This is a genomic window from Comamonas sp. Z1 (genome assembly GCF_008121555.1).
Classification (GTDB): domain Bacteria; phylum Pseudomonadota; class Gammaproteobacteria; order Burkholderiales; family Burkholderiaceae_C; genus Comamonas; species Comamonas thiooxydans.
The window spans coordinates 286,510-399,479 of sequence record NZ_VOQT01000001.1; the positions used below are offsets into that span (position 1 = coordinate 286,510).

At 61.1% G+C, this 112,970-nt stretch carries 105 protein-coding genes, 1 tRNA gene, 1 pseudogene and 1 riboswitch (1 of these 108 running past the window's edge); of the genes and pseudogenes, 55 read left to right on the forward strand and 52 right to left on the reverse strand.

The window, feature by feature from the left end:
* Positions 1-4 precede the first annotated feature (4 nt).
* The 7 genes from FSY45_RS01235 to FSY45_RS01265 form a co-directional block, all read right to left on the reverse strand.
* Complete coding sequence (locus FSY45_RS01235) at positions 5-505, reverse strand: disulfide bond formation protein B (RefSeq protein WP_039048628.1); 501 nt, start codon at positions 503-505, stop codon at positions 5-7.
* A 166-nt stretch (positions 506-671) separates the two neighbouring features.
* Positions 672-1,799, reverse strand: a complete 1,128-nt coding sequence (locus FSY45_RS01240; RefSeq protein WP_046462042.1) for a sulfate/molybdate ABC transporter ATP-binding protein — start codon at positions 1,797-1,799, stop codon at positions 672-674.
* A 29-nt stretch (positions 1,800-1,828) separates the two neighbouring features.
* A complete protein-coding gene (gene cysW / locus FSY45_RS01245; RefSeq protein ID WP_034352057.1) occupies positions 1,829-2,869 on the reverse strand; it encodes a sulfate ABC transporter permease subunit CysW in 1,041 nt (346 codons plus the stop codon).
* Complete coding sequence (gene cysT, locus FSY45_RS01250; RefSeq protein ID WP_034352054.1) at positions 2,869-3,726, reverse strand: sulfate ABC transporter permease subunit CysT; 858 nt, start codon at positions 3,724-3,726, stop codon at positions 2,869-2,871. Before cysT ends, cysW begins: the two co-directional genes overlap by 1 nt.
* A 167-nt stretch (positions 3,727-3,893) precedes the next feature.
* Positions 3,894-4,895: a sulfate ABC transporter substrate-binding protein gene (locus FSY45_RS01255; protein WP_003067963.1), complete on the reverse strand. Its 1,002-nt coding sequence runs from the start codon at positions 4,893-4,895 to the stop codon at positions 3,894-3,896.
* Between the two features lie 217 nt (positions 4,896-5,112).
* Positions 5,113-5,700 (reverse strand): alpha/beta hydrolase, encoded by a 588-nt coding sequence (locus tag FSY45_RS01260; RefSeq protein WP_003067964.1) that lies wholly within the window; start codon positions 5,698-5,700, stop codon positions 5,113-5,115.
* A gap of 142 nt (positions 5,701-5,842) precedes the next feature.
* Positions 5,843-6,784 carry a LysR family transcriptional regulator gene (locus tag FSY45_RS01265; RefSeq protein WP_003067965.1) on the reverse strand — a complete coding sequence of 314 codons (942 nt, stop codon included), beginning with the start codon at positions 6,782-6,784 and terminating at the stop codon, positions 5,843-5,845.
* 194 nt (positions 6,785-6,978) lie between these two features.
* On the opposite strand from FSY45_RS01265, the gene FSY45_RS01270 reads away from it, so the two are divergent.
* Complete coding sequence (locus FSY45_RS01270) at positions 6,979-7,596, forward strand: FMN-dependent NADH-azoreductase (protein WP_003067966.1); 618 nt, start codon at positions 6,979-6,981, stop codon at positions 7,594-7,596.
* Between the two features lie 232 nt (positions 7,597-7,828).
* A complete protein-coding gene (locus FSY45_RS01275; RefSeq protein WP_050788992.1) occupies positions 7,829-8,230 on the forward strand; it encodes a hypothetical protein in 402 nt (133 codons plus the stop codon).
* Between the two features lie 42 nt (positions 8,231-8,272).
* Here FSY45_RS01275 and FSY45_RS01280 read toward each other — a convergent pair whose 3' ends face one another.
* The 6 genes from FSY45_RS01280 to FSY45_RS01305 all read right to left on the reverse strand — a co-directional run bounded on the left by FSY45_RS01280 (position 8,273) and on the right by FSY45_RS01305 (position 14,338).
* Positions 8,273-9,070 carry an SDR family oxidoreductase gene (locus FSY45_RS01280; RefSeq protein ID WP_046462041.1) on the reverse strand — a complete coding sequence of 266 codons (798 nt, stop codon included), beginning with the start codon at positions 9,068-9,070 and terminating at the stop codon, positions 8,273-8,275.
* Between the two features lie 141 nt (positions 9,071-9,211).
* Positions 9,212-10,210, reverse strand: a complete 999-nt coding sequence (locus FSY45_RS01285; protein ID WP_046462040.1) for an ABC transporter substrate-binding protein — start codon at positions 10,208-10,210, stop codon at positions 9,212-9,214.
* A gap of 22 nt (positions 10,211-10,232) precedes the next feature.
* Entirely contained in the window at positions 10,233-11,021 is a 789-nt protein-coding gene (locus FSY45_RS01290; protein ID WP_003070878.1) for an ABC transporter permease, read from the reverse strand.
* On the reverse strand, positions 11,018-11,755 hold the full coding sequence (locus tag FSY45_RS01295) for an ABC transporter ATP-binding protein (RefSeq protein ID WP_223305728.1): 738 nt from the start codon (positions 11,753-11,755) through the stop codon (positions 11,018-11,020). The genes FSY45_RS01290 and FSY45_RS01295 overlap by 4 nt, the downstream gene beginning before the upstream one ends.
* 25 nt (positions 11,756-11,780) lie before the next feature.
* Positions 11,781-13,247 (reverse strand): acyl-CoA reductase, encoded by a 1,467-nt coding sequence (locus FSY45_RS01300; RefSeq protein ID WP_046462038.1) that lies wholly within the window; start codon positions 13,245-13,247, stop codon positions 11,781-11,783.
* Positions 13,244-14,338 carry a long-chain-fatty-acid--CoA ligase gene (locus tag FSY45_RS01305; protein ID WP_046462037.1) on the reverse strand — a complete coding sequence of 365 codons (1,095 nt, stop codon included), beginning with the start codon at positions 14,336-14,338 and terminating at the stop codon, positions 13,244-13,246. The genes FSY45_RS01300 and FSY45_RS01305 overlap by 4 nt, the downstream gene beginning before the upstream one ends.
* 70 nt (positions 14,339-14,408) lie before the next feature.
* Positions 14,409-14,500: riboswitch (TPP riboswitch) on the reverse strand.
* A gap of 310 nt (positions 14,501-14,810) precedes the next feature.
* Between FSY45_RS01305 and FSY45_RS01310 the strand changes: the two genes are divergently transcribed.
* From FSY45_RS01310 to FSY45_RS01340, 7 genes are all read left to right on the forward strand, one after another.
* Entirely contained in the window at positions 14,811-16,940 is a 2,130-nt protein-coding gene (locus FSY45_RS01310; protein ID WP_046462036.1) for a TonB-dependent receptor, read from the forward strand.
* Positions 16,941-17,557: 617 nt separating this feature from the next.
* Positions 17,558-18,307, forward strand: coding sequence for an energy-coupling factor ABC transporter ATP-binding protein (locus FSY45_RS01315; protein WP_003070050.1), 750 nt, complete (start codon positions 17,558-17,560; stop codon positions 18,305-18,307).
* On the forward strand, positions 18,300-18,893 hold the full coding sequence (locus tag FSY45_RS01320) for an energy-coupling factor transporter transmembrane protein EcfT (protein ID WP_003070052.1): 594 nt from the start codon (positions 18,300-18,302) through the stop codon (positions 18,891-18,893). Before FSY45_RS01315 ends, FSY45_RS01320 begins: the two co-directional genes overlap by 8 nt.
* Positions 18,894-18,903: 10 nt before the next feature.
* Positions 18,904-19,497 carry a biotin transporter BioY gene (locus tag FSY45_RS01325; protein ID WP_003070053.1) on the forward strand — a complete coding sequence of 198 codons (594 nt, stop codon included), beginning with the start codon at positions 18,904-18,906 and terminating at the stop codon, positions 19,495-19,497.
* Positions 19,494-21,005, forward strand: coding sequence for an AMP-binding protein (locus FSY45_RS01330; RefSeq protein WP_046462035.1), 1,512 nt, complete (start codon positions 19,494-19,496; stop codon positions 21,003-21,005). The genes FSY45_RS01325 and FSY45_RS01330 overlap by 4 nt, the downstream gene beginning before the upstream one ends.
* Positions 21,006-21,010: 5 nt before the next feature.
* Positions 21,011-22,234 carry an acetyl-CoA C-acyltransferase gene (locus FSY45_RS01335; protein WP_046462034.1) on the forward strand — a complete coding sequence of 408 codons (1,224 nt, stop codon included), beginning with the start codon at positions 21,011-21,013 and terminating at the stop codon, positions 22,232-22,234.
* A 25-nt stretch (positions 22,235-22,259) separates the two neighbouring features.
* On the forward strand, positions 22,260-22,973 hold the full coding sequence (locus FSY45_RS01340; protein WP_046462033.1) for a nitroreductase: 714 nt from the start codon (positions 22,260-22,262) through the stop codon (positions 22,971-22,973).
* A gap of 243 nt (positions 22,974-23,216) precedes the next feature.
* On the opposite strand, the gene FSY45_RS01345 is transcribed toward FSY45_RS01340, so the two are convergent.
* The 4 genes from FSY45_RS01345 to FSY45_RS01360 all read right to left on the reverse strand — a co-directional run bounded on the left by FSY45_RS01345 (position 23,217) and on the right by FSY45_RS01360 (position 26,388).
* Positions 23,217-24,017 carry a MetQ/NlpA family ABC transporter substrate-binding protein gene (locus tag FSY45_RS01345; protein ID WP_039048614.1) on the reverse strand — a complete coding sequence of 267 codons (801 nt, stop codon included), beginning with the start codon at positions 24,015-24,017 and terminating at the stop codon, positions 23,217-23,219.
* Positions 24,018-24,220: 203 nt separating this feature from the next.
* Positions 24,221-24,529 (reverse strand): single-stranded DNA-binding protein, encoded by a 309-nt coding sequence (locus FSY45_RS01350; protein WP_012838140.1) that lies wholly within the window; start codon positions 24,527-24,529, stop codon positions 24,221-24,223.
* Between the two features lie 141 nt (positions 24,530-24,670).
* Complete coding sequence (locus tag FSY45_RS01355) at positions 24,671-25,336, reverse strand: methionine ABC transporter permease (protein ID WP_003070061.1); 666 nt, start codon at positions 25,334-25,336, stop codon at positions 24,671-24,673.
* A gap of 5 nt (positions 25,337-25,341) precedes the next feature.
* Positions 25,342-26,388 (reverse strand): methionine ABC transporter ATP-binding protein, encoded by a 1,047-nt coding sequence (locus tag FSY45_RS01360; RefSeq protein WP_046462032.1) that lies wholly within the window; start codon positions 26,386-26,388, stop codon positions 25,342-25,344.
* 328 nt (positions 26,389-26,716) lie between these two features.
* Here FSY45_RS01360 and FSY45_RS01365 point away from each other — a divergent pair, with 328 nt between their 5' ends.
* The 4 genes from FSY45_RS01365 (at position 26,717) to FSY45_RS01380 (ending at position 31,954) form a co-directional block, all read left to right on the forward strand.
* Complete coding sequence (locus tag FSY45_RS01365) at positions 26,717-27,127, forward strand: hypothetical protein (RefSeq protein WP_046462031.1); 411 nt, start codon at positions 26,717-26,719, stop codon at positions 27,125-27,127.
* 420 nt (positions 27,128-27,547) lie between these two features.
* Entirely contained in the window at positions 27,548-28,933 is a 1,386-nt protein-coding gene (locus tag FSY45_RS01370; RefSeq protein ID WP_046462030.1) for a DUF1329 domain-containing protein, read from the forward strand.
* Positions 28,934-29,057: 124 nt separating this feature from the next.
* Positions 29,058-30,455, forward strand: a complete 1,398-nt coding sequence (locus FSY45_RS01375) for a DUF1254 domain-containing protein (protein WP_046462029.1) — start codon at positions 29,058-29,060, stop codon at positions 30,453-30,455.
* Between the two features lie 17 nt (positions 30,456-30,472).
* The gene (locus tag FSY45_RS01380) at positions 30,473-31,954 is read left to right on the forward strand and encodes an MBL fold metallo-hydrolase (protein WP_223305722.1); all 1,482 of its coding nucleotides are present in this window, start codon (positions 30,473-30,475) and stop codon (positions 31,952-31,954) included.
* Here FSY45_RS01380 and FSY45_RS01385 read toward each other — a convergent pair whose 3' ends face one another.
* On the reverse strand, positions 31,955-32,860 hold the full coding sequence (locus FSY45_RS01385) for an MBL fold metallo-hydrolase (RefSeq protein ID WP_003070075.1): 906 nt from the start codon (positions 32,858-32,860) through the stop codon (positions 31,955-31,957).
* A gap of 93 nt (positions 32,861-32,953) precedes the next feature.
* Between FSY45_RS01385 and FSY45_RS01390 the strand changes: the two genes are divergently transcribed.
* Genes FSY45_RS01390 through FSY45_RS01400 form a run of 3 tightly spaced genes read left to right on the forward strand, consistent with a single transcriptional unit; the run spans position 32,954 to position 34,176 of the window.
* Positions 32,954-33,298, forward strand: a complete 345-nt coding sequence (locus FSY45_RS01390; protein ID WP_046462027.1) for a helix-turn-helix transcriptional regulator — start codon at positions 32,954-32,956, stop codon at positions 33,296-33,298.
* Positions 33,295-33,738, forward strand: a complete 444-nt coding sequence (locus tag FSY45_RS01395) for a YeeE/YedE family protein (protein WP_003070083.1) — start codon at positions 33,295-33,297, stop codon at positions 33,736-33,738. Before FSY45_RS01390 ends, FSY45_RS01395 begins: the two co-directional genes overlap by 4 nt.
* 18 nt (positions 33,739-33,756) lie before the next feature.
* A complete protein-coding gene (locus FSY45_RS01400) occupies positions 33,757-34,176 on the forward strand; it encodes a YeeE/YedE family protein (RefSeq protein ID WP_003070086.1) in 420 nt (139 codons plus the stop codon).
* Between the two features lie 130 nt (positions 34,177-34,306).
* Here the strand turns inward: FSY45_RS01400 and FSY45_RS01405 are convergent, their stop codons facing one another.
* A complete protein-coding gene (locus tag FSY45_RS01405) occupies positions 34,307-35,227 on the reverse strand; it encodes a LysR family transcriptional regulator (protein WP_003070090.1) in 921 nt (306 codons plus the stop codon).
* Positions 35,228-35,404: 177 nt separating this feature from the next.
* On the opposite strand from FSY45_RS01405, the gene FSY45_RS01410 reads away from it, so the two are divergent.
* Positions 35,405-36,076, forward strand: coding sequence for an orotate phosphoribosyltransferase (locus FSY45_RS01410; protein ID WP_003070093.1), 672 nt, complete (start codon positions 35,405-35,407; stop codon positions 36,074-36,076).
* On the forward strand, positions 36,073-37,329 hold the full coding sequence (locus FSY45_RS01415) for a hydantoinase/carbamoylase family amidase (protein WP_046462026.1): 1,257 nt from the start codon (positions 36,073-36,075) through the stop codon (positions 37,327-37,329). Before FSY45_RS01410 ends, FSY45_RS01415 begins: the two co-directional genes overlap by 4 nt.
* A gap of 555 nt (positions 37,330-37,884) precedes the next feature.
* Here FSY45_RS01415 and FSY45_RS01420 read toward each other — a convergent pair.
* From FSY45_RS01420 to FSY45_RS01480, 13 genes are all read right to left on the reverse strand, one after another.
* Entirely contained in the window at positions 37,885-38,658 is a 774-nt protein-coding gene (locus FSY45_RS01420) for an enoyl-CoA hydratase (protein ID WP_046462025.1), read from the reverse strand.
* Positions 38,659-38,668: 10 nt separating this feature from the next.
* The gene (locus FSY45_RS01425) at positions 38,669-39,646 is read right to left on the reverse strand and encodes a tripartite tricarboxylate transporter substrate binding protein (RefSeq protein ID WP_046462024.1); all 978 of its coding nucleotides are present in this window, start codon (positions 39,644-39,646) and stop codon (positions 38,669-38,671) included.
* 41 nt (positions 39,647-39,687) lie between these two features.
* Positions 39,688-40,890, reverse strand: a complete 1,203-nt coding sequence (locus FSY45_RS01430; RefSeq protein WP_046462023.1) for a CaiB/BaiF CoA-transferase family protein — start codon at positions 40,888-40,890, stop codon at positions 39,688-39,690.
* A gap of 137 nt (positions 40,891-41,027) precedes the next feature.
* On the reverse strand, positions 41,028-41,441 hold the full coding sequence (locus tag FSY45_RS01435; RefSeq protein WP_046462022.1) for a PaaI family thioesterase: 414 nt from the start codon (positions 41,439-41,441) through the stop codon (positions 41,028-41,030).
* Positions 41,438-43,558 carry a 3-hydroxyacyl-CoA dehydrogenase NAD-binding domain-containing protein gene (locus FSY45_RS01440; protein WP_046462129.1) on the reverse strand — a complete coding sequence of 707 codons (2,121 nt, stop codon included), beginning with the start codon at positions 43,556-43,558 and terminating at the stop codon, positions 41,438-41,440. The genes FSY45_RS01435 and FSY45_RS01440 overlap by 4 nt, the downstream gene beginning before the upstream one ends.
* Before the next feature lie 12 nt (positions 43,559-43,570).
* The gene (locus FSY45_RS01445; RefSeq protein ID WP_046462021.1) at positions 43,571-44,737 is read right to left on the reverse strand and encodes an acyl-CoA dehydrogenase family protein; all 1,167 of its coding nucleotides are present in this window, start codon (positions 44,735-44,737) and stop codon (positions 43,571-43,573) included.
* Between the two features lie 5 nt (positions 44,738-44,742).
* Positions 44,743-45,930, reverse strand: coding sequence for an acyl-CoA dehydrogenase family protein (locus FSY45_RS01450; protein ID WP_046462128.1), 1,188 nt, complete (start codon positions 45,928-45,930; stop codon positions 44,743-44,745).
* Positions 45,930-46,589, reverse strand: a complete 660-nt coding sequence (locus tag FSY45_RS01455) for a 3-oxoacid CoA-transferase subunit B (protein ID WP_046462020.1) — start codon at positions 46,587-46,589, stop codon at positions 45,930-45,932. Before FSY45_RS01455 ends, FSY45_RS01450 begins: the two co-directional genes overlap by 1 nt.
* On the reverse strand, positions 46,586-47,272 hold the full coding sequence (locus tag FSY45_RS01460) for a 3-oxoacid CoA-transferase subunit A (RefSeq protein WP_046462019.1): 687 nt from the start codon (positions 47,270-47,272) through the stop codon (positions 46,586-46,588). The genes FSY45_RS01455 and FSY45_RS01460 overlap by 4 nt, the downstream gene beginning before the upstream one ends.
* A 13-nt stretch (positions 47,273-47,285) precedes the next feature.
* A complete protein-coding gene (locus FSY45_RS01465; RefSeq protein ID WP_046462018.1) occupies positions 47,286-48,449 on the reverse strand; it encodes a thiolase in 1,164 nt (387 codons plus the stop codon).
* The gene (locus tag FSY45_RS01470) at positions 48,446-48,865 is read right to left on the reverse strand and encodes a Zn-ribbon domain-containing OB-fold protein (RefSeq protein ID WP_046462017.1); all 420 of its coding nucleotides are present in this window, start codon (positions 48,863-48,865) and stop codon (positions 48,446-48,448) included. Before FSY45_RS01470 ends, FSY45_RS01465 begins: the two co-directional genes overlap by 4 nt.
* Positions 48,858-49,859 (reverse strand): tripartite tricarboxylate transporter substrate binding protein, encoded by a 1,002-nt coding sequence (locus FSY45_RS01475; protein WP_046462016.1) that lies wholly within the window; start codon positions 49,857-49,859, stop codon positions 48,858-48,860. The genes FSY45_RS01470 and FSY45_RS01475 overlap by 8 nt, the downstream gene beginning before the upstream one ends.
* A 165-nt stretch (positions 49,860-50,024) precedes the next feature.
* Positions 50,025-50,957 (reverse strand): LysR family transcriptional regulator, encoded by a 933-nt coding sequence (locus tag FSY45_RS01480; RefSeq protein ID WP_046462015.1) that lies wholly within the window; start codon positions 50,955-50,957, stop codon positions 50,025-50,027.
* 548 nt (positions 50,958-51,505) lie between these two features.
* Between FSY45_RS01480 and FSY45_RS01485 the strand changes: the two genes are divergently transcribed.
* Positions 51,506-53,893, forward strand: coding sequence for a DNA polymerase II (locus FSY45_RS01485; protein WP_223305721.1), 2,388 nt, complete (start codon positions 51,506-51,508; stop codon positions 53,891-53,893).
* 18 nt (positions 53,894-53,911) lie between these two features.
* On the opposite strand, the gene FSY45_RS01490 is transcribed toward FSY45_RS01485, so the two are convergent.
* Both FSY45_RS01490 and FSY45_RS01495 read right to left on the reverse strand, forming a co-directional pair.
* Positions 53,912-56,173 (reverse strand): xanthine dehydrogenase family protein molybdopterin-binding subunit, encoded by a 2,262-nt coding sequence (locus tag FSY45_RS01490; protein ID WP_046462014.1) that lies wholly within the window; start codon positions 56,171-56,173, stop codon positions 53,912-53,914.
* A gap of 17 nt (positions 56,174-56,190) precedes the next feature.
* Complete coding sequence (locus FSY45_RS01495; RefSeq protein WP_003070120.1) at positions 56,191-56,655, reverse strand: (2Fe-2S)-binding protein; 465 nt, start codon at positions 56,653-56,655, stop codon at positions 56,191-56,193.
* A 148-nt stretch (positions 56,656-56,803) separates the two neighbouring features.
* Between FSY45_RS01495 and FSY45_RS01500 the strand changes: the two genes are divergently transcribed.
* Positions 56,804-57,742: a LysR family transcriptional regulator gene (locus tag FSY45_RS01500; RefSeq protein ID WP_046462013.1), complete on the forward strand. Its 939-nt coding sequence runs from the start codon at positions 56,804-56,806 to the stop codon at positions 57,740-57,742.
* A 358-nt stretch (positions 57,743-58,100) separates the two neighbouring features.
* Here FSY45_RS01500 and FSY45_RS01505 read toward each other — a convergent pair whose 3' ends face one another.
* Together FSY45_RS01505 and cysQ are read right to left on the reverse strand one after the other, a co-directional pair.
* Positions 58,101-59,072 (reverse strand): tripartite tricarboxylate transporter substrate binding protein, encoded by a 972-nt coding sequence (locus tag FSY45_RS01505; RefSeq protein ID WP_046462012.1) that lies wholly within the window; start codon positions 59,070-59,072, stop codon positions 58,101-58,103.
* Positions 59,073-59,153: 81 nt separating this feature from the next.
* The gene (cysQ, locus tag FSY45_RS01510; RefSeq protein ID WP_034363263.1) at positions 59,154-59,927 is read right to left on the reverse strand and encodes a 3'(2'),5'-bisphosphate nucleotidase CysQ; all 774 of its coding nucleotides are present in this window, start codon (positions 59,925-59,927) and stop codon (positions 59,154-59,156) included.
* Between the two features lie 123 nt (positions 59,928-60,050).
* On the opposite strand from cysQ, the pseudogene FSY45_RS28480 reads away from it, so the two are divergent.
* Positions 60,051-60,209 (forward strand): annotated as a pseudogene (locus FSY45_RS28480) (helix-turn-helix domain-containing protein); the annotation flags it as partial.
* 54 nt (positions 60,210-60,263) lie between these two features.
* On the opposite strand, the gene FSY45_RS28010 reads toward FSY45_RS28480, so the two are convergent.
* Complete coding sequence (locus FSY45_RS28010; protein WP_222864854.1) at positions 60,264-60,611, reverse strand: hypothetical protein; 348 nt, start codon at positions 60,609-60,611, stop codon at positions 60,264-60,266.
* A 354-nt stretch (positions 60,612-60,965) separates the two neighbouring features.
* Here FSY45_RS28010 and cysD point away from each other — a divergent pair, with 354 nt between their 5' ends.
* From cysD to ccmI, 22 genes are all read left to right on the forward strand, one after another.
* Positions 60,966-61,964, forward strand: a complete 999-nt coding sequence (cysD, locus tag FSY45_RS28015) for a sulfate adenylyltransferase subunit CysD (protein ID WP_255432014.1) — start codon at positions 60,966-60,968, stop codon at positions 61,962-61,964.
* Positions 61,964-63,877 (forward strand): sulfate adenylyltransferase subunit CysN, encoded by a 1,914-nt coding sequence (gene cysN / locus FSY45_RS01520; protein ID WP_046462011.1) that lies wholly within the window; start codon positions 61,964-61,966, stop codon positions 63,875-63,877. The genes cysD and cysN overlap by 1 nt, the downstream gene beginning before the upstream one ends.
* A 113-nt stretch (positions 63,878-63,990) precedes the next feature.
* A complete protein-coding gene (locus FSY45_RS01525) occupies positions 63,991-65,100 on the forward strand; it encodes a DUF1214 domain-containing protein (protein ID WP_148747893.1) in 1,110 nt (369 codons plus the stop codon).
* Positions 65,097-66,284 carry a sulfotransferase gene (locus tag FSY45_RS01530; RefSeq protein ID WP_046462010.1) on the forward strand — a complete coding sequence of 396 codons (1,188 nt, stop codon included), beginning with the start codon at positions 65,097-65,099 and terminating at the stop codon, positions 66,282-66,284. Before FSY45_RS01525 ends, FSY45_RS01530 begins: the two co-directional genes overlap by 4 nt.
* Positions 66,285-66,543: 259 nt before the next feature.
* Entirely contained in the window at positions 66,544-66,999 is a 456-nt protein-coding gene (locus tag FSY45_RS01535) for a nuclear transport factor 2 family protein (RefSeq protein WP_003070140.1), read from the forward strand.
* 13 nt (positions 67,000-67,012) lie between these two features.
* Complete coding sequence (locus FSY45_RS01540) at positions 67,013-67,492, forward strand: SRPBCC domain-containing protein (RefSeq protein ID WP_003070142.1); 480 nt, start codon at positions 67,013-67,015, stop codon at positions 67,490-67,492.
* 42 nt (positions 67,493-67,534) lie between these two features.
* Positions 67,535-68,329: an SDR family oxidoreductase gene (locus tag FSY45_RS01545; RefSeq protein ID WP_046462009.1), complete on the forward strand. Its 795-nt coding sequence runs from the start codon at positions 67,535-67,537 to the stop codon at positions 68,327-68,329.
* A gap of 18 nt (positions 68,330-68,347) precedes the next feature.
* Complete coding sequence (locus FSY45_RS01550) at positions 68,348-68,812, forward strand: nuclear transport factor 2 family protein (protein WP_003070146.1); 465 nt, start codon at positions 68,348-68,350, stop codon at positions 68,810-68,812.
* A 750-nt stretch (positions 68,813-69,562) separates the two neighbouring features.
* Positions 69,563-69,724, forward strand: coding sequence for a periplasmic nitrate reductase, NapE protein (napE, locus tag FSY45_RS01555; protein ID WP_003070148.1), 162 nt, complete (start codon positions 69,563-69,565; stop codon positions 69,722-69,724).
* Positions 69,717-70,019, forward strand: coding sequence for a chaperone NapD (locus FSY45_RS01560; protein WP_223305786.1), 303 nt, complete (start codon positions 69,717-69,719; stop codon positions 70,017-70,019). Before napE ends, FSY45_RS01560 begins: the two co-directional genes overlap by 8 nt.
* Positions 70,012-72,501, forward strand: a complete 2,490-nt coding sequence (gene napA, locus FSY45_RS01565) for a periplasmic nitrate reductase subunit alpha (RefSeq protein ID WP_034363267.1) — start codon at positions 70,012-70,014, stop codon at positions 72,499-72,501. Before FSY45_RS01560 ends, napA begins: the two co-directional genes overlap by 8 nt.
* Positions 72,502-72,518: 17 nt before the next feature.
* Complete coding sequence (locus FSY45_RS01570; RefSeq protein WP_046462798.1) at positions 72,519-73,025, forward strand: nitrate reductase cytochrome c-type subunit; 507 nt, start codon at positions 72,519-72,521, stop codon at positions 73,023-73,025.
* Positions 73,026-73,049: 24 nt separating this feature from the next.
* On the forward strand, positions 73,050-73,697 hold the full coding sequence (locus FSY45_RS01575; RefSeq protein WP_003070157.1) for a cytochrome c3 family protein: 648 nt from the start codon (positions 73,050-73,052) through the stop codon (positions 73,695-73,697).
* Positions 73,698-73,701: 4 nt separating this feature from the next.
* Positions 73,702-74,391 (forward strand): heme ABC exporter ATP-binding protein CcmA, encoded by a 690-nt coding sequence (gene ccmA / locus FSY45_RS01580; protein ID WP_046462799.1) that lies wholly within the window; start codon positions 73,702-73,704, stop codon positions 74,389-74,391.
* A 53-nt stretch (positions 74,392-74,444) separates the two neighbouring features.
* Positions 74,445-75,041 (forward strand): heme exporter protein CcmB, encoded by a 597-nt coding sequence (gene ccmB / locus FSY45_RS01585; RefSeq protein WP_003070163.1) that lies wholly within the window; start codon positions 74,445-74,447, stop codon positions 75,039-75,041.
* Between the two features lies 1 nt (position 75,042).
* A complete protein-coding gene (gene ccmC, locus FSY45_RS01590) occupies positions 75,043-75,804 on the forward strand; it encodes a heme ABC transporter permease CcmC (protein ID WP_187427515.1) in 762 nt (253 codons plus the stop codon).
* The gene (gene ccmD, locus FSY45_RS01595; RefSeq protein WP_046462800.1) at positions 75,804-75,947 is read left to right on the forward strand and encodes a heme exporter protein CcmD; all 144 of its coding nucleotides are present in this window, start codon (positions 75,804-75,806) and stop codon (positions 75,945-75,947) included. Before ccmC ends, ccmD begins: the two co-directional genes overlap by 1 nt.
* Positions 75,944-76,456, forward strand: coding sequence for a cytochrome c maturation protein CcmE (gene ccmE / locus FSY45_RS01600; protein ID WP_046462801.1), 513 nt, complete (start codon positions 75,944-75,946; stop codon positions 76,454-76,456). The genes ccmD and ccmE overlap by 4 nt, the downstream gene beginning before the upstream one ends.
* Positions 76,453-78,459: a heme lyase CcmF/NrfE family subunit gene (locus FSY45_RS01605; RefSeq protein WP_046462802.1), complete on the forward strand. Its 2,007-nt coding sequence runs from the start codon at positions 76,453-76,455 to the stop codon at positions 78,457-78,459. The genes ccmE and FSY45_RS01605 overlap by 4 nt, the downstream gene beginning before the upstream one ends.
* Complete coding sequence (locus FSY45_RS01610; RefSeq protein WP_046462803.1) at positions 78,459-78,977, forward strand: DsbE family thiol:disulfide interchange protein; 519 nt, start codon at positions 78,459-78,461, stop codon at positions 78,975-78,977. Before FSY45_RS01605 ends, FSY45_RS01610 begins: the two co-directional genes overlap by 1 nt.
* Positions 78,974-79,456 carry a cytochrome c-type biogenesis protein gene (locus tag FSY45_RS01615; protein WP_046462804.1) on the forward strand — a complete coding sequence of 161 codons (483 nt, stop codon included), beginning with the start codon at positions 78,974-78,976 and terminating at the stop codon, positions 79,454-79,456. Before FSY45_RS01610 ends, FSY45_RS01615 begins: the two co-directional genes overlap by 4 nt.
* On the forward strand, positions 79,453-80,724 hold the full coding sequence (gene ccmI, locus FSY45_RS01620) for a c-type cytochrome biogenesis protein CcmI (RefSeq protein WP_046462805.1): 1,272 nt from the start codon (positions 79,453-79,455) through the stop codon (positions 80,722-80,724). The genes FSY45_RS01615 and ccmI overlap by 4 nt, the downstream gene beginning before the upstream one ends.
* A 331-nt stretch (positions 80,725-81,055) precedes the next feature.
* Here ccmI and FSY45_RS01625 read toward each other — a convergent pair.
* The 3 genes from FSY45_RS01625 to FSY45_RS01635 form a co-directional block, all read right to left on the reverse strand.
* Positions 81,056-81,132 (reverse strand) — tRNA-Val (locus tag FSY45_RS01625).
* A gap of 105 nt (positions 81,133-81,237) precedes the next feature.
* Positions 81,238-83,469 (reverse strand): bifunctional (p)ppGpp synthetase/guanosine-3',5'-bis(diphosphate) 3'-pyrophosphohydrolase, encoded by a 2,232-nt coding sequence (locus tag FSY45_RS01630; RefSeq protein ID WP_003070275.1) that lies wholly within the window; start codon positions 83,467-83,469, stop codon positions 81,238-81,240.
* Positions 83,466-84,482: an alpha/beta fold hydrolase gene (locus tag FSY45_RS01635; protein WP_187427516.1), complete on the reverse strand. Its 1,017-nt coding sequence runs from the start codon at positions 84,480-84,482 to the stop codon at positions 83,466-83,468. Before FSY45_RS01635 ends, FSY45_RS01630 begins: the two co-directional genes overlap by 4 nt.
* A 76-nt stretch (positions 84,483-84,558) precedes the next feature.
* Here FSY45_RS01635 and FSY45_RS01640 point away from each other — a divergent pair, with 76 nt between their 5' ends.
* Positions 84,559-85,341, forward strand: a complete 783-nt coding sequence (locus FSY45_RS01640) for a 3-hydroxybutyrate dehydrogenase (protein ID WP_003070279.1) — start codon at positions 84,559-84,561, stop codon at positions 85,339-85,341.
* Between the two features lie 144 nt (positions 85,342-85,485).
* Here the strand turns inward: FSY45_RS01640 and FSY45_RS01645 are convergent, their stop codons facing one another.
* Positions 85,486-86,235, reverse strand: coding sequence for an SIMPL domain-containing protein (locus FSY45_RS01645; RefSeq protein WP_046461959.1), 750 nt, complete (start codon positions 86,233-86,235; stop codon positions 85,486-85,488).
* A 313-nt stretch (positions 86,236-86,548) separates the two neighbouring features.
* Here FSY45_RS01645 and ompR point away from each other — a divergent pair, with 313 nt between their 5' ends.
* The 3 genes from ompR to FSY45_RS01660 all read left to right on the forward strand — a co-directional run bounded on the left by ompR (position 86,549) and on the right by FSY45_RS01660 (position 89,427).
* Complete coding sequence (gene ompR / locus FSY45_RS01650) at positions 86,549-87,280, forward strand: two-component system response regulator OmpR (protein WP_003055820.1); 732 nt, start codon at positions 86,549-86,551, stop codon at positions 87,278-87,280.
* A 188-nt stretch (positions 87,281-87,468) separates the two neighbouring features.
* Positions 87,469-88,971, forward strand: a complete 1,503-nt coding sequence (locus FSY45_RS01655; protein ID WP_034363318.1) for a sensor histidine kinase — start codon at positions 87,469-87,471, stop codon at positions 88,969-88,971.
* Positions 88,972-89,031: 60 nt separating this feature from the next.
* Positions 89,032-89,427, forward strand: coding sequence for a GFA family protein (locus FSY45_RS01660; RefSeq protein WP_046461958.1), 396 nt, complete (start codon positions 89,032-89,034; stop codon positions 89,425-89,427).
* Between the two features lie 34 nt (positions 89,428-89,461).
* Here the strand turns inward: FSY45_RS01660 and ispF are convergent, their stop codons facing one another.
* Both ispF and ispD read right to left on the reverse strand, forming a co-directional pair.
* Positions 89,462-89,944, reverse strand: coding sequence for a 2-C-methyl-D-erythritol 2,4-cyclodiphosphate synthase (gene ispF, locus FSY45_RS01665; RefSeq protein WP_003055826.1), 483 nt, complete (start codon positions 89,942-89,944; stop codon positions 89,462-89,464).
* Positions 89,945-90,066: 122 nt separating this feature from the next.
* On the reverse strand, positions 90,067-90,834 hold the full coding sequence (ispD, locus tag FSY45_RS01670) for a 2-C-methyl-D-erythritol 4-phosphate cytidylyltransferase (RefSeq protein ID WP_046461957.1): 768 nt from the start codon (positions 90,832-90,834) through the stop codon (positions 90,067-90,069).
* 276 nt (positions 90,835-91,110) lie between these two features.
* On the opposite strand from ispD, the gene mfd reads away from it, so the two are divergent.
* From mfd to FSY45_RS01700, 6 genes are all read left to right on the forward strand, one after another.
* Positions 91,111-94,602 (forward strand): transcription-repair coupling factor, encoded by a 3,492-nt coding sequence (gene mfd, locus FSY45_RS01675; protein WP_046461956.1) that lies wholly within the window; start codon positions 91,111-91,113, stop codon positions 94,600-94,602.
* Positions 94,603-94,692: 90 nt separating this feature from the next.
* On the forward strand, positions 94,693-95,364 hold the full coding sequence (locus FSY45_RS01680) for a hypothetical protein (RefSeq protein WP_046461955.1): 672 nt from the start codon (positions 94,693-94,695) through the stop codon (positions 95,362-95,364).
* Between the two features lie 181 nt (positions 95,365-95,545).
* The gene (locus FSY45_RS01685; protein WP_046461954.1) at positions 95,546-96,568 is read left to right on the forward strand and encodes a tripartite tricarboxylate transporter substrate binding protein; all 1,023 of its coding nucleotides are present in this window, start codon (positions 95,546-95,548) and stop codon (positions 96,566-96,568) included.
* Positions 96,569-96,723: 155 nt separating this feature from the next.
* Positions 96,724-97,437, forward strand: a complete 714-nt coding sequence (gene serB / locus FSY45_RS01690; RefSeq protein WP_046461953.1) for a phosphoserine phosphatase SerB — start codon at positions 96,724-96,726, stop codon at positions 97,435-97,437.
* A 143-nt stretch (positions 97,438-97,580) separates the two neighbouring features.
* A complete protein-coding gene (locus FSY45_RS01695) occupies positions 97,581-98,138 on the forward strand; it encodes an NADPH-dependent FMN reductase (protein ID WP_046461952.1) in 558 nt (185 codons plus the stop codon).
* 314 nt (positions 98,139-98,452) lie between these two features.
* On the forward strand, positions 98,453-98,986 hold the full coding sequence (locus FSY45_RS01700) for a hypothetical protein (protein WP_046461951.1): 534 nt from the start codon (positions 98,453-98,455) through the stop codon (positions 98,984-98,986).
* Positions 98,987-99,329: 343 nt separating this feature from the next.
* Here the strand turns inward: FSY45_RS01700 and FSY45_RS01705 are convergent, their stop codons facing one another.
* The 8 genes from FSY45_RS01705 to FSY45_RS01740 form a co-directional block, all read right to left on the reverse strand.
* Positions 99,330-99,674 (reverse strand): DUF3325 domain-containing protein, encoded by a 345-nt coding sequence (locus FSY45_RS01705; RefSeq protein ID WP_046461950.1) that lies wholly within the window; start codon positions 99,672-99,674, stop codon positions 99,330-99,332.
* Entirely contained in the window at positions 99,671-101,347 is a 1,677-nt protein-coding gene (locus tag FSY45_RS01710) for a PepSY domain-containing protein (RefSeq protein ID WP_122975090.1), read from the reverse strand. Before FSY45_RS01710 ends, FSY45_RS01705 begins: the two co-directional genes overlap by 4 nt.
* A gap of 2 nt (positions 101,348-101,349) precedes the next feature.
* On the reverse strand, positions 101,350-101,640 hold the full coding sequence (locus tag FSY45_RS01715; protein WP_046461949.1) for a DUF3649 domain-containing protein: 291 nt from the start codon (positions 101,638-101,640) through the stop codon (positions 101,350-101,352).
* Between the two features lie 164 nt (positions 101,641-101,804).
* Positions 101,805-104,207, reverse strand: coding sequence for a TonB-dependent siderophore receptor (locus FSY45_RS01720; RefSeq protein ID WP_122975089.1), 2,403 nt, complete (start codon positions 104,205-104,207; stop codon positions 101,805-101,807).
* Positions 104,208-104,324: 117 nt separating this feature from the next.
* Complete coding sequence (locus FSY45_RS01725) at positions 104,325-105,692, reverse strand: sigma-70 family RNA polymerase sigma factor (protein ID WP_046461948.1); 1,368 nt, start codon at positions 105,690-105,692, stop codon at positions 104,325-104,327.
* 238 nt (positions 105,693-105,930) lie between these two features.
* Entirely contained in the window at positions 105,931-108,372 is a 2,442-nt protein-coding gene (locus FSY45_RS01730) for a TonB-dependent siderophore receptor (protein ID WP_046461972.1), read from the reverse strand.
* A gap of 159 nt (positions 108,373-108,531) precedes the next feature.
* The gene (locus FSY45_RS01735; RefSeq protein ID WP_255443164.1) at positions 108,532-109,434 is read right to left on the reverse strand and encodes a FecR domain-containing protein; all 903 of its coding nucleotides are present in this window, start codon (positions 109,432-109,434) and stop codon (positions 108,532-108,534) included.
* Positions 109,435-109,439: 5 nt separating this feature from the next.
* Complete coding sequence (locus FSY45_RS01740) at positions 109,440-109,946, reverse strand: sigma-70 family RNA polymerase sigma factor (protein ID WP_148747894.1); 507 nt, start codon at positions 109,944-109,946, stop codon at positions 109,440-109,442.
* A gap of 395 nt (positions 109,947-110,341) precedes the next feature.
* Between FSY45_RS01740 and FSY45_RS01745 the strand changes: the two genes are divergently transcribed.
* Positions 110,342-112,171: a sensor domain-containing diguanylate cyclase gene (locus tag FSY45_RS01745; protein WP_012838052.1), complete on the forward strand. Its 1,830-nt coding sequence runs from the start codon at positions 110,342-110,344 to the stop codon at positions 112,169-112,171.
* Between the two features lie 226 nt (positions 112,172-112,397).
* Here the strand turns inward: FSY45_RS01745 and FSY45_RS01750 are convergent, their stop codons facing one another.
* Positions 112,398-112,637: a DUF3820 family protein gene (locus FSY45_RS01750; RefSeq protein WP_003062948.1), complete on the reverse strand. Its 240-nt coding sequence runs from the start codon at positions 112,635-112,637 to the stop codon at positions 112,398-112,400.
* 167 nt (positions 112,638-112,804) lie between these two features.
* On the opposite strand from FSY45_RS01750, the gene FSY45_RS01755 reads away from it, so the two are divergent.
* Positions 112,805-112,970 carry the 5' end (the start) of a MetQ/NlpA family ABC transporter substrate-binding protein gene (locus tag FSY45_RS01755; RefSeq protein WP_003055852.1) on the forward strand. It continues 620 nt past the right edge of the window, so only the first 166 of its 786 coding nucleotides appear in the window; its start codon is at positions 112,805-112,807; the stop codon falls past the right edge of the window.

The following is a 112,970-nucleotide window of genomic DNA, read 5'->3' on the forward strand; positions in this document are numbered from 1 at the left end:
GGATTCAGCGCTTTACGCCCTTGATCAACAGCATGGCCAGAATCACGAAAAACGCCACGAAGCAGACAAACGACCAGTTGGCAATGGAGCCGCCAAGCAAAGTCCAGTCAATGGCCGCACAGTCGCCCGAGCCCTGGAAGATCATGGGAATGGAGCGGCTGAAGGAATAGTGCTCGATCATGCCGTAGAAGTCACGGCCGCAGGTCGCAAACTCGGGTGGATACCACTGTAGCCAGCTTTGGCGTGCCGCCACAAATGCACCGAAACCGCTGGCCAGCAGGGCCAGAATGCCAAAGCTCATCCACCAGCCTTTTTGGTCTCTAAAGCTTGCCAGCCCTGTGAAGATAGCTACCAAAATCAGTGCATAGCGCTGTACGATGCACATGGGGCAAGGCTCCAGACCCACCACATGCTGCAAGTAAAGGCCAAACGCCAGCATGGCCACACAGGCGACGCTGATCAGCGCCAGGATGCGCCGCGGCGCGGTTTCAAACCATTGAAGCATCAATATTCTTTCTGCGAAATTTCTGAATCATGCCAGCACCAAGGATAACGCCCTCTGATGCCTGCACGACTCCTTCGCAGGAGACTGCAAGCCAGAGCCGCCTCTCGGCGACTCTGAGACTCCCGCCTGAGAGGCAGGGGTAAGGCGCATAGCGCCTCAGGGGGTATCAAATCCCAGCCGCCTCATCCAGGAACACCTTAGCCCGGCGCGGCGTCACCACCAGGGTTTCACCTTCGCGCAGACCCATGTCCTTGAACTGCTGTGCGGGAATCTGGGCTTCAATCAACCCGTCTTCCCCGGCATGGCTGACATTTGGTGTGGTCTCGGAGGGAATAAGTTCCAGCCTTGCAATGGGGCCGACCACAATGGCGCGCGAAAGCTGAGCCACGATGCCTGTGGGGCGCCCCTGGGCGTCGAGGTTCTGGCCCGGGGAATAGCGCTCCACTTCCAGATCATGGGGTCGCACATAGGCAAAAGCCTGGCTGTCCTGGGCACCGCGCGCATCGCTACTGTCCAGCTGCATGCCTTCGTCCAGATAGACCCGGCCATCGCTGGCGCGGCCCTTGAACAGGTTCACATCGCCCAGGAAGCCATAGACAAACGGAGTGGCGGGGTTATCCCAGACTTGCTGGGGCGTGCCTTCCTGTTCGATCTTGCCCTGATTGATGACCACCACGCGATCCGCCACTTCCAGGGCTTCCTCCTGGTCGTGGGTCACGAAGATGGAGGTCACATGCAACTCGTCGTGCAACTGGCGCAGCCAGCGTCGCAGCTCCTTGCGCACCTTGGCATCCAGGGCACCAAAGGGCTCGTCAAGCAGCAGCACCTTGGGCTCGACAGCCAGGGCACGGGCCAGCGCGATACGCTGACGCTGGCCGCCCGAGAGTTGCGATGGATAGCGCTCGGCAATCCAGTCCAGTTGCACCAGCTTGAGCAGCTTCATGACCTTTTCCTTGATCACTGCCTCGCTGGGGCGTTCCTTGCGCGGCTTGACACGCAGGCCGAAAGCCACGTTCTCGAACACCGTCATATGGCGGAACAGCGCGTAGTGCTGAAACACAAAGCCCACGTTGCGGTCTCGCACATGCACATCGGTGGTGTCTTCACCGCTGAAGTGGATGCTGCCCACATCGGCAGTCTCCAGACCCGCGATGATGCGCAGCAGCGTGGTCTTGCCGCAGCCCGATGGGCCGAGCAAGGCGATCAGTTCGCCCGATTTGATATCCAGACTCACATCGCGCAGGGCCTGAAAATCGCCGAACTGCTTGCTGACATTACGAATTTCGATACTCATGATGAATCTCTTGTTCTGATCCGGGCAGCTCAGGCTGCCTTGGCGGTTTTGTTCGTTGCGAGGCTGATCTGGCCTGGGCGCTCGGGCGGTGCTTCGGCAGCGGCCCTGGCCTGCTGCTCGGCACGCCATTCGGCGAGGGACTTGATCACCAGCGTCACCAGCGCCAGCAGCGCCAGCAGCGATGCCACGGCAAAGGCGGCTGCCGCCTGATAGTCGGCATACAGCACTTCCACATGCAGCGGCATGGTGTTGGTCTGGCCCCGGATATGGCCGGAGACCACGGACACGGCACCGAACTCGCCCATGGCACGGGCGTTGCACAGAATCACGCCATAGACCAGACCCCATTTGATATTGGGCAGGGTGACATTCCAGAAGGTCTGCCAGCCCGAGGCGCCAAGCACGATGGCGGCCTGCTCTTCGTCGCTGCCCTGGGCCTGCATCAGCGGGATCAGTTCACGGGCGATGAAGGGAAAGGTCACGAACACGGTGGCCAGCACGATGCCGGGCACGGCAAAGATGATCTGGATCTCATGCTTGGCCAGCCAGGGGCCCAGCCAGCCGTTGGCGCCAAACACCAGCACGTACATCAGACCGGCAACCACGGGCGAGATGGAGAATGGCAGGTCAATCAAGGTGGTCAAAAAGGCCTTGCCCTTGAACTCGTACTTGGCGATGCACCAGGCGGCGGCCACGCCGAAGACCAGGTTCAGGGGCACGGCAATCAGCGCCGTGATCAGCGTGAGCTTGATGGACGAGATCGCATCAGGCTCGCCCAGCGACGTGACGTAGACATCCCAGCCCTTGCGCAGCGCCTCGCCAAAGACGGACAGCAGCGGCAGGATCAGGAAGATCAACATGAACAGCAGGGCCACTGTGGTCAGAACCCAGCGCACCCAGCGCGGCTCGGTCGTGGTCATCTTCTCCAGCTTGGCGCTCTTGGGCGGGGCCGTGATCTTGTAGAGCACGACCAGGACCAGCAGAGCAATGGCGACGATGGTGAAAAGATGCGCCCAGATGGGCAGCAGATTGGGAAACAGCGCCTGAATCGCTGCGTGAATCGAAGACATCAGCGGCCTCCCTGCGCCTTGCGCTGCCATGCCTGCAGTGCGTTGATCAGCAGCAGCAATACAAAAGAGATCAGCAGCATCACCACGGCCACGGCCGTGGCACCAGCCACATCGTGTTGATCCAGCTTGGCCATGATGATCAGCGGAGTGATTTCCGAGACCATGGGAATGTTGCCGGCAATGAATATCACCGAGCCATATTCACCCACGGCGCGCGCAAAAGCCATGGCAAAGCCGGTCAGCAGCGCCGGACCGATATGCGGCAGTATGACCTTGTAGAAAATCTGCCAGCGCGATGCGCCCAGGCTGGTTGCCGCCTCTTCCAGCTCCTTCTCGAAGTCTTCAAGCACCGGCTGAACGGTACGCACCACAAAAGGCAGACCGATGAAAATCAGTGCAATGGCGATGCCCTTGGGGTTGTAGGCCATCTGAATGCCCAACGACTCGAAGTACTGTCCGATCCAGCCATTGCCCGCATACAGCGCCGACAGCGAGATACCGGCCACGGCCGTAGGCAGCGCAAACGGCAGATCGACCAGCGCATCCACCACCTTCTTGCCGGGGAACTGGTAGCGCACCAGCACCCAGGCGATCAGCATGCCGAACACCACGTTCACGCAGGCCGCGATAAAGGACATGGTGAAGGACAGCTCGTAGGAAGCGACCACGGCCGGCGCCGATACCGCAGTCCAGAACTGTTCCCAGGTCAATGAGAAGCTTTTGAACAGCAGGGCTACCAGCGGGATAAGCACGATGATGCTCAGATAAAAAATGGTGTAGCCCAGCGTCAACCCGAAACCGGGCAACACTCGCTTGGCACTACGCGCCTTGCGGGGGGCTAGAGCAGCAGAGGACATATTCAAAAGGCGATGTAGAAAAAGTGATTGCAGCCAACATGCCGGGCCTATGAACAGGCAGGCGCCCCACAGGGACGCCGAGCAAGGGCCGCCCCTTACGCTTGGGGCGTCGCCCCCTCCCGCGCAGCGAGAGAGGGGGAAGCGGCATAGCCGCTCAAAGGGAGTCTTTATTTACCGGGGGTGTAGAGCTTGTCGAACTGGCCGCCATCGTTGAAGTGCACCTTCTGCGCTTCGGTCAGCGAACCGAAGTACTTGGCCACGGTGAACTGCTTGATGGGCTTGAACTGGTCGGCGTGCTTCTTCAGCACTGCTTCGGAGCGCGGGCGGATCGCATGCTTGGCAGCGATTTCCTGGGCTTCGTCAGAGTACAGCCACTGCAGATAGTCGTTGGCCAGCTGGGTCGTGCCCTTCTTGGCCACGGTGCGCTCGACCACAGCCACTGGATTCTCGGCCACGATGCTCACCGAGGGGTAGACGGCGTCGACCTTGCCCTGGCCGAATTCACGGTCCACGGACACGACTTCGGATTCGAAGGTGATCAGCACATCGCCGATATTGCGCTGCAAGAAGATGCTGGTCGCATCGCGGCCGCCCTTGCCCAGCACGGGCACGTTCTTGTAGAGCTTTTGCACGAATTCGGCCGCTTGCGCATCGGTGCCGCCCTTCTCACGTACCGAGCCCCAGGCGGCCAGATAGGCGTAGCGACCATTGCCGCCGGTCTTGGGGTTGACCACCACAACCTTCACATCTGGGCGCACCAGATCGGACCAGTCCTTGATGTTCTTGGGATTGCCGTTGCGCACCAGGAACAGCATGGTCGATGTAGTGGGCGATGCGTCATGCGGGAACTTCTTGTTCCAGTCCTTGGCGACCACGCCGTTCTGGGCCAGGAAATCCACATCGGTGGTCGTGTTGAAAGTCACCACATCGGCAGCCAGGCCGTCATTGACGGCGCGGGCCTGGGCACTGGAGCCGCCATGGGACTGATCCACCTTGATGTCCACGCCCTTGGTCTTCTTGTAATGGGCGATGAATGCAGCGTTGTAATCCTTGTAGAACTCGCGGGCCACGTCATAGGAGACATTGAGCAGCTGAGTCTGTGCCGAGGCAGCGCCTGCTGCTGCCAGTGCGATGGATGCCAACAATGTCTTGAGCTTCACGGAATGCATGGTTCGCTGCCTTTTCTTGAGCAATGTGTATAGATGTAGACATTGTGCGAACGACTCCTTAAAACTCAAAAGAATATATTTTTCTTTGTTTTTCTGAAATTCAATATAAAGAATAAAACAGCACGCGAGTTCAAAGTAAAAATAGCCGTAAGCGCTCTATCAGAAAGCGCATACAGCTATCAAAAGAAAAGCATGAAAGAGGAACAGCCCCTGGATTTCAGGCCGCAAGTGCAGTTGCCTGCAAGGGCCGGGTCGAGGTCTGAGCATTCCAGCCGCCCTGCTCGGTCAGCGATTGCAGCAGTGCCAGCCCCAGTGGCCAGGCGCCAAAGCCCGACTCGATATTGATATGTCCGGCGTTCTGCAAACGCACCAGCTCGCTGCCCCAGGCCCTGGCATAAGCGCCCGCACGGCGAATGGGGCAGAACGGATCATTGCTGCTGGCCACCAGCACGCTGCGATAGGGCAGCGGCGCATAGGGCACGGGGGCGAAGTCGGCAAGCTGGGCGCGACGCTCGGGGTCGGCAGGAGCCACGAGCAAGGCGCCGTGCACGCGCGCCGCAGCAGCCTCGCCCAGATGCGCGGTCGTGATGCAACCCAGGCTATGGGCCACGATGACGGCAGGTCGCTCATCGGCGAGCAAGACTCTTTCCAGCTCCGCCACCCAGGCATCGCGGTGCGGCACCAGCCAGTCCTGCTGCTGTACACGCACGGCGCCTTCCAGCTGCTCTGCCCACAGGCTTTGCCAATGTCCGGGACCGGAGTTGCGCCAGCCAGGCACGATCACGATGCGAAATGGGGATGTCATGCTGCCTCCTGTAATCTCGAAGCGCCAGCCGGGCCAGAGGAAAAAAGCCCGGCGTGCTCCTGATCTGATAACAAGGCAGTCATTGTGGGCAAGGCCTGCCCAAATCCCAACGAATGTTTTGTTGTTATCTTATGGGCAGAAGCTAATGCTGCGCCGAGGCCGATGCTGCCTTTTGCACGGCAGAGATGCTGCTGCCCGGCATGCGCTCCCCAAGGAAGTCCAGAAAATGCCGCACCGCCGGTGCCAACCCACGCCGTGAGGGGAACACCGCATGCACGATGCCGCGCGGAGGTGCCCATTGCGGCAGCAACTGCACCAGAGTGCCCCGGGTCAATTCGTCCTGACACATATAGTCAGGTAGCCAGCACATGCCGCTGCCGGCCAGGGCCGCAAATTTCAGCGTCAGCAAGTCATCGACCACATAGCGCGGCTGCAGCTGCAGCCGGTGCTCCTTGCCTTCGGGCCCGACGAGCAGCAGGCTGGAATGACCGTCGACTGCCGTCATCGCCATGCTGTCCAGCAACTGCAGGTCCTCCAGCGACCTGGGGGTGCCCTGGCGCTGCAGCAGATCGGGGCTGGCCACCAGAATCTGGCGCGAGCTGTCGAGTCGCTTGACGACCATGGAGCCGCTGTCCTCCAGCGTGGCACGCACGCGCAATGCGACATCAACCCCCTCCTCGACCAGATTGACTGGGCGGTTGGTGACCTGCATCTCCACCTGCACCAGCGGGCAGCGCTTGAGGAATTCGGGCATCAGCTCGCCCAGGACGGTCTGCGCCAGCGTCACCGGGCAGGTCACACGAATGGTGCCGCGCGGCTCGGTCTGGACTTCGGCCACGGCATCCGACGCTGCCAGGGCGGCATCGCGCATGGCCTGGCCGTGGCGCAGAAAGGTCTCCCCCACTTGTGTCAGAGACAGCTTGCGGGTGGTGCGTTGCAGCAAGCGCACCCCAAGGTGGGCCTCAAGTTCAGCAACACGGCGCGAGAGGCGCGACTTGGGAATACCCAGTGCCCGCCCCGCAGCGGCAAAGCCACCGCGCTCGACCACTTCGACGAAGTACAGCATGTCGTTGAGATCCACCATGCATATATCCTTGGACTCGATTGAATTGATATTTGGAACGATCTATCGCATTTTTGCAGACTTATTGCCGAATCTAAACAAATCTACAATCTATCCCATTGCAACTCAAAACGAATCACTGTTTTGCCGCAACGCAGCATCCGAGCTGGGCAAGAAGTGCTCTCTTACTCATTTTTAGAGGTATAGGTACCAATATGCAAATCCTGCACATCGACTCTTCCATCACTGGCTCCAGTTCCGTCACCCGCTCCCTGACAGCCGATATCGTTGCCAACCTCAAGCAGGCCAACCCCGAAGCCAAGGTGGACTACCTGGACCTGGCCGTGAGCGCCCCCAGCCACCTGAGCGCGCAATCTCTGGGCTTTCGCACCGGCCAGGCCGCTGCCACCGAAGTCGAACGCCAGGAAAACGCCGTCTCCGAAGCGCTGGTCAGCCAATTCCTGGCTGCTGACGTGATCGTGGTGGGTGCCCCCTTCTACAACTTCACCATCCCCTCGCAGCTGAAGGCCTGGCTGGACCGCATCGCCCAGGCTGGCCGTACGTTCAAGTACACCGCCACCGGTCCCGTGGGTCTGGCCGGCGACAAGAAGGTCATCGTCGCTTCCGCTCGCGGCGGCGCATACTCCACCAGCGAAGCGGGCCAGGCCATGGAGCACCAGGAAAGCTACCTGAAGGTGATCTTCGGCTTCATGGGCGTGACCGACGTGACCATCGTTCGTGCCGAAGGCGTGGCCATGGGCCCCGACGCCAAGGCTGCCGCCATGGAAGCAGCCAAGGCTCAGATCGAGCAAGCACAAGCCGTCGCTGCCTGATAGCTGGCAAAGCTGCAAAAGCCGGTACCGCCCAGGGCGTACCGGCTTTTTTGCGCAAAAAAAACTTGCTCACGACCAAGGTTTTGGACATTTCCGACTGAAGTTCTGGAAAAAACTGCCGATCTGAAGGCCTGAACCGGCTATTTTTGATACGCTGAAAACAGTTAGATACCGATCAGGTCCGAGTCTCGGTTGCTCGGACATGCTTTCCCAGATGCCAGCTTCCCGTCCCATGCCCACCGCCGTCCGTCAATCGCCTCAGCGCTCCGACGAAAACCTCGTCGTCACCGCTATTGCCGTATTTCTGGTGGCAGCACTGATTCTGGGTACGGTCGCCTATCGATACTTCAAGCATTCACAGCAGCAGCAGGAGCAGACTCGCAGCGAGCGTCAGGCCTACAAGCGCTATAACGACTATCTGGACTCCACCGAACAGGCAACTGCCAAGCCTGCCGCCAACCCGCCTTCCCCCGTACAGACCAGCGCTCCTGCCGCAGCGCCCAGCATGGCCGAGAAGCTGCTCAGCCACCCTGCCGTCACGCCAGGCCCCGGCTTCAACGCTCCGGGCGTGCAGCAGACCGGCGTGGCCATCATCGATGCGATAGATCACGCCCAAGCATCCGCCAAGCAGTAAGGGCAAGAAGGCAGACAGGCTTTGCCTTGGCTGCCTGGAAGCTCAGCGCATCACCAGACCGCCGTCGACCAGCAGCAGCTGCCCAGTCATGAAACCGCTGAGTTCCGACGCAAGGAACAGCACCGGCCCTGCCACATCCTCGGGCCGTGCCAGCCGCCTCAGCGGCGTGGCCGCCATCAGCGATTCACGGAAAGACTCCTTGCTGCCCTGTGTGCCCTGCGTGGGATAGACCAGCCCGGGCGCCACACAGTTAACGCGGATGCCCACTGGCCCGAGCTCGCTGGCCAGATTGCGGCTGAAGGCCAGCAGAGCGCCCTTGGATGTGGTGTAGTCGTGATAGGCGACGACAGGCTGCTCCACGAGATTGCTGACGATATTGACAATGCTGCCGCGCGCGCGCTGGCGCATCAGCGGTAGCACCGCACGACAGACATTGAAGCTTGCGCCTACGGCCCCATCGAACTGTGCCTGATAGTCCGCCCATTGCAGATCGTCAAAACGGCTGCGGCGTTCCGGATCGAATGCATAGGGCCTGAAGGCATTGTTGACCACGATATCGATGCCCCCCGCTTCGCGCACTATGCTGTCCACCATGCTCTGCACCGCATCGGGCGAGCCCACATCGGCCTTGACCGCCCAGGCATCGCCGCCCGAGTCCTTGCCCGCGGCCAGGCAGGCATCCACTGTGCTGGCTGCAGCCTCGTCATTGGACAGGTAGTTGACGGCCACCGCCGCCCCCTCGCGCGCAAACGCCAGGGCAATCGCCGCACCGATGCCGCGGCTGGCGCCCGTCACCAGCACCACCTTGCCGCGCAAGCCCATTGAAGAAGACTGACTCATATTCACGATTTCCGTTCAAACACTGGCAGATCCCAGGGAAGAGACAGCAGGCAAGGGCCTTGGCGGCCTCGCCGCCCCACTGCAATGCTGTCCTCCCCCAAGGCGCGAGGCCGCCCAGGCAACGCGCCTCCAGGGGGAGATTTACAGCGGCACAACCACATCCGCCACCTTGATCTGACGCTGCACCATGCCCAGCGCACGATAGGCATCGGCACCTTTTTGCAGCGCAGCCATATCGAAGCTGCCCAGCGGCTGGCCCTGGAATGCCGGCATGGAAGAGGCGTTACGCAGGCGGATCACATCCAGATTGATATCGCGACGCGTGCCGTCGATGGCATATTTGCTGGCCAGCACCGAGGCCTCCTCGGGATTCGCCATCATCCAGGCAGCGCTTTCGCGGTAGCCCTTGACGAATGCCTTGAGCAAGTCCTTCTTCTGCTGGAACACCTCCTCGCGCACCACAAACATGTCGCTGGACATATTGAGGTGGTCGCTGACCTGCATCACATTGACTTCGCCGATGCCCTTGCGCAGTCCCACAGCCAGGCCGGTATCCGTGGCGGCCGTGGCGTCAACCTGCCCTTGCATCAGGGGCGCAAAGTTCAACAGGCCGGTCACGACAATGCTCACATCCGACTCCTTGAGGCCGGCCTGATGCAGCATCACCAACAGGTTCTGGCGCGTGCCGCTGGCAAGGCTGTAGACACCGATCTTCTTGCCCTTGAGGTCCGCGGGCTTGCGAATGCCCGAGGACTTGAGCGAAACCACATTGAACACGTTCTGCGGATAGATGTCGTAGATCGCCACCAGCTTCTCACCCTTGTCCAGAGCCATGAAGAAGGAACCGGGGTCGGTAAACGCCACGTCGGCCTGGCCGCTGAGGATGTTGCGAATCGCATCGCCGCCGCCCGCTCCGGGCAGATAGGCCAGTTCCACGCCGTTCGCCTTGAAGAAGCCTTTTTCGGGCTCGACCAGAATATTGGTGATCTCGCTGATGGGCTTGCTCCAGCCGGCCAGGCGAATCTTGCCCTGCAGAGGAACCGCCATGCTGGTGCCGGTCATGGCAAGGCCGCTCAGGCCTGCACAGGCGCCGAGCAGGCTGCGGCGAGAGATGAACGAAGTCTGGTTGCTGGAGTGCATGACAAATGGTTTGAAGATGCAATCAGGCCTGATCGCCCGACTGCGAGGTTGAAAAGTGATGGGAGCACAGCAAATAGCGCTCCAGAACAAGGCAGGCCTGATACAGCAGCAGACCCATGACGGCAATCAGCACCAGCGCCGCAAACATCAGCGTGGTGTCCATCATTCCCTGTGCGGCAATGACCACGGCGCCCAGGCCCTGGCTTGCACCCATGAACTCGGCCACCACGGCACCGACCAGGGCCAGCACGACAGCCACGCGCAGCCCGGCCAGAATCGCGGGCAGCCCGGTCGGCAGTTTCAGGCGCAGCAAGGTCTGCAGCCTGGTTGCGCCCAGCATGCGAAACAGCTGCAGGCGCTGGCCATCCACCTGCCGCAGGCCCGTCAATGTGTTTTCCATCAATGGGAAAAAGCAGATCAGCGCCGTGATCAGCACCGTCGGCAGCATGCCGAAGCCGAACCACAGCACGAACAGCGGCGCCAGAGCCAGCTTGGGCACGACCTGGCTAACCACCACATAGGGCTTGAGCACGCGCTCCAGCAACTCGGACTCGGCCAGAGCCATGCCAGCCAGCAAGCCCACGGCACTGCCTATGAGCAGCCCCAGCAGCAAGGCCTGCAAGGTAGCCCAGAGATGCGGCCAGAAATAGCCGGACGCGAGACCCGACCACAGCGACAGCGCCACCGCCGAGGGCGCGGGCAACACCAGCGCCGACAAGCCAAATTGCCTCGCAGCCAGCTCCCATATTGCAAGAACGGCTACCAAAAGCGAGGCGGACAGCCAATGTGTCTTGTTCAGCAAGCTGCTCATGCGCAACCTCGGTCCATGGATGCGCGAATGCGCGCGCAATAGTCGTTGAACGCCGCACCGTGGCGCAGGCTCTGCTGGCGCGGCTGTGGCAGCTCGACGGACCAGTCGTCCACGATGCGGCCGCCATGCATGAGTGCAATGCGGTCGCCCAGATAGACGGCCTCGTTGATGTCGTGGGTAACAAAGAGCACCGTCGTGCCATGGCGCTGGCAGGTGCGCAGCAAATCGTCCTGCAGCTCGGCACGCGTAATGGCATCCAGCGCCGCAAAAGGCTCGTCGAGCAGCAGCAGCGGCGGCTCCAGAATCAGGGCTCGCGCCAGCGCCACGCGACTTTGCTGACCGCCCGAGAGCTGGCGCGGATAGAGCGAAGCATGTTCGGCAAGGCCCAGTTGCTCCAGCAACTGCATGGCCGCCTGTCGGTCCTGCTGCGTGGGTTTGCGCTGCAGCGACACGGGCAGCAGCACATTGTCGATCACCGTATGCCAATCCAGCAGCGTCGGTGCCTGGAACATAAAGCCCAGCTGCGGCCCCGGCGCTGCCAGTTCTCTGCCGCGCAGCAAGACATGCCCCGACTGAGGCCTGAGCAGGCCTGCCGCCAGCTTGAGCAGCGTGGTCTTGCCGCAGCCGCTGCGCCCCAGCAGGCAGTGGATCTCTGCGGCCCCGACCTGCCAGTCCACGCCATCCACCACGGGCACTCGTCCCGGGTAGCTGAATCGGGCCTGCTTGAACTCCATGAATGCCACGACCGTACCCGCCCCCTCAATCCGCATAATCGGCCAGCGGCTGGGCCGCCAGTTCTGCCGACTGCTCGATCTCCGTCATGCGCACCAGATCCAGCAGGTTGAAGCGCCCGTCATGGTGCCAGCCCGCCTCGGGCATGCTCATGGAGCCGATGGCGCTGATGCGCGTGACGCCAGCCGCGCCCAGCAGCCCGGCCAAGCGGTACAGCTCTTCGGGGCCGGCCGCAATGCCTGCGGTCTGCAGATAGTCACGCTGAGCGGCCACCACGGGCAGCACGGCATCGAGCCGGTCCACGGCCACCACGGCAATCGTGCGGTACAGCGCGGTCGGTGCCAGGGGCTGCAGACTCTCGCTATAGGCCACGCTCCAGGGCGCATCCACCGGCCCCAGCAGCTGGTGAGGTTCACCGCCCCACTCCATGTTCTGCTGCCAGCGGGCCAGCGCCGCCCCTTCTTCCAGATCCAGCTCGCGGCGTGCGAATCGTCGCTGCAGATTGGCAAGCTCGGCCGCCAGATAGTCGGCAAAAGCACGCGGCGAAACCGGCGCCCCACGCTGCACATAGAACACATGGGGCGAGTAGCAGCCTTGCTGGTCATAGCGCATCACGTCCCAGGCGGCCAGCCTTGCCATGCCAGGAGCCTTGAGCGTATCCAGCGCCTGCGCACCGATCAGGCCAAAGCCCAGCTTGTGGCCATGGGGCAAGAAGCGTGTCGTCACGGGCAGGCGACGACGCAGCGCATCCAGCGTCTGGTTGCCACCGTAGGCCAGCACCGTATCGGCCTGGTCATAGAGCGCGTCGGCCTCCTCGCCGCCTGCACCGCGCCACCACACCACGGCCAGGCAATCGGCCAGCGGCGGGTGAACATCGGCCAGCAAGCGTGCAAACCATCCGGCAAACAAGGGCTCGGCACTGGCCAGCTTGCCTATCGCAGGGGCCTTGACCAGCAAGCCGCAGACCAGACTCCACAGCGACAGCGCAGGCACGTTGCCGGCCCAGCTATGCACCAGCAGATCCGGGCCGAAAGCACGTACGGCTCCGCCCTTGGCTGCCGGCTGAAAGCCGTCGAGCACTGCCGGGTTGGGAAAATCCTCGGCCACAAAGCGCTTGAGCTGCGCCGCACGAAAGGTCTTGAAAAATCCTGTCAGCCCCAGCCGCACCATATCGGCGTCATAGCCACTGACCACGGGCAGCCAGGCTTCGGCCTGCTGGCGGTAGATGTCGTTACGGTCCAGCAGGCGGGCCATCGCACGATCGATGGCATCGATGATCTCGGCCACCGGCATGGGGCGCAGATGGATGGCTGCGGCCTTGCGCACACGACAGGCCAGTGCCTGCATCTGCGGCGCCGTCAGCACGGGCACGCTGACTTCCAGCAACTGACCGTCCTGAGACCCGAAGTCCAGCGTCTGCCACTGCACTTCGTCGTCGCCGAGGCCCGGCAGATAGCCAGCCTTGATACGCTGTAGCTTGCGCTGCTCGCTCATGCGCCGGCAGCTTTCACAAACTCTTCAACCGCCAGCGAGCACCCCTTGGCGGCGGCGCCCTCGGCGCGCCCCAGCAGCAAAAAGCCATCTTTTTCCTGCTGGCCGGCCCACAGGCCCACATCCTCGGTCAGGATGGTGGTCACCGCGTTGTAGTTGGCCAGATCGCAATGCACCAGAATGCCGCGCTCACCAGCGGCCACGTCCCTGCCGGTGATCGGCTCGACCAGACGCGAACGGATCCAGTGCGGACCGGACTTGACCGAAGGCAGCACCGCATTGCCATCGTCATAGAACTGGGTGCTCAGCTCCGTCATGCCATACATATTGATGCACAGACTGCGCGGCACGCCCAGCAACTGGGAAAGCTCGGCATAGAACTGCTCGAGCGGCAGCTCGCGCGACTGCCCCTTGTAGCCGCCCGTATCCAGCACGCGGCTGCCTGCGGGCAGGCGAAAGCTGCGGTCCTGCGCACGCAGGGCATCCATCACATGGACCAGGCTGAAGCTCGCGCCCAGCAGGGCAAAGGGCTGGCCGCTGCGCTCTGACTCTGCCAACGCAGCGCACAGGGCCTGCATGTCCAGCCCTTCCGAGTTCAGGTAGTAGCGGCTGCCTGCCGAGCCGAATTCGGAGCGGGCAAGTGCCAGATAGTGGGCCAGCGAGGAATTGGGCATGGCCTGCTCATCGGGAAACAGAATGCCCATGGGCATGCGCTCCAGACCCTGCATGAAGCGTCTGGCGAAATAGCGCTTCATGGACAGGTCGTAGACATCGAGCCGCGGATGGAAATGACGTCCGCGCGCAGCGCGGCCCGTGGTGCCGCTGGTCATGAACACGCGCTCGGCGGGCGACGGTGGCTCGCTGCGCAGCTCCATGGCCTTGAAGGCATCGATGGGCACGGCCGGAACATCGCGCCAGCTCCTGACATTGCGCAGCGTGGCACCGCGTCGCTGGCAAAAGCTGCGAAACGGCGCATTGCATTCGTACTGATAGGCGAAAAGGCGCAGGGCGAGTTGATTGAACTGGTCGTCGGTGCAGTCATCCATTGCGATGAAAGCAAGCAGATCGGCGACCAGCGAAGCGGCCTTGTCCATGAAATTCCTTCGAGAGCGGGGACATCATGCTCCGAAGGCTTGCTGACCATGCGAGAACGCACTGCCCGGAGGTCAGCTTGCAAGCTCTTCTTCCGCCGGTATGAACCGGGTCAAGTTCGCGGGTGTAGATCTCAGCACTGGCGTGCACCCCGGAGCGCGGCGCCATCTTACCCCAACGGCATCGCTGCACGGTGCCTGAGCCGCCGCATGAAAGTCGCGTCACTTGTAACCTGGGGTAATGCTCTATCACGGAGAAGAAGGTCATCCACAGTAGAAATCATTAAAACATTACCACCCAAATACAATCGGAGCAAAATTGCGAGCGTGCCCGACACGCACCTTGCCATGGCACCAACAATGATGCAGGCGCGCACTGCCTGAGCGAGCTTCACGCCGTAGCAAGAAACGCTGTCAACAGAGCTTGCGCCATCCAGGGCACCGAACGTCCACCCCGAGCCCCAGAGATATTCACATGCATTTTTCGCGCCTTTGTCATCTGGCAGGCTGGCCTGTGGCCGCCGCCGGACTGCTGCTGACGGCACAGTCCGCAATGGCCCAGCAAGCCGCCGCCCAGCCGGAACTGCCCCAGTTGTCCGAAGTCACCGTGCGCAGCACCTTGCAGGAGTCTGCACTTGAGCAAACCCCGGCCTCCGTGACCGTGCTCGACGGCGAGCGCATGCGCGAGCGCAATCTGCAGGTCAATCTCTCGGAGTCCCTGAGCGCAGCTCCGGGCCTGCAGTTGCAGAACCGCCAGAACTACGCGCAAGACCTGCAGCTGTCGATTCGCGGCTTTGGCGCACGATCCACCTTCGGCGTGCGCGGCATACAGATCTATGTGGACGGCATCCCCTCCACCATGCCCGATGGCCAGGGTCAGACCAACAATATCGATATCGCCTCGCTGGAGCGCGTGGAAGTGCTGCGCGGTCCTTACTCCGCCCTCTACGGCAACGCCTCTGGCGGCGTGATCAATGCCTATACCGAACGTGGTGAAGGCGCGCCCTCGGTGGAAAGCAGCTTTGCACTGGGCAGCGACGGCCAGAAGCGCCTGGGCCTCAAGGCCAAGGGCGAAGCCAACGGGATTGGCTATGTGCTCAGCGCCAGCCGTTTCCTCACCGACGGCTACCGGGCCCAGAGCGCGGCGGACAAAAACCTGTTCAACGCCCGCATCGATGTCAAGCCCGACGAATACAGCCAGCTGACCCTGGTGGCCAACCATGTGGACATCGATGCCAAGGACCCCGGCGGCATCACGCCGAAGGACTGGGCGGCAGATCCGAAGGCTGTGGCGTCCAACCCCTTGCTCTACGATTCGCGCAAAAGCGTGAAGCAGACCCAGGCCGGCCTGACCTATGAGCGCCAGCTGGACGGCGGCCAGGCGCTGCGCCTCATGGCCTATGCCGGTCAGCGCGAAATGATGCAGTTTCAGTCCACGCCCAAGGCATCGCAGACCGGCTACAGGGGTGGGGTGATCGGTCTCAAGCGCGACTATGGCGGCATCGATGCGCGCTGGAGCGGCAAATACGAGCTGGGCAGCCGCAGCCTGGGCCTGATTGCGGGCCTGGCCGCCAACACTGTCAGGGAAGACCGCCAGGGCTACAAGAACTTTGTGGGCAACCAGCTGGGCGTGGTCGGCGAGCTGGTGCGTGACGAGCGCAATACCCTCACCAGCATAGACCCCTATCTGCAAGCCTCCTGGGCCTTTGCACCGCACTGGAAGCTCGATGCCGGCCTGCGCTGGAGCAATGTGCAGTTCCAGTCGCGCGACCATTTCCTGGCCGACAAGGACGATAGCGGTAGCACCGGATTCCATAAACTCTTGCCGGTTGTTTCGCTGCAGCACGAACTCACTCAGGACACCAATATCTATGCCTCACTGGGTCGCGGCATGGAAACACCTACCTTCAACGAGATCTCGTACCGTCCCGATCTGGTGGGTGGTCTGAACTTCGGCCTCAAGCCTGCGGTATCGACCAGTGCCGAGCTGGGCATCAAGCAACGCTTCAATGTGGCCGGCCTGCGCGGCGACTGGTCTGCCGCGCTGTTCCAGACCAGCACCGACGATGAAATCGTGGTGGCCAGCAACGACAACGGCCGCACCTCTTATCAGAATGCCGGCAAGACCCGCCGCCGCGGCATGGAGCTGAGCACCAGCACCTGGCTGATGCCCCAGTTGCGCCTAAACGGCGCGCTGACCTTGCTCGATGCCAGTCTGCGCAGCGGCTATTGCGACAGCAAGGGCCAGGACTGCATTCCCGCCGGCAACCGCATTGCCGGCACGGCCAGACATCTGGGCTACCTGGGGCTGGAATGGCTTCCCGCCACCGACTGGCGTGTGGGTCTGGACTGGCGTCATGTGGGCCGTATTGCCGCTGACGACAAGAACCAGGTCTATGCCCCCAGCTACAACGTGGCCAGCCTGAGCGTGGGCTACACCCGGCGCCTGGGCGCCTGGAAGCTCAGTGCTTTTGCCCGCATCGACAATCTGGCGGACAAGAACTATGTGGGCTCGGTCATCGTCAACGAAGGCAATGGACGTTATTACGAGCCGGCCCCGGGACGTCAATGGATGACAGGTGCCAGCCTCAGCTACCAGTTCTAGCTAGGTCATCCGAGTTGCCGGACAGCAAAAAGCGGGCCCAGAGCCCGCTTTTTTATATCCGGACGGCTCAAAAGCGATTTCTTCAGAAAAATTTTGGTGCCTGCAAACTGCCTGTTTGAGCCCGAAAGCCGCCAATCTCGCGCCGGTTTGACTGCCTGACGATAGATGCCTCCAGCAAGCTTGCGCCCTTCAGCAGTGCAAGCCACGTCAAAACATGGCTATCCACGTCCAATCTCACAAATCTTCACGCTAGCGCTCGTGCAGTTTGAGCGAAGTTAGCCCCTGAAGCAGGCATGAACGACACACAGAAATTCTTCACTCTGCAACACGCTGCCATCAGGCGTGCAACTTCTACGAAATGCAGGGCAAATGGCAACAGGTGACTCCCCAAAGTAAAGAAATCATTTCTTATAGGAAATTCACATAAAAAGAGCTCAGATGGCGGGCTTTTGAAAGCAAATTCACAGCGCTAGAATCCGCCACCAGCGCTGCCTCGTATGTTTTAAGCCGGGGCACGGTTTCAGACTCCTCCGTATGTCAGCCCTTTTCGTTTCTTGTCATCCACATTCCAGCCCGGCACCTTGCAGCCCTGCCATTCCAGCAGCCGGAGCTGATGTATGAGTGACGGTTTGCAAAGCCCCGCCCAACAGGGCGTGCAGTTGGTCGACATACGGCTGCAGCGCGGCCAGACCCAGGTGTTTGACGGTTTGAACCTGGCCCTGACGGAACAGCGCATCGGCGTGATCGGCAACAACGGCGCGGGCAAGTCCAGCCTGTTTCGCCTGCTTTGCGGGCTCGAGCTGCCCCAGGCCGGACAAGTACTGGTGGATGGCATGCCCTTGCTGCAGGCCCGCCAGCACAAGCCCGGCCTGATCGGCCTGATGTTCCAGAATCCGGACGATCAGATCATCTTCCCCACCGTGGAGGAAGAACTGGCCCTGGGCCTTCGCCCCCAGGGCCTGAGCAAGCAGCAGGCCAGAGCCAGGGCGCGCGAGTTGCTGGCCGCACGCGGCCTGGCCCACTGGGCCGAGCGTGCTGTCAGCAGTCTGAGCCAGGGCCAGCGCCAGCAGGTGTGCTGGCTCTCGCTGCTGATTGCCGCACCGCAACTGCTGCTGCTGGACGAGCCCTTCGCCAGCCTGGACCTGCCCGGTCAAGCCCGCTTGGCCCAGGATATTGCCACCGCACCGCAACAGGTGCTGGTCTCCACCCATGTGCTCGACCATGTGCGTGACTTTGAGCGCGTGATCTGGCTGGAGCAAGGCCGGCTGCGCGCCGACGGCCCGGGCCGCGACATCTGCAGCGCCTACGAGACCTCAGTGCAGGAGCAGTTGCTGAAGAAAAGCTCGTACGGAGATCTGCATGGGTAGTCTCTACAGCGAAGTTGCGACCTGGCTGCATCGCTGGTCGGCCGGCCTCAAGCTCTTGCTGCTGGCGGTTTTTGGCACGCTGTTGTTTCTGATAGCCAGCCCCTGGGTGTTGGCGGGCTGCGGCGTGGCTTGCCTGCTTCTCTGGATCTCGCTGGGTCAGGCCACACAGGTGGCGCGCCGGCTGATGCGCTCGGTTATCGTCGCGGCACTGCTGGTGGCGGGCTTTCATGTCTTCATGGGCAACCCTGTGCTGGCAACCGTCAGCAGCCTTCGGCTGGTCTGCGCCTCGACCCTGGGCATTGCGCTGACCATCACCACCCGCCCCAGCGATCTGGTCGAGGTACTGGAATGGCTGCTGGCCCCGCTGGCCCGCCTGGGCATCCCCACCGAGCGCGTGGCCATGCAGCTTGCACTCATGCTGCGCTTTACCGAACATTTCTTTGTGCAATGGACAAAGCTGGACGAGGCATACCGCCTGCGCACCGGCAAAAGCGGCGGCCTGCGCCTGATTGCACCGCTGACGATTCATATGCTGCAGGCCACGCGCCGTGTGGCCGACGCCCTCTGGGCAAGACTGGGTTTCTAGGAGAGCATTGATGACTACCACACCCTCTCACACCGTATCGCGCGGCGGCGCACGCTCCATGGCTCAGGTATCGCTGTTCGCCGCCCTGATGGCCGTGATGGGCCTGATTCCCAAGATCGACCTGCCGTTCGGCGTGCCCATCACCATCCAGTCGCTGGGCGTGATGCTGGCAGGCGTCATGCTCGGGCCCTGGCGCGGTCTGCAGTCCATGGCACTGTTTCTCGCGGCCGTGGCCGTAGGTCTGCCACTGTTGTCGGGCGGTCGCGGCGGCATCGGAGTCTTCATGGCACCGTCTGCCGGCTATCTGATCGGCTACATGCTGGCCGCAGGCATTACTGGCGCCGTCATGGCTGCCCTGCCGCAGAGCACGCCGCGTCGCACGGCGCTGAGCGCCTTCATCGCCTCCTTGATCGGCGGCCTGCTGTGCCTGCATGCCTTTGGCGTGCTGGGCCTGATGCTGATCGCCAAGATGAGCCTGAGTCAGGCCTTTGCCGTGACGCTGGCCTTTGTCCCCGGCGACTTCATCAAATGTGTTCTCTGCGCCATCATCGTCCACACCGTGGCGCGCGGAATGCCTGACTGGCGTTTTGGCGGTCGCCGGTGAACGCGCTGTCCGCGGCGGCGCCGCTGCAGGGCTTGTGGCAGCTGGTTCATGGCCCGCTGGCCTATTGGGCGCAACACCGGCCCGATGTGGTGGCCCTGCAGAGCGAGGCCGGCTCCTGGACCTTTGGAGAGCTGCATGCCGAGGTCGAGCAGCGCTCGGCACGTCTGGTGGCGCAACGCGCGCCGCAAATGCTGCTGCTGGATGCCAACCGCTCAACGCTGGAGCGGCTGGTGGACTTTCTGGCCGTGATCCACAGTGGCCGCTGCGCGGCAGTCGCCGACCCCGACTGGCAACCGGCCGTGCGCCAGCGCATTGAAAGCTGGCTGCCTGAGCAGCCCTGCGAGCTGGATGCGGCGGCACCGACGGCAGCCTTCTATACTGGCTTTACCTCGGGCAGCACCGGCCTGCCCAAGGGCTTCAAGCGCCACCATCTGTCGTGGACGGAGAGCTTTCGCGTCGGCCTGCAGGATTTCGGCCCCGTCGTCGCCCAGCGCACGCTGGCACCGGGGCGCATCTCGCACTCGCTGTTTCTGTTCGGAGCCATGCAAGGCATCTGGTATGGCTGCGGCGCCGTCATGCAGGAGAAGTTCTCTGCCTCGCGCTGTCTTGCAACCCTGGCAGGCGGCGATACCCCCTGTCTTGTCGCCGTGCCCAGCCAGTTGCTGCTGATGCTGCAATGGGCGCAGCATAGACAGCTCGCACCGATTCCCGAGGTCGAACTGATCACCATCAGCGGCGCGCGCTGGATGCGCGCCCACACGCCGGCGCTGCGCGCCCTGTTCCCCAAGGCCCGCATCATTGAGTTCTATGGCGCCTCCGAGGCCAGTTTTGTCGCCTGGATGGATGCCGACGAAGCCAGCGGCCCGCAGGCCGTGGGCAGACCGTTCAGCAATGTGGAGCTATCCATTCGCCCCACCGGCAGCGATGCCGCCGAGAATGCGCTGGCCGAGCATGGCACCAGCCACGCCAGCGACGGCCTGATCTATATCCGCAGCCTCATGCTGTTCATGGACTATGTGGGCGACGCCCATGACGCCACGGCCGTGCTGCGCGATGGCGACTGGCTGTCCGTGCGCGACATGGGCCATATCGACGAACGCGGCATGCTGTGCCTGGCAGGACGCCAGAGCCGCATGATCGTCACCCAGGGCAAGAACCTGTTTCCCGAGGAAGTGGAGAACCTGCTGGCCAGCCACCCGGCGATTGCCCAGGTCTCGCTGCACGGCCAGGCCGATGCGCTGCGCGGCCTGCAGGTACACGCGGTGCTGCAATGGAGGCCGCAGACCGAGGTGCCTACGGCCCTGGAGCTGAACCAGTGGCTGCGCGAGCGCACCGAAGCCTTCAAGGTGCCTCGCCAATGGTGGATCTGCGAGCACTGGCCGCAGACAGCCAGCGGCAAGACCGATCACGGCCAGCTGGCTCAGGCCCTGCGCGCCAGCATGGCCGGGCCTGCGGGAGCTGCCATATCCCCTGCCCAGCGCCCCTCATTGCGGCCGTGGCAGAGTTGAGGCCCATGCCAAGCAAGACCCCCATCATTGCCTGGGCACGCAGCCCGGTGGCTCCGCTAGGCTCGGCCCTGGCCCAGCTCAGCCCTCATGAACTGGGCCGGCCGCTGCTGCTGTCACTGCTGCAGCAAAGCGGCCTGCCGGCCCATGCCGTGGATGCGGTCGTCGTCGGCAACGCCCTGGGAGCTGGCGGCAACCCGGCGCGCATGCTGGCACTGGCCGCAGGCCTGCCCGACGGCTGCGCCGCGCACACCATCGATACCCAGTGCTGCTCGGGCCTGGATGCGGTGGCCATGGCCGTGGGTCTGCTGCAATCGGGTCAGGCCGAGGTGGTGATTGCCGGCGGCATCGAGGCCTGGAGCCGCGCCCCCATTCGCCAGACCCGCCCGCAGCTCCCAGGCGAGCAGCCCCAAAGCTATGACCGCCCGCCATTTGCCCCCGATCCCGAGCGCGACCCCGATATGTTGCAATCGGCGGCCGACTATGCGCTCACGCATGGCTTCAGTCGCAGCCAGCAGGAGCAGTATGCGCTGCTGAGCCACAGCCGGGCCCTGGCCGCCCAGGCGCAACTCGCCCCCGAAATCGTGCCTGTGGCAGGGCTTGAGGCCGATGCCTATCCGCGTGCCCTCCAGCCCGGGCGTGCCGCGCGCATGCCAGTGGTGGCCCGGGGCTGCAGCCAGGCGGCCAGTCCCGGCGATATCGCCACCCATGCGCTCAGTGCGCTGACCATCTCGGCCAAGGCCGATGGCGCGGCCCTGCTGTTGCTGGCCACGCCCGAGGCCTGCGCCCGCTGGAATCTGCTGCCACGCGCACAATGGCTGGCCAGCGCCAGCGTGGGCGCCGCGCCAGAAACACCGCTGCTGGCCGCCATTGCGGCAGCGCAGATGGCGCTGGCCCGAGGCAGCAATGCGCTGGCCGGGCCGCACAAGCGACAATTGCTGGCCCAGGAGTTGTCGGCCATCGAACTGCACGACGCATTTGCCGTGCAAGGCCTGGCTTTCTGCGCCGCCATGGGCCTTGCGCCCGAGCAGATCAACAGCGCGGGCGGCGGCCTTGCGCGCGGCCACCCGATAGGCGCGTCAGGCGCGATTGCGCTGGTGCGCTGCCTGGCTCAGCTCCAGCTTCAGGCCCGCTCATCGACCACCGGCACTGCGCTCGGTCTGGCGGCCATTGCCGGCGCCGGCGGCATTGGCGCGGCAACCCTGGTGCAATGGCTGCAAGCCACCCCCTGAATCCATTTTTGATAGCTACCACCCCATGTCCAGCAAAGGCTCAGCTGCTACAACACTTGAAAGCATCGACTTGCCGGCAGGCATGGCGCTGATGCAGCAGCGCCGCTCCACACGTGCTTTCCTACCCGATGCCGTGCCTGACGCGCTGCTGGAGCAGCTGCTGTTGACGGCGCGCCAGGCGCCCAGCGGCGGCAATCTGCAACCAGGCCAGCTGATCGCAGTGCGCGGCAAGCTGCGCGAGCAACTGACTGCCGCCCTGCTGCAGGACGTTGAAAGCCAGGTGCCCGAATGCGAGGACTACGCCTACTTTCCGCGTCCCATGCCCATGCAGCTGCGCAAGCGCCAGGTGGCTTCGGCACAGGCGCTTTACGGCGCCCTTGGCGTGGCGCGCGACGACCGCGCCGGGCGCGAAGCGCAATTTGCGCGCAACTACCGCTTCTTCGATGCACCCGTGGCGCTGGTCGTCACCATCGACGCCCATTACGGCCCCGGTGGCTATATGGACCTGGGCATGACGCTCTACGGACTGCAACTGGCGGCCGCCGCCATGGGCCTGGGCAGCTGCGCCATCGGTGCCCTGGCCTCGTACCCGGCTACCGTGCGTCGCGTGCTGGGCCTGGCCGAGAACAAGCACATCGTCTGCGGCCTGGCCCTGGGCTGGGCCGACGAGGCCGCCCCAGTCAACCAGACCCAGACCACGCGTGCACCGCTGGCTGAATGGTTTCAGGTCATGGAATAAGCAAAAAACAATAGCTGCCAGCGCCAGTGATTAAATGGTTTTCCATAGAAAGAAGCGAAAATCAATGTGCAGCCAGCGCAGGCAGCTATCAACAAGAGAGCAAAAAAGCGCTGCAGGTGCAGCGCTTAGTTCAATGCCCTCAGTCAGGCATGCCCCATCAAAGAGACAGCCAGCAAGCGCCGCCGCGCAGCAATGCTGTCGTCCCCCTCAGGGGGAAGCCGCAAAGCGGCTCAGGGGGAGCTTCTAGAACGCCGGGAAGACCGAGCCCTTGAATTCCTTGTCGATGAACTGGCGCACCTCGTCGGAGTGATAGGACTTGATCAGCTGGGCGACCCAGGGCTGATTCTTGTCGGCATCACGCACCACCATGATGTTCACATAGGGGTTCTTGGCCGACTCCAGCGCAATCGCATCCTTCTTGGGGTTCAGACCAGCCGAGATCGCGAAGTTGGTGTTGACGGTGGAGGCATCCAGATCGTCCAGCGAACGTGGCAACTGGGCTGCATCCAGCTCGACGAACTTGAGCTTCTTGGGGTTGGACACCACATCCAGGGGCGTCGCCTTTAGGCCAGCACCCTCCTTGAGCTTGATCAGGCCCTGGGTCTGCAGCAGCAGCAGCGCGCGGCCGCCATTGGTGGGGTCGTTGGGGAGGCCGAACTTGGCGCCGGTGGGGAGCTCGGACAAGGCCTTGATCTTCTTGGAGTAGATGCCGATAGGGAAATTCACCGTGTCGGCCACCCAGCTGATTTTGTAGCCGCGATCCTTGAGCTGAGCATCCAGATAGGGGCGGTGCTGGTAGCTGTTGGCATCCAGGTCGCCGGCGGCCAGTGCCGCATTGGGCTGGACATAGTCACCGAACTCGATGACCTTGAGGTTCAGACCGTTCTTGGCAGCAACCTTTTTGACCACTTCCATGATCTGCGCGTGAGGGCCGGCAGTCACGCCGATCTTGATGGTCTTGTCCTGGGCCTGGGCGGCAAAACCCAGGGTGGCCACAGCAGCCACGGCCAATGTGGTGCGCAAAAGCGAGCGCTTGTTCAACATGCAGATTCCTTGTGCCAAAGATTGAGAGTGGCTAAGACTGTAGCGTCAGTTTCATGTGTCGGAGCGCTGTTTCTTAGACAGATTGCTCAGATGCAAACTACAGATTGGCAATGCAAGCCTTAACTGCTTGAATGCGGCAACCCAAGCGCCCACAAAAAAGCCCGCTCCTTCACGGTAGCGGGCTTGTCTGCATGCGCAGGCTGTCAAAGATCGGACATCGTGGGTGCTGCCAGCACTTGCTGGGCCACCACGTCGAGCACAGCATGGGACTCGTCTTGCCTGTCGATCCAGACCTTGGGCGTGAAGCTGCCACGCAAGGCAATCGCATCGCCTTCGGAGAGACTGCGCAGCACGGCGCAGGGTGCGTTGTCGAAAGCGACGATATTCACGGGAATCGAGGAGCCATCGCCGGCATTGGCTCGCATGCGGGCCACCATATAGGGGCGGCGGTTGCGGTCTACGCGACTCTCGGGGATGCCGGTCAGTCGGCCGGTAATCAAACCATCCATCATTTGCTGTTATCTACCCAGAAAAAATCATGGCCGCCCTTGAGCAAGAGCGGCCTTTCAAAAAATCTTGAACCTGCATTTTAGGGCGGCGCCTGTTTCCAGGCAGCAGCCCTTTTCTTAATTTTTTGTAATGTACGGCACGGCTCAACGATGGCTCAGGCGCCGCACTGCCCAGTCGCCCAGGCTTTGAATGGCCTGCACAAAGAAGATCAGGATGATCACCACGACCAGCATCACGTCGGGCAAGAAGCGCTGGTAGCCGTAGCGGATACCCAGGTCGCCCAGGCCACCACCGCCGATGGCGCCTGCCATGGCCGAGTAGCCAGTCAGGCTGACGAAGCTGATGGTCAGACCAGCGACGATGCCAGGCAGCGCCTCGGGCAGCAGCACCTTCCAGACGATCTGGCCGGTGGTCGCCCCCATGGACTGGGCCGCTTCAATCAGGCCGCCATCGACTTCACGCAAGGCGGTCTCCACCAGACGGGCCACAAAAGGCGCCGCCGCAATCGTCAACGGCACCACGGCCGCCCAGGTGCCAATGGAAGAACCCGTGATCAGACGCGTCAGCGGAATGATGGCCACCAGCAAGATGATGAAGGGGGTGGAGCGCAGCGCATTCACGATCCAGCCGACAACCTTGTTGGCCGGACCGTTCTGCAAGATGCCGCCATGGTCGGTCAGGCGCAGGAAGACGCCCAGCGGAATACCGATCAGGCCGCCGATCAGGCCCGAGACGCCAACCATGATCAGCGTCTCCCAGAAGGAATCCAGCAGCAGCTGGAGCATCATTTCCGAAAAATTCTCAAACATCGCTCTCAATCCTTGCTGGACACGATCTGCACTTGCACACCGCTGGCACGCAGGTGCTCCACGGCAGCATCAATCTTGGCTGCCTCGCCGCTGGCATAGACAGCCAGCGAACCAAAGGTCTGCTCCTGAATCTCGTCGATCTGGCCGTGCAGAATCGACAGATCCAGACCCAGCTCGCGAATCAGGTGCGAGAGAATCGGCTGATAGGCGCTCTCACCCGCATAGGACAGGCGCAGCAGCTGGCCTTGCTGTCCAGGCTGCAGCTGAGCGGCCAGCTGGTTCACGCGGGTCATCACCGACTCGGGCAGTTGCTGAGGCACGATTTCGTCGATCAGGCTCTTGGTGATCGTCTTCTGAGGGCGGGTGAAGACGTCGATCACGGGCCCCAGCTCGGCGATCTCGCCACCGTCGATCACGGCCACGCGGTCGGCAATCTGCTTGATCACCAGCATCTGGTGGGTGATCAGCACCACGGTCACGCCCAGCTCGCGATTGACCTTGCGCAGCAGATCCAGAATGGAGCGCGTGGTTTCGGGGTCCAGTGCCGATGTGGCTTCGTCGCTCAGCAGCACCTTGGGGTTGCTGGCCAGCGCCCGGGCAATGCCCACGCGCTGTTTCTGCCCACCGGAAATCTGGGCCGGATAGCGATCGGCCAGATGATCCAGGCCCACCAGCTCCAGCAGCGGCGTCACGCGCTGGTAAATCTCGTCCTTGGAAATACCGGCCAGTTCCAGCGGCAGTGCCACGTTGTCATACACGGTGCGCGAGGACAGCAGATTGAAGTGCTGGAACACCATGCCGATGTCGCGGCGCGCGGCGCGCAGCTCGCCGTCGGACAGCTGCATGAGATCGCGTCCGTTGACGATGACCTTGCCTTCTGTGGGGCGGTTGAGCAGATTCAGACAACGCACCAGCGAGCTTTTGCCCGCGCCGGAGCGGCCGATGATGCCGAACACCTCGCCCGAAGCGATTTCCAGATTGATGCCACGCAAAGCGTGCACCGGGCCCTTGGGGCCTTGGTATGTCAGGGATAAATCCCGAATTTCTATCATGAAAAATATCGCGAATCACGCATGAATAATGCGTTTGACGCTATAAAAAGTGATTGATCCCATCCCAGCTGCAGCGCTGCCGGGCAGCGGGCAATGCAGGCCTTCGTTCTGGTAGATGCCGGCAGATCAAGCCAGCCTACTTTTAGTAGTAACCCTCAATAATGCCTGAGTCTAGGCAAACCTGAGAGCAACTGGGACAAGTGAATTCACTTATGGCGCCCCCAGCAAGCCATCAAACGCAGGACTTGCCCGGGCCTGTCCCCACTGGCGGCACGGCCTTGCAGGCCTTAGCATGCTTGCATCTGCCCCTGGTTTTCTCTGCCGCCCTATGCAGCCGCCTTCCCTGCCCATCCGTGTCGAATGCCCACCCGGCGCCTGCGACTGCCGACGCGAGCAGCTGCTTGGCACGCCGGACGCGGATCTGCGCATTCTCCAGCTCACGCGCGAGGAAGAGAAAAAGCTGCTGCAGCGCCTGGAGAGCATCAGCAGCCTGGTTGATCTCGAGCATATGCAGCAGCGCATTCACGCGCTCTTGGGCCTGGAGATACGCATCACTCCCGGCAACAACGAGGTGCGCACCATGCGCGGCATCCAGATCGAGCTCGGCGACCTGCCGGGTCTATGCCGCAAAACGCGTCAGAGCATCCCCGCCGCGATCCGCAAGGGGCTGGAGCGCAGGCCCGAGATTGCCTGGGCCCTGCTGGATGCCCATGACCTGTTTGGCATGCCCGGCAGCTGAGCCAAGCACCGGCAACGCCCGGCAGCAAAGCAGGCACTTCGCTACCTGGGTCTTCGGACACCGGTAGTCCTTGCGGCCTACGTCGCCCGGCCCATGGCGGCCTTTCGCTTTCAAAAGCATCACGCCGGGCCTCCCTCAAACGCATTTTCACCTTGGTTTTCCCGAGGTCAGATACCACAGGTTTTCCCTTGCCTGATCCAGTCAGCGCGAGGCTGGAGCAGCAGTCTGTCTCTGAGGTGACTTCGCTAGGCCTTACGGGCTAGTCCAAACGAGTGATGGTGAGCCGCAAAGCTCGCTTGAACATTGAATTCATCGACAGGCGCCAAGTCAGCGACTAGCTGTCTTGGACTAGACCTTGGCCCGATTCGCGGGCAGATCGATAGTGCAAATGCTGCACACATACATCTTTGAGGATTCGTGATGGAAAGCAACGTGAGCTACCGCGCCCTGATCGCGCTGACCGTGACCAGCGTCATGGCTGGTGCAGCCGCCGCCAAAGGCAGCCCCGAAGAAATTGAAAAGCTGGGCAAGTCCTTGACCTGTATCGGCGCCGAAAAGGCCGGCACCGCCAGCGGCGTGCCCGAATACACGGGCAAATGGCTGGGAACACCACCTGGAATTCAGTACACGCCGCATGCGGGTCAGCACCCGGTGGACCCCTATGCCAATGAAAAGCCCCTGTTCTCCATCACAGCCGAGAATGTCGCCAAGTACGCCGCCAATCTGACCGAAGGCCAGAAGGCCATGTTTGCGCGCTACCCCAAGACCTTCAGCATTCCCGTGTATCCGGGCCATCGTGACTTCCGCTATCCGGACTTTGCTTGCGCCTCGGCCAAAGCCAATGCGCAGAACGCCGTGATCAGCGCTGACGGAATGGGGGCTGACAACGCGGTCAAGGGGGCAATACCCTTCCCCTTCCCCAAGACCGGCATGGAACTGGCCTTCAACAACCTGTTTCCGCTGCGCTCGTTCACCGAACACACACTGCGTGACAACGCCTATGTGATGCAGGATGGCTCCACCGTCTTCGGCCGCGCCGACAACCGCAGCATGAGCCTGCTGAACTCCCCCGAGCAGGCTGGCAAGCCGTTGGAAGGCACCATGGCCCAGGGCATGAATGCGGTCAAGCTGCCCGAGCGCGAGAAAGGTGGGGTCAGCGTCAGCCGGGAGCCGGTCAACTTCGGCAAGGACAAGCGCCTGGGCTGGAGCTATGACCCGGGCACACGCCGAGTGCGCCAGATTCCCGAGTATGGTTTTGACCAGCCCATGGGTGGCGGTGTGGGTGCCAAGATGACGATTGATTCCGACCGTCTCTTCAATGGCTCGCCCGAGCGCTACAACTGGAAGAATCTGGGCAAGAAGGAAATCTACATTCCCGCCAACGCGTACAAGATTCACGCCAATACCGTGAAGTACGCCGACCTGCTCAAGCCCGGCCATGCCAACCCCGAGTACATGCGCTACGAACTGCGCCGCGTCTGGGTGCTCGAAGCCACGCTCAAGGAAGGCTACCGCCATCTCTACGGCAAGCGCGTGCTTTTCCTTGACGAAGACACCGGCCACGCCGTGATGAGCGACTTCTACGATACACGCGGCAATCTGTGGCAGCAAGGCCTCATCAATTACTACTACGCGTTCGACTCCAACGCCTGGCATGCAGGCACGGCCTTCTACCACGACCTGGTCGGCGGCGGCTATGTGGCCTACAACCTGTTCCAGGAGCGCCCCAAGGGCCCCGTGCTCAACAAGGGAGACATGAACCCCTCCATGTTCACCCCTGAAGCCACGCGCAACGCCGGCACCTGAGTGGCTTGTTCCCCCATGAGCCGCCAGCACGCGCTGTATGCGGTGCTCGCCTCAGAAAGAACCGGGCCGGGATGGAAAAGGCCACCGGCCCCGGTCATCACCACAACAACACCATTTCAATCACATGTCAAAGTTGAATCGCGCCGGGCTGCGCGCCATGGCGGCTGCTGCATTGGGCCTTTGCCTGGGCATGGCCCATGCCCAGACGGCCGCAGCCACCGACGACCAGGCTCTGGACAGCCTGATCCGCGAGGCCATGCTCTATGCCTACCCCTATCAGGAATTCATGAAAATGCGCCATGAAGCCCTGGAGGTCAAGGACTCTGCCACCGCCACCACGCTCAACCACTTCCGCCACTCGCGCCACCTGGCCACGCCCAAGGACCGCTGGGCCAACGGCCCGATTCGAGACACCTTCTACTCCACCTCCTGGCTGGATCTGGAGAAATCTCCACTGGTGCTGTCTCTGCCGGAAACCCATGGCCGCTATTACGTGATTGCCATGATTGGCGCAGACCTCAATACCTTCTCCTACGTGGGCAGGCGCATTGGGGGCACCAAGTCACGCAAGGTCGCCCTGGTCGGCCCCCGCTGGAGCGGCAAGATTCCGCAGGTCGACCAGATCGTGCGCGCGCCTACACGTGATGTCTATCTGAATCTGCGCGTGCTGGTTACCGGTGAAGATGACCTCAAGACCGCCCATGCAGTACAGGATGGGTTTCGCATGGAGCCTGTGCTCAAGACTCACGAAGAGAGTCCGAAGATCAAGCCGCTAGCCCAGGACTGGAGCCGCTTTGTCGATGTGAGCAATGAGGCCCTGGCACGCAACCCACCGCCCGGCACGGAGCAGGCACTGCTGCAGCGCTTTGCCAGCGTGGGCATCTGCGGCAAGGCCTGCAGCTGGGACAAGCTGCCCGAGTCCGTGCAGCAGCGCTGGCTGGCTTTGGCACCCGAGATCGAGAAAAACGAACTCAAAAATCGCCTGAATGCCGACCGCAAGACGGCTGACCCTAGACGCAGAAACGGCTGGACCCCTTATCGCCTGCCTGACGGCTTTGGCACAAACTACGCCATGCGTGCCCAATCGGCAGCCATGTCGGGCGGCATTCTTGGGCTGGCCGCGGCAGAAGCCAGCTATTTCGCTGCCAGTGTGGACGGCAACAATCAGGCGCTCGGCAAGGGACAGGCTTACCGCCTGCATCTGCCTCAAGGTCGCTTGCCCGCCGATGCATTCTGGTCTATCTCTCTTTATGAATTCGCAACCGGGGGCCAGTACATGGTGGAAAACCCCATCAACCGCTACTCCATTGGCGACCGCACCAAGGGCATGAAGTTCAACGCCGACGGCAGCCTCGACATCTGGTTGCAGCCCACGGAGCCGGGCCCTGACAAGCGTGCCAACTGGCTGCCCACGCCCGAGAAGAATCTGTTCTATCTGATGGCCCGCGCCTATCAGCCCTGGCCCGAGGTTCTGGATCCGTCCTGGATTCTGGAGCCCGTTCAGCTAATCAGCCCCCAATGAATGCAGTGATGGCACACATGAAAAAAATACCTCAGATCTCCCGATACGCTTTTGTCACGGCCCTGGCACTGAGCCAGTTCGGCATGGCCAACGCCCACGATCAAGATGATCGCGGAGGTTCGGGAGCGAAAAGCCCCGCCGTGCTTGCTGCCCGCGCCCGGGTTTTCAAGGCCAATCCGCAAATGGTCAAGTCCATCACGGAAGGAGGGGGCTTTGGTACTGAGCTGTCGTATGCAGTGGCCAACAGCATGTACAGCCGAACTGACCAGAACGCCATTGCAGATGCCCGAGCCAAGCTCAAAGTCGAGGCCGTGGCTCCACGCACCTGGCTGCTGCGCTTTCCCATCGTCAATGTAGTGGTCTTCGAGACCGACGAAGGCCTGGTCTTGGTCGATAGCGGTTACGCACCTGCGGGCCCGGCCTTGGCCGAAACGCTGAAGAAGCTGAGCAGCAAGCCGTTGCACACCGTCATCCTCACGCACTTTCATGCCGACCATGCCTTTGGCGCCTGGGCGCTGATGGACCAGAAACCGCGTGTAGTGACCGAGCAGCGCTTCATCGCCCAGATGGAGCTGGACATGCGCAGCAACGGTCTGATTGCGCGCAATAACCAGCAAAGCGTGGCCGATGTGCCCCGCACCTGGGCAGATGCAGTTCGGCCCACCCAGACGTTCAGGGACAAGATCACACTCAAAATTGGCGGCGAAGATTTTGTGCTGACCCATTCCCGCGGCGAGACCGAAGACCAGATCTGGGTTGCCGTGCCAGGCCGCAAGATCGTGGCCAGCGCGGATTACTTCCAGGGCTTTCTGCCCAATGCTGGCAACGGCAAGCGCCGCCAGCGCTACCCCGAGGAGTGGGCCCAGGCCCTGCGCGACATGGCAGCACTCAAACCCGAGCTACTGCTGCCTGCTCATGGCCCGGCCATCACCAAGCCCGAGGAAATTCAGGACCGACTGCCCGCCCAGGCCCAGATGCTGGATAGCATCTCCAGGCAAGTGGTGGCTGGCCTCAACAGCGGCGAGCGCCGCGATCTGGTGATTGACAAAATCACACTGCCGCCAGAGCTGGCCCGGCGAAGCGATGCGCGCGAGCTCTATGTCTCGGCCAAGGACATCGGCCGCATGGTAGTCAGCGAGTACAGCGGCTGGTGGGACGATATTCCATCGCACTGGCGCCCGGCACCCCTGGCCAATGAGGCCAAAGAAATCGTGCAGCTAGCCGGCGGTGCCAGGCCGGTGATTCAGCGTGCTGTGGCGCTGGCAGACAGCAATCCGGAGCTGGCCTCCCATCTGGCCGACTGGGCCTGGTATGCAGACAGCGATGACCCCGAGGTGGCTCAAGGCGCACTGAAGGTCTATTCCGCGCGTGTTGCCAAGCCTCTGCCCACGCAGGAAGTACTGGTTTATGCCGAGCACATGGTGCGCCTGCAGCTCAAGCTCAATGAGCTGAACAGCACACGCGCGGCAAGCGCCAGTCAGGGCAGCACAGCGCGTTAATCACTGCTGCAGACCCTGCGGAAGCTGCCCATTCTTGGCAAAGGCATTGATGGGCAGCTGAATATAGGTACGGCCATCGTCCTGTGCAGGCGGCAGCTTGCCGGCACGCACATTGACCTGCACCGAAGGCAGAATCAGCGTGGGCATATCCAGCGTAGCGTCGCGTGCAGTGCGCATCTGCACAAACTCCGCCTCGCTGACGCCATCATGCACATGGATGTTGCTGTCGCGCTGGGCCTGTACCGTGGTCTGCCATTGCGGCTTGCGACCAGCCGGCGGGTAGTCGTGGCAGACCCAAATGCGGGTCTGCCCAGGTAGTTCCAGGATACGCCGAATCGAACGATAGAGCGTCGCCGCATCGCCGCCGGGAAAGTCGGCACGTGCCGTGCCCACATCGGGCATGAACAAGGTATCGCCCACAAACACGGCATCCTCCACACGGTAGGCCATATCGGCCGGAGTATGGCCGGGCACATGCATGGCCAGCAACTCCAACTGACCCAGAGGCAGGCGTTCGCCATCCTGCACCAGATGGTCGAACTGGCTGCCGTCAGGCAAGAAGCTGCGCTCGAAGTGATAGATCTTGCGAAACACGGCCTGCACATCGCGGATATGGACACCGATCGCCACCTTGCCGCCCAGATGGTGACGAATATGCTGGGCCGCGGAGAGATGATCCGCATGAGCGTGAGTTTCCAGAATCCATTGCAGCTGCCAGCCATTGGCTCGCACATAGTCAATCAGCTTGTCCGCGGAGCGGCTGCTCAGGGTGCCGGATTTGGGCTCGAAATCCAGCACCGGGTCAATCACTGCGGCCTGACCACTGATCGTATCGGCCAGAACATAGCTCACGGTACCGGTAGCCGCATCAAAAAACGGCTCGATATGCATCACATTGGCGGACATGGTGACTCCTAAAACGATGTACCCGAAACACCGAAGCACACCAATTAATTTACTTTTTTATATAATATATGAAAATATTTTGAAAGTGAAACAGTGAGCTCATCAACCTTTGACGAAGCACAGGCCACGCTGGATCTGCATGCCGTGCGAGCCCATGCAGGCGAAGCTGTGGTCATGCTCAAGCTACTGGGCAATGAAGACCGACTGCTGCTGCTGTGCCAGCTCTCCCTGCAGGAGCGCACCGTGGGCGAGTTGGAGCAACTGACAGGCGTGTCCCAGCCTACCTTGTCCCAGCAATTGGGCATTTTGCGGCGCGAGGGTCTGGTCACCACCCGCCGCGAAGGCAAGTTCATCTGGTATCAGTTGGCCGATGCCCGCGCCCTGCAGCTGATGCAAACCTTGTATCAATTGTTCTGCCAACCAGGAGAGACAGCATGAACATCTTATGGAGTGAATTCACGCCCTGGACATCTCTGGTCGGCGGCCTGCTGATCGGTCTGTCCGCTGCCCTGCTCATTGCCTTGCTGGGTCGCGTGGCGGGCATCAGCGGCATTGCCGGGGCATTGCTGCAGTTGCCGACCTGGTCCTCTGTCAGGCAGTGGGGCTGGCGCCTGGCATTCATCCTGGGCATGATTGCCGCGCCGTTGGTCTGGTCGCTGTTTGCCCCGCTGCCAGCCATGCAGCTGCCTTCCAGCCCGGCAATCATCATCGCCGCCGGCCTGCTGGTGGGCTTCGGCACACGTATGAGCTCGGGCTGCACCAGCGGCCACGGCGTGTGCGGTCTGTCACGCCTGTCGCCGCGCTCTTTGGCCGCTACGGCAACCTTTATCGCCACAGGCGCCATCACCGTGTTCGTGATGCGCCATGTCATTGCTTGAGTCAGCAAGGAGAACATGATGATCATCAATATTGCTGCCTTGCTCTGCGGACTGGTGTTTGGCCTGGGTCTGATTCTTTCGGGCATGGGCAACCCCGCCAAGGTGCAGAACTTTCTGGATTTTTTCGGTCGATGGGATCCTTCGCTGGGCTTCGTCATGGGCGGAGCCATCGCCGTAGGCTTGATTGCCTTCACCTGGGCCAAGCGCCGCAAGACCGCTTTGTTGGGCGAGCCCATGCAACTACCGGCCAGCACCGTCATTGATCGCAAGCTGCTGACAGGCTCAGCCCTGTTTGGCATAGGCTGGGGACTGGCAGGTTTTTGCCCCGGCCCTGCGCTGATGAATCTGGCGACCCTTACACCGCAGGTCTGGCTGTTTGTCGCCGCCATGCTGGCTGGCATGTGGGCGCAGCATCTGTGGGCTGCAAAAAATAGCTGAGATCTGGCTGCGATCCGATCGGGAGGCCCCCAGCAACCAAGGCCCCTGGACCGTGCAAGCCGACTGCGCCTCTTGTCCATGGCTTTGCAAGCGGCAAGCACCGCCCCTAGCGCTTCACGCCCCCCCTGCCTCACTCTTTCGGCATCAGTGCCTGCGCAAAATGTCTGGCCGGCGCAGGCAGGTCGGCAAAGCTATTGGCATACAGCTTGAGGCTGCGCTCTGCCCAGGCATCGGTCAGCGGCACCGCATGCAGAGCACGAGCCTCGCCCAGTCTCTGGTATGCGCCTTCGGGCATGACGCCTACACCCAGCCCGCATTCGATCATTCGGCACATGGCACTCAGGCTGTCGACCTCGATGCGCTGGCGCAGCATTCGTCGGCCGGCGCGGGCTTCCTGATTGAGCACCTCCTGAACGATGCTGCTGTCGCGCAAACCGATCTGGGCATAGTCCAGTGCTTCTTCATAGGCCAGTTCCTGATGATGGGCCAGAGCGTGGTCATTGGGCATGATCAATACCATGCGTTCATGCCGGTACGGCATGGACTCCAGGCCCTCGACTTCGTCGCTTGGACTGCAGACCCCCAGATCAGCCATGTGATCGCGCACAGCACGCGCTACCGAGCGACTGGTTGCCTGACGCAGATCGATGCGGATATCGGGATGATGCTTCACGAAGACAGCAATATCCTCGGGCAAGAACTGCTCCACGGCGGAGGCATTGGCACTGAGGCGCACCAGCCCACGTACGCCCCGCGCATATTCGCCAAGGTCGTCACGCAGGTGTTCGACACCCAGAAGAATCGTGCGCGCATGCGCGAGCAGCAACTCTCCGGCAGGGGTCGGGCGCACCCCGCGGGCATGGCGCAGCAGCAAGGGAGTGCGGGCCAGGGATTCCAGTTCGGCAACACGCTTGCTGACCGCCGAGGCGACCATGCCGCCCTGCTCGGCCGCTCGCGCAATACTGCCGTGTTCGCAGATCAGCACGAACAGATCCAGCGATGAAAGGTCTATCTGGCGCAAAAAGCTGCGCGGCGAAGTGAAGTCGGACATGGGGCGATGACAAGCAGGCGCACGGAAGCGCAGCCAGGGATTTCAAACAAGACGCAGCGGTCAACACCCAGACGCGCAGCTCAAGCCATCACGTTTTGGAACGGCTCGAGGAATTTTAGCCACTTCTTGCCGCAAGCCTGCCTACTTAACATGCCCACTTTGCCAACACACACGCTCATGCTTCTATCCGCTTCCGACGCGCCACGCGTTGCCCGGGCCCTGGTCGGCCTCGGTGCTGTACGCATTGCTTCGCATCAACCGTTCATCTACACCTCGGGCTGGGCCAGCCCGGTCTATGTGGATGCCCAGGTCCTGATGTCCGATGTCGCTCTGCGCAGCGAAATCATGGACATCGCAGCCCGCTGCATGCGGCCACTGGTTGCAGCCCGCGGCATCAATGCCATCGTGGGAACCGAAAGCTCGGGTATTGCCTTTGCGGCATGGCTGGCCGAGCGACTTGAGCTGCCCATGCTCTATCTGCGCAAGCGTCCTGTCGGCTGGGACATCACAGCCCAGCTCGAAGGCCGCCTGCCTGCCGATGCCAAGGTCCTGCTGGTGGATGACGTCACCACAGACGGTCGCTCCAAGGCCGGGACGGTTGCCGCCCTGCGCCGCGCCGGTCCCGTGGTCGAGGACGTGCTGGTTCTGCTCGACTATGCGCTCTATGCCCCCCAAGCAGGCACCCTGGCCGATCACGCCTTGTCCCTGCATGCTCTGGCGACCTGGAATCAGCTGCATGAAGCGCTGCTTGCGAGCGGACAGCTCAGTGCCGAGCAAAAGGCCACGCTGGCGGACTTCTCGGCCTCGCCCGTGGACTGGTCCATCCGACACGGAGGTAGCGGAGCATGATGGCCTGCAACACCATGACGGATGCCAGCGCACTCGCGCAAGCCCTGCTCTCTGAAATTCGCGATGCCACCCGCGACGGCCTTGGCGTCACTCGCGAAAGCTACGGCGAAGGCGAGACTGCTGCGCTGCGCATACTTGAGGAGCGGGCCGAAGATCTGGGCCTGAACCATGAATGGGATCGAGCCGGCAACCTGTGGTTGAGTCTGCCAGAGGAAAACCGGACGGAACCCTACGTCGTGGTTGGCTCTCATGCCGATTCCGTACCGCAGGGCGGCAACTTCGACGGACTGGCAGGCATTGTCGCCGGCATGCTGATGCTGCTGCAGCTGCGCGGTCGCCACGAACAGGCTCCGCCACTGCGCGTTCTTGCCCTGCGCGGCGAGGAAAGCGCCTGGTATGGAAAGGCCTACCTCGGCTCTCTGTCCTTGCTGGGCAAGCTGCCCGCCGCCACATTGAAACGCCCTCACCGCGATGGCGCAGGCGTGTTGAGCCAAGCCATGTCGCGCTGCGGCGCCGATATCGACGCCATTCAACGCGCCGAGCCGCTGCTGGATCTCGCGAATATATCTGCCTATCTGGAGTTGCACATCGAGCAGGGGCCGGTCATGGTCAATCGCGGCTGGCCGGTGGCCCTGGTCACAGGCATCCGCGGCAACGTCCGTCACAACCTGATCCGCTGCATCGGCGAAACCGGCCACTCGGGCGCCGTGCCGCGCTGGCTGCGCAAGGATGCATTGCTGGCGGTTGCCGAACTGCTGTCACGCATGGACGAACACTGGCGCGTGCTGCTGCAGATGGGCATGGACATGGTGATGACCACGGGCATTTGCTCCACCTCGGCGCAATCGCATGCCGTTTCCGTCATTCCCGGCGAAGTGGCATTCAGCTTCGAGGTGCGCAGCCAGGACACCCAGACCCTGGAGCGCTTCTACACCCTGATGCGCGAAGAGTGTCAGGCCATAGAGCGCGCCCGCGGCGTGCGTTTCGAGTTCGACGAGCGCCTGTTCACAGAGTCTGCCACCATGGATGCAAGCTGGCTGAACCGTCTGGAAGCAGCCGCTGAGCAAGGCATGAAACTGGAGCGCATGGCCAGCGGTGCCGGCCATGATGCAGCAGTGTTCGCCAATGCAGGCGTGCCATCGGCCATGGTCTTCATTCGCAACGAAAATGGCTCGCACAATCCGCATGAAGCCATGGACATCGGCGACTTCCTGGCTGGAGTGGATCTGTTGACTCGCGCGCTGATTGCCTGAACCCTGCCCGGTCCGGGCGGGCACAGCGATCACGTCACAAGCATGAGGTGAGCAACTCCGAGCCAAGGCTCTGGTGTGAAAGGCGAATGACCCGTGTTATGGCATCCCGCCGGGAATGCGGGCCCAGTCCAGCGATCGGACTCAGTTTTAGCCTCTACCTGAGCACCAACGCCTGAGAGAGCAAAGAAAAATGCCGTCCGTGGCCTTAACCAATAAAAAGCACGCATCCTGAAGGCGCTCATAGCACATGAGCGTACTTATAAGGCGCCCCATATCAGCGAACGCCCTAGACACCAAGCTCTGCCTCAGCCTAAGACTGGCACTTCAACATGACAGTCGTGAAATCAAAGACGCAATTAAGAGCTCAGATCAGCAGCAGGCAAGCTCGGCTATTGCACGGCAACTCGAAAGCACCACACCATTTGAATGGAGCCCTGTTGCGCGGCTTGTTCTTGAGACGCACACCCCTTGCCTAACTCCGTCTGTAGTTCGGGCGTAATGTAAGCAGCCTAGATCCCACAAACTCGCCTGACTCACCAGCTGAATGGCGAGTGCTTAACGAGATTTGTGTTTTTCTGCTTTCTCCCTCAAGAAAGCATTCATATGCTGCTGTGGCTCACCGGTCTGGAAAGCCGCACCAAACTCGGCAATGCTGTCATCGACCGCTGCATCCAGTGTCATGCGCTCCCAGCGGCGCAGTAATTTCTTTTGCTGCCTAAGTACCATCGGGCCGATTTCGGACAGGCCGGCGGCCACCTCCAGAATGCGCTCATCCAGCTTCTCCTGAGGGACGCATTCGTTGATCAGGCCCCATTCCCGCGCTTGAGCTGCCGGGATGTTCTCTCCCGTCAGCAACAGCCAAGCTGCGCGTGTCGTGCCGATCTGGGACGTCATCATGGCGGCATGAATTACCGATGGGATTCCGACCTTCACCTCGGGCATGCCAACAACGGCGTTATCGGCAGCGATTCGCAAATCACCAGCCATCGCCAGCTCCAAGCCGCCGCCAAGAGTATGCCCCTCCAGGCGCACGATAACGGGCACCGGGAAGTGCCGCACCGCGTTGCAAAGATCGCGCAGGCCGCTGATGAAGGCTCGCCCGGTACCTGCATTCAAGCTGGCCAGTTCCTTGATGTCGGCTCCCGCAACGAAAGCCCGCGAGCCTGAGCCTCTCAGCACAAGACAATGCAGCTCTTTGTTTTCTGCCAGTTCGCTGAGCGTCTGGATCAGGCCCTGAATGACGGGAGTGCTCAATACGTTGAGAACACCAGCGTCCGTGATGGACAGCACTGCGGTGGTCGAGGTGGGATAGGTGACTTGCGAATACATGATTGTCCTGTCAGAGTTTTTTGAAGCCGATGTCCTTGATGAGCTTGGCCCATGCCTTGTTGGACCGTTCTACCGTGTCGCGAAACTGCTGCGGTGACTGGTAATCGACCACCGCGCCTTGCTGTTCTATCGTCTTGATAAGTTCAGGATTCTGTAGCGCTGCCTTGGCAGCAATGTTCAGCTTGTGTAACACCGCCGCATCCAGGCCGGCAGGTGCACCCAGCCCATACCAAGACATATCGTTCATGGGCTTCAATCCAACTTCAGCATAGGTCGGTACGTTGGGCAAGTTGGCCAGACGCTTTGGACTGGAGACCGCCAGGGCGCGCAGCTGATTGCCTGCGATCAGGCCACCCGATGAGGGCATGTTGTCAAATACCACGTCGATCTGGCCAGCGATCAGATCGTTGAGTGCGGGGCCCAGGCCCTTGTAGGGAACATGGGTGATCTGGGTCCTGGTGGTATGGCCGAACAAGGCGCCGCTCAGATGACTCAGCCCACCATTACCCGACGAGCCATAGTTCAGCTTGGCTGGCGTCTTTCGGGCTTCATCGATCACATCCTGAGCCGTCTTGTACTGCGACGAGACATTCACCACCATCACACCCGGAACATTGGCAATATTGGTGATAGGCGTGAAGTCCTTCACCGCATCGTAGGCAGGCTTGGCATAGACATTGGGATTCACTGCATGTGAACTCTCCACCATCATGACCAGCGTGTAGCCGTCGGCAGGCTGCTTGGAGGCGTACTGCGAACCCGTACTACCTCCTGCTCCTGGCTTGTTCTCCACGACGATGGATTGTCCGAGCGCCTCGCCAAGATAGCGAGCCATCACGCGCCCGATGACATCGGTAGCTCCGCCCACGGCGTAGGGGACGACCAGCCGTACGGGACGATCCGGATAGGAAGTGGCACCGGCAGCATGAGCCATGGAGATGGCACCAAGACCCAGGGCCAAGGCGAGCAGAGATTTCAAGGGCTTCATTCACGTCTCCTGTTATGTAAAAGCAAGACCTGATGCTTTGATCAGCATCGGCATCGTTCGTCTGCTGGAAGGCTGACGGGAAATGGCTCAGCAGCAGATGCGGCTGCGGCTGGCCCCAGCGTGGGCGGTGGACAAATCTGCAATCCCGCACTCGGGGGCAGCATAGGATTGCGCACGAGTTGGAGCTTTCCCAGTTCTGGGTGCTCGACGGTCTGAAGCATCTGACGATGAATCACCTGTGGGTGCTGGAAGACCTGCTCCAGACTGTTGATGCTTCCCCAGGAGATGCCATTGATATCGAGAGCAAGGCCCAGATCGGCAGTCCTCCAGTGCATCAATACGGCGCGCAACAGCGGCCTGAGTTGCGCCAGATTCGTCAGGCGTCCCGCATTTGTCGCGAACTCGGGCTGCAGATGCCATTCACTCTTCATGAGCTTGCAAAAGGCCGAAAACTGAGTGTCGTTGCCTATTGCCAAGATGATGTGGCCATCGCTGCATTCAAAGACTTCATACGGCGCGAGATTGGGGTGCATATTGCCGATGCGCACCGGCTTCTCACCTGAAACCAGGAAGTTGGATCCCTGATTGGCATTCATCGCCACCGCTACATCCAGCAATGCGATATCAAGGTGCTGACCCAGCCCGGAGCGTCCACGCTGCACCAAGGCCGCGAGCACCGCGCTGGTGGCATACATTCCCGTCATCAGATCCACCACGGCCACGCCGGTGCGCAAGGGGCCTGCCCCCTCTTCACCGTCGGCAATGCCTGTGTAGCTCATCAAGCCACCCATGCCCTGGAAGATGTAGTCATATCCGGGCTTGTGAGCAAACGGGCCTGTCTGTCCAAACCCCGTGACGGACAGGTAGATCAGTCCCGGGTTGATACGCGCCAAGGTGTCGTAGTCAAGGCCATAGCGAGCCAGCGTTCCGACCTTGTAGTTTTCGACAACCACGTCGGCATCCTGTATCTGGCGCAGCAGCCAGGCAACTTCTGCCTCTCTCGTAAAGTCCAGCGTGATGGATTGCTTGCCTCGATTGCAGGAGAGGAAATAGGCGGCCACCCGCTCACCGCTTGCTGATGTCAGGAACGGAGGCCCCCAGCTACGGGTATCGTCCCCTGTTTCAGGGCGTTCGATCTTGAGGACATTCGCGCCAAGATCAGCCAGATTCTGGGTGCACCATGGCCCCGCCAGAATTCTTGACAAGTCCACAACACGGACTCCATCCAGTGCATTCGCAAGCATCACACCTCCAAAATTTTTCTGTATTCTTGGAGCGGGCTTGCCTAGGGTCAATTGGCCATTTTTGCACCCGGAGTTCGCGGAATTTGGACGGTCTTCCAGCCTATCGAAACGCCTGAAATGCGCGCGACCTGGTCACCTCAGGAGATGGGTACGAGAATGCAGCTGGCTCGCGCCATCAGCGCATTGCCATTGCGCAAAGTGCAATCGGCAAAGCACATTCTCCGGCCCCTGCGGGTGATCAGCACCTCGGCCTCGATCCAGTCCCTCAGGCGCGCGCTAGACAGGTAGTCGATGTTCATATGAGCCGTCACTATTGATACGGCAAGTGCCGTCGCCACGTTGTAGCCAATGGCGTTGTCGACCACCGTCGCCACAAAGCCACCATGTGCGATGCCGTGAAGATTGAGATGCTGCTCGAGCACCCTCACTCCTATGATGATGGATCCGTCTTCGCGCTGCCTCTTGTACATGGGGCCTTGCGCAAGCACGAAGTTGCTGGGAGACACATGCTCCTCAAATCCCTCCGGAGGTACGAAGGCGGAGTTGCTCATGGCTGGCCCAATGTGTCGTTCAGTGCTTGTTGTTCGATCCATGGCGCCGCAATCCAGTGCTCGCCATGCCGGGCATGCAGATCCTGAATCTTTGCGAGGATCTGCGTCCATCCCTGGCTCTGAGCATGGAACATCGGTCCACCCCGCCATGCAGGAAAGCCATAGCCATTCACATACACCACATCCACATCGGAGGCTCGTTGAGCGATTCCTTCGTCGATGATGCGCGCACCTTCGTTGACCAACGCAAGCACACAGCGTTCGACGATTTCCTCATCGCTGACCCGACGCCTCTCGATGCCGGCCTCGCGAGCACATTCCACAATGAGCTCTTCGACAAAGGGATCGGGAACTGGCGTGCGACTGCCGGCTTCGTAGCGGTAGTAGCCGGCACCGGTCTTCTGACCGAAGCGGCCTTGCTCGCAGATCCTGTCAGCCACACTGGAGTAGCGCAGATGAGATGCTCGCGTGGGAGCAAGACGCTTGCGTGTCGCCCAGTTGATGTCCAATCCTGCAAGGTCTGCCATGGCAAGAGGGCCCATCGCGAAGCCGAATGCCTGCATGGCAGCATCGATCTGCGGCACCGTGGCCCCCTCTTCAAGCAAAAAGCCCGCTTCTCGCCAGTACCCTGTCAGCATGCGGTTGCCCACAAAGCCTTCACAAACGCCCACCAGCACGGGGATCTTGCCGATGGCCACAGCCATCTGCATGCAGCTCGCGATGACTGCGTCGCAGGTGCGCTCTCCACGCACCACCTCCAGCAACTTCATCACATTGGCCGGACTGAAGAAATGCAGGCCGATGACATCTTCGGGACGCTGGGTCACAGCAGCGATCTCGTTGATGTTCAGCCGCGACGTATTGGTGGCAAGAATCGCACCTTTTCTGCAGATCCTGTCGAGCTGCATAAACACATCGCGCTTGACAGCCATATCTTCGAAAACGGCTTCTATGACCAGATCAACCTCTGCGAACGCCGACAGGTCCAATGTCCGCTGAATGTGCAGCATCCTTTCTTTGACCGCTTCGACAGTGAGCCCTCCACGCGATACGGAAATTTGATAGTTGCGCTCGATTAGTGCCATGCCGCGGTCCAGTGCCGCCTGCTCTCGCTCGCACAAGACGACGGGAATGCCTGCATTCGCAAACGCCATGGCAATGCCGCCGCCCATGGTGCCCGCGCCCAGAATACCGACACGACAAATCTTCCTCTCAGCCACATCGCAGTCCTTGCCGACAAATTTGGCCGCTTCCTTCTCGGCAAAGAACATGTGACGCAAGGACTTGGAAGGTGCTCCGGCAACCAGTTCTTCAAACAGTTCACGCTCCTTGTCAAGGCCCTGCTCGAAAGGCAAGTTCATGGCGCTTTTCACGCACTGGATGACGGCGCGCTGCGCAATCGCGTTACGGGCCTTGGGGTTGACGCCTGCTCGAAGACGCTCGAAGTCTGGCAGCTCACCCTTGGGCGAGGGAACTTTGATGTCCGCCAGCACCGGCAGCACTGAATGATTGTCCGCTATGCCCAGCGCAAACGTCATGCTGGCCTGCTCCAGATCGTCCTCGAAAATTGCATCCACCAGACCGAGCTGCAGAGCCTCCTTGGCTCCGACATGCTTGCCCGAGGTGACCAGCCGCACGGCATCTGCCGCCCCGATCAACCGTGGAAGCCGTTGCGTTCCCCCACCACCGGGGACCAGCCCCAGATTCACCTCAGGCAGCCCCATTCGTGCGGATGAATCCGCGACCCGGTAGTGACAGGCCAGCGCCAGCTCCAGTCCACCGCCCAGCGCTACACCGTGAATGCAGGCGACCACGGGCTTGATGCACCGCTCTATGGATCGGTTGACTTGACGCAACATGGGGCTCGCCGTGGCAGCAGGGGTATTGAACTGGCGTATGTCCGCGCCGCCGCAGAAGACCTTGCCCTGCCCACGCAGCACCACGGCTCTCACGGCTGCGTTGGCCTGTGCACGGGCAATGCCTTGGGCAATGCCGCGTCGTACCGTGTCACCCAGCCCGTTGACGGCTGGATTGTCGATGACGATGAGCGCAACGCCCTGGCGCTCCTCATAGCGCACGGTTTCGGAAAGTGAAACTGCTTGTTTGTAGTCGTTCATGGAGGTCATATTTCAGTGCTGCGCGAGCGAATGCATCGCGGATGGGGACTGGGCCAGGCGCGCGAATTGCTGGACATGGTGCTGCTCGTCTCCGAGGGTATGGGATAGCACCAGCAACCTCTTGACGAACTTGCCGAGCGCCAGTTCGTCCGTCATGCCTATGCCGCCATGCAGCTGAATCGCACTCTGACAGATGAACCGGGCCGCTTGACAGCACATGGCCTTGGCCGCCGAAACCGCGGCCAGAAAGTCTTCAGAGCGCAACATGGCGCTGGCCTTTTGCGACAACGAGCGTGACTTCTCCAGCTGCATATACATGTCCACCAGACGGTGCTGAATGGCTTGAAAGCTGCCGATCGAGCTGCCGAACTGCTTGCGCTCCCTCACGTATCCGAGCGTGGCCTCCAGTACAGCCGACATGATTCCTACGGACTCGGCACACAAGGCTGCATTGGCTCTGGCACAGATATGCTCGAACAACGGCCAGGCCAGATGGAGCTCTCCAAGCAAGCTGGACTTGGGCAGCTGTACCCTGTCGAACCAGATGTCAGACGCCGGAGACCCGTCGATGTTGAAATAGGAGCGGACACGGATGCCTGAGGTCTGCGGTCTCACCATGAACAGCGACAGACCATCCGTTTGCAGGGCCGATCCCCGCGTTCTGGCAAGCACCAGCCACATATCCGCGTGCTGCGCATGACGAACACCCACCTTGTGGCCGTCCAGCACCCATCCTTGCTCCAAGACCTCGGCCCGGGTGCTGACATTGTGCAGGCTGTAGTCGGTCTGTTCCTCTGCATGGGCCATGGCGATCTGACAATCACCAGCCAGAACCAGAGCTAGCAGCTCACTTGCAAGCTGTTCCGTGCCCGTAGCCGCCAACAGACTAGCCGCCTGTACCACGGTTGCCACATAGGGCTCCAGCACCAAGTGGCGCCCGAAGTGCTCCATGATCGCATGCACAGCTATCGGATCGTCCTGGATGCCTCCACGACTTTCGTCCACGGTGAGAGCGAGGAGGCCGAAGTTGGCGAATTCCCCCCAATGCCCCGAAGCGGAAATGGGCTGCCCTGCAGCGCAGCAAGGGATGCCGGACTCGGGAATGGGATGTTCCCGCTCCAGATAGCGCTCTAGCGAATCCGCCAGTTGGCGCTGCTCGTCGTTCAGATAGTCTCTCATGGCACTCACAGTCCCAGAGCCATTTTGGCAATGATGTTTCGCTGCACTTCGTCCGTCCCCCCATAGATCGAGATCTTTCGAAGATTCAGATAGAAGCCCGCCAGCGTTGATACGGAGATTTCCGGCTCGGACGGCGCCAACTCGAATGCCTGTTGACTGAACTCCAGAGCCAAGGGGCCGGCCGCCTCGACCTGGCGCTCGGTAATCGCCTGCGCCAACGTCGTGCCGATGAGCTTGAGTACCGAAGCTTCTGCCCCATTGCCTGCCCCGCCCTCGGTCTGACGCAGCAAACGCTGAACAGAGGCTTCAAGCGCGAGCAGCTCCAGATCAAGGCGCGCCACGTTCTGCACCCAATCCGCACGCTGCGCCAGGCAAACACCATCGACGATTCGCTCCTCCAGCAGACGTTTCAGAAATGTCAGCTCCCGCTTGCAGCGGCCGACGCGGGCCGCGCCAAAGCGCTCATGCGACAGCAGATACTTCGCGCAAGTCCAGCCTCGGTTCAGCTCGCCCACCAGGTTGCTCTCGGGAACACGCACTCCGTCAAGAAACACTTCATTGATTTCAGTGTCGCCGTCGATGGTGCGGATCGGACGCACGGTGATGCCTGCCGACCTCATATCGATGAGCAAAAAGGAAATGCCGGACTGCGCCTTGGCCTGTGGGTCCGTACGAACCAGACAGAACATCATGTCTGCATACTGCGCATAGGTCGTCCAGGTCTTCTGACCATGAACGATGAACTCGCCATCCTTCAGTTCGGCACAAGTGCGCAACGAAGCCAGGTCAGACCCGGATCCCGGCTCCGAATAGCCCTGACACCACCAGTCTTCACCAGACAGTATCCGTGGCAAATAGTGGTCTTTCTGCTGCTGTGTGCCGTACTTCATCAGTACCGGAGCAACCATGCGCAGTCCGAAGGGAACGGTTTCAGGAGCGCCTGCGATTGCACATTCGTCATCAAAGACAAGCCGCTGCGCCAGCGACCAACCCGTCCCGCCATACTCGCTCGGCCAATTGGGTGCCGCCCAGCCCTTGCGGCGCAAGATGGATTGCCAGTGCAGGAAATCCTCCTTCTTAAGACGCTTGTGCTCCAGCACCTTGCGCCGCAGATCGACTGGAAGCTGTTCTGCGAGAAAGGCGCGCACCTCATCACGGAACGCTTCCAGTGCGAAGCTGTCGGAGGAGTCGATCATGGCAGCGACCTTTCCAGCTCGAACCGCAAATCGGCCCCCGTGCATGCTTCAAGGGTCTGTTCGTCCATGCCCTCCACCATGTCGATGACAACAAGCCCCTGGGGCCGGACATCGATGACAGCCAGATCGGTGTAGATACGCTTGACGACACGCCGCCCCGTCAAGGGCAAGCTGCATTGACTCACAATGCGCGGCCTGCCCTCTCGCGTGACATGTTCCATGAGCACGTAAACGGCCTTGGCCCCCACCGCCAGATCCATAGCACCGCCCACTGCGGTCGCCACGTTCTTCTGCCCCAAAGACCAGTTGGCAAGATCACCGTGCTCCGAGACCTCGTACCCACCCAGAATGCAGAAGTCCAGATGTCCGCCACGCATCATGGCAAAGGAATCTGCGTGATGGAAAAAGCTGCCGCCAGCGCGAATATTCACAGGCAGCTTGGCGGCGTTAGACATGTCCGGATCTGGCGCCTCACCGTCGAGCAGCGCACGCATGCCGAGAATGCCGTTCTCGCTGTGCACCACGATTTCGTCTTCAGGCTTGAAGTGATCGAGTACGGTGACAGGCAGACCAATTCCAAGATTGACGTAGGCACCTGCAGGAATATCCCTGGCCACACGCTGTGCCATCTGCTGGCGTGTCATTCCCTGCTTCATGCGCGTCGCTCCTGTGCGGCAGCGGCATTCACGACCACGCGCTGCACGAAAATTCCGGGAGTGACAATGCTCTCTGGATTCAGCTCTCCAAGCGTCGCAACCTCTCCCACCTGCACAATCGACACCTTCGCTGCCATGCACATGATCGGACCGAAATTGCGAGCCGCCTTGCGATACAGCAGATTGCCCCAACGGTCGGCCACAAACGCCTGCACCAACGCATAGTCGCCATGCAAAGGTTGCTCGAAAACATAGCCGACGCCATCGATGACCCGCGTCTCCTTGCCTGCGGCCAGCTCTGTTCCGTAGCCCGTGGGTGTCAGGAATCCACCCAATCCGGCGCCTGCAGCGCGCAAGCGCTCGGCCAGCGTGCCCTGGGGGACGCATTCGTACTCGATTCGCCCCTGGGCATAAGCGCTCTCGAAGGCGTCTGATTCGGCACCGCGTGGATAGGAGGCAAGCAGCTTGCGTACTCTGCCGGCGCGAATCAGCCGAGCGAGACCGATATCCCGGCTGCCGCTGTTGTTGCAAACCACGGTGAGTTCACTCGCCCCCTGTTCATAGAGGGCATCCAGCAATGCATTGGGCTGACCCGCCAAGCCAAACCCGCTGACCAGAATGCAGGAACCGTCGGCGATATCGGCTACCGCCTGCGCTGCCGAATCGAGGATCTTGTCGATCATGTGTCTGCTCCTTCTACAGTGACGAAGCCAGGATGGCTGTTGCCTGACTGGATAGCACGCCTCCGTTGCCATGCACCAGCGCCACTTCTGCACCCGGCACCTGGCGTGCATCTGCCTGTGCACGCAGCTGCGTCACGGCCTCGATGATGAGGAAAATGCTGTACATGCCCGGATGCACGCACGACAGGCCGCCGCCATTGGTGTTCATGGGGAAGGCGCCGCCCGGTTCGATCCGTCCGCCCTCAATGAACGCTCCGCCCTCGCCCTTGCTGCAAAAGCCCAGGTCTTCGAGAAACAGAATGGGGTTGATGGTGAAGGCGTCATATAGCTGCACCACATCCACGTCGGCCGGTGTAAGCCCGGCCTGCGCAAACGCCTTGCGACCCGACTCCACTGCAGGCGTCACAGTCAGGTCTTCCATGCACGAGATCTGACGATGCCAGTGGGCATAGCCACTCCCCAGTACATAGATGGGCTTGTCATGCAGACCCCTGGCTCGCCGGGACGAGCTGACAACGATCGCGCCCGCACCGTCCGTGACCAGGCAACAATCGAGCACGGTCAGCGGGTCAGAGATCATCCTGGAGCTGATCACCTCATCGACCGTCAAGGTTTTCCTGGAAAACGCGTCCGGATTGAGTTGTGCCCATTTGCGCGCAGCCACAGCCACTTCTGCCAGTTGCTTGCGTGTCGTGCCGTACTCATACATATGGCGAGCCGCCGCCAGCGAGTAGCTGGACACCGGATTGAAGGCCTTGTAGGGATGCTCATATGACTGAGGGTCCAGCTCGGCGCGCATCTGATTGACACGAGAGCTGCTGGGCGCGCTGCGGGGCGTGCTTCCATAGCAGATCAGCACGTTCTCGCACTCCCCCGCATCGATCGCCATTTGTGCGATCTTCAGGTCTGCGATGAAGGCCGAGCCACCAAACATGGTGCTGTCGGAAAACCGAGGACGAATGCCCATGTACTCCGCCATGCGCATCACCCACCAGGGCGAGGTGAGACTGGAAGTGATGATGCCGTCGATATCGGATTTGCGCAGGCCGCTGCGCTCGATCGCCATGCAGGATGCCTGTGCGATGATTTCCTGCTCCGTCGCACCACCCGCATGCCCCATGCCGGCCAGGCCGGTACCGAGGATGGCGATGGAGCCTCTTGGAGATGCTGTATTCATTCCTGTCCTCCCGGTGCCGCGACGAATACCAGCAAAGGGCTTTCTTCCACCGTATCGATGCGGGCTCGAACAGTCATACCGATATGCACTTCATCAACGGGAATGTCGACCACACGGCTCATGAGCCTGGGACCTTCTTCGAGAGTCACCAGCACCACGGTGTAATCAGCTCCTTCGCGTGCGCGGACAATCGTCACCGAATACACGACTGCCCTTCCCGAAGCCGTCACCCAATCGATGGCCTGGGAGCCACAGTGTGGACAGCAAACGCGGGGAAAGAAGTGGAACTGTCCGCAGTCGCGACATTGAGGAATCTCGAAACGGCCATCGGCCAAGGCATCGAAATACCGCTTGTCGCAGGCCGACACCGAAGCAGACTGTCGCCCGCCCATCTTGCTTGCATCGACCTCAGTCATCGGACTTCACACCGGTTTCCTGCACCACACGCTTCCACTTGTTCACCTCGGCTTCGACGAACTTGCGGGTTCGGGCGACATCCATCACACCCAGAGGCTCGCTGTACTGCAAACGCAGACGCTCGACCATTTCAGGAGAGTTCATGATGGTGCTGATCTCCTTGTTCAGCATCGTCACGACGGAAGCAGGCGTTCCGGCCGGGGCATACAGGCCGAGCCAGGTGTAGACGTCAAAGCCCTTGAATCCACTCTCCTGCATCGTCGGCAGTTCAGGGAACAGATTGCTGCGTTCGGACGCCATATTGGCAATGGGGCGTAGACGCCCGGATGTGATGAACGCCGAGACGCTCATCGAGTCCTGGACGGCCATGGGAATCTGCCCGGCGACAGCATCATTGGTCGCAGGCGCGGCCCCCTTGTAGGGGACATGCACGAATGGGTATCCGGTGACCTTGCCCAGCCACTCTCCGCCCAGGTGCGTGGAGCCTGCCGCGCCTGCCGTTCCATAAGGAATCGAGCCCTGCATCTTGGCCCAGTTCAGAAACTCGGGAAGTGTCTTGGCCGGAACCTTCGGGTTCACCACGATCAGATTGGGCGACCTGGCCAGGACGGCTACCGGCTCCAGACTCTTGAGGGGGTCATAACCAACCCTTTTCATGGCTGGAGCAATCACATAGCCCGTAGCACCAACTAACAAGGTGTAGCCGTCTGCCGCTTGCTTTGCGACATATTCGGTCCCCACTTGACCAGCCACGCCAGCACGGTTCTCGATCACAAAAGGCTGTTTGAGGTTCTCCGACAGCTCCTTGGCCAACGCACGGCTGACGATATCTGTCATTCCACCTGGAGGAAATGCAACGACGATCGTGACAGGCTTGCTTGGGTAGGAGCGAGATTGCGCCAATGCAGTACCTGTCGAAGCCGTAACAGCCGCCCATCCCAACACCAAGGCACAAGCAATTGGGCAGGCCTTGCCCAGGGGTGAAATCGCCATCCTTGTCTCCTTCCAATCTGTAGTTAGCAACGCTTTTTCAGCGCTGATTCAGTGTATGAATCGCTACCTGACAGCTCAATCAGAAAGATTCGAACGCTCTGTTTGAGAATTTGATAGGAGACTAGGGGCAATGGATTGTTCACGCACCCAGAGCGGTGAAGGCGACTATTCCATGGCAGGGGTGGGCAACTGCACTCGTGTCGCTGCAACCAGGGGATCTTCCAGAAGGAAATTCATGCAGGCGGTGATGAAGTTAGGAAAGCGAGCATCTTTTCGAACCGCCAGATTCAGCTTGCGCAGTGCCCATGGCTCATCCAGCTCAACGACGGCCAGAAGCTTGGCCTGCTGCCGGTTCGCCAGCACGCTGGTCGGAACCATGGCCACCCCCACTCCGGAAGCTACCAGAGACAGCACTGACTCAAAGCCATGTGTGTGCAATCTGGCCCTCACCGCACGCCCGTATTTGGTGGCCGTATCCCGCAGGAACAGGTAGTTGCTGCTGGCTCTGCTGGTGCAGACAAAATCGAAGTCCAATGCCGCAGCCAGGCGAATGCTGTGCTGCGACGCCAACGGATGATCTCGCGGCGTGACTATCACCAGGCGGTCTACTGCATACGGATAGATGCTCAAGCCTTCCACACTCGTTTCACCCGCGAAAATGCCGATGTCGGCCTCGCGCGCAAGCACCGCGGTTGGAATGGTCTCGCTCTGGCGTTCGTCCACTTCGGCATCGATGCCGGGATAAGCCACGAGAAAACGCCCCAAGGTATGGGTGATAAAGCCATTGAGAGAGCTGCTGTTGGCCATCAGACGCACATGTCCTTTGATGCCCGAGATAAAGCGGCTCACATCGCCCTGCATGCGCTCTATGCCTTCAAAGATCTCTCGCACATGTGTCAGCACAGCGTCACCGGCAGGTGACAGCTCCATTCCCCTAGGAGTGCGCTCGAACAGCGTCGTACCCATGGCCTGCTCCAGATTCTTGAGCCGGTAACTCGCAGCGGATGGGGTGATGAACACCGCCGATGCCCCAGCGGTCAGACTGCCTGCTTGGGCAATTTCAAGAAACAGGCGGAGATCGGTCAGCTCGTAGCGCATTGGAAAATCATATTTGAAGACGCTCGCCGAGATAAGCTGGCTTTACCCTGCCCCCATCCCTCTTTCCAATGAAAAGTTAATGCTGAGTTAGCAAGCCTTTTCTGAAAGACTTACAGCTTCAGGGACTTTTAGAGTTAGCGCCTCTAACGACGGCAAGCTCAACCGATCAATGCAATACATGCGCTAAGCACTTCAACGAGAGTGTGAACTGCGCGGCCTTTCGTATAACTCTCACGCCAGCTCGGAATTGCAGACCAAGCCTCTCGTAATGCCTGCTATCGATATGGGTAGCCATCGATTGGCAACAACTTGATGACGGCTTTCAGCCCTCACAGAACATTGGCGTCACTCCATCTATTCGCTCCATCCGCTTTGGATCCGCGGAACGCCTGGAGTGCTGTTGACATGGCTCTGTTGGCAAAACGCGGTCATGATTGCTGGGTATCATTTCATTGGTACCTCTTTCGAGACATGTGGCTTGCTCCGCAAGCTCATGCCATCACACACCGCCAGGGCCTTGAACTCCGGTTCAAGACGGTCACATTCGCTTGACTTCATCTTTCGTGCTATCTCCAGAACGCCAGGGATTCATCCTTACTCGCAATTGGCGAGACACACCGGCGGGCGTCGAGCTTGAGTATTGGCTGGCTACCGATAGCGGCCCCCTGAAGGTTCTCCTGACTGCTCAGAAATCTGTGGCTTTCGTCGAGGTCCGGCACAGAGAAGCGGTAGAAGCGCAACTCCCGCCCCTGGCTGGAGCGGAATTGCGGGAACTGGGACTGAAGAGTTTTCAGCAAGAGCCCGTCTTGGGTATCTATGCCAGGAGTTTTCGTCAATTACGGCGACTTGCACGCACTCTCCAGCAACTAGGCATTCCCCTTCTTGAAGCTGATGTTCGACCACATGAGCGTTACTTGATGGAGCGCTTCATCACGGCGGGCGTCACGCTGCAAGGCGGGCGGACAGAACATGCGACGCTGGTGAACTGCAAGCTTGTTCCTGCGCCCGATTTCCGGCCGGTTCTGAAGGTCGTGTCATTGGACATCGAGACCAGTCAGCACCAAGATCTGTATTCGATCGCACTGGACGGCATGGCGGAGCGCGTCGTTTTCATGCTGGGTGAGCCTACTGCCAAACCCGTAAGAACGCCTGGTTTCGAGCTGATTCATTGCACAACACGCAAAGCCATGATTGACAGGCTCAACGATTGGTTTGCACGCAATGATCCGGACGTGATCATTGGATGGAATGTCATTCAATTCGACCTTCGTGTGCTGCAGAAAACTGCAGACGAATGTGCAACAACGCTACTCCTTGGGCGTGAGCGCAAGCCCATTGCATGGCGAACCCATCCCGGCAAACAAGGCTATCTGTTTGCTCCCATGCCTGGACGAGTTGTCGTTGACGGGATTGAAGCGCTCAGGGCCGCGGTCTGGAGCTTCCCGTCCTTCAGCCTCGAGAACGTCGCGCAAGAGCTTCTGGGCGAAGGCAAGGACATCGGAGACGAGTACGACAAGATGGCGGAAATCGAGCGGCGCTACCAGCTAGACAAGCCCGCTCTTGCCGCCTACAACATACGCGACTGCGAGCTGGTTCTACGAATCTTCGAAAAGGCGAAGCTGCTGCAGTTTGCGATGGAGCGCGCCCACACCACGGGCCTGCAACTCGACCAGTTCGGTGGCTCCATTGCTGCATTCAGCCATCACTATTTGCCACGCATGCACCGCATGGGGTATGTCGCGCCCAACGTGGGCGATGTTCAAGGAAAATCCTCCCCCGGCGGCTACGTCATGGACTCCAAGCCTGGCTTCTACGACTCCGTCGTGGTTCTGGACTACAAGAGTCTCTATCCATCAATCATCCGCACCTTCCTCGTCGACCCCGTGGGTTTGGTAGAAGGTCGACATGCCAGCTCTTCCGAGCTTTTGATCAAAGGCCCAAGGGGCACGCTCTTTTCTCGCGAGAAGCACTGTCTCCCGGAAATCGTAACCACCCTCTGGCAGGCCCGAGATGAGGCCAAACGCACCAGGAACGAGCCACTGTCGCAAGCGCTCAAGCTGGTGATGAACTCATTCGCTGGGGTGCTAGGCGCGTCGGAATGCAGATTCTTCAATCCAGATCTGATTTCAGCTATTACCTTGCGTGGCCACGAAATGGTGAAGCTCACAAGGGGTCTGGTCGAAGAGCGCGGATACGAAGTTATTTATGGAGACACGGACTCCATATTTATTTGGCTCAAGCGGCCCCATACCACCGAAGAGGCATATGCCGTCGCTGCCAAGCTGGCCCGGGATATCAACGCGTGGTGGATTCAAACCCTGCACCAAGAGCAAGGCCTGAAGAGCTTTCTCGAGATCGAGTTCGACACGTATTACAAGAAGTTCTTCATGCCTACCATCCGCGGTTCGGACGTCGGCAGCAAGAAGCGCTATGCCGGCCTGAGTGTAGATGCCGCCGGAAACGAATCGATGATCTACCGCGGCCTTGAAATGGCACGCAGCGACTGGACACCGCTGGCACGGCAGTTCCAGGAGGGCTTGCTATCGCGTGTCTTCCAAGGTGTCCCCTATCGCGAGTTCGTCATCGAGTACGCCCATTCGACACGGGCGGGCAAGAAGGATGATCTGCTCATCTATCGCAAACGCCTGCGACATCGCCTGGATGCCTACGTAGCCAACGTGCCACCACAGGTCCGTGCCGCTCGCATTGCTGACGAGTACAACGATCGCGTGGGGCGACCCAGGCAGTACCAGAACGGCGGCTGGATCCAATACGTCATGACCAGGAGTGGCCCTGAGCCTTTGGAAATCCGCCGCTCACGCATCGATTACGAACACTATCTGGCGAAACAGATCAAGCCGATTGCCGACTCGATCTTGATCCCTCTCGGAGAGGATTTCGTCACTCTGACATCCTCTCAGCAGGAGCTTTTCTAGCGATCCAGGCTCATGCTCTCACGCTTTCTGGAAAGGCAGCTCGCGTGGTGTATGGCCGCTCAGCTTGGCGATGGCGTTGGCAAAAGCAGGTGCCAATGGCGGCACACCCGGCTCACCCATACCCGTGGGCGCATCGGCACTCGGCACGATATGCACGGTGATCGCGGGCATATCGGTTAAGCGGGCCACAGTGTAATCATTGAAATTACCTTGCTCCACTTGCCCATCCTTGAATGTGATGGCCGCGCCAGGCAAGCACATGCCGAGACCCATCAAGGCACCACCCTGCACCTGGGCCTCGACACTTCGAGGGTTCACCGCCAGATTGCAATGCACGCCAGCTGTAACCGCATGCAGCTTGGGAGTGCCGTCCTTCATCGATGCCTCGACCACATAGGCAACCACCGAATCAAAAGACTGATGCACGGCCACGCCCCAGGCTCTGCCTTCGGCCAGTTGGCGCTTTCCGTAGCCCGACTTTTCGACTGCCAGTTGCAACGCGGCCTTGTGACGCGGATGCCTGTCGCCAAACTGCTGCAGCCTGTATGCGACAGGATCTTGCTTTACAACTCGGGCGATTTCGTCCATCAAGGTCTCCATCACATAAGCGGTGTGTGTGGAGCCCACGCTGCGCCACCACAGAACCGACGCATTGAGTTCGGGGTGATGCACCGAGAGTCGCATCGGCAGGTCGTACGGCTCTTTCATTCCTTCAACCGTCGTGGTGTCCACTCCGTTCTTGACCATGAAGCCTTCAAACGCCGTGCCTTTGGCAAGCGACTGGCCTACGATCACATGATCCCAGGCGATCACCTTCCCCTTACCGTCAAAACCTATCTCGGCGCGATGCACATGCATGGGTCGGTAATAGCCACCTTTGACATCGTCCTCGCGACTCCAGATCATGCGCACCGGTGCCTCAATACCAGATGTTCTGGCAGCCTTGGCAATCTCGCAGGCTTCGGCCACGTAGTCACTGCGCGGGTTGGCGCGGCGGCCGAAACCGCCCCCTGCCATCTGAACATTGACTCGAACATTCTGAGGAGCCACGCCAAGCACGCGCGCAGCGGTTGCAACCTCCCAGCCCGGAGCCTGTGTGCCCAACCAAAGCTCAACCTTGGCATCCTTTCCTGCACCTGTCACACGCACCGTGCAGTTCAGCGGCTCCATCGGCGTATGGGCAAGGTAGGGGAAGACATATTCGGCACTGATTTTGTGAACAGCACCGTTCAGTGCCGAAACATCGGCATCAAACTTGAGTGCGCCCGGCTTCTTGGCCAATTCACGATACTGCGCCAGTTGCCGAGCCGAATCGACTTTGCCAACCGCTGCGCTGTCCCACTGGATTTTCAGGGCATCGCGACCCTGCTTGGCTGGCCAGTAACCATCGGCCAGCACCGCAACCAGCTCGCCCCCCCACACGCTGGGCACACGAAGCACTGCACGCACACCCTTGATGGCTTTGGCTGCCGCATCGTCCACCGATTGAATCTTGCTTCCATACACCGGCGGATGCGCCACAACTGCGGTCAACATACCCGGCAGATGCATGTCGATGCCGTATGACTGTCTGCCGCTGGACTTGGCGCGTGCATCGAGCCGTCCCGTGGCATGACCGATGATGCGAAAGTCTTTGGCGTCCTTGAGCTTCACCTGCTGCGGAACAGGCATCTTCATGGCCTCATCCGCCAACTCGCCGTAGCCCAGCTTCTTGCCCCGAGGCCCGATCACCTGTCCTGCCTGAGTGCGCAAGGACTGCGGGTCTACACTCCAGCGCTTGGCAGCCGTGGCCAGCAGCATGGAGCGGGTTCGCGCCCCCAGTTCACGATACTGGACATACGAGTTCTTGATGGCAGTGGAGCCGCCCGTGAGATGCATTCCCATGACCGGATCCAGATATGCGGGATCGGCATCGCCGTGCACGCTCTGCACCTTGGACCAATCGGCATCCAGCTCTTCGGCCAGCACCATGGGCAGGCCGGTTTGCACGCCTTGGCCGAACTCCAGACGGTTGATGGTGATCGTCACCGCTCCATCACGATCAATCTTCACAAAAGCCGATGGCTGCTGGTAAGGCTTGAGTGCGCTTGTAGAAACCTGTTCGTTACCCTTCGCCTGTGCCGACACAGCCGCGGGAAATACACCCAGCGCAAAACCCGAGGCCGTCGCCAGCTTGAGGAAATCGCGCCGCTCGAGCTTTAGGCCTGCATCTATGGAGTCAGCCGCCAGCGCACGCAGACCTTTGGGCAGATCGGCAAAAAGATGGTTGGGAATAGGCATGGGATGTGCTCCTTCTTTTAGGCCGACAGGTTTTTGGCAGCATCGTGGATGGCTGCACGAATGCGTGTATAGGTTCCGCAGCGGCAGATATTGCCCGCCATGGCTGCATCGATATCCGCATCGCTGGGCTGGCGATTGCTTTTGAGCAGCGCGGTCGCACTCATGATTTGCCCACTTTGGCAATAGCCGCATTGCGCCACATCGTTGCGAACCCACGCATCCTCGACAGCCTTGCCCACCTTGTCTGCGGCCTGCGCTTCGATGGTGTCGATTTTTTGCCCTTGCGCCGCCGATATGGGCGTAATGCAAGAACGGATGGCCTGGCCATTCAGATGCACAGTGCATGCCCCGCACATGGCCATGCCGCAACCGAATTTGGTCCCTGTCATACCCAGTGTGTCACGCAGGGTCCAGAGGATGGGCGTTGAAGGATCCACATCAGCCGATGCGGGCTTGCCGTTGAGAGTGAATTTGACAGGCATGGGGGGCTTTCTTGTTTGCTTTTCAACACGGTGACTGCTGCAGGCACCTGGGCAGCGCGTGAAGCAGAGGCAGTGTGCGCCAGGCAATGCAAAAGAAAAAGTCAAGCAGACTATTTAAGTTATTAAGTTTTACTTAAAAATAGAGGACATGAAGCCCGAAATACTCGCCTATCTGGCTGCCTTTGAGCAGGTAGCTCAGCATCGCAGTCTGACCTACGCCGCCCACGCCATCGGGGTCACGCCAGCCGCCCTGTCCCAGACGATCAAGAAGCTGGAAACCCGTCTGGATGTACGCCTGTTCGATCGAACAACGCGCAGCCTCAACCTGACAGAAGCCGGAAGAATCTATCTGGAACGCATTTCCCCGGCTCTCACCAATCTGCGCGAAGCGACCGAGGATCTTCAGCTCCAAGCTGGCGTCGAAGGCGGCACGCTGCGCCTCACCATCTCTCACCCTGCAGGCCAGGTGCTCGTCGAGCCCATGCTCGCCGAGTTCTTTGCACTGCATCCGCACATTCACGTCGAGCTGGTCTATGACGACGGCTTTGTGGACATCGTGCGAGAAGGATTTGACGTCGGCATACGCAATGGCGAGTCGCTGGAGGGCGATATGGTTGCCGTGCCACTCACACAGGATCTGACCATGTGTTTCGGTGCATCTCCTGCTTACCTCAGGACACACGGCACACCCGAGCACCCCGACGAGCTGGAGCAGCACCTATGCATCAACTACCGCATGAGCAGCAGCGGCGCACTCTACAAGTGGGAATTCAATATCGACGGCAAACTGAGCGAGCGCTCCGTGAGCGGGCCACTGACAGTCAACCATAGCGACACGGCCATGCGCGCAGCCCTTGATGGCATTGGCGTGGTTACCGGCTGGCGTGAATCCATGACCGACGCATTCAACACAGGCCAGTTGATTGAAGTGCTGAAACCCTATTGGGCAAGCTTCCCAGGCTTCTATGCTTATTACCCACACCGCACACACCTGCCTCTCAAGACCCGGATATTTCTTGATTTTCTGGTCCAGCATGTGCAGCGCAATGGCTTGTCCGACACAGCCCGCGGGCAAATGAGGCCCTGACCGTGGCTGCTTCTGATGTCTTTCTTGATCAGCCACTTCCCGTCATTTATTCGTTTAAGCCTCATGTCCCATCGCCGGATATTCTTCAAAGGACGGAAATCCCCCTGCCGTAGCTTGGCAACGATGGTTGCTGCTCATGTCCGCATCGCGAGCTACCGTCAACGCCAGGTTTCTGGCCAGCAGGAGACCATGAATGTCAGTTCCAGCCCGATTATTTGCTTGAGGTCCGCCTTCAGGGCTCTGGAACAAGCGCAGCAGACTCCATGCTGCCGTTCAAACTGAGCAAGAGCAGATCCTGCGCGACGATTTCTACATCCAATGATCTAGTTAAGTTTGAGCCCCAAAAGAATTCATGGGGTCAATATAAAAAACCGTCTCTCTCAAAGAAGCTTCGGTAGCTCTGATCTTCAGCTTGCAAAAATGCTTTGAATTGCTTGTAGTCCTTGTATGCAACCTCAAAGCCTGTATTTTCTAGTTGATCCACAAAGCCCGTGTCTTTGATCACGTTGTTGATCTCGGCGGATAGAAATAGAGCCAGTTCGGAGGACGCTCCCTTTGGAAGAAAGATTCCTTGCCAGTATTCAAAGCTGACGCCCTGGAGCCCCTTCTCCTGAAACGTAGGAATATCGGAGAAACGCCTAGACCTGTGGGCCGATGCAATGCCCACTGCGTGCATCTTTTGGCTTTGCAGATGAGGGGCTAGGGGAGCAAGCCCCGCAAAGAGCAGGTCCACTTGATTGCTCATCAGGCTTGCAGTTGCGGAAGCAGCTCCCCCGTATGGAACATGCAATAGCTCCACACCCAGGGCTTTGCCCAAGCTCTCGCCCACCAAATGCTGCAAGCTGCCAATTCCTGAGGATGCGAAACTCAGGCAGCAGGCATTTTTTTGTGCTGCAGCTGCGATATCACTCAGTTGATGTATTGCGGAGTCGCCACGCGTGGCAAGAACAATAGGAGCAGAGGAAATTTTGGCCACCGGCACCATGTCAGCGACTTCGCCCGACCCCTGGCTTCTGGTGTAAACGGGATTGATGAAGATCTCGGCAGGCGACGCCAAGAGCAACGTATTTCCATCAGGCCTGGATTTCGCAACATAGTTCGCGGCAATGGCTCCACCTGCCCCCACTCTGTTTTCCACATAGACGGAACGCTGCAATCGCGCTGAGAGCTGGGTTGCAAACGCGCGCGCCAAGGTATCCATAGCACCGCCGGCTTCGAATCCGACAACGATTTTGACGGGTTGGCGAGACGCAGCCTTGTCGGCACAGGCTGCACTCATCAGCAGCCCGCAAAGCAGGCAAGCTCGAATTAGCGTCGCAGCAAAGTTCATCTATCGTCAAACAGAGAAGTGGTGAGTGCCCGCACTCAGGGCATTCAGTGCGGGGAGGCAATGCTGTGCGAAAGCTTGAAATCAGCGGTAATCTGCCGAACAGGCATAGAAATGAGGATTACTCAAATCTCGCTTGCCGTAGCTCAGAACATCTCCATTGAGCGCATGAATCTGGCCGCCTGCCGCGGCCAGCACCGCATGACCCGCAGCGATATCCCACTCCATGGTGCGCCCCAAGCGTGGATAGAGGTCAGCCTCTCCCTCTGCGATCAGACAAATCTTGAGCGATGAGCCTGCACTTTTGAGTGACCGCACCAAGCGCCCATTGAGAAACTGATCAAGCGCATCGGCATCGCCGTGCGAACGACTGGCCACCACATCAAGGCCATCCTCCGGAATGCTTCTGCATTCGATGGCTTGGCGCTTCCCCTGCACCTCCAGCAATGCGCCAAGTCCCATGGCTCCCGCGTACATGCGATCCAGCGCTGGAGCGAAAACGACACCCAGCACAGGGGTTCCATTTTCGATCAGCGCGATATTGACTGTGAACTCGCCATTGCGGTTGATGAATTCCTTGGTCCCGTCAAGAGGATCAACCAGCCAGAAGCATTGCCCCATCTCAGGCACATATCCCGCTGCAGCCGCCTCCTCGGAGACGACGGGAAACTGCGACTGCAAGGCGCCCAGACGCTCAAGAATCAGGCGCTCGGCCTTTTCGTCGGCTTCAGTCACGGGCGATGCATCCTGCTTGCCCCGTACCTCAAAGTCGCAGCGGTAGATCTTCATGATTAAAGCACCCGCTTCACGGGTGATGGCCATTACGTCTTCAAGCAGTGCGCTTCGAGTCTGAGTCACAAAAATCTCCTGTTTTGTTATTCATGTGGTCCGTTTGGCCTATGCGCCGATCAGAGGACAGGCCGACAGTAAATGCGTCCGGATCTTCGCGAATAAGCGAGTGAATGTTTAACAGGAATGCGCATGGCTGTTGGTAAGAAACTCAGTGTCCAGGAAATCAATCCACTGCGAATTCAAGCCGTGAAATTGCGGCTTGAAGGCAAAACGCTCAAAGAGGTCGGCAAGGCGACCGGCCTGTCCACACCAACCATCATTGCCGCCCACAAAGCCTGGCTGGAAGGGGGATGGAGCGCTGTCCTTGTGCGCGAGCGAGGCCGCAAACCTGGCGAAGGCCGCTCATTGTCGGCCATACAGGAGCAGGACATCTATGTGCAACTGGTCAGCACCCAGCCCGCCGACCATGGCCTGCCGTTTTTGCTGTGGCAGCTGGAAGCCATGCAGCAGCTGATCTTGCAGCGCCAGCAGCTTGACTTGCCCGAGCGTACCAACGCCCAGTACCTGCAGCGCTGGAACCTGAATGCCGACCGTCCTGCAAAGCGCATGAAGCAGGCATCCAGCAATGTGCAGCGCTGGTATGCCACCACTTATCTGGATATTTGCGAGCAAGCAAGAAAAGAGAGCGCCAGCATTGTCTGGATCGATGATTTTGGTGCCCACAACAACTGCCCCGGACGCCTGAGGCATGGCATCTTGCGTGCCGTCAACAACCGCGGCAAGGTGTATTGGCAACCGTATGAAGGCAGCCTGTGCGCTGCACATCTGGAAGATTTTTTTGATCGCCTCAGGTGCTCCAGCGAGGGCAAGATCTTTGCCCTGCTTGCCGCCATGCAGTGGCAACGCGCAGCCACCTTTTCATCGCTTGCCAGCGACAGCCACGACCGGCTGCGCCTGTTTCATCTGCCTGCTGCCACAGAGATGCTCAGCCAGTCGAACGAATTGGCCAGCAGCATCTTGAAGACTGCGCAAGACGTATCGCTGGCGCCGAAGAACACCGCCGTCAGAACCCCAACGCCACCGAAGCTGGACCCTATGGCGAGCATGGCGCAGCAACTTCTAAAACATCAATTCGCGCAAAGATTTGATTTAACGGACTCCTACAGTTGGCAGCACCCAAAACAAAAAACCAAGGAGAAATCTGTGGTGCTGACTCATTTGCAAAGGCTGGAAGCCGAAAGCATTCAGGCCATGCGCGAGGTTGTTGCCGAGGCAGAAAACCCCGTCATGCTCTACTCCATCGGCAAGGACAGTGCGGTCATGCTGCATCTGGCGATGAAGGCCTTCTACCCCGCCAAGCCGCCCTTCCCCTTGCTGCATGTGGACACGACCTGGAAGTTTCAGGACATGTACCGCTTTCGTGATCAGATGGCAGCCAAGCTGGGCATGGACCTGCTGGTCCACATCAACCCAGAAGGTCTTGAAATGGGCATCAGCCCGTTCAAGCATGGCTCGCAAATTCATACCGACGTCATGAAGACCGAGGGCCTGAAGCAAGCTCTCGACAAGTATGGCTTCGACGCCGCCTTTGGTGGCGCGCGCCGCGATGAAGAGAAGTCTCGCGCCAAGGAACGCATCTTTTCCTTCCGCTCGGACCAGCACCGCTGGGATCCCAAGAACCAGCGTCCGGAACTCTGGCATCTGTACAACACACGCAAGAACAAAGGCGAATCAATCCGAGTGTTCCCGCTGTCCAACTGGACCGAGCTGGATATCTGGCAATACATCTATCTCGAAAACATCCCCATCGTTCCACTCTATTTTTCAGCGCCTCGCCCAGTGGTGGAGCGAGACGGCACGCTGCTGATGGTCGATGACGAGCGCATGCCGCTCAAGAGTGGCGAAGTTCCCATGATGCGCAATGTTCGCTTTCGCACCCTGGGCTGCTACCCCCTGACGGGTGCCGTCGAATCCGACGCTAATAGCTTGCCCAAGATCATTCAGGAAATGCTGCTGACCCGTACTTCGGAACGACAGGGCCGGATGATCGACCACGACTCGGCCGCATCCATGGAAAAGAAGAAGCAAGAGGGGTATTTCTGATGTCACATGTATCCGCACTCATCTCTGAAGATATCGAGAAATACCTGAAGGCGCACGAGCAGAAAAGCCTGCTGCGCTTCATCACCTGCGGCAGCGTGGATGACGGCAAGAGCACGCTGATCGGACGCTTGCTGTACGAATCCAAGATGCTGTTTGAGGACCAGATGGAAGCACTGGTCGCGGACTCCAAGAAAGTCGGCACGCAAGGCGGCGAGCTGGACTTCGCGCTGCTCGTCGATGGTCTGGCCGCAGAGCGCGAGCAAGGCATCACCATCGATGTGGCCTACCGCTTCTTCTCGACCGACCAGCGCAAGTTCATCGTGGCCGACACACCCGGCCATGAGCAGTACACCCGCAATATGGTCACTGGTGCCTCCACCGCCGATGTGGCCGTGGTGATGATCGATGCGCGCCGCGGTGTACTGACGCAATCCAGGCGCCATAGCTATCTGGCATCACTGATAGGCATCCGTAAAATCGTGCTGGCCGTCAACAAGATGGACTTGATGGGCTACTCCGAAAAGATCTTTAACGACATCGTGGCCGACTATCGCGAGTTCGCCAAGAAGATCAATCTGGAAGACATCACGGCCATCCCCATGTCGGCCTTGCGTGGTGACAACATCACCGAGCAGAGCGAGCACATGCCCTGGTACCGCGGTACCACACTCATGGGCTATCTGGAGACGGTGGAAATTGACGAAGCACGCCAGCAAAAGCTGCCGTTTCGCATGCCTGTGCAATGGGTCAATCGCCCCAACCTCGACTTCCGCGGCTTTGCGGGCTGCATTGCCAGCGGTCAGGTTCACCCCGGAGACAGCGTCCGCATCCTGCCTAGCGGACGCGTGACCAAGGTTGCGCGCATCGTTACCCAGGATGGAGATCTGCAGCAGGCGGGTGCAGGCCAGTCTGTTACCCTGACCTTGGCCGACGAGGTGGACTGCAGCCGGGGCGATGTGATTGCGATTGCGGATGCACCTTCCGATGTGGCCGATCAGTTCCAGGTCACGCTCATCTGGATGCACGAGCAGCCCATGCTCGGCGGCCGGCCCTATCTGATGAAGATCGGCGGCAAGACGATTCCCGTCACCTTCGCCGCCCCCAAGTACAAGATCAATGTCAACACGCTGGAGCATCTGGCCGCCAAGGAACTGGCGCTCAATGAAATCGGCGTCTGCAATCTGTCCAGCAGCCAGCCTATCGCTTTCGATTCCTATAAGGACAATCGCGAAACTGGCAGCTTCATCCTGATCGATCGCCTGAGCAACGCCACGGTGGGAGCGGGTCTGATCGACTTTTCGCTGCGTCGCTCACAGAACATTCATATGCAGCATGTGAATGTGAACCAGGAAGCGCGTTCCGAACGCCTGCATCAAAAACCTGCCTTGCTATGGTTTACCGGTCTGTCGGGCGCTGGCAAATCCACCATTGCCAATCTGCTCGAAACCCGTTTGCATGCGCGTGGCCGGCATACCTATCTGCTCGACGGCGACAACGTGCGCCACGGCCTCAATCGCGACCTTGGCTTCACCGATGCAGACCGTGTGGAAAACATTCGTCGCGTCGCTGAAGTGGGCAAGCTGTTTGTGGACGCCGGGCTGATTGCCATCACCGCCTTCATCTCGCCATTCCAGGCAGAACGCGAAATGGCGCGCAAGCTGGTGAAGGATGGTGAGTTCCTCGAAGTATTCATCGACACACCGCTTTCCGTTGCCGAAGAGCGTGACCCCAAGGGCCTCTACAAGAAAGTGCGCCGTGGCGAGCTGAAGAACTTTACGGGGATCGACTCACCGTTTGAAGTGCCGGAGTCTCCGGACATTCATATCTCCACCCCCGCGATGACTGCGCAAGAGGCGGTGGACAAGATCATCGCCGAACTGGTGGCCCGCGAAATCATCGCCGCGGAAGACTAAAGCAACTGAATGAACTGTGGCGTTGCCAGCCTTTGCAACGCCCCTCTTTCTTCTTTCACCCACCGCACACAGCCACCACCTGGCAATGCGCGGCACACAAAGAAAGCCAGATCATGGATACCCAAACCATTAATGAGCAACTGCTCAGCGGCGAAACCTGGTCGCAGTTCTGCGATCACCTCAAACGCTGCGGCCAGCAGATTCTGCGTCCCGAAACCCCTGCCGACCCCGCAACGCGGGCAGAAGGCTATCGCTATCTGACCCGACTGCTGCGCATCGCGCTGGAGATGCATGTGGAATTCGCCGACCCGGCGTTTCCCAGCTTCTTCAAGACCTCGCACGAAACCGCCAAGATTGGCGCGGACAACCCGGACAACATCTACGAATACTCACGCCTCAACGGGTCCATGAAATACCGCATTCATGGCAACCGAGGCACGGTTTCGTACCTGAGCTTTTGCACGCAAAAAGGCGGCTATGAAACCGATGGCCGCATGGTTGTCACCGGGTTTATCGACGCCACACAACTCAAGACTGACGAGAACGGTGACTTCGAACTCATCGTCAGCCGTGACCCGCAGCCGGGTAACTGGCTGCCCATGGAGGATGCCTCGGTGTCGCTGCTGGTGCGCCAAACCTTCATGGATCGCAAGAGCGAAGTGCCCGCCAAGCTTGCCATCGAGCGCATTGGCACCACGGACACCCCCGGCCCGCTGGATCCCTTGGTTCTGGCGCAATCGCTGCAGCGCGTAACGTCTTTTGTCGAAAACACGGCGAAGCTATTTGCCGACTGGGCACAAAGCTATCTTCCACATAGCAATCAGTTGCCGCCAGCCGATCAGGCCTACTGCCAGTCCGTGGGCGGTGACCCCAATATTTTCTACTACCACTCGCATTGGGAGCTACGCAAGGACCAGGCCCTGGTCATTCATATCGACAAGGTGCCGGAATGCTCGTTCTGGAATCTGCAGATCAATAACTACTGGCTGGAGTCTCTGGACTACCGCTACCACCAGATCTGCATCAACAAGCACCAGGCGCAATACGACGAAAACGGCGGCGTCACTCTGGTGCTGAGCGAAAAAGACCCCGGCATTGCCAACTGGCTGCAAACCGCCGGCGTACGCCAGGGAACCATGTGCCTGCGCTGGGTTGGCGCCAAGGAGCAGTGCCACCCCACCACCAAAGTGATCTCGATAGACCAGTTGCTGGAGACTGTATGAATGCCCCTGTGACACCCCAAACTCTGCACGTCGAAGAACTGCTGCAAGCAGCATGTGAGCGTGCACCAGGCCTCAACGATTTTGGCAACGACAACTACCGACAAGCGCTGGAAGTTCTGACGCGAGCCCTGAACACCGAAGCCAAGCTATCGGCAACCGGCATTGCCATGATGCGCGAGCGACTCGTGGGCCAGTTGGTCAATCGCCTGCTCATGGAGGACTATCTCCAGCGCTTCCCCGAAATCTCGAAGATCGAGATCGAAGACCCATTGGTCATCGTGGGCCTGCCGCGCACCGGCACCACCATGCTGCAGCGAACACTGGCCGTAGACCCGCGCTTTTACTCTGCTGCCTGGTGGGAGACCCGCTACCCTGCACCATTGACCGGCGAAGGCCCGCAGGACTGCGCCAACCGCATTGCAATGGCCAAGGCGGAAGTAGCGCAGACGATTGAGGCGATTCCCCAGATTCTGTCCATCCACCCCATGAACGCCACGCTGTGCGACGAGGAATTCATGCTCATGGAGCATTCCTTTCTCTGCGCCATGGACGCTTACGCCGATGTGCCCAGCTACACCTCCTGGCTCGATCAGCAGGATCAGCGCCCTGTCTATGTGCAGCTCAAGAAGATGCTCCAGTTTCTTCAATGGCAGAAGCATCAACGTGGCGAAGCGCAGGGCCAACGATGGCTGCTCAAGGCGCCCCAGCATCTGCATACACTAGAAATCCTGCTGTCCGTCTTCCCCAAGGCTCAGGTCATCCTGACCCATCGCGAGCCCGCTCAGACCATCCCATCCATGGCCAGCATGGCGCATACGCTGTGGCAGATCTACAGCGACCAGCCTGACCCTAGCTCGGCAGGCCGGCAGTGGAGCAGCCGCATGGCGCGTGGCATTCATCACACCATGCAGGTCCGCGACCAGCAGGACAGCCGGCGCTTTCTGGATATCCACTTCTCGGACACTGTGGCCAAGCCCATGGAGGTACTGGAGGCTGTCTATCAGTTCGCCAATATGCCATTCACAGATAAAGCCCGTGCCGACGCGCAGCAATGGCTTTCCAGCAATGGCCGTGAAAAACGTGCGAGCCATGACTACAGCCTGGAGACCTTTGGTCTGAGCGAGCAGCAAATGCGAAGCGACTACGCGCTATATCGAGCCAGGCATCTGCAAAGCCAAAGCTAAGAGGTGGCTCCAGGGAAAAATCATGTTCAGTTCGCGGCGCCCCGAGCGACATTCGGCTGACAGCTGGCGCCATTTCCTCATTGGCAGTGCTGATGGCTTCCATGACGCCCAAGGGGATGAAGAACTGTTGCGCCAGCGGCAGCAATACCTGTCCGAATCCGAGGATCTCATCATGGACTTCAGCAACCCGGACTGCATCCTCAGCGCTTTTATCAAGTCGGCACCCAAGACCGGCTCATCACAAAAGGAGACAAAACATATGTTGGACTTAGAAGCCATTGAGCTGATCAAACAGCTCAAGGCGCGCTACTTTCGCGCCATCGATACCTGCAACCTGGAGTTGCTGAGGGGCATGCTGACATCAGACATCAAGCTGGCTTTCAAAAGCCCTGCTTATGAATTCCATCTGGAGGGCATAGACAAGGCGCTGGACTTCTACAAAACCTCCTTCACCAAAACCCGCCTGGCCATGCATAACGGCCACACGCCGGAGATCGAGGTCAAGGGAGACGAAGCTACCGCGCTCTGGTATCTGAACTACGTCTTCATCAACCTCGAAGAGAAAACGCATATGCACGGCGGTGCCATCTATGAAGACCGCTATTTCAAGCGCGATGGCCGCTGGTGGATTGCGGAGACTGGATACAAGACTCTGCTCGAGACCGTTGAGCCGCTGAGCGAGCAGTTGCAGATCACCTCCAAGCCCATCAACTGAAGCGACATCCAAGATGACCAAAGCTGCCAATCTCGTCACCTCCATCAAAGTGGAAATCAATGCACCTGCCAGCGTGGTCTGGGAAGTGCTTGCGGACCTGGAAAACTATCACCTCTGGAATCGCTTCTGCCCCGACATCCGCTGTGGGCTCAAGCTCAATGACTTGGTCGAGATGAAAACCCGCCACCCGCTGACGGGCGAAGTCTGGCCCGTCAACGAGTATCTGGTCGCGTTTGAACCCGAGCAGTTGCTGTCCTGGGAGCAGCGCCCAGTGCCTGAGAACAAGGATGCCGCACGCCGCGATCAATACATAGAGGCAATTGACGCCAACCGCTGCACCTACTTCACCACCGACCAGTTCCTGGGACTGAACGCTGACACGATCATGCGCGAGCATGGTGCCTGGGTAAAGGTCGCCTTTGATCAGGTGGCGGTCGATGTCAAAAACCGCTCAGAGGAACTGCATTTCGCCCGCACCAAGGCTGCATTCTGAAAGACAGCCAATTTCCAAGCCTATAGATCCAAGGAAACCATCATGCTTTTGAAGAACAAAGTCATCATCATCTCTGGCATCGGCCCCGGCATGGGCATCAAGCTAGCCCTGCGCGCGGCGGAATATCAGGCCAAAGCCGTGGTGCTGGCTGCCCGCACGCAGTCCATGCTGGATGAGACAGAGCAAGCCATTCGTGATGCAGGCTACTCCTGCGAAGTCTTCAAAGTCGCCACCGATATCTCCCAGCCCGAGCAATGCCAGCGGCTTGCAGAGCTAACCATCGCCAAGTTCGGCCGCATCGATGCGCTGATCAACTCGGCCTATGCACACGGGACCTGGGGATCTTCGAGCAACTCGTCCATGGATGACTGGCGCAAGGTCATGGAAGTCAATCTGTACGGATCCATGAACATGACCCAGGCCGTGGTGCCGCAGATGAAAAAGCAAAAAGACGGCAGCATTGTGATGATCAATACCATGGCAACGCGCCGCCCCAATCAGCTCGAAGCCGGTTACGCAGTATCCAAAGGCGCGCTCAAGACCGCTGTGCAATATCTGGCAGAAGACCTGGGGCCCTTCGGCATCCGCGTCAACAGCACCTACAACGGCTGGATGTGGGGCGCACCGGTCAAAGGCTATTTCCAGGCGGAAGCCAAGCGCCAGGGCGTTTCTATGGAATCGCTGGTCGATGTGATTGCCCAGCAGATTCCCTTGCGCAACGAGATCCCCGACGATGCCGATTGCGCCTCTGCCGCGCTGTATCTGGCCAGCGACTATGCGCGCGTGGTGACCGGCGCCCAACTGGACGTCAGTGGCGGCCATTACCTGCCTCACTAAACTCCAGCGGGGAACAGCATGCAAACTCTTCTGGATATTGAAGAAATCAAACAGCTCAAGGCGCGCTACTTTCGCGGCATCGACACCTGCAATCTGGAGCTTCTGAAAACCGTTCTGGCCGATGATGTCCATATCCGCTTCGACAGCCCGACTTACCAATATGAGATCAATGGCATTGATGAAGCCATGAACTTCTACCGCAATGCCTTCACTCATCGACGCTTTGGCATGCACAACGGGCATACACCGGAAATCAAGGTCGACGGTGACACGGCCACCGGCATCTGGTACCTCAATGATCTGTTCATCAATCTGGATGAGCAGACCATACTCACCGGCAGTGCGCTATACGAGGACTGCTATACCCGGGTCGCCGGTCAGTGGCGGGTGCAGCGCACGGGCTACAAGCGGCTGCTGGAGATGATTGAGCCTCTGAGCAGTGGTTGCCGCATCACATCGCAACCTATTACGAGCAGCTTATAGGTGACACTGGGATTGCGATTGGACTTTCCCTTAGCAGGTAGACATGCCTGGGGACAGTCCAATGTGAGTTGATGGACGAGCAAGAGCGGAGCTCTGCCCCTAGATCCTTTTGGTCCTATAAAGCGCTTTTGTGGAGCGCTTTTTGGTTCGATGCGCATCGTGCTCGGCACGGTGATGCTTTGAGCTTGCACAAATCCAGGTTGAGCTCGCATGAGCCTCGTTATCGCTTCCTGTCTGGCCGAGAGGAGCGCGTCTTGAATGCCGCGAGGTCCTGCGCTCTCTTGAGCCACCAAATCCACGATCTGCTGCAATCTCTTGTGCAGGACTGGCTTTCTCCCGCTGATTGCCATCCTTGATTACGGCTGCACAATACCCCGATTACCTCTCCATGGAGGTCAAGTGATCCAGTGACGGCCTTCAAGCGAGCAGCAGGCGGCGGCTATCAGTTTCAGGCCAGATTTCACGCCTCAACTTCAATGGGTCAGTGCGAGATTGAGGCGCGAATTCAGTTTGCAGAGGGCTGATCCAAGCCGCGCTTGATTCCGCCGACTATTTAGTCAACGCCCGAGGAATTTACTTTAATGTCAATTGACTTAATGAAATCTTAATGAAGGAATTGATGTAAAGCAACGAATCGAGAAGAGCCTTGTTGCAAGTCAATTTTGTAGGTAATCTCGTGGCAAAGTTCGTTATCGGATCTCTATCGCCAAATCATGGATGCTCAGGCATCCAAGCCAAGGGGGATTGCTAATGACAGAACCTCAGCCTGAATCGACTCGTACCGAGGAGTTGCGCAGCTTCGCATTTCTCGCAGTTGTTATGGCACCTATATTGGCCGTTGTACTGATTGCGTCTTATGGCTTTGCGATCTGGTTTTATCAGATGATCATCGGTGGCCCTCCACATGCATGAAGAATCTGAGCCCATTGAAACTCATACCGACTTGCATATCACCAGCCTGGTTGTGCATGTGCTTCCTCAAGCATTGGCACAAGTAGCTGCTGGCATCGTCACGATCAAAGGCGCCCAAATACATGGAAGTCATCCGGCCGGCAAGTTGGTGGTGACCTTGGAAGCGCCCCATGCAAGGGAAATACTTGATTGCGTGTCTCAGATTGAGCTGCTCGATGGCGTAATCAACGCATCCCTGGTTTATCAGCATGTTGAGAACTGGCAGTCGCTAAACCAAGAGGTAACACATGACTAGCACTAGGCGTGATTTTGTCCGTCAATCTGCAGCCGCAGCCGCAGGGGCCGTTGCAGGCATACCCATAGAAGTTCTGTCCCAGGATGCAGGTGCAATGGCTGCCGACCTGAAGTGGTCCAAGGCGCCATGCCGCTTTTGCGGTACAGGTTGCGGCGTCATGGTGGCCGTCAAGGACAACCGCGTAGTGGCCACCCAGGGTGACCCTGAGGCCGAGGTCAACCGGGGACTGAACTGCGTCAAGGGTTACTTCCTGTCCAAGATCATGTATGGCGGTGATCGTCTGACAAAGCCGTTGCTGCGCATGAAGAATGGTCGCTATGCCAAGGATGGCGAATTCCAGCAGGTTTCCTGGGATACGGCCTTCGACGTCATGGCAGAGCAGTTCAAAAAGACGCTCAAGGCCAAGGGGGCCGACGCGGTGGGCATGTTTGGCTCCGGCCAGTGGACGGTATGGGAGGGCTATGCCGCCTCCAAGTTGTTCAAGGCGGGTTTTCGCACCAACAACATTGATCCCAATGCACGCCACTGCATGGCCTCGGCAGTTGCCGGCTTCATGCGCACCTTTGGCATGGACGAGCCCATGGGTTGCTATGACGACATCGAGGCCGCGACTGCCTTTGTGCTGTGGGGCTCGAACATGGCGGAAATGCATCCGGTGCTGTGGACGCGCGTGACCGACAGGCGCCTGTCCACACCTGGCGTGAAGGTGGCCGTGCTGTCCACCTTCGAGCACCGCTCGTATGAGTTGGCGGACATGTCTCTGACCTTCAAGCCTCAGACCGATCTGGCCATACTCAACTACATCGCCAACCACATCATCACCACGGGCAGGGTCAACAAAGACTTCGTCTCCAAGCACTGCAATTTCAAGCTCGGCAACACCGATATCGGCTACGGGCTGCGTCCCGAGCACCCTCTGCAGAAGGCGGCCAAGAACGCCAAGGATCCCAACGGTGCCAAGTCCATAAACTATGAGGAATACGCCAAGTTCGTATCCACCTATACGCTCGAGTACACAACCAAGCTCACGGGTGTACCGGCCAACCGCCTCAAGGCCCTTGCCGAACTCTATGCAGACCCCAATAGCAAGGTGGTGTCGTTCTGGACCATGGGTTTCAACCAGCACACACGCGGTGTATGGGCCAACAACATGGTCTACAACATTCACTTGCTGCTGGGCAAGATCGCCACACCCGGCAACAGCCCGTTCTCACTAACGGGACAGCCGTCGGCCTGCGGAACGGCGCGTGAGGTGGGCACCTTCTCCCACCGCCTGCCAGCGGACATGGTGGTGACGAACCCAGAGCATCGCAAGACTGCGGAAACCATCTGGAAGCTGCCGGAAGGCACGATTCCCCCCAAGCCCGGCTACCACGCCGTGGAACAAAACCGTGCACTCAAGGACGGCAGGCTCAATGCCTACTGGGTGATGGTCAACAACAATATTCAGGCTGGCGCCAACCTGGCCCAGGAAGGCTATCCGGGCTACCGCAATCCCGACAATTTCGTGGTGGTCTCCGATGTCTATCCCACAGTCACGGCCGTGGCCGCCGATCTGATCTTGCCGTCGGCCATGTGGGTCGAGAAGGAAGGCGCCTATGGCAATGCAGAGCGCCGCACCCACTTTTGGCACCAGCTGGTCAAGGCTCCTGGCGAGGCGCGTTCCGACCTGTGGCAATTGATGGAGTTTTCCAAGCGTTTCAAGGTCGAGGAAGTCTGGCCCGAAGAACTGCTGGCCAAGAAGCCCCAGCTGCGCGGCAAGACCCTGTTCGAGGTGCTGTACCGCAACGGCAACGTGGACAAGTTCCCATTGGCCGACATGGACCCCGCCTATGAAAACGAGGAAGCCAAGGCCTTTGGCTTCTATCCGCAAAAAGGTCTGTTCGAGGAATACGCCTCGTTCGGCCGTGGCCATGGCCACGATCTGGCACCGTTTGACCAGTACCACAAGGTGCGCGGCATGCGCTGGCCCGTGGTCAACGGCAAGGAAACGCTCTGGCGTTACCGCGAAGGCTCGGACCCCTATGTGAAGGCAGGCACGGGCTACCAGTTCTACGGCAATATCGACGGCAAGGCCAACATCTTTGCCTTGCCCTATGAACCACCAGCTGAGGCTCCGGATAAGGATTATCCGTTCTGGCTTTCCACGGGCCGAGTGCTTGAGCACTGGCACTCAGGATCCATGACCCGGCGCGTACCCGAGCTGCATCGTGCCGTGCCTAACGCACTGTGCTACATGCATCCTGATGACGCCAAGGCGCTGGGCGTGCGCCGCGGAAGCGAAGTGGAGCTGTCTTCGCGGCGTGGCTCCATGCGCACGCGCGTCGAGACCCGCGGCCGCAACAAGCCACCGCGCGGATTGGTCTATGTCCCCTGGTTCGACGCCAGCCAGCTGATCAACAAGGTGACGCTGGATGCTACTGACCCGATTTCGTTGCAGACGGACTTCAAGAAGTGCGCTGTGAAGGTCACCAAGGTTTGACGAAAGAGAGGTTGACCATGAACTTCGTCCGCAAATTCGTCCGTCTTGTGGGCATGCTGCTCATGCTCAATATAAGTATGGCCTGGACGCCAGCCGCTATCGCGGATACCTTTTATGACTCGGCGCGCGGCCCTACGCCCATCATGCAGGCGACCAAGCCACCAGTGCTTGGCAATGCCGTCAACGATGACGTGCGCCGCACGCGCAACTACACCTGGCAACCTCCCACGATTCCCCATCGCGTGGACGGCTATCAGGTCGACAAGAACTTCAACAAATGCATGGACTGCCACTCGCGAACCAAGGCCGAGATCTCGCAGGCCGTGCCGGTATCGGTCACGCACTACATGGATCGCGACGGGCGCATGTTGGGGCAGGTATCCACGCGGCGCTACTTCTGCCAGCAATGCCATGTGGCCCAGGATGCCGTCCGCCCTCTGGTCAGCAACACCTTCGAAGACGTGGATACCGTGATTCTGAAGGCCCTGCAGTCCCAGTCGGGCAAGGCATCCAAGAAAAACTGACGCTGCGGCGCACGAGGCTCATCTATGTTGACACTTCTCAAGCGCTACTGGGCGGTGATCCGCCGCCCCAGCGTACATTTCAGCCTGGGCTTTCTGACGATCGGCGGCTTCATCGGCGGCATTCTCTTCTGGGGCGCGTTCAATACCGCCATGGAGCTGACCAATACGGAGAAATTCTGCACGGGTTGTCATGAGATGCGGGACAACGTGTTTGCCGAGCTCAAGAGCACGATCCACTACACCAACCGCTCGGGCGTACGCGCCGTGTGCTCCAACTGTCACGTGCCGCACGACTGGACCGACAAGATCGCTCGCAAGATGCAGGCCTCCAAGGAAGTGTGGGGCAAGATCTTCGGCACGATCGACACGCCTGAAAAGTTCGAAGCCAAGCGGCTGGAGTTGGCACAGCACGAATGGGCTCGCTTCAAGGCCAACGATTCGCTGGAGTGCCGCAACTGCCATAACTACGACTCCATGGATATGACACGGCAGAGTTTGCGTGCACAGAACATGCACAGCACCTATTTGGCCAGCAAGGAAAAAACCTGTATCGACTGCCACAAGGGCATTGCCCATAAGCTGCCTCACATACCTCCCGGACAGGGCCCCAGCGACACGCCAGGTCAGAAAGTGCCGGGGCCAGCTGAGGCTTCGGTTGCGTCGGTGCAGTAGCGGGATGAATGGCTTGGGCACGGCTGCTTCCAGATTGCTTTGTATATCCGGCCTGGGTTGTATACGCGGCGGCCGGGTGGTGCTGCGCGATCAGGGCTTGGAACTCGGTGGCGGTCAGCTGCTGATGCTCAGAGGTCATAACGGCGCGGGCAAGAGCAGCCTGCTGCGTTGTCTGGCCGGCCTTCTGCCATGGCGCACTGGAAGCCTCCAGTGGTGCGGCGATACGCTGTCCCCCCAGGATCCGGCCTACCAGCGGCAACTGGCCTATATGGGACATCAGGCAGGAATGAGCGACGCCTTGACAGGGATGGAGAATCTGCGCTTTGCGCTGGACCTGATGGCGGTGAGCTGGAATGAAGCACGCGTGCAAGCCGTTTTGAAGGCCTTGTCTTTGACGGAAGTCGTCGCACGGCCTTTTGGCCGCCTGTCCCAGGGGCAGCGTCGGCGTTTGGGGCTGGCCCGTGTTTTGCTGTGTGAGCGTCCGCTGTGGTTGCTGGACGAACCCGACAACTGCCTGGATGTCCAAGGCGAACAATATCTGGGCGAGGCACTGGAGCAGCATCTGGCCTCCGGAGGAATGGCCATGGTGGCTTCGCACCGCAACCTGGTGCTGCCGACGCCCCGGGTGTCGGTGCTGGATTTATCCCGCTCCGTGATCACGACGGCAATGAATGAGCAGGTGGCTGTTTGCTGATAGCTGTGTGTGCAAGAGAGTTGAAGTTGGCCGCTAGAAGGCCTTCCGATGCCTTGGGCGGGCTGTTCTTCTTCGTGCTGGTGGGCAGCCTTTTCCCCTTGGCTTTGGGGCCGGATGCGGCCTTGCTGAGGCAGATTGCGCCGGGCATTGTGTGGGTCGCAGCCTTGCTGGCCGTGCTGCTGGGGCAGCACCGGCTGTTCGAGAGCGACATGGCCGACGGGTCGCTGGAGCAGTGGTTGCTGGCTCCGGCGCCCCTTTCGCTGCTGGTGGGCCTCAAGGTGGCCGCACACTGGTTGTTGGGCGTGTTGCCGTTGTTGCTGGTGGCTCCCTTGCTGGGCTGGCAGTATGGCCTGGATCAAGCGGTGGTCGGCGTTCTGCTGGCATCGCTGGCCCTGGGAACGCCCAGCCTGTGCCTGCTGGCGGCTCTGGGCGCGGCACTGACACTGGGTGTGCGGGGGCAATTGCTGCTGGCTCTGGTGGTGCTGCCGCTGAGCGTGCCCATCCTGATCTTCGGCAGCCATGCCGTGGCCCAGGCGCAGCAAGGGCTAAGTGCAGCGCCTGCTCTCAATCTGCTGGGTGCTTGCCTGTGCCTGGCGTTACTGGCCGGTCCCTGGGCTATAGCAGCGGCCTTGCGCCTCGCGCTGGAGTGATATGAATTCCCTTACTTCCAATGCATCACCTACGCCTGCAGCAGGGTCCAGCGGCCGCAAATGGCGCCAACTGACCTCGCCCCCGGTTTTTTACCACTGGGCGGGTCGAGTCTGGCCCTGGATGGCCGTGCTGGCTGCCGTGCTGGCCGCCGCGGGTCTATGGGTCGGATTTGGTCTGGCACCTACGGATCATCAGCAAGGCGAGGTCTACCGCATCATCTTTTTGCATGTGCCGGCAGCCTGGATGTCCATGTTCATCTATCTGGTGGCTGCGGTTCATGCCGCCCTGGGGTTGATTTACGGCACCCGCCTTTCGCCCCTGCTGGCAAGGGCCCTGGCACCTACGGGTGCGTTGTTCACGGCCATCGCCTTGTGGACCGGGGCTGCCTGGGGCAAGCCGACCTGGGGAGCCTGGTGGGTGTGGGATGCCCGACTGACGTCGGAGCTGATCCTGCTGTTCCTGTATCTGGGCTATATGGCCATGGTCTCGGCCATAGAGGATTCGCGTCGGGCCGACGGTGCCGGCGCCATCGTGCTGCTGGCTGGCGTGGTCAATGTTCCCATCATCTATTTCTCGGTGCAGTGGTGGAGCACCTTGCATCAGGGCGCAAGCATTCGCATGGATGCAGCTCCCAGCATGACGCACACCATGCTGGCCGGCATGCTTCTGATGACGCTGGCCTGCTGGGCCTATACGCTGGCCGTCGCCCTGGTGCGGGCACGCTGCCTGATTCTGGAGCGAGCCCGCGAGGAGAGTATGTAATGCAGGATCATGCTTTTTTCATTGCTCTGGCCTACGGTGTAAGCGCGATGGCGCTGTGTATCGAGCTGGCCAGCATTTATGTGCGCAGCCGTCGACTGAAGGCTGAAGCCTCATCCGGACTCGCAACCAGGGAGAACCCATGAAGCCGCGCCAGCGTCGCCTGCTGTGGGTGTTGGCAGGACTTGCGCTGGTGGCCGTGGCCGTCACGCTGGTGCTGCGAGCACTCAACTCCAATGTGATGTTCTTCTACAGCCCCAGCCAGGTTCACGCGGGCGAGGTTCCGCGTGGTGCAGCCTTTCGCCTGGGGGGCCTGGTGGAGCAAGGCTCGCTGCAGCGCAGCGGTGACGGAATGCTGCTGCGCTTTGCCGTGACCGATGAAGTGCGCAGTGTGCCTGTGCAGTATCGGGGATTGCTGCCCGACCTGTTCCGCGAAGGCAAAGGTGTGGTGGTATCGGGCCGTATGCAGGCGGACGGAGCCTTCCAGGCCTCCGAGGTGCTTGCCAAGCACGACGAGAACTATATGCCGCCCGAAGCGGCCCATGCCTTGAAAAACGCCGCCGGAAAGCCAGCAGAAAAATCTGCCGGGGATGACACTGTCAAGGAAACCGGCCAGGACAGTGCCCATACCGCTACCAGGGGAGGCCGTACATGATCGCTGAACTCGGTGTGTTCGCTCTGGTACTGGCCCTGGTCACGGCAGTCCTGCTGGCGGTGCTGCCACTGGCCGGAGCCCACTGGGGACTGCCGAGTTGGGTAAAGCTGGCCCGGCCTGCGGCCTTGCTGCTATGTGTACTGTGCGTGCTGTCCTCGGCCAGCCTGTTCTGGTGCTTCTGGCGCGAAGACTTCTCGGTGCTGTATGTTGCGGCAAACTCGCATAGCGACTTGCCCATGGCCTACAAGCTGGCAGCTTTCTGGGGTGGGCATGAAGGCTCCATGCTGCTGTGGCAGCTCATGCTCTCGGGCTGGACCCTGGCGGTGGCCTGGCGCAGCCGAGACCTGCCGCCGGCCTTCGTGGCGCGCGTGCTCGCCGTGCTGGGCTGGATCAGCGTGGGCCTGCTGCTGTTCCTGCTGTTTCTCTCCAATCCGTTTGCGCGCCTGATCCCCGCAGCGGCCGAAGGCAAGGACCTCAATCCCTTGCTGCAAGACCCCGGCATGGTGCTGCATCCGCCGCTGCTGTACATGGGCTATGTGGGCTTTGCCGTGCCTTTTGCGTTCGCGCTGGCGGCACTGATCTCGGGCGAGTTGGGGGCTGCCTGGGCGCGCTGGTCGCGATCCTGGACGCTGGCGGCCTGGGGCTTTCTGACGCTGGGCATTCTGCTGGGCAGCGCCTGGGCTTACTACGTGCTGGGCTGGGGAGGCTGGTGGTTCTGGGATCCGGTGGAAAACGCCTCTTTCATGCCCTGGCTGGTGGGAACGGCCCTGCTGCATTCGCTGATCGTGACCGACCAGCGAGGTGCCTTCCGCAGCTGGTCCGCCCTGCTGGCCATCTGCGCCTTTTCACTGAGCCTGCTGGGTACCTTTCTCGTGCGCTCAGGCGTGCTTACCTCGGTTCATGCCTTTGCCGTGGACCCAGGGCGGGGGCTCTTCATCCTGTGCTTCATCGTGGCCGTTGTGGGTGCCTCTTTGTGGCTGTTCGCCTGGCGCGCACCGGAGCTGGGCCGCGGCTCCGGGGAATTTGCCATGCTCTCGCGCGAAACTTTTTTGCTGATCAACAACGTGCTCTTCACCGCCGCCGCGCTGGCGGTGCTCATAGGCACGCTGTACCCGCTGGCGCTCGATGTGCTGAGCGGCGAGAAGATCTCCGTGGGACCGCCGTACTTCCAGTCCGTCTTTTTGCCCTTGGTGCTGCCGGCACTGGCACTGATGGGCGTGGGCACGGTGGCGCGCTGGAAGAGCAGCCTGGTTGGCGAGCTGTGGCGGCGCCTTCGCGTAGCCCTTGTGCTGAGCCTTGTCTGCTCGGCAGTGCTGGCACTGGCAGGCGGCTGGATGGGTGTGCGCCTTTCCCCGGCCACCTTGCTGGGCCTGGCCCTGGGCCTGTGGTGCCTGCTCAGCACACTGGCACATATCTGGCAGCGTCTGGGACAAGGCCTGGAAATCGGCCATCTGGGTCAGCGCCTGTCGCGCCAGCCCTGGGGCTGGTGGGGCATGCTGATGGCCCATGCCGGTGCGGGCGTGTTCGTGCTGGCGGTAAGCCTGGCCGACGGGCTGGAGAGCCGGCACGAAACCACGCTGGCACAGGGTGAGACTGCCGAGGTGGGTGGCTACCGCTTCCGCTTCGACAGCCTTGGCCCGGCCACCGGCCCCAACTATGACGCGCAGCGTGCCCAATTCACCGTCAGCCGAGCGGGGCGGGATAGCTGGAGCATGTTTCCCGAGAAACGAGTTTATCGGGCTCAAGGCATGGCGCTAAGCCAGGCCGCCATTGACAGCGGCTGGACGCGCGACGTTTTCGTGGCCCTGGGCGATCCACTGGACGATCAAGGCCTGCGCTGGACCGTGCGCCTGCAGGTCAAGCCTTTCATGGACTGGGTCTGGATAGGCACACTGATGATGGCTCTGGGCGCTGGTCTGAGCCTCATGGATCGGCGTTTTCGTACGGCCAAGCAGCGAGCGCACCGCCAGTCTGGCGCTCCGGCCCTGCAAGGAGCTGCCTGATGCGCTTTGTCCTGCCTCTGGCAATATTTTTAGGCTTGGCCATCATGCTCGGGCTTGGCCTGCAGCGTGACCCACGGGCCCTGCCTTCGGCACTTCTGGAACAGCCCGCACCAGCCATAGACCGCCCTCTGCTCGAAGACCCGCAGCAAATCCTCCAACTGCAGGACCTGCGAGGCCGGGCATGGTTGCTAAATGTCTGGGCCTCATGGTGCGCACCCTGCCGACAGGAGCTGCCCGTATTGGCCGAACTCTCGAAGCGCGACGCAGTCGCCGTCTACGGCCTGAACTACAAGGATCAGCCGGACAAGGCTCGCGCGCTGCTGCGGGTGGCGGGCAACCCCTACCGAGCTTCAGCCATCGACGGCGATGGCCGCGTGGGCATGGACTTCGGCATCCAGGGAGTGCCGGAAACCTTTGTCATTGACGGCCAGGGCCGCGTGCGCTATCGCCATGTAGGCCCGGTAACCGCCGAGATATGGCGCGATCGGCTGCTGCCGGTCATCAGGAGTCTCCAATGAAACCGCGAAGCACCGGCGCAGCCTGCACAGTGGCCCTGCTGGCCTGCATGGCAATGCTGGCCCAGGCCGGGCAGATAGTGCAGACCGCTCAAGACCAGGAACTGCTGGATCGTGAAATGACGCTGGCAGCTCAGCTGCGCTGTGTCGTCTGCCAGAACCAGACCGTGGCCGAATCGCGCGCGCCCATGGCCGAGGACATGCGCCGGGAAATCCGCCATCAGCTCGAGCAGGGGCAAAGCAACGGCCAAGTGATCGCCTTCTTCGAGCAGCGCTACGGTGCTTTTGTGCGCTACAACCCGCCCTGGAAGCCGTCGACCTGGCTGCTGTGGAGCAGCCCCTTCCTGGCCGCGTTGGGAGGCTTTGTGCTGTTGCGCAGAACACTGCGCCGCAGGCTCGTGCCGGATGTCCCGCTGACCCCTGAGCAGCGTGATCGTGCGCGCCAGTGGCTGGACTCGGCCGCAAAGAAGGAGAGCTCATGACTGCGATGCACTGGTTGTGGCTGGGTGCCATCGCCCTGATGCTGCTGAGCCTGGCGGTACTGCTGCCGCCTTTGCTGGCCGAGGTCCCATTGCCCGCCAGCGATCCTGATGAAGCGCTGCGCCGCCTCTACCAGGCCCAGTTGGCCGAGTTGAAGCTGGAGCGCTCAGGCGGGCGCCTGAGCGAGACCGACCATGCTCAAGCGGTCGAAGAACTTCAGCGGCGTCTGCTCAACGAACTGGACAGACCCCGAGCATCGGTTGCCTGGCGCCAAAGTCCATGGCTGCGCCGTGGCAGCGCGCTGTTGTTGGCGGTGCTGCTCCCTGTCGCCGCGTTCGCTTTGTACCTGCAGGTGGGTGACCCCAAGGCTGCAGCGCAACTGGCGCAGGAGCAGCCCGACGCGCACGGAGACGGTGCGGGCGATACACAGGTGCAGGCCATGGTGGACGGGCTGGCCCGGCGCCTTGAAGAGCAACCCCAGAACCTGCCTGGCTGGGTAATGCTGGCCCGCTCCTATGAAACTCTGGAGCGATTTGACGCTGCGGCCCAGGCATACCGGCGGGCTTTGCAGGAGGCGCGGCGTAGCGCGATGGATGAGGAAGTCCAGGCGAGGTTATGGGCCGATCTGGCCGACGCGCTGGCATCGGCCCAAGGCGGTAGCCTGGATGGCGAAGCCGGCGAGGCCATAAAGCAGGCACTGATGTTGCAGCCCGATCAACCCAAGGCCCTGGCACTTGCAGGGAGTGCCGCCGCGCGCCACGGCAAGCTGGATGAGGCACAAAAGAACTGGCAAGCCCTGCTGCGCCAGTTGGAGCCAGGATCGGACATGGCACTGCGAGTGCAAGATGATCTGCTCAAGCTAGAGGCTTTGGCGTCTGAAGACAGTTCGACTAGCACTGCCAGGACTGCGGCCGCATCCAAAAGCCGCCTGAGCGGAGAATTGCGATGGGCAGCCTCCAAGGCCAATCCATCAGAACCAGCCCGGTTGGCCAAGGCTCAGGTCTTTGTCGTGGCTCGCGCCGACGGTCACCCCCGACCTGTGGCAGTGCTGCGCCTGCCTGCGACCTCCCTGCCGGCACATTTCACGCTGGGACCGGAGAACCTGCTCGATCCTGCAGTTTCGCTGTCGTCATTCCCGGAGCTACGTTTGCAGGCGCGGCTGTCGCTGGACGGCCAAGCCATGCCACAAGCTGGAGATATCTACAGCCAGTCGTTCTCGGTGCCCCCCGGCTCCTCGAACTTGCTGCTGGAATTGAATCCGGCTTTCTAGCAAGTGTGCCTGGACTGCAAGCAGCCAGGCAGACAACGTGCGTTATTGGCACCTCCGGGAAGGCATTGCGCCGTCATGTGCGATGACAACGAATCGGAAGACAGAGTCAAGAGCAGCCATGTTGCGAGGGGCTGCTCAATCCTGAACCACTAATCCGCTCTGGACGGTGGTCGGGATGCGCGATCTGGACACAGGCAGAAATCAACCGACAGTTGAGACAAAACGTCTGTTTGAATGACGTTCTCCACTAACGGCTTCGTACCGACAAAACAAAAATGCCCGCTTCTCAGCGGGCATTTTTTGCTGCAGACTCTGGTTTCGTCTGCACGTTTGGTAGGCGCGATTGGACTCGAACCAACGACCCCCACCATGTCAAGGTGGTGCTCTAACCAGCTGAGCTACGCGCCTGTTGTTCTGTTCGATGAAGCAATTGTAGCACGGGTTTTTCACTCATTTTTTGAGAGCTAACATTTTCTTGTCATCGAGCACTGTCAGGCGCAATCGGGACTTACATCAGCGCCTTCTGGCCGAGCGAACGCCGGACACACTGGCGACGATGCCTAGCACCTTGTTGAGGCGACCCGAATCCGCCACTTCCACCGTGAACGTCATCCACGCCGTCCCCTTGACGGACTGTGTCTGCACCCCGATGACATTGGTCTTCTCGCGTGCAAACACATCCGAGATATCGCGCAGCAAGCCTTGACGGTCGGCCGCCTCCACCGCAACGTCCACAGGGTAAACCGGTCCACCCTTGTCGACATGCTTGGGAGTGCCCCAGTCGACTTCGATGACACGTTCGGGGCTCTTGGCCATCATCTCGCGGAAATTGGAGCAATCGCAGCGGTGCACGCTCACACCTTTGCCACGAGTCACAAAGCCGCCGATCTCGTCCGGAGGAGCCGGCTTGCAGCATTTGGCGAGCTGGGTCATGAGCGAATCGACGCCCACCACCAGCACCCCGCCGCGCGAAGAGTCATGGCCGCGCGCCTTGCGCACCGGCGTGAATGCATCTTCCTCTGGCGTTTCTTCACTGGGGCGCAGCACTACTTCGATATTGCGCAGTGAATACTCGTCCTTGCCCACGACTTCAAACAGTGCATCGGCAGACTTGAAGCCCAGCTGTGCAGCCAGCTCTTCAAGCTTGATCGCCGTCTTGCCCTCGCGCTGCAGCAGCTTTTCAACGGCCTCGCGCCCGCGCGAGACGGTTTCGTGCGTGGCCTGGGCATTGAACCAGGCGCGCACCTTGGCCTTGGCGCGGTTGCTGACCAGATAACCCAGCTCGGCATTGAGCCAGTCACGTGAGGGGCGGTCTTCCTTGGCCGTGTTGATTTCTACCGTCTGGCCGCTTTCCAGAGCGGTGTTCAGCGGCACCATGGCTCCGTCCACACGCGCGCCACGGCAACGATGGCCCAGGCTGGTGTGCACCGAGTAGGCAAAGTCCACCGGCGTGGCCCCTTGCGGCAGCTCGATCACGGCCGCATCGGGAGTCAGCACATAGATGCGGTCTTCAAACAGACCACGCTGGGCCGAGCCCGTCAGGTCGCTACCCCAGGCCAGCAACTGGCGCAGCACGGCGATCTTGGCGTCATATTCGCTGGACGCAGACACGCCCGCATAGCCCTTGGTACCAGCTTCCTTGTAGGCCCAGTGCGCGGCCACGCCATGCTCGGCATGGTCGTGCATGGCCTGGGTGCGGATCTGGATCTCTATGGTGCGGCCGGTTTCATCGCGCACCACCGTGTGCAGCGACTGATAACCGTTGGGCTTGGGTTTGGCGATGTAGTCGTCGAACTCCTTTTCCAGCGGCGTGAACTGCTCATGCACCCAGGACAGGGCTGCATAGCAGTCCTTGACCGTAGGCACGATGACGCGCATGGCACGGATATCGAACAGCTGGTCAAAGCTCAGCGACTTGCCGCGCATTTTCTTGACGATGCTGTAGATATGCTTGGGACGCCCCTGAACCGAGGCGCTGATGCTGTGGGCGCGCAAATCGGCCTCGAGCCTCGCACGCATCTGCTCCATATAGGCTTCGCGCTCGACCCGCTTTTCGTCGAGCAGACGCGCAATCTGGCGATAGGTATCGGGCTCCAGAAAACGGAAAGCCAGATCTTCGAGCTCCCATTTGATCTGCCAGATTCCCAGACGGTTGGCCAGTGGCGCAAAGACATAGAGCGCTTCGCGCGCGATGCTGGGTGAAACCGGGCTCTTCTCGGCCGCGTAGTAGCGCAGCGTCTGCAGGCGCGACGCCAGGCGCAGCAGCACCACGCGCAGATCGCGCGAAAAGCCCAGCAGCATCTTGCGCACGTTCTCGGTCTGGGTGGCCACGCCATCGACATGCTGGCTGCTCAGCTCGGCGTCTCGCGCCTGCTGCTGCACCCGGATGAGTTTGATGGTTTCGACCGCCAGGGTCGCAAAATTATCGCCAAACGCCTTGGCAATCACTTCCTGCGGCTTGTTCAGGTGCACGCTGGCGTGCACCAGATAAATGGCCGCCTGCATGGTTTCCGAGCCACCGATTTTCTTGAGGATGGCGGCAACGGCGTCGGCGTGGGTCAGGGTGTTTTCACCGGTCTCCATGACTTCGCCGGCAATCAGAGGTTCTGCAAAGGCACGGGCGCGCGCCAGCGCATTGACTTGATCGGGCAAAACCTCGGATGTGGCGGTAATCAGATGTGGCGTAGGCTCCGTGAGCTTGGGTGCGGCGTCAGAGACTGTGGTTACGGTATCGCTGGTCTTCATGCAGCTTCCTCTTGGGCCTGCTGCGCAAGACTGATGTTCGCAGGCAAACCCTTATCCCCTTGTAAAAACTTTTGTATCAACGCCACTTGCCCCGGCACTACCAACGTCGGGGCATGTCCCACGCCCTGCAGTTCCGTGCAATGCGCCCTGGGGCCACGTTCGGTCATGGCCTTGGCGGTACGGCTGGAAAGCAGATCGGACTCGGCCCCTCGGATAAGCAATACCTGTGCCTTGATCTGGTCGTAAAGCTGCCAGAGCAAGGCCTCACCGGCCTGAGCAGTCTCGCGCGTCATCTGTGCCATGGGCATTGCAATACGGGGGTCGTAATGCAGCACCACACCCCCTTGGGCATCTGGCTTGATCATGGCTTGCGAGAGCCGGCTCCATTGCTCATCGCTATGTGGGCCGAATCCCTCGGAAATCAAGCGCATGGCAGCAGCAGCGCTCTCAAAGTTGGGAAACTGCAAGCCTTTTCCGACATAGGAGCCGATTCGTTCCAGCGACTCCCATTCAATCGCCGGCCCTACGTCGTTGAGCACCAGCCGCCGCACAGGCACCGGCAGCGGCAGACCGGGCTGCCCCACGACCCCCATCCCGATCAAGCCCCCCATGCTGGTACCGACCCAGTCCAGGGTTTCAATCGGCGCCTGAGCATGCAACTGGGCCAGCAGCGCCAACATATCGGCCGCATACAGCGGCAGCTGATAACCCATGGGGTCGGCCAGCCAGTCGCTTTCGCCGCGCCCCACCACATCGGGGCAGATCACGCGGGCAAAGCGGCTGAGCTCGGTTGCCAGCACATCAAAGTCTCGCCCCTGGCGTGAGAGGCCGTGCACGCAGACTATGACATGAGAATGCCTTGGATTGCCGGTATGGTTCCATTCCCAGTACGCCATGCGGTGTGTTCCCTCGGGCTGCGCCTCGACCTGTTGGCGGCGCTGAGCACTGGCCCAGGTGGGAGCCGTTGCAGAGGCTCCGGGACACGATACGTAATTCAGCGTAGGTTGATTCATGGAGAACGCGTTTTCAAGACCGGGGCCGATAATGGCTGTCGTCGCATCGTAATTCATTCGGAGACCTTGTATGTCCATGTTGAAAGGCAAAACCGCTCTCGTGACGGGATCGACCAGCGGAATCGGCCTAGGTATCGCAATCGCTCTGGCACGCCAGGGTGCCAATATCGTGCTCAACGGCTTTGGCGATGTCGAAGCACCACGCACCCAGGTGCTTGATGCCGGCAAAGCAGCCGGTATCGAAGTCGGCTACCACGGAGCGGACATGAGCAAGGCCGCCGACATTGAAGCCATGATGAAATACGCCGCCGCCGAATTCGGCCGCGTCGACATCCTGGTCAACAACGCCGGCATTCAGCATGTGGCCAAGGTGCAGGACTTCCCCGTGGAGAAGTGGGATGCCATCCTCGCCATCAACCTGAGCAGCGCCTTCCACACCACGCGCCTGGCCCTGCCCGCCATGCAGCAGGCCAACTGGGGCCGCATCATCAATGTGGCCTCGGTACACGGGCTGGTCGGCTCGGCCGAAAAATCGGCTTATGTCGCCGCCAAGCACGGCATCGTCGGCCTGACCAAGGTGACGGCGCTGGAAAACGCCACCACCGGCGTGACCTGCAACGCAATCTGCCCCGGCTGGGTGCTGACGCCGCTGGTACAAAAGCAGGTGGACGCGAAGGCTGCCGCCCAAGGCATCAGCAATGAAGACGCCACCAGGCAGCTGCTGGGAGAGAAAGAGCCTTCGATGCAGTTCACCACACCCGAAGAGCTGGGCGAGTTGGCCGTCTTCTTCTGCTCGGCCGCAGCCAACAATGTGCGCGGCGTGGCATGGAATATGGACGGCGGCTGGGCCGCACAATAAAAGCCGCTTGGCTCCAGCGCATGCGCCTATCAATTAGATAGCATCTAGCGCTTTCCAGAAAACATATTCAGCATCAAGTCATGATGAAAATCAAAAAGGAGCAGCGCAAGCTGCTCCTTTTTTATATGCGTCGCGCAAATCCGATCACTGCATCTGAATCGAGCCACCGACGCTGACCGTCACCTCGGTGCGATCCGCCTCCACCGGCACGGGCGCGGCATCCGCATAGCTGGCCTTGGCCATGCTCATCATGCGCGGGCGAGGCATGGGATGCCCGCCGCCGCCGCTGCTGCTCACATTGACCTCGCGCAGACTGTAGCCCGCAAAACCGAAGCTCTTGGAGATGGCCGCAGCACGCTGGCGGAAGCTCTCGATCGCCTTGGCCTGGGCTTCGCCCTCCACCTTTTCCCGTGCTTCGCGCGAGAGGCCGAAGCTCATGCTGGCCAGCGTCATGTCCTGCACCTTGGCCGCTGCCTGAGTGATGCGCACGAAGTCGCGCCCCTGCAGCACGATCTCTGCCTGACCCTGCCAGCCTTCGATCTTGCCGTTGTTGCCATAACGCGGCGAGATGGAGAAATTACCGGTGCTCAACTCCATCTGCCGACCTTGCGCATCGTTACGCAGCGTGGTCATGGCGGACTCCACGATCTTTTGCAGCTGGGTCTGAACGGACGCGGCATCGCGGCCATCCTTGCTGGCCGACAGCGTCGCCGTCATCCAGTCCTGCTTGACCTCCACCGTTCCCTGAGCCGACAGCTGCACCACATTGGCAGGTCTATGCATGTCACGCGCGGCGCCCTGGGCCCATACATTGCCGCCAGCGCAGGCCGCAGCCAGCGCAAGTGCGGCAGCCGCGGCGCGAGAGGAAGAGGAAGACTTGGAAAATTGATTCATGCGGTTCACCCTTGTAAGTAAATCAGGCCATGCAGATACACATGCATTTCACCATTGCGCAAAGTCGCTGCAGCGCAGCATGTCAGCCCAGAGTGTGACTTTATGTACGAATACTCCACATTCGACACACCAACAGAACAAACACTGAAACAATAGTGCAAAATACTCTTGAAAAGTTCCTCATGAAACATTTATTGTTCCATTAATAAACGCAACAATCGTAACAAGTAGCAAGACTTGAGCTTGTTTTGCTGGATTTTTTTGATCTAGCGATAACAATGGGCCAGTTACAAATAAATCGACAAGGACGATCATGGCAACGACGAACAACCGTACTGACAAGATCCTCGTGGTGGATGACGATGCACGCATCCGCGACCTGCTGCGCCGCTATCTGACGCAGGAAGGCTTCGAGATAATGATTGCCGAGGACGGCAAGGCGCTCAACCGCATCCTGCTGCGCGAGACTGTCGACCTGATCGTGCTGGATCTGATGATGCCCGGCGAGGATGGCCTGTCCATCTGCCGCCGCCTGCGCTCTGCCAATGACCGCACGCCCATCATCATGCTGACCGCCAAGGGCGAGGATGTGGACCGCATCGTGGGCCTGGAAGTGGGCGCCGACGACTATCTGGGCAAGCCCTTCAACCCCCGCGAACTGCTGGCCCGCATTCATGCCGTGCTGCGCCGCCGCCCGCCTCAGGAAGCACCGGGCGCGCCTTCTGGCGACAACGAGGTGGTGACCTTTGGCCCGTTCACCTTCGACCTGGGCACTCGCGTGCTGCAAAAGAATGGCGAGGAGTTGCCACTCACCACCGGCGAATTCGCCATGCTCAAGGCCCTGGTGCGCCACCCGCGCCAGCCTCTGTCGCGCGAAAAACTGGCCCTGCTGGCCCGTGGCCGCGAATTCGAGCCGTTTGACCGCAGCCTGGACGTGCAGGTTTCCCGCCTGCGCAAGCTGATCGAGGAAGACGCTGCCGCACCACGATATATCCAGACCGTCTGGGGCGTGGGCTATGTGTTCGTACCCGATGGCATGAACTGATTCTGCCCGCCTTCATCGCAACAAGCCGCCCGCTGCGCGGCTTGTTGCGCTTGGGTACTGGCCCATAGGGCCCATAAGTCAAGCTCTTTCAACAATCACCAGTAGATAGACACTTTTTGGACAAACCGTAACCCGTGTCGCCCATATTGGGCGTACCCTCGGGTCCAGTTATTTCCGCATTGCTGTTCATGAGCGCTTTTCACCATCCGCCGCCCGACGCCACCAGCCCCGTACCTCTGGAGTACGAGCGGCGCAGCACAGCACGCTCCCCTGTGGGGCTGAATCTGTTCTGGCGAACTTTCTGCCTGCTGGCCCTGCTGCTGGTGGGCAGCATTCTGGCCTGGCTGCAGACATTGCGGGCACTGGATTTCGAGCCGCGCACGCTGCAGACGGCCAAGCAAGTGGCCTCTTTGGTCAATCTGAGCCGCGCTGCCCTCGAACATTCGGATGCGATCAACCGCGTCTCCCTGATCAAGACCATGGCCGACCAGGAAGGCGTGCGCATTCTGCCCCGCGAGCCCGGCGACTCCTTCGAACTGCTGGAGCAAAACGCCCTTGGCCAGAAGCTGACCGAGGAGCTGACCACCCGCCTGGGCTACGGCACCGTGGTGGCGCGCAGCGTCAACGGAGAGCCCGGCCTGTGGGTTGGCTTCACCATCAACGGCGATCGCAACTGGATGCTGATGGACCAGTCGCGCTTCACTCCCGCCAGCGGCCAGACCTGGCTGATCTGGCTGATCACGGCCGCCCTGCTCTCGCTTATCGGCGCGGCCGCCATTGCCCGTCTGATCAACCGGCCGCTCAAGCAGCTGTCTTATGCGGCTAACCGCGTGCGCGAGGGCGACTTCGACGCCAGCCAACTTGACGAGGAAGCCGTGACCAGCGAAATCCGCGAGGTCAATATCGGCTTCAACCGCATGGCGCAGAAGCTGGCCAAGCTGGAACAGGACCGCGCCGTGATGCTGGCCGGCATCTCCCACGACCTGCGCACGCCGCTGGCACGGCTGCGTCTGGAAACCGAGATGAGCGTCTATGACGATGTGGCGCGCGAGCATATGGTGGCCGACATCGTGCAGCTGGACGCCACCATCGACAAGTTCCTGGATTACGCCCGCCCCGATCATCGCGTCATGCTCAGCCCCGTGGATCTGCACGCCGTGGTTGCCTCCTGCGTCTATGCCGTGCAGGACCACCGTGAGCTGCAGATCACCATGAACGTGCCCGAAGACCTCTACGTCATGGCCGATGAGGTGGAGCTGGCGCGCGTCATCTCCAACCTCTTCGAGAATGCACGCCGCTATGGCAAGACCCCATCCACCGACACCACCGAGGTGGACGTGGTTGCCAAGGAAAGCGAGAAATGGGTGGTCATCCGCATCCGCGACCATGGCAAGGGCGTGCCGGCCGAGCAACTGGCCAATCTGACCCAGCCCTTCTTCCGCGGCGACACGGCGCGCACGGCAGCCGCAGGTGCGGGCCTGGGTCTGTCCATCGTGGACAAGACAGTGCAGCGCATGGGCGGCATGTTTGCCCTTTCCAACTCATCGACGGGCGGCCTGGTCGCCCATCTGCAGCTGCAGCGCGCCATGGGCGTGACGGCCGGTGCGGCGCCCGAACAGCGCCTGCAGCGCCCCCAGGTCAAGCGCAATCTGCCGCGCGACAAGAAAGACGATGAGACCATGGAAGACTGAATCTGCCCGCCTCATTGCACAATCGGCATCGCCTTTCAACCATCTGCCGGAGAGCTCACCATGCAAGCCCGATGCCTGTGCAAAGCCGTTCTCGTCACCGCGCCCGACACCCACGAAGTTCATGTCTGCCACTGCAGCATGTGCCGGCGCTGGGGAGAAGGCCCAGCCTTCACCCTGCATGGCGGCACGGCGGTGCAGACCAGCGGCCCCGTCACGCGCTATGCCTCCTCGCCCTGGGCAGAGCGCGCCTTCTGCAGCAGCTGCGGCACCCACCTCTTCTACCGCCTGCTGGCAAGCAACGAGCATTTTCTGTCTGCCGGGCTGTTTCAGGACGCCCAGGGACTGACACTGGCGCAGCAGATCTATATCGACGAGAAGCCCGACTATTACGCGCTGGCCAATGACACCCCGACCCTGACCGGAGCCGAGGTGCAAGCCCTCTACGGTGATTCATGACCAGCTTTCGCCGCAGCCATGGCGTCAAGCAGGGTCAGGCAGCCCGCACCAGCAAGGCCACTGCACGCGCCTCCATGGCCTGCAGCTGACCCACAGGCCCCAGCTTCTCGGCCGTCTTGGCCTTGACGTTGACCTGCTCCACATCCAGCTCCAGCACCTGGGCAATGCGCTCGCGCATCTTCTCGATATGGGGTGCCAGCTTGGGCGCCTGAGCCACGATGGTGCTGTCGATATTGCCGATTTCGAAGCCCTTGGCGCGCACACGCCTGGCAGCCTCGGCCAGCAGCACGGCAGAGTCGGCACCCTTGAACTGCGCGTCGGTGTCCGAGAAATGGCGGCCGATATCGCCCAGCGCCGCAGCGCCGAACAGGGCATCGGTGATCGCATGCAGCAGCACGTCGGCATCAGAATGGCCGAGCAAGCCCAGGCTGTGAGGCACTTCGACACCGCCGAGAATCAGCTTGCGTCCAGGGACCAGGGCATGGACATCCCAGCCTTCACCAATACGAAAATTCATAAAAATCCTTATCAAACCCTTGCTCATGAAGCGCAAGCAGCTATCAAATTAAATGCTATCTGTGCCAATCCGGGTCGGACATGGCCTTGCCCGTCGCCAAGCTCAGTCGATGGCGAATCCCTCTAGCCACGCGTCTTGCGCTGCAGCAGCACGGCCTCGGCCAGCGCAAAGTCGTCGGGGTAGGTCACCTTGAAGTTCTGCGCACCGCCCGGCACCAGTCTCGGTGAGTGACCGGCCAGTTCCATGGCGCTGGCTTCGTCAGTCACGGCAGCGCCCGCCGCCTGCAGCGCAGCCAGCAAGGCTGCGATACGGAACATCTGCGGCGTCTGAGCCAGCCATTTATCGCTACGCTCCACCGTCTGCGCCACACGCGCCGGGCCTGCACCAGCGGCCTGCTGCTTGAGGGTGTCGGGCAGCTTCAGCGCCAGCAGCCCACCCACCACATCCGGCAGGCAGGCATCGATCAAGGCATTGACCTGGGCCGATGCGACCAGACAGCGCGCCGCGTCATGCACCAGCACCCAGTCCTCGGCGCTGGCTCCCATGCGCAGCAGCTCCTGCAGGCCGTTGCTCACGGTCTCGGCACGGGTGGCTCCGCCACAGGCAGCAATGCTGAGCCGGGGGTCCGTGGCGCGCTCCTGCCAGAAGCTATCGGAAGCAGAGACCACCAGCAGCACACGGTGCATGCGCTGCACCGCCAACATGGCGGCCAGCGTGTGCATGACCATGGGCTGGCCCGCAACACTCTGGTATTGCTTGGGCAGCTCGGGGGCCGGGGAGTCTGCGGCAATGGCGCGCAGACCGACGCCCGCGCAGGGAATCAGCCCCCAGCAGCGGGGCGCAGATGCAGGCGATGAAGCCGCCGCAGCGTTTGCCTTGTCGTCCGTCATGGACTCAGGCGAGAAAAACCGATCTGTCATGCACAGTATTTTAAAATCACCATTTCGTCCGAAAGCCCCTGAGATCCATCGACGACCTGCTTTCGGCTTGCATCGCCTTGAGGTGTCCCCATTTTGAGTGAATGCGCCGCCAACCATCAGCTCCGCGCTGATTGGGCTGTGAGCCCTGCCTTTGATGGCCGGACTCGCCCGCATTCAATCTGTCCCCGTTTTTTCGCATCCAGCCCGCTCCTGTGCGTCGCTGCCTGCGTTCGTCTGTGAAAAACCATGCAACTGCCCAAGCTCACTCCCGGTAAACGCTTTCACCTGCCCCGTCCAGTTGGCAGCGCCGACGCGCTGCTGCTGGCCAGGCTGGGCGAGCGCGAAAAGCAAGACGGCCGGGTCACTGCCATCGTCACGGCCGATGCCGCCGACGCCCACCGTCTCATGGAAGAGATGGCCTTCTTCGCCCCCGAGCTGCGCTGCGCATTGTTTCCCGACTGGGAAACCCTGCCCTACGACAGCTTCTCGCCGCACCAGGATCTGATCAGCGAGCGCCTGGCCACGCTGTGGCGCATCAACCAGCGCGACAAGCAGCATGGAGCCGATGTGGTCATCGTGCCCGCCACCACGGCCCTTTATCGCCTGGCTCCGCCTTCGTTTCTGGCCGGCTATACCTTTGAATTCAAGCAGGGCCAGAAGCTGGACGAGGCCAAGCTCAAGGCCCAGCTCACGCTGGCGGGCTACCAGCATGTGTCCCAGGTGGTCAGCCATGGCGAATACGCGGTGCGCGGCGGCCTGATCGATCTGTTTCCCATGGGCTCGCTCCAGCCCTACCGCGTGGACCTGTTCGACGACGAGATCGACTCCATCCGCACCTTCGACCCCGACACGCAACGCAGCCTCTACCCCGTGCCCGAGGTGCGCCTGCTGCCAGGCCGCGAATTCCCTATGGACGAGGAGGCGCGCGCCAAGTTCCGCAGCCGCTGGCGCGAGCTGCTCGAAGGCGACCCCACGCGCAGCCGCATCTACAAGGACATGGGTGTCGGTATTGCCACGGCCGGCATCGAGTACTACCTGCCTTTGTTCTTTGACGAGACGGCCACCGTCTTTGACTACCTGGGCGATGAGGCCACTGTGGTGCTGCATGGAGATCTGGAGCCGGCCTTCCAGCGCTTCTGGCAGGATACCAAGGACCGCTACCGCCTGGTGCAAGGCGACCCCGACCACCCGGCGCTGCCGCCCGAGACGCTGTTTCTCAGTGCCGACCAGTTCTATACCCGCAGCAAGGAACATGCCCAGCTGGCCTTGCGCCCGGGCACCGAAGATGTGGCCGACAGCGCCATCTTCCAGAAGCTCGAAGACCTTTCCGTGCTGCGCGGAGCCGATGACCCGCTGGCCAAGCTGCAAAAACATATAGCATCCAGTGCAAGCCGGGTCTTGCTTCTGGCCGAATCCGATGGCAGGCGCGAGAGCCTGCTCGACTTTTTCCGTGCCTCGGGTGTCAACCCGCCCGTGTTCGATTCGCTGGCCGAGTTCCAGGCCGATGCCACGGAAAAGGTCGGCATCGCCACCTCCAGCCTGATGACGGGCTTTGCCTGGGTCGAGGAAGGCCTGGACTTCGTCACCGAAACCGAGCTGTTCGCCAGCAGCCCCACGGGCCGCCGTCGCCGCCGCCAGGAGCAGGTCAGCGATGTGGAGGCCCTGATCAAGGACCTGTCCGAGCTCAAGGTGGGAGACCCCATCGTTCATGCCGACCACGGCATAGGCCGCTATCGCGGGCTGATCAATATGGACATGGGCCAGAAGAACACTGACGGCACGCCAGCACTGCAGGAGTTTCTGCATCTGGAATATGCGGCCGATGCCGTGCTCTATGTGCCCGTCAGCCAGTTGCACCTGATCAGCCGCTACACCGGCGTCTCGCCCGACGATGCGCCGCTGCACAAGCTGGGCGGCACGCAATGGGAAAAAGCCAAGCGCAAGGCCGCCGAACAGGTGCGCGACTCGGCTGCCGAGCTGCTCAATATCTACGCCCGCCGCGCCGCGCGCCAGGGCCATGCCTTCCGCTTCCCCACGGCCGACTACGAGCAGTTTGTGGCCGACTTCGGCTTCGAGGAAACGGCCGACCAGCGTGCCGCCATCCACGCCGTGGTGCAGGACATGATCAGCCCCCAGCCCATGGACCGCCTGGTCTGTGGCGATGTGGGCTTCGGCAAGACCGAGGTCGCGCTGCGTGCAGCCTTTGTGGCAGCCATGGGCGGCAAGCAAGTCGCCTTCCTCGCCCCCACCACGCTGCTGGCCGAGCAGCATTACCAGACCCTGGTGGACCGTTTCTCCAAATGGCCGATCAAGGTGGCCGAGGTGTCGCGCTTTCGCTCGGGCAAGGAGATCACGGCCGCCATCAAGGGCATCTCGGACGGTACGGTGGATATCGTGGTCGGCACGCACAAGCTGCTATCCGAATCCACGCAGTTCAAGAACCTTGGCCTGCTCATCATCGACGAGGAACACCGCTTTGGCGTGCGCCACAAGGAGGCCATGAAGGCCATGCGTGCCGAGGTCGATGTGCTGACACTGACGGCCACCCCGATTCCGCGCACCATGGGCATGGCGCTGGAGGGGCTGCGCGATCTGTCGGTGATTGCCACGGCGCCGCAGCGGCGTCTGGCCATCAAGACCTTTGTGCGCAACGAGGGCACGGGCGTGATTCGCGAAGCCGTGCTGCGCGAGCTCAAGCGCGGCGGACAGATCTACTTCCTGCACAACGAGGTCGAGACCATAGAGAACCGCAAGCAAAAGCTGGAGGAAATCCTGCCCGAGGCCCGCATCGCCGTGGCCCACGGCCAGATGCCCGAGCGCGAGCTGGAGCGTGTGATGCGCGATTTCGTGGCCCAGCGCTACAACATATTGCTGTGCTCGACCATCATCGAGACCGGCATCGACGTGCCATCGGCCAACACCATTCTCATCAGCCGCGCCGACAAGTTCGGCCTGGCGCAGCTGCACCAGCTGCGTGGCCGCGTGGGACGCAGCCACCATCAGGCCTATGCCTATCTGATGGTGCCGGACCTGGACGGCCTGACCAAGCAGGCCCAGCAGCGGCTGGAGGCCATACAGCAGATGGAGGAGCTGGGCTCTGGCTTCTATCTGGCCATGCACGACCTGGAAATCCGTGGCGCTGGCGAGGTGCTGGGCGAAAACCAGAGCGGCAATATGATGGAAGTGGGCTTTCAGCTCTATAACGAGATGCTGTCCGAGGCCGTGCGCAGCCTCAAGGCCGGCAAGGAACCCGATCTGCTCTCGCCGCTGTCGGCCTCCACCGATATCAATCTGCATGCCCCGGCCCTGTTGCCCAACGACTACTGCGGCGACGTGCATCTGCGCCTGTCGTTCTACAAGAAGCTGGCCACGGCCAAGACGGCCGATCAGATCGATACCCTGCTGGAGGAAATCGTGGACCGCTTCGGCAAGCTGCCGCCCCAGGCGCAGACCCTGATCGACGTGCACCGCCTGCGCGTGCTGAGCCAGCCCTATGGTGTTGTGAAGGTCGATGCCGCTCCTGGCGTGATCAACATCAGCTTCAAGCCCCAGCCGCCGATCGATCCCATGAACATCATTCACCTGATCCAGAAGAACAAGCACATCAAGCTGGCAGGCAACGAGAAGCTGCGCATCGAAAAAGAGCTGGAGAACCCCAAGGACCGTGCGCAGATGGTGCGCGATGTGCTGCGCAGCCTGGGCCAGCCGCTCAAGAACGAAACTGCCGTTCATGCCTGACAGGGCTGCTGACAAAGCCAGCAGGGCTATTGAGGCCCTACCGATGCAGACGGTGCAAGATGGCGTCAGAACCTGATCTGCCTAGCCCTCATGTTTCTTGAAGCCGCCATTGCCCTGCTGGCCCTGTTGCTGGCCCTGCTCTGCCGCCCCTGGCGCATGCTGGGCAGCCGGGCCGGCCCCGGCGGCATGCATGACCCGATATTGTCGCCTCTGATCACGCCGCTGCTGGCCGTTCTGGTGCTGCTGCCCTGGGTCTGGGCGCTGCCTGCGCTGCACCAGATGCCGCTGCAGCTGCGCTGGTCTGGTGCACCGCTGGTCGTTCTTTTGATAGGCTGGCCGCTTGCAGTACCCATGCTGCTCTCGGTGGGCGCCATAGCTTTTGCACTGGCTCCTGGCTTGGGACTGGAGGAAGCCCTTGGCATGGTGGTCTGGCAAGGTCTGGTGCCGGCCACGCTGGCCATGCTCTGGGGTGTGGCAGTGCGCCGCTGGTGCTGGCACAACATTTTTGTATTCATTCTTTTGCGCGGCTTTTTGGGCACAGTTCTGTGTCTGTTTGTCGCGTCTCTGGTCGGCCAATGGGCAGGCCATGTGCTGCCCAATGTCAACGAAGACCTCTCGCGCATGGCCCGCTGGCTCATGGCCTGGGCCGATGGCGTAACCACCGGCATGCTGACGGCGGTGTTCGTAGTCTTTCGCCCGCACTGGGTGGCTACCTGGTCGGATGCCATATATCTGCAGCCGCCTGGCAATTCTGAAAGCTGAAGCCGTCGAGGCGCATCAGCTCTACCACTTCAGCTCTGCCACTTTCCCGGCACCTGCGCAAACCGCATCTTTCCCATCCGGCAAAACGCCAAGGCATTTGGCACAGGGCTTGCTCATCATCGGGCTATCGCACTGCTGCCATCACCAAGCTGATGCATATCTTGAGAAAAAGAGGGATCGCATGCTGCTCCAACCCGTTCGCAATATCGCTCATAGCAAAATTCGCCATGCCGTTCATGCCATGGCCCGCCCTGCACTGGCCTGCGCGCTGGCTGCAGGCTTTGCCGTCACGGCACAGGCACAGGACTCCTATCCCGAGCGCGCGGTCAAGGTCATAGTCGCCCTGCCCGCAGGAGGCAGCGCCGACATGATTGCCCGAGTCGTGGGGCAAAAGCTGGCCAGTGAACTCAAGCAGCCTTTTGTGGTGGACAACCGCGCCGGCGCCTCCGGCCAGATCGGCACGCCGGCCGTGGCACGCTCGGCCCCGGACGGCTATACGCTGATGGTCTCGCCGGCCTCATTTCTGACCACCAACAAGAGCATCTTCAAGTCCCTGCCCTATGACCCCGAGACCGACTTCGCGCCTATCAGCAAGCTGGTGAACCAGCCCATGGTGCTGGTGGTCAAGGACAGGCAGAAATTCCCCAGTGTGGCTGCCGTGGTGGCGGCAGCCAAGGCCGCACCGGGCAAGCTGACCTTTGCCTCATCCGGCGACGGCAGCCCCCAGCACCTGGCCGCGCTGATGTTCGAGACGCGCACCCAGGCCAAGATGCTGCACGTGCCCTACAAAGGCGGCGCGCCAGCCGTCAACGATACGCTGGCGGGCAATGTGGACATGCTGTTTGCCGTGCTGCCTGAAGCCCTGCCCCATATCCAGGCCGGCAAGCTGCATGCCCTGGCGCTGATGGCACCCAGGCGCGCGGCCATGCTGCCCAACACCCCGACCATGGCCGAAGGCGGTTTTGCCGACCTCAGCCTCTCTGCCTGGGTCGGCCTGTTCGCCCCGGCCAAGACGCCGCAGCCCGTGATCGACAAGCTCAACCGCGCCGTGCGCGTTGCACTGGACAGCGAGATCAAGACCAAGCTGGGTGAAAACGGCATGGAAGTCGCGCCATCGACGCCCGAGCAGCTCAGGCAGACCGTGGCCCAGGACATCAGGCTGCATGCAGAACTGGTCAAGGCCGCCGGCATTCAGCCGCAGTAGGCGCCGCCCCAAGCAGCACCAGGGGGCAGACTCCTGGGTGAATGGCCAGCCGAAGCCCGCCACAACAGCGGATAATGGCGGCCATCTTGAGGAATGGCGCAGACCCGATCTCTGCCATTCCCCTTTCTGCTACCTCCTCATTCGCACGACTCGCAATGACCGACGCCACCGAATTCGCCCCCGGCCTGATGATCCGCGGCTTTACCGCTCCCCAGAAGCTGGCGGACTACAAGCTCATCGCCTTTGATATGGACTCGACGCTGATCACCATCGAGTGCATCGACGAGATCGCCGACGCCACAGGCAAGAAGGCCGAAGTGGCGGCGATTACCGAAGCCACCATGCGCGGCGAAATCACCGACTTCAAGGACAGCCTGCGCCAGCGCGTAGGCAAGCTGGTCGGAGTGACCGAGGCCGACATGGCCCGCGTTCTGGCCGAACGCCTGAAACTCTCGCCGGGCGCTGAAATCCTGGTCAAGGCCGCCAAGGCCGCCGGCCTGAAGGTGCTGCTGGTCTCCGGCGGCTTTACCTACTTTGCCGAGCATGTGCGCGGCCTGCTGGATATCGACTTTGTACGCGCCAATGTGCTGGAGATCAAGGACGGTGCACTGACCGGCGGTCTGGTCGAGCAGGCCTGGGGCGATATCTGCGACGGCGCGGAAAAGCGCCGCACCCTGCTGGAAGTGGCCTCGCTGATCGGCATCGATGCCAGCCAGTGCATTGCCGTGGGCGATGGCAGCAACGACATTCCCATGATGCAGGCGGCCGGCCTGTCCGTGGCCTTCCACGCCAAGCCACGCGTGCGCAACGAGGCCAAGGTCGCCATCAACGAGGGCGGCCTGGATCGCCTGCTGGAAGTGCTCCGATAGGCTGAAACAGACCAGCCCAGCACCAAGCCGCTGTCCCAGCTCCCGGGGACCGCGGCTTTTTTGCGCCCGCCACGGCGCGGCAATCCCCGGCAGCTTTGCTACAGTGCCATGCATCTCCCTCAACCCAGTCGAAAGGTCAGAGCATGAGCCAACTCAGAATCGCCGTCATCGTGGGCAGTCTCAGCAAGCAGTCCATCAACCGCCAGCTCGGCCAGGGCCTGGCCGCACTCATGCAGGACAAGGCCGATTTCGAATTCATCGATATCAGCCGCCTGCCGGTCTACAACCGCGACTTCGACAACACCCCCGATTTCAAGCCTTTCGACGAGCTCAAACCCCTGATTCGCGGCTGCAACGGCGTTCTGTTCGTGACGCCCGAATACAACCGCACCATCCCCGCATCGCTCAAGAACGTGCTCGACGGCCTGAGCCGCCCCTATGGCCAGTCCGTCTGGGCAGGACTGCCGGCCGCCGTGATAGGCAGTTCGCCCGGCGCGGCCGCCACGGCCATGGCCCAGCAGCACCTGCGCAATGTGCTGGTGTCGCTGGACATGCCCACCGTGCCCCAGCCCGAGGGCTTTGTGCGCTGGTCCGACACGCTGCTCGACGCCGACGGCAAGATCAGCCAGGGCAGCCATGACTTCCTCGTCAAGTACATGACACGCTTTCTCGACTGGGTGCAGTTGCACCAGAAGCGCTAAACCAATCTTCCTCTGGCTCGATAGCATGCCCCGCTCACGTTTCAGGCGCTGCGGGGCACTTCATGACTATTTCCCTGCATTGAAGACTGATGGAACTTTTGCGCATGCAGAGTGTTCCTACAATAGCGTGCGGCCTCATACATCACACAACATCCGGCCGTCAGGGTCTGAGCCCTGTCCTTTTACGGACAGTTTCAGTTCAGCACCTTGAAAATCCAACCATTGACTTTAAATACCATAGCAAGCAAACCCGATGCGACAAGCGTCGCAAGGCTCGCTGGTTGTCTGCACCCTTGAAAAGCAGGCGGCCATCTATGACAACCATGACTGGAAACCAATTCGTGAAGACTTCGTACCGTGCTGCTGCCTCCGTGATTGCCATCGCCATCGCATCGCTGACCGTGCCTTCCCTGGCTCAGGCCAAGCGCATGGGCAGCAGCAAGTCCGTTCGCCCTGCCAGCATCGGCAGCAAGGCGCCCGCTCAGCCCGCCCCCGTGGCTCCTGCCGCCGCCGCACCCAAGGCTGCTGCACCTGCCACACCCGCAGCCCCCGCCGCTGCGGCAGCTCCTGCGGCTGCTCCTGCGGCTGCTCCCGCAGCAGCAGCGGCTCCTGCCGCTCGTGGCTCCGGCATGATGGGCACCATGGCAGGTGCTGCCGTTGGCGCCGTGGCCGGCACCATGGCTGGCAATGCCATTGCCGGCGCCATGGGTGGCGGCGACAAGGAAGCCGAAGCCAAGAAGGCCAAGGAAGAAGAGGCCAAGAAGGCTGAAGCGGAAGCCGCCGCTCTGCAGAAGAAGCTGGACGAGGCCAAGGCCAAGGCGGAAGCCGCACGCGCGGCCGCCAAGTAATCATCAGCCCGCAACCGGGCTTCAATACAGGCCGACCAGGAATTCAGATCTCCCGGCCTCTTTTAAAAAGGGATGCGAATCGCATCCCTTTTTTGCATCTGAGGTGTTGCGCAATGCCAGACCCTACTCCATGACTTGCCTTGCGCCAGACTGCAAAATCGAAAGCCGCCGGCAAACTCATCCGCTCGGCATTCAGATGGCCCTCATCTGCGAACACTCCTGGCTGCGCGAGAGGTCAGAACGACATGCACATGTCAAGCGTAAAGCACCCCGCCAGACACTGGTAAACCGCTACCACGGTCTGTGTCGACCGCACCTGGCGATGATGCTCCGCCAGATCCTGTCACACGCTAAAGACCCAAGCCAGAGCCACCACCGAAAGAATGCAACCAGCGGCAGCGGCCCCACGGGCGGCGGCGCTGATCAGGGCAACTGCGAGCAGCGCTCCTATCGACAGCCAACCCAGCCAGGCCACGAATCCCACCGAGAAGCCCCAGGCACGCAGACAGGGCATGACGGCCACAGCCAACAGCAATGCTCCCGCGCAGCGCAGCAGCCGCGATCGAGCCCGAGAAATCTCCATGGCTCCCGTGAGCTGTTCATGATGACGCTCCATGGCAAAAGCCAGTGCCACCATGCCGGCAAAGGCCAGCGCAAAAGCCAGCACCGAAGCTTGCAAGGCATTCATGCTCCCACCTCCATCTTGACTGCAGGAACACGCCGCGCTGCATCGGCGCCGCGGCGCCTCAGATAAGCCCAGGCCCAGGCGGCAAGCAATCCCAGCGCCACGGCACACAACTCCACACCCGCACTCTCCCAGTCGCCGCGAGCAATCTGGGCCGGCAGGCTGTCCGCTACCGTGATCCAGTTCAGCAGCGGCAGCAGCAGACACAACAGGGCCAGCAGGCCTAGTTGCTCTTGCCATGCCGCGGCGGGCGCACGCACCAGGGCATGCAGCAGCGCCAGACTCCAAAGCCCGAAAAACACCGCCAGCTCCCAACCCGCTCTATGGGACAGCCCGACGGGAACCAGGCGATTGGCCCACAGATAGCCTATGCAGCCCAGACTCAGACCCGCGATGGCCGCCACATTGAGTCCTTCGACGAGCCGGTACACGCGCGCCGTGGCGCTGCCGAACTCGCCAGCCTGCCTGCCCAGATGCCTGCCGCGACGCTTGACCATGAACAGGATGGCCCCGGTTGCCATCATGGCGCTACCGGCCAGCCCGCAGAGGAAATACAGCCATTTGAGCGGCTGCCCGCCGAACTCCACCTGGTGCAAACTGCCCATCACCGACTTGGTCATGGAGGCGCCAGCACCGTCCACATCGCCAGGCTGGCGCAGCTTCAGCACTTCTGCGGTTGCTGCCGAGAACATCACCATGCCAGTCGTGGGGCTCAGGCGCTGCTGCATTTCCTCGTCGCTGTTCCAGCCATAGACACCGATGCGCGCCGCCGCGTCACCGGGGCTGTCCACGACCACAGCCCGTACAGGCTGGCCCATCAGCGCCTGACCGCGCAGAGCAAACGGCTCCAGGCCCGGAACAGCCATCGCCCGGCCCGAACGCTCAGGCCTGTCCGACTCGTTGAGCGCCACCACATAGGAGTGCAGCCCCTGGCTGCCCGTACCGAAATAGGCCGCAATGCCGGCCGGCATGAATGTTGACGCGGAGATGGCAATGCCCGTGTAGGCAATCATGATCTGGAACGGCAGCGTCAGCACAGCCACCGCATTGTGGGCATCCAGCCAGCTGCGCTGACCTTTGTGGGCACGAAAGGTGAAGAAATCCTTGAAGATGCGCCTGTGCGTGATGACGCCGCTGACCAACGCCACCAGCATGGCTATGCCAGCAATGCCGACCACCCAAAGTCCCGCCTGCCCCGCATGCAGCCGATAGTGGAAATCCACAAAATGGTGGCCGCCCTGGGTGGCGCGCACGACGCCATGAGCTGGCAGCGGCTGTCCGGTAGCGGAATCCAGCTGTGCCGAGGCGTACTGGCGCTTTTCATCGAACCAGTACACACGCAGGTCGCCGGCTCCCTGGGCATCCGAGGGCCATAGTTCCCACATTTCTGCGCCCGGATGGTGTTTTTCCATATAGGCCACGCCCCATGCCAGCCGCTGCGCGAGGTCGCCCCCTTGCTTGCCGGTCGCTGCCGCCTGCGCATGTTCGGCCTCCTCGGCATGGTGCTCGGGCGTCATCCAGTGCGAAATAGGCTCCGCAAAGACTGCCAGCGTGCCCGTCAGGAACACCGCGAACAGCAGCCAGGAAAACCAAAGACCGCACCAGGTATGCAGCCAGGCCTGGGCCTGGCGAAAGCCGCCCTGTCCGGCACCTGAGGTTTTTTTCTGCTCGGCCATGCTCAGCCTCCCCCTGACAGCCACGCCGATGCCGCTGCCATGACGGCGGCCGGCAGCAGCAGGCCCAGCCAGACACGGCCGGGCGACACCGGCGAGAACGCCCAGATCACGGCCAGCACTTGCAGCGCAAAACTCCACAGCATGCCGGCGAGCACGGCCTCGGCACGCGATGCAGGCAAGACCGTGGCAAGGAATACGGCCAGGGCACTGGCCAGCAGATAGCCGCCGGCAACGGCCGCCAGTAGCCGGGAAAGAAGGTGAGCGCCCGCAGGGGCAGCGTTGGATGGAATCATGGGAGGAAGATCGGGATGGTGACCTGGGTAGCTATCGGGTTTTCCTGGGATGGAGCGGGCGCGGGCGCCCTCTCTTCCTGTATGACAAACGAAAACCCCAAAAGGGCCATCCCCAGATGCAGCAGGTGCCCGGCGCCATGCGCCAGGGCAGCCGGCCCCATGGCTCAGAACTTGTAGGTCACGCTCACGCTCACGCTGCGCGGAGTCCCCCATGTGTAGGTGTTGTACCAGTTGAAGATGGTGTAGTAGCGCTTGTCCAGCAGGTTCTTGACCGACAGCGACGCCGACAGCTGCTTGCTGAACTCGTAGCGCGCCATGGCATCCACGATCCAGTAGCCCTTGACGGTATGCGTGACGGTGCCGCCGGCGGGCGTGGAGATGTCGCCCCAGGTCTTGTCCTGCCAGCGCGCGCCGCCGCCCAGGGTCAGACCGCTGAGGCTGCCGCCCAGCCGGTAGCTGCTGTAGAAGCTGAACTGGTTGGCCGGCGTGAGCGTGGACACGCGTTCGCCCTGCTGTCGCGCCACGCCATGCGAAAAGCCCGCCTGCAGCTGCCAGGCCGGGGTGAGTTGGCCCGAGACCTCGAACTCGTAGCCGCGCGTCTCCACGCCCTGAACCGCGCGGTAGGCCGTGGCGCCCGTGGGGGTCACGCCGCCGGTTTCCAGGGCGTAGTTGTCCTGCTCCAGCTGGAACACTGCGGCCGAGGCATTGACCCTGCCGTCCAGGAAGGCGGCCTTGACGCCCAGCTCGTAGTTCTTGCCCTGCAACGGCTCCAGCGTGCGCCCCTGCTCGTCCTGGGCGGACTGAGGCTTGAAGATGCCCGAATAGCTGGCATAGGCCGAGTAGGTGTCGTCGATGTCGTACACAGCCCCCACATAGGGCACGAAGACGCCCGACTCCCTGAGCTGCTGAGCGCGGTTGGTGTAATTGGACCAGCGCCCGCCGGTGATCAGCTTCAGGTCGTCGCGCAGATTCCAGCGTGCGGTCGCATACAGGCCGCGCTCGCGCGTGGTCTCGTCGTTGGTGAAGTCCGGCATAGCTCCCCAGGCCGGGGCGGCCACATCGCCTCTCCAGAGATAGTAGTTGTCCACCGTCTTGTCATAGCTGCCGGTATCCCACCAGCCGCGGTTCTTCCAGTGCCGGTTGGTCAGACTGCCTCCCAGCACCAGTTCGTGCTCGCGCCCGCCCAGCCGGAACGGGCCGCTGGCATAGAAGTCGGCCGCATTGCTGGTGGTGCGGCCTATGTACTGCCCCGCCCACATGCTGACGCCCGAGCTGTCGGCGGGATTGGGAAAGCCCGCGGCCGCCGACCCCAGGTTGGCGTCGTAGCCGTTGATCTGCCGGTTCAGCTGCAGCTTGGCCACCCAGCCGCTGTCGAAGCTATGCTCCAGCGTGGCGAACGCGGTGCGGGTGTACTGCTCCCAGCGGCTCCAGCGGGCGCCGTTGTTGAACGAACGCGGCATATCGTTGAAGTCCCCGTTGGCGTTGAGCAGCGGTATACCGCCCCAGGTCGAGCCCCTGGGTTTGTTGTTCTGGAAGTCCGCGCCCAGGGTCAGCAGCGTGCGCGGCCCCAGGTCGGCTTCGAGGATGCCGTAGAACACCGAGGCATCGCGACTGTAATGGTCCAGCTGCGTGTGCCGGTCCTGACGCGCCGCCATGACCCGGCCGCGCACGCTGCCCGCCTCGTTGAGCGCGCCGCTCAGGTCCAGCTCGCCTCGGTAGCTGCCCCAGCTTCCCGCGCCCAGCGTCGCATGACCCTGGAACTCGCGCGTGGGCTTCTTGCGCACCAGATTGATGGTGGCACCCGGGTCGCCACTGCCCGTGAGCAGACCGGTGGCGCCCTTGAGCACCTCGACGCGGTCGTAGATGGAGGTATCGCTGAGCGTGTTGCCCGCCGAATAGCCCGAGTCGCGCAGCATGGGAATGCCGTCGTACTGGAAATTGTTGATGGCAAAACCGCGCGCGTAATAGACCGTGCGCTCGCTGTCGTAGGTAACCACGCTCACCCCTGGCGTGTGCTCCATCACCTCGTCAATAGAGTTGAGCTGGAAGTCGTCCATCTTCTGGCGCGTGACCACGCTCACCGACTGCGGCGTCTCCCGCGGCGTCAGCACCAGCCGCGTGGCCGTGGCAATGGCCCCCGGCGTGTACAGGCCCGAGCCTTCTGTGATCTCGCCAAGCTGGTTGGCCACCACCTTCACCTCAGCCAGCGTGGACGGCTCCGTGCCCGTGGCCGCAGGCACGGGCTGTACGGTGAGCATGCCCTGCTCCACATGCCCTTGCAGGCCACTGCCGCGCAGCAGCGACTCCAGTGCCGCGCCCACATCGCGGTGGCCCTGCACCGCGGGCGCCTGCCGGCCCAGCACCAGCGCCAGATCGAGAGCCAGCTGCAGGCCGGCCTGGCGCGCCAGCTCGTGCAGCGCACCGCCCAGCGGCTGGGCAGCGATGTCAAAAGGCACGGCCTGCGCTGGCGCCTGGGCCCAGGCGGCCTGCAGCGGCATGGCCAGACCCAGGCAGACGGCGGCCCGGGCCAATGGATGGAAACGGAAATGGGGAAGAAGCGGATGCATGCAAGTCGTCCTTGAATCAGTGATGAGGTCAATACCCGGAGATCACTGTCTTGACGTATGGCACGGCAACAACCCTGAAAAAAACTGGTCCGCTCACCGCGCCGGTTGCGGGGCCACTCACGGAGCCAGTGCCAACAGCAGGCCGCCACCGGGTTGCTGGCGCACCTGCACCGGCAAAGCCCGCGGCAGGGCCCTGACCCAGGCATGGGCCTGGGCGATGCGCACGCGCCCGCTCAAAGGAAGGCGCGCGGCCTCGGGGGTAGCCTGCAGCTCAAAAGGCGCATAGCGCCCCAGCCGCTGCAGCGCCTCGCCCAACGTGGTGTCGGCAAACACCAGCTCGCCATGGCGCCAGGCCGCCGCATCCCCGGATGCAGCCTGCGTGCGCACCACCGCGCCTCTCTCCAGGCGCAGCCCCTGGCCCGCGCCCAGCTCATGCGTCTGCCAGGCCCGGGCATCCGCGCCAAGCGTCTGCACCCGCACCCGGCCGGAAGCCACCTGCACGGAAACCCGCTGTCCGCCCTGGCCCCCCTCCTCGATGTCCACGCCGAAGCGCGTGCCCAGCACCGTCACCCGCACGCCCGCCGCATCGACCGTGAAAGGCCGCTCCTCGTCGCGAGCCACCTCGAAGAAGGCCGCCCCCTGGACGAGCGTGACCGCGCGCCGCGCCACGAAGTACTGCACCCGGGCACTGCTGGCCGCATCCAGCAGCAGGTTCGAGCCGTCGGGCAGGCCGTGGCGCACCTGCTGGCCGCGTGCGCTGCTCCAGCTGGCCTGCCACTGCACATGGGTCTGGCGATACAGCAGCCACTGCTGCCAGGCGGCAGCCCCGCCCAGCCCCACGCCCGCCAGTCCCAGCAAGGCGCCCAGGCTGCGGCGCCGCCCCGCATGGCCCGCGCGCTGTGCACCGGCCGGGCTGCTGCCGCGCCAGCGGTGCAGCACATCCTCGATGCAGGCATTGGCCTGGATAAGGTCACGCTCCACCGTGTTCAGCGACACGCCCAGGCGCGCCGCGATCTCGGGCTGGCGCACGCCATGCACGCGGTGAGCAACAAAGGCCTTGCGGCTGCGCTCGGGCAGCGCGACCAGCGCGGCTTCCAGCGCAGCCAGCGCCTGCCGGTACATGACGGACTCGGCCACGTCGGGCGCATGGCTGGGAGCCATCTGCTCGCGCACGGCCTCGGCGTCCAGGTAACGCCCATGGCGCCTGCGGCGGCGTTGTGCATCCAGGGCCATGTTCTGTGCCATGACGACCAGATAGGCGGTCGCATCGCGCGGCCCTGGGGCCGCACCGCTGCTGTCGGCAGGCCCGGCCTGTTCAGCCTGAGCCGCTTGCGCATGCTCTGCCAGCCTCAACCAGGTGTCGTGCACGGCATCACCGGCCTCCTCGCGGCAGCCCGTGCTGCGCGTGGCAGCGCGCAAAAGGTCCGCATAGGCCCGGTCGAAGCCCGAGAGCAGCGCGCGGGTGAAAGAGGCTGTCATTTCCATGGAAGTGGATCATACTCCAATAAATAGGAATCATTCTCAACAACATCATTTCACCCAGGCATTTGCTCTCAGAATGTGCCGCGCATATGGAACGCAAGAGATTGCAGGCTCTAGCACTGGAGCAATAAAACAATAGCTATCTGCACTCTCAACTATTTGATTTCAGATATAGAAATATCTGAAATGCAATTGCATCAAGCGATGACAGCTATGGTTATTGATAGCCCCTTCCCACCTCTCAGAAGTCGTAGCGCATGCCCACGTTCACGCTGCGCGGCGCGCCCCAGGTGTAATAAAGGCCGCCCAGACTGCTGACGCCCGCGAAGTATTTTTTGTCCAGCACATTGTTCAGGTTCAGGCTCAGCGACAGATGCTTGTCGACCTGGTAGCGGGCCATCAGATCCAGCACGGCATAGGACTGCTGCGCCAGTGTGTTGCGGCTGTCGCTGGTTGAGGTCTTGCTTTGCCAGCGAGTGGCCGCGCCCAGCGTCAGGCCACGCAGCGAGCCGCCGTCGAAGCGGTAGGTGCTGCCGAGCTTGAGCTGGTATTTGGGATACTGGCTGGAGCTGGTCAGCGAGCTGTTTTGCTGCACCAGGCTGCCCTGCACCTGCCAGCCGCGCGCCAGTTCACCCGACAGTTCCAGCTCCCAGCCGCGCCGCGTGGCACCGCTGACGGCACGGTAGGCCATGTCGCCGCCAGGGGTGAAACCGCCTGTCTCCTCGGCCGAGTTATCGGTCTTCATCCAGAAGTGAGCGATGCTGGCGTTGAGCCGCTTGTCGAAGAACTCGGCCTTGGCCCCGACCTCATAGGTCTTGCCTTGCTCTGGATCAAGGGTGCGCCCCTGTTCATCCTGTGCGCTTTGCGGCTTGAAGATGGTGGCGTAGCTGCCGTACAGCGAAACCTGGGGATGCACTTCGTAGACCAGGCCGGCATAGGGCGTAGTGACGGTTTCGCGCATATCGTAGTTCCACCAGGTGGGCGTCACATCATGCTGGCGGTACTGCGTCACGCGCATGCCGGCAATCAGCTGCAGCGGATCTGCGAGACGGAAGCGCCCTGCCGCATAGGCATAGCGCTGGCGCTGGTTGAAGACATGGCGGTCATAGTTCCAGTTGCGGAAATCGGGCTGGGCCAGCGCACCACCGCCCTGGGCATAGCTCAGGCCCAGATTGGCCAGAGGTACGTTCTTGGAGCTGCCGTAGAGCAAGCCGCTGTGGTAGCGCGACACACCCACGCCGGCCAGCAGCTCGTGCGTGCGGCCCAGCAGGGTGAAAGGACCTTTGACATCGAGATTGACCGACCAGTTGCGGTTTTCCACGTCCTGCCATGGCAGATAGGCAGCGGTTGTGCTGTTCCAGAGATAGCCCAGCTTCATGTCGTCCATCTTCACGCTCTGATGGAAGAACTTCAGGCTTGCCGTCCAGTCATGGGCCAGACGTTGCTCCACGCTGCCGAAGAGCTCGGTGCTTTCCTGTTCATAGCCCGACCAGGGCGCACCGTTGTTGAACGAGCGTGGCATCAGTCCCACTTCGGCACCCGCTGCGGTGTAGCGCTGGATGGGTCGGGTCGTGCCGAAGCCGCGTGCCTCACGCTGGCGCAGCGTGATGCCCAGGTTCAGCAGGGTATCGGGGGTAAGATCCGCCTCCAGCGTGCCGAACAGCATCTTGCTGTTGCTCTTTTCGTTGTCGCGAAAGCTGCCCGCATCCGTCATGGACGCAACCACGCGGCCGCGCAGCGTCCCCGCCTCGTTGAGCGAGCCGCCTATATCGGCCTGAGCTCGATAGGTATCCCAGCTGCCGGCATTGGCGCGCACGCTGGCCTGGAACTCACGCGTGGGACGCTTGCGGATCAGATTGACGGTGGCGCCATAGCCGCCCTTGCCGACAACCAGTCCCGACGAGCCCTTGAGCACCTCGACACGGTCCATCTCCGCCATATCGTCCAGTGCATACATGGTGCTGGTGACGAAGTACCAGCCGTTGCTGAGCTGGGACATGCCGTCGACCTGCAGATTCACCTCCGAGCCGCGGGCCTGAAAGTCCGTCGCGTTGTTCTGGCGATAGACGCCAATGCCCGGCGTCTGCTCCAGCACATCGGCCAGCGTCTCCAGCTTGAAGTCATCCATGCGCTGGCGTGTCATCACGCTTACCGACTGCGGCGTCTCGCGCAGAGTCAGGCCCAGACCCGTTGCCGTGCGGCTGGGCCCCGTCTGGGTGTAGCTGCCCGTGCCTTCGGTGGTGCCGCTGCGTTCGGCCTGAGCCGTGACGCGCACTTCGGACAGCGTGCTGCCCTCCTCACTCGAGACGGGCGCCACGGCCTGCCTTTGCAGGGTGTAGCTGCCGCCGTGACGCGACACCAGCTCCAGCCCGCTGCCAGCCAGCAGGCGCTGCAGTGCCTCGCGCGGCGTATAGCTGCCGGAAAGCACCGGGCTTTGCCGACCTTGTGTGAGCGCAGGATCGAACGACAGTGCCATGCCGGCCGTAGCTGCCACCTCGGACAACACCCGGCCCAGCGGCCCTGCTTCTATCCGGTAAGCCTGAGCCTGCCCGGCTGCGGGTGGCTCGGCAGCCTGCACGGTGGTCGCCGCCAGCGCCCAGCCCAGCAAGGCAAGCTGGGCGGCGCGCGCAACCGGGCTGATTACAGGATTCGATAGGGAACGGGAGGCCATGGAAGCAGGCATGAAAGACAGTCCTTTGGAAGCAAAAATGAGTGGTTCACCTTGCTTGCCAAACAACTTCCCGGAAAGTCTCACCTTCGTGCATTTTTTTGAAGATGCCTTGCTTGTAAACTCAGCGGGCCGCCACCGTGACCCAGTAACCCTGCCAGCGCCGATGCACCGTCACGGCGTAGGTTTCGGCCAGCATGGCCAAGGCCCGGTCGGTATCGGCCAAAGGGTACGCGCCCGACACTTTGATGGACACCACCTCCGGGGCACAGTGCAGCAGGCCGGGCCGGTAACGCGACAGCTGGGCGCAGACTTCTGCCATGGCATGGCGTCCGCCACCAGCATGCCGTGCACCCAGGCCAGTTGCTGCGGTCGTACCGTCTGCAGCTCCCCTACTCCCAGCGCAGTCAACCTCGCCCAGTTGCCCGCGGGCACCACCAGCGCTGGCCGGGAGGCTCCCAGTAATGTGACTTCGACCGCACCCTGGGTTACGGCCAGATCCACGAATTTGCCCTCGCTGTTCTGCTGCACCGAAAAGCGTGTGCCCAACGCCCGAAGGCGCCCCACGGCCGTCGCCACCAGCAACGGCCGGTCCACGCCACTGGGATCGGCAGCAGTTTCCAGCAAGATCGAGCCCCGGTGCAGATGTATCAGGCGCTGATGAGCATCAAACCGGACATCGACGGCCGTTCCTGTATCCAGCAGCAAACGGCTGCCGTCGGCCAATGTCACGAGGCGCTGCTCGCCCGCGACAGTACGCAGGTCGGCTGCCCACCCCTGCTGCTGTGCCAAACGCCAGCTCATCCAGCCACCAGGCACGGCGGCCAGCAAAACAGCCAGCCTGGCCACAGCGGCCCGTCGGCTGCGACGCTGTGATCGGCCCAGCGCCGGCATGGCCAGCGCCGGCGGCAACCCGCCCAGCTTGTCCATCAGCCGCTCGGCCCGCATCCAGGCACCTTCATGGGCCGGACTGGCCTGGCGCCAGCGCTCGAAGGCAACGCGTTCGGCAGCCGTCAGGCCTTCATCGTTCAGACGGACCAGCCAATCCGCAGCCTCGTCCAGCAAACGTGCATCCATTGCAGTCATTCCATCAACGCCAGACACTGCCTGAAAGCCTGGGCCATGTAGCGCTTGACGCTGGTCAGCGATACGCCCAGCTGCGAGGCGATATCGTCGTACTTCATGTCCTCCAGCTGCGAAAGCAGAAAAGTGCGCCGTACCAGCGGCGGCAAGGCATCAAGCATGACATCTATCTCATGCAGGGCCTCCAGCACCAGGGCCCGGTGCTCCGGCGACGGTGCTTCAGGTTCCGGCAACAGGGCCAAAGCCTCCAGATAGGCACGCTCCAGCGCCTGCCGCCGGCACCAGTTGACAAGCACCCCTTTGGCCACGGTGGTCAGATAAGCACGCGGCGACTCTAGACGCGGCGGCTCACGCACGCCCAGGATACGGACAAAAGTGTCTTGCGTCAGATCTGCTGCGTCAAAGGCATTGCCGACCTTTCGGCGCAACCAGCCCTGCAACCAACCGTGATGATCTGTGTAAAGCGCTGCGACTTCACGATGGGAGGCTGTTTCGACAACGGGCATGGTGCAATGGGAATAGATCTCAAAAAGACCTTAAATGATATCAATTCTCATTTCAGATTTTCTCAAGGCCTTCACTATTTCCGCATATGCTTCAGAGCCCTCATCTGCCGGAACGCATCGCCTTGTGCCCGCGACAAGCATGGAGAAAGGGCTCGCCCCTGCACAATCACGCACCAGGAACACATCGATGCCTGGAGCCCCACTTCTGGCCATTCGCGCAGGCGGCGCCCCTCTCGGGAGCATGCTCGCAGCAAGCTCCCGACACCTGCTGGATGATTGCAAGACTATTGCGCTGTTGAGCTCTGCGATGCTTTACTCGGCAGGTGGTTGATGCAAGTGTCCGGAACCGAGCCGTTTCCGACCCAGGTTGGTATTCAAGGACCTCAAGAATCAAGATGACAAGCTTTCGCTCTCACAAGCTTTTGCATCGCATCGTGCTCGGCAACCTGCTGGTAGCGGCCTTGCTGTGCTTTGCCACCTGGCTTGGCGTGCATGCCAATTACCGCGCGGACATGGACCTGGGAGTAGCCGTCACCAGGCACCAAGCGCGCAGCCTGAGCTTGGAGCTGGCTGCAGAGGTGCGACTGGTGGACAACGCTCTGTCATCGATTGCCAGTCGTTACCGCGCACGCAGCCTTGACGGACTTTCCGCGGCCAACTTTGCCTTGTACGAAATGCTTCAGGAACAGCGTGCCCTGATTCCTTTTGTCACCGCCCTGCGCATCACAGACAGTGCTGGCGAGGTACTCATCACTCCCAGCGAAATTGATGTGCCGTTTTCAGTGGCGGAACGCGCCTATTTCGCTCAAGCCCGCGCAACGGACCGAATGGTGGTGTCCGAGCCTCTGATCAGCCACTCCTTCGGAAAATGGTCTATCGTGCTGGCAAGGCGTCTTCAGGCCGAGGGCGGCCAGTTTCAGGGCATCGTCTATGCCATTGTCGCGGCCGAACATTTTCACCAGCTATTCCAGCGCCAGTCGTTCGGCACCAGCAGCGCCATGGCATTGCGCACCGATCAGGCACTGCTGGTCGCGCGCTATCCGGCTGCAAGCCAGGATGCCGACGCAGGTATCGGCAAGGCCGCTGTCTCGTCCGAATATCACCAGGCCATCAGCCGCAACAGCGAGGAAGGCTGGTACATCACACCGACCCTGATCGATGGCGTGGAGCGCATCACGGCCTACCATCGGCTGCCCGGATATCCTCTGACGGTGTTTACCGGGCTGGGTACGGAAGCCTATATGGCCATGTGGCGCGCCTCCGCCTGGCGTGCATGGGGTCTCGCCGGCTTGTGCATTGCCCTGATTGCTTTGGGTTCGGTAGCCCTGTACCGGCTGCAGCAGCGTGAACGCCGCATCCGCAAAGAGCAGGAACTGGTCATCAACAATGACCTGATCGGCATGGCTCGCCTGCGCGAGCGCAAGATCGTCTGGACCAACCCCGCCATGCGCCGTCTGCTCAAGCAGCCAGCAGCTGCACTGCAGGGTGCATCCACGCGCATGCTTTACCCCGACGAAGCCTCTTACAGGCGTATCGGCGAAAAAGCCTATGGCTCTTTGCTGGCTCGGGGCAAATTTCACGCTCAGTTCCAGGTGCAGAATGCCGAGGGCAAGCTTTTGTGGGTGGATGCATCCGGCACACTGCTGAATGCCGAAGAGTCGCTGTGGATTCTGGTGGACATTGACGCCCTCAAGCGAGGCGAACAAGCCGCCAATCACCTTGCCAACCACGACGCTCTGACGGGTCTGGCGAACCGCCGAGCACTTGAGGAAACGCTGAACCAGGAGCTGGCAGACGGCCAGATGCTTGCAGTGTGCTTCATGGATCTGGATGGTTTCAAACAGGTCAACGACACCCAGGGTCACGACGCAGGCGATGAGGTTTTACGTGTGGTGGCTGCCCGACTGACGGCCCAGGCTCGTGCCGGCGACTGCGTTGCCCGCCTGGGCGGCGATGAGTTCGTGGTGCTGCTATCGGGCTTGCACACTCCCGGTGAGGCCATGTCTGTCATGAAGCGCTGCATGGAAGCCGTGCGCCAGCCCATTGCACTGAATGGTGGAGTGATGGTGCAAGTCGGCAGCAGCATCGGTATCTCCATCAGCACCGCAGATAGTTCCTCGGCCAACCTGATGCAGAGTGCGGACGAGGCCATGTACTCGGCCAAACATGCAGGCAAGGGACGCATTGTTCAGCATTCGGACCTCTCGCAAGACTCCGAGGCTTGAGGCCATACCCTGCGACCAGCTGCATCTGTATATGTCCAGAGCCTATGATTGACAACGCCGTCAAGGCCAAAGCAGGTCATTTTGGAGACTCGCGGCCTGGCCGCGGCCGCAGTCGGCCAAGCCCAAGGGCCAGTCACCTGCTTCCGGCCAAAGGCAAACTGCCAGGGCTTTTGCAGGCCCGCCTGCCGCATATTCATCTGGCCGACCGCAGCCAGCCCTCTCTTGCCTATTCCTGTGCTCTTGGCGGCAGCCCTGCAGCCTTGCGAATGGGCTCCAGCAAGGCGCTGAGTCCGTTGTGGTCAAGCTCCTGCATCAAGGCCAGCAACTGACCGATCTCGCCCTTGGGAAAGCCCTCGCGGGCAAACCAGTTGAGGTAGTTGCCGGGCAGATCGGCAATCAAACGGCCCTTGTACTTGCCATAAGGCATAGGCACGCGCACCAGGCGCTCCAGCATTTCGGGATTCATGGCAGTCAATCGAAATCAGATTTTGTATAAAAAACGACGCTCTTATAACCAAATAAGAAAAATGTCCTGCAGACGTCGGTACACGGCACTAGACTATGCACCTTAGTTCGCTGCGGTCCAGATGAGGCCCGGAATTTATTGCAACTTGCTGAAGAAGGTCAGAACCAATGTTGAAGAAAGCTCTCTCTGCTATCGCTATTGCCACTCTGGCGCTGTCGGCCCAGGCTGCTGACGTGCTCAAGGTGGGCGCCACGGCCGTTCCTCACGCCGAAATCCTCAATCACATCAAGCCCGCACTGAAGGCTCAGGGCATCGATCTGGAAATCAAGGAGT

Excerpts from the sequence above, each read along its gene's own strand:
- ompR (WP_003055820.1), top strand. The coding sequence starts at position 86,549 with ATGGCAACGACGAACAACCGTACTGACAAGATCCTCGTGGTGGATGAC.
- FSY45_RS01380 (WP_223305722.1), top strand. The coding sequence starts at position 30,473 with ATGAAAAAAATACCTCAGATCTCCCGATACGCTTTTGTCACGGCCCTG.
- FSY45_RS01635 (WP_187427516.1), bottom strand. The coding sequence starts at position 84,482 with ATGAATCAACCTACGCTGAATTACGTATCGTGTCCCGGAGCCTCTGCA.
- FSY45_RS01395 (WP_003070083.1), top strand. The coding sequence starts at position 33,295 with ATGAACATCTTATGGAGTGAATTCACGCCCTGGACATCTCTGGTCGGC.
- FSY45_RS01490 (WP_046462014.1), bottom strand. The coding sequence starts at position 56,173 with ATGCCTATTCCCAACCATCTTTTTGCCGATCTGCCCAAAGGTCTGCGT.
- FSY45_RS28010 (WP_222864854.1), bottom strand. The coding sequence starts at position 60,611 with ATGCCTCAGGCGTCCGGGGCAGTTGTTGTGGGCACCAAAATCATCGAT.
- FSY45_RS01235 (WP_039048628.1), bottom strand. The coding sequence starts at position 505 with ATGCTTCAATGGTTTGAAACCGCGCCGCGGCGCATCCTGGCGCTGATC.
- FSY45_RS01695 (WP_046461952.1), top strand. The coding sequence starts at position 97,581 with ATGAGCCAACTCAGAATCGCCGTCATCGTGGGCAGTCTCAGCAAGCAG.
- FSY45_RS01435 (WP_046462022.1), bottom strand. The coding sequence starts at position 41,441 with ATGAGCAACTCCGCCTTCGTACCTCCGGAGGGATTTGAGGAGCATGTG.
- FSY45_RS01430 (WP_046462023.1), bottom strand. The coding sequence starts at position 40,890 with ATGCTTGCGAATGCACTGGATGGAGTCCGTGTTGTGGACTTGTCAAGA.
- FSY45_RS01325 (WP_003070053.1), top strand. The coding sequence starts at position 18,904 with ATGACTACCACACCCTCTCACACCGTATCGCGCGGCGGCGCACGCTCC.
- FSY45_RS01425 (WP_046462024.1), bottom strand. The coding sequence starts at position 39,646 with ATGAAGCCCTTGAAATCTCTGCTCGCCTTGGCCCTGGGTCTTGGTGCC.
- FSY45_RS01505 (WP_046462012.1), bottom strand. The coding sequence starts at position 59,072 with ATGAACTTTGCTGCGACGCTAATTCGAGCTTGCCTGCTTTGCGGGCTG.
- FSY45_RS01440 (WP_046462129.1), bottom strand. The coding sequence starts at position 43,558 with ATGAACGACTACAAACAAGCAGTTTCACTTTCCGAAACCGTGCGCTAT.
- ccmC (WP_187427515.1), top strand. The coding sequence starts at position 75,043 with ATGAATTCCCTTACTTCCAATGCATCACCTACGCCTGCAGCAGGGTCC.
- FSY45_RS01455 (WP_046462020.1), bottom strand. The coding sequence starts at position 46,589 with ATGAAGCAGGGAATGACACGCCAGCAGATGGCACAGCGTGTGGCCAGG.
- FSY45_RS01420 (WP_046462025.1), bottom strand. The coding sequence starts at position 38,658 with ATGTATTCGCAAGTCACCTATCCCACCTCGACCACCGCAGTGCTGTCC.
- FSY45_RS01680 (WP_046461955.1), top strand. The coding sequence starts at position 94,693 with ATGTTTCTTGAAGCCGCCATTGCCCTGCTGGCCCTGTTGCTGGCCCTG.
- FSY45_RS01345 (WP_039048614.1), bottom strand. The coding sequence starts at position 24,017 with ATGTTGAACAAGCGCTCGCTTTTGCGCACCACATTGGCCGTGGCTGCT.
- FSY45_RS01360 (WP_046462032.1), bottom strand. The coding sequence starts at position 26,388 with ATGATAGAAATTCGGGATTTATCCCTGACATACCAAGGCCCCAAGGGC.
- cysW (WP_034352057.1), bottom strand. The coding sequence starts at position 2,869 with ATGTCTTCGATTCACGCAGCGATTCAGGCGCTGTTTCCCAATCTGCTG.
- FSY45_RS01535 (WP_003070140.1), top strand. The coding sequence starts at position 66,544 with ATGTTGGACTTAGAAGCCATTGAGCTGATCAAACAGCTCAAGGCGCGC.
- FSY45_RS01445 (WP_046462021.1), bottom strand. The coding sequence starts at position 44,737 with ATGAGAGACTATCTGAACGACGAGCAGCGCCAACTGGCGGATTCGCTA.
- FSY45_RS01525 (WP_148747893.1), top strand. The coding sequence starts at position 63,991 with ATGGATACCCAAACCATTAATGAGCAACTGCTCAGCGGCGAAACCTGG.
- FSY45_RS01290 (WP_003070878.1), bottom strand. The coding sequence starts at position 11,021 with ATGAGCAGCTTGCTGAACAAGACACATTGGCTGTCCGCCTCGCTTTTG.
- FSY45_RS01495 (WP_003070120.1), bottom strand. The coding sequence starts at position 56,655 with ATGCCTGTCAAATTCACTCTCAACGGCAAGCCCGCATCGGCTGATGTG.
- FSY45_RS01530 (WP_046462010.1), top strand. The coding sequence starts at position 65,097 with ATGAATGCCCCTGTGACACCCCAAACTCTGCACGTCGAAGAACTGCTG.
- ccmD (WP_046462800.1), top strand. The coding sequence starts at position 75,804 with ATGCAGGATCATGCTTTTTTCATTGCTCTGGCCTACGGTGTAAGCGCG.
- FSY45_RS01335 (WP_046462034.1), top strand. The coding sequence starts at position 21,011 with ATGCCAAGCAAGACCCCCATCATTGCCTGGGCACGCAGCCCGGTGGCT.
- FSY45_RS01475 (WP_046462016.1), bottom strand. The coding sequence starts at position 49,859 with ATGGCGATTTCACCCCTGGGCAAGGCCTGCCCAATTGCTTGTGCCTTG.
- FSY45_RS01275 (WP_050788992.1), top strand. The coding sequence starts at position 7,829 with ATGCCCACCGCCGTCCGTCAATCGCCTCAGCGCTCCGACGAAAACCTC.
- ccmI (WP_046462805.1), top strand. The coding sequence starts at position 79,453 with ATGACTGCGATGCACTGGTTGTGGCTGGGTGCCATCGCCCTGATGCTG.
- FSY45_RS01720 (WP_122975089.1), bottom strand. The coding sequence starts at position 104,207 with ATGCATCCGCTTCTTCCCCATTTCCGTTTCCATCCATTGGCCCGGGCC.
- FSY45_RS01715 (WP_046461949.1), bottom strand. The coding sequence starts at position 101,640 with ATGATTCCATCCAACGCTGCCCCTGCGGGCGCTCACCTTCTTTCCCGG.
- FSY45_RS01575 (WP_003070157.1), top strand. The coding sequence starts at position 73,050 with ATGTTGACACTTCTCAAGCGCTACTGGGCGGTGATCCGCCGCCCCAGC.
- napE (WP_003070148.1), top strand. The coding sequence starts at position 69,563 with ATGACAGAACCTCAGCCTGAATCGACTCGTACCGAGGAGTTGCGCAGC.
- FSY45_RS01255 (WP_003067963.1), bottom strand. The coding sequence starts at position 4,895 with ATGCATTCCGTGAAGCTCAAGACATTGTTGGCATCCATCGCACTGGCA.
- FSY45_RS01660 (WP_046461958.1), top strand. The coding sequence starts at position 89,032 with ATGCAAGCCCGATGCCTGTGCAAAGCCGTTCTCGTCACCGCGCCCGAC.
- FSY45_RS01645 (WP_046461959.1), bottom strand. The coding sequence starts at position 86,235 with ATGAATCAATTTTCCAAGTCTTCCTCTTCCTCTCGCGCCGCGGCTGCC.
- FSY45_RS01500 (WP_046462013.1), top strand. The coding sequence starts at position 56,804 with ATGAAGCCCGAAATACTCGCCTATCTGGCTGCCTTTGAGCAGGTAGCT.
- FSY45_RS01410 (WP_003070093.1), top strand. The coding sequence starts at position 35,405 with ATGCTTCTATCCGCTTCCGACGCGCCACGCGTTGCCCGGGCCCTGGTC.
- FSY45_RS01640 (WP_003070279.1), top strand. The coding sequence starts at position 84,559 with ATGTTGAAAGGCAAAACCGCTCTCGTGACGGGATCGACCAGCGGAATC.
- FSY45_RS01260 (WP_003067964.1), bottom strand. The coding sequence starts at position 5,700 with ATGACATCCCCATTTCGCATCGTGATCGTGCCTGGCTGGCGCAACTCC.
- ispF (WP_003055826.1), bottom strand. The coding sequence starts at position 89,944 with ATGAATTTTCGTATTGGTGAAGGCTGGGATGTCCATGCCCTGGTCCCT.
- FSY45_RS01415 (WP_046462026.1), top strand. The coding sequence starts at position 36,073 with ATGATGGCCTGCAACACCATGACGGATGCCAGCGCACTCGCGCAAGCC.
- FSY45_RS01265 (WP_003067965.1), bottom strand. The coding sequence starts at position 6,784 with ATGGTGGATCTCAACGACATGCTGTACTTCGTCGAAGTGGTCGAGCGC.
- FSY45_RS01735 (WP_255443164.1), bottom strand. The coding sequence starts at position 109,434 with ATGGATGCACGTTTGCTGGACGAGGCTGCGGATTGGCTGGTCCGTCTG.
- FSY45_RS01605 (WP_046462802.1), top strand. The coding sequence starts at position 76,453 with ATGATCGCTGAACTCGGTGTGTTCGCTCTGGTACTGGCCCTGGTCACG.
- FSY45_RS01350 (WP_012838140.1), bottom strand. The coding sequence starts at position 24,529 with ATGATGGATGGTTTGATTACCGGCCGACTGACCGGCATCCCCGAGAGT.
- FSY45_RS01465 (WP_046462018.1), bottom strand. The coding sequence starts at position 48,449 with ATGAATACAGCATCTCCAAGAGGCTCCATCGCCATCCTCGGTACCGGC.
- FSY45_RS01280 (WP_046462041.1), bottom strand. The coding sequence starts at position 9,070 with ATGAGTCAGTCTTCTTCAATGGGCTTGCGCGGCAAGGTGGTGCTGGTG.
- FSY45_RS01375 (WP_046462029.1), top strand. The coding sequence starts at position 29,058 with ATGTCAAAGTTGAATCGCGCCGGGCTGCGCGCCATGGCGGCTGCTGCA.
- FSY45_RS01370 (WP_046462030.1), top strand. The coding sequence starts at position 27,548 with ATGGAAAGCAACGTGAGCTACCGCGCCCTGATCGCGCTGACCGTGACC.
- FSY45_RS01710 (WP_122975090.1), bottom strand. The coding sequence starts at position 101,347 with ATGGCCGAGCAGAAAAAAACCTCAGGTGCCGGACAGGGCGGCTTTCGC.
- FSY45_RS01705 (WP_046461950.1), bottom strand. The coding sequence starts at position 99,674 with ATGAATGCCTTGCAAGCTTCGGTGCTGGCTTTTGCGCTGGCCTTTGCC.
- FSY45_RS01270 (WP_003067966.1), top strand. The coding sequence starts at position 6,979 with ATGCAAATCCTGCACATCGACTCTTCCATCACTGGCTCCAGTTCCGTC.
- FSY45_RS01685 (WP_046461954.1), top strand. The coding sequence starts at position 95,546 with ATGCTGCTCCAACCCGTTCGCAATATCGCTCATAGCAAAATTCGCCAT.
- FSY45_RS01540 (WP_003070142.1), top strand. The coding sequence starts at position 67,013 with ATGACCAAAGCTGCCAATCTCGTCACCTCCATCAAAGTGGAAATCAAT.
- FSY45_RS01700 (WP_046461951.1), top strand. The coding sequence starts at position 98,453 with ATGACAACCATGACTGGAAACCAATTCGTGAAGACTTCGTACCGTGCT.
- FSY45_RS01655 (WP_034363318.1), top strand. The coding sequence starts at position 87,469 with ATGAGCGCTTTTCACCATCCGCCGCCCGACGCCACCAGCCCCGTACCT.
- FSY45_RS01615 (WP_046462804.1), top strand. The coding sequence starts at position 78,974 with ATGAAACCGCGAAGCACCGGCGCAGCCTGCACAGTGGCCCTGCTGGCC.
- cysN (WP_046462011.1), top strand. The coding sequence starts at position 61,964 with ATGTCACATGTATCCGCACTCATCTCTGAAGATATCGAGAAATACCTG.
- FSY45_RS01740 (WP_148747894.1), bottom strand. The coding sequence starts at position 109,946 with ATGCCCGTTGTCGAAACAGCCTCCCATCGTGAAGTCGCAGCGCTTTAC.
- FSY45_RS01385 (WP_003070075.1), bottom strand. The coding sequence starts at position 32,860 with ATGTCCGCCAATGTGATGCATATCGAGCCGTTTTTTGATGCGGCTACC.
- cysT (WP_034352054.1), bottom strand. The coding sequence starts at position 3,726 with ATGTCCTCTGCTGCTCTAGCCCCCCGCAAGGCGCGTAGTGCCAAGCGA.
- FSY45_RS01285 (WP_046462040.1), bottom strand. The coding sequence starts at position 10,210 with ATGCACTCCAGCAACCAGACTTCGTTCATCTCTCGCCGCAGCCTGCTC.
- ccmA (WP_046462799.1), top strand. The coding sequence starts at position 73,702 with ATGAATGGCTTGGGCACGGCTGCTTCCAGATTGCTTTGTATATCCGGC.
- FSY45_RS01305 (WP_046462037.1), bottom strand. The coding sequence starts at position 14,338 with ATGGACAAGGCCGCTTCGCTGGTCGCCGATCTGCTTGCTTTCATCGCA.
- FSY45_RS01340 (WP_046462033.1), top strand. The coding sequence starts at position 22,260 with ATGTCCAGCAAAGGCTCAGCTGCTACAACACTTGAAAGCATCGACTTG.
- FSY45_RS01295 (WP_223305728.1), bottom strand. The coding sequence starts at position 11,755 with ATGGAGTTCAAGCAGGCCCGATTCAGCTACCCGGGACGAGTGCCCGTG.
- FSY45_RS01320 (WP_003070052.1), top strand. The coding sequence starts at position 18,300 with ATGGGTAGTCTCTACAGCGAAGTTGCGACCTGGCTGCATCGCTGGTCG.
- mfd (WP_046461956.1), top strand. The coding sequence starts at position 91,111 with ATGCAACTGCCCAAGCTCACTCCCGGTAAACGCTTTCACCTGCCCCGT.
- FSY45_RS01480 (WP_046462015.1), bottom strand. The coding sequence starts at position 50,957 with ATGCGCTACGAGCTGACCGATCTCCGCCTGTTTCTTGAAATTGCCCAA.
- napA (WP_034363267.1), top strand. The coding sequence starts at position 70,012 with ATGACTAGCACTAGGCGTGATTTTGTCCGTCAATCTGCAGCCGCAGCC.
- FSY45_RS01630 (WP_003070275.1), bottom strand. The coding sequence starts at position 83,469 with ATGAAGACCAGCGATACCGTAACCACAGTCTCTGACGCCGCACCCAAG.
- FSY45_RS01610 (WP_046462803.1), top strand. The coding sequence starts at position 78,459 with ATGCGCTTTGTCCTGCCTCTGGCAATATTTTTAGGCTTGGCCATCATG.
- ccmE (WP_046462801.1), top strand. The coding sequence starts at position 75,944 with ATGAAGCCGCGCCAGCGTCGCCTGCTGTGGGTGTTGGCAGGACTTGCG.
- FSY45_RS01470 (WP_046462017.1), bottom strand. The coding sequence starts at position 48,865 with ATGACTGAGGTCGATGCAAGCAAGATGGGCGGGCGACAGTCTGCTTCG.
- FSY45_RS01400 (WP_003070086.1), top strand. The coding sequence starts at position 33,757 with ATGATCATCAATATTGCTGCCTTGCTCTGCGGACTGGTGTTTGGCCTG.
- FSY45_RS01365 (WP_046462031.1), top strand. The coding sequence starts at position 26,717 with ATGCAGCCGCCTTCCCTGCCCATCCGTGTCGAATGCCCACCCGGCGCC.
- cysD (WP_255432014.1), top strand. The coding sequence starts at position 60,966 with ATGGCGCAGCAACTTCTAAAACATCAATTCGCGCAAAGATTTGATTTA.
- FSY45_RS01730 (WP_046461972.1), bottom strand. The coding sequence starts at position 108,372 with ATGCCTGCTTCCATGGCCTCCCGTTCCCTATCGAATCCTGTAATCAGC.
- ispD (WP_046461957.1), bottom strand. The coding sequence starts at position 90,834 with ATGACGGACGACAAGGCAAACGCTGCGGCGGCTTCATCGCCTGCATCT.
- FSY45_RS01560 (WP_223305786.1), top strand. The coding sequence starts at position 69,717 with ATGCATGAAGAATCTGAGCCCATTGAAACTCATACCGACTTGCATATC.
- FSY45_RS01460 (WP_046462019.1), bottom strand. The coding sequence starts at position 47,272 with ATGATCGACAAGATCCTCGATTCGGCAGCGCAGGCGGTAGCCGATATC.
- FSY45_RS01300 (WP_046462038.1), bottom strand. The coding sequence starts at position 13,247 with ATGAGCGAGCAGCGCAAGCTACAGCGTATCAAGGCTGGCTATCTGCCG.
- FSY45_RS01355 (WP_003070061.1), bottom strand. The coding sequence starts at position 25,336 with ATGTTTGAGAATTTTTCGGAAATGATGCTCCAGCTGCTGCTGGATTCC.
- FSY45_RS01545 (WP_046462009.1), top strand. The coding sequence starts at position 67,535 with ATGCTTTTGAAGAACAAAGTCATCATCATCTCTGGCATCGGCCCCGGC.
- FSY45_RS01315 (WP_003070050.1), top strand. The coding sequence starts at position 17,558 with ATGAGTGACGGTTTGCAAAGCCCCGCCCAACAGGGCGTGCAGTTGGTC.
- FSY45_RS01745 (WP_012838052.1), top strand. The coding sequence starts at position 110,342 with ATGACAAGCTTTCGCTCTCACAAGCTTTTGCATCGCATCGTGCTCGGC.
- FSY45_RS01570 (WP_046462798.1), top strand. The coding sequence starts at position 72,519 with ATGAACTTCGTCCGCAAATTCGTCCGTCTTGTGGGCATGCTGCTCATG.
- FSY45_RS01310 (WP_046462036.1), top strand. The coding sequence starts at position 14,811 with ATGCATTTTTCGCGCCTTTGTCATCTGGCAGGCTGGCCTGTGGCCGCC.
- FSY45_RS01725 (WP_046461948.1), bottom strand. The coding sequence starts at position 105,692 with ATGGAAATGACAGCCTCTTTCACCCGCGCGCTGCTCTCGGGCTTCGAC.
- serB (WP_046461953.1), top strand. The coding sequence starts at position 96,724 with ATGACCGACGCCACCGAATTCGCCCCCGGCCTGATGATCCGCGGCTTT.
- FSY45_RS01405 (WP_003070090.1), bottom strand. The coding sequence starts at position 35,227 with ATGTCCGACTTCACTTCGCCGCGCAGCTTTTTGCGCCAGATAGACCTT.
- FSY45_RS01750 (WP_003062948.1), bottom strand. The coding sequence starts at position 112,637 with ATGAATCCCGAAATGCTGGAGCGCCTGGTGCGCGTGCCTATGCCTTAT.
- FSY45_RS01240 (WP_046462042.1), bottom strand. The coding sequence starts at position 1,799 with ATGAGTATCGAAATTCGTAATGTCAGCAAGCAGTTCGGCGATTTTCAG.
- FSY45_RS01550 (WP_003070146.1), top strand. The coding sequence starts at position 68,348 with ATGCAAACTCTTCTGGATATTGAAGAAATCAAACAGCTCAAGGCGCGC.